Here is a 111,336-nt window from a genome sequence, read left to right on the forward strand (position 1 = left end):
GTGCCGGCAGCACCCGGCAGCCTGGAGGCCTACCCCGTGTCCACCCGCGTCGGCAACGTCGCCAACAACGGCCCCGAGCTGATCGAGCCGCTGCCGCTCGAGGAGGTCGTCTCGTGAAGGCAGCGGTCAAGACGGTGCAGACTCCCCAGGGCGAGGGCAGGCTGCACACCCGCCGAGCCCGGCACCCGCTCGCCACCCTGATGCTCAGCCACGGAGCGGGCGGCGGAGTGGACGCGCGCGACCTGGTGACGCTGGCCCACGCGCTGCCCTCCCAGGGCATCACCACGGTGCTCTTCGAGCAGCCCTGGCGCGTCGCGGGCCGCAAGATCGCGGGCGCCCCAGCCACGCTCGACGCCGCGCTGAGGGCCGCGTGCGACGTGATGCGCGTCCGCACGCCCCTCGTGCTGGGCGGCCGGTCGGCCGGGGCCCGGTCCGCCGCCCGCACCGCCCGGTCGCTGGGCGCGTCGGGCTGCCTGCTGCTCTCCTTCCCGCTCCACCCGCCAGGCCGCCCCGAGGCCAGTCGCCTCGACGAGCTGACCGGCGTCCGGCTTCCGACGCTCGTCGTGCAGGGGGAGCGCGACCCCTTCGGGCGGCCCGAGGAGTTCCCGGCCGGGGTCCGCGGCGTCGACCTGGCCGTCGTACCGGGGGCCGACCACGGGCTCAAGGTGCCGGCGCGGGGGCCGGTCACGCAGGAGGAGGCGATGGGCATCGTCGTGGAGACGGTGCTGGAGTGGCTGGTGCGCGACGTGGTCGGCAGCGAGGGCGGGAATCACGACGGAGCGTGAGGTGTTCTGCCCACGTGCTCACGACGTCGACCGGTCCCAAGGATCTCAGTCCTGCCGAAGTGTCGGTAATCTGGACTGCAATGACTGAATCACTCACGGGTGGGACCCCCGAAGAGCCCGCCGGCGGGCCCGGCGCGCTGCTCGAGTCCGAGACCCCCGAGGAGCGGTCCGCGCGCTTCGAGCGCGACGCGCTGCCCTACCTCGACCAGCTCTACGGCGCCGCCATGCGCATGACCCGCAACCCCGCGGACGCCGAGGACCTGGTGCAGGAGACGTTCGCGAAGGCGTTCTCGGCGTTCCACCAGTTCAAGCCGGGCACCAACCTCAAGGCGTGGCTCTACCGCATCCTCACCAACACCTACATCAACTCCTACCGCAAGAAGCAGCGGGAGCCCCAGCAGTCGATGGCCGAGGACGTCGAGGACTGGCAGCTCGCGCGGGCCGAGTCCCACACCTCCGGCGGCCTGAAGTCCGCCGAGATGGAGGCGCTGGAGCACCTGCCCGACTCCGAGGTGAAGGACGCCCTGCAGCGTCTCCCCGAGGAGTTCCGGCTCGCGGTCTACCTCGCCGACGTCGAGGGCTTCGCCTACAAGGAGATCGCCGAGATCATGAACACCCCCATCGGCACCGTGATGTCCCGGCTGCACCGGGGACGTCGCCAGCTCCGCGACATGCTCGCCGACCACGTGCGAGCCAACGACCTCCTCCCCAGCGGCACGGTGGGGAGCGAGTGATGGGTCACCAGCACGACCCCGAGGACTGCGCCGACTACCTCGAGCGCATCGTCTACCTCCTCGACAACGAGCTCGACGAGGCGGACTGCGCCCTGGTGCGCCGCCACCTGGACGAGTGCGGCCCCTGTCTGGAGAAGTACGACCTCGAGCGCACCGTGAAGGCCGTCGTCCACCGCTCCTGCGGCGAGTCGGCTCCAGAGTCGCTCCGCGAGCGGGTCCGCGTGCAGATCCGGGCCGTCCAGGTCCGCATCACCGAGGGCTGATTCGCACATCACCGGGGCATTTGAGAGGATGCTCCGACGCCCGATTCTGGGCCAGACGATGGAGGACACCATGGGCAAGACCGGCCGCAAGCGCCGCGCTCGCCGCAAGAAGGGCGCGAACCACGGCAAGCGCCCCAACGCCTGAGCGCACCAGACGACGGACCCCCGAGCCAGCCGGCCGGGGGTTCGCTGCTTGCCGGGGACCTCGTACGGCGCTCAGCGCACCCGCGCCAGGAAGCGCTCCGCGTCCACGACCACCCGGGTCACCTCGCCCGACGCCACGACCCGGCCGTCCCCGGTGTGCCGCGCCGCGACGGTGAAGCGGTGCAGCCGGCCGTCGACGTGCACCTCCGACGCCGTGACCTCCACCTCCGCGCCCACCGGGGACGCCGCGAGGTGCTCGAGGGAGATCCGCGTGCCGACGCTGGTCGACCCCTCGGCCAGGGTCGGCTCGAGCGCGGCGCACGTGGCCGCCTCGCACCAGGCGAGCACGCGCGGGGTGCCGAGCACCGGCAGGGAGCCGCTGCCCACCGCCTCGGCGGTGTCGGCGTCGGTCACGGTGAAGAGCAGGGTGGCGTCGCTCATGTGAGCTCCTTCCCGAAGGCGATCAGCCGCACGCCCGGGAGGGGCTCCCAGTCGCGGTGGGGCAGCCGGACGTAGCCGAGCCGGTCGTAGACCCGATGGGCCGCGGTCATCTCCGCCAGGGAGGACAGCACCATGGCGCTCGCACCGTGCCCGCGAGCCCGCTCCTCGCACAGGGCGGCCAGCGCCGTGCCGACCCGGCGACCGCGGGCCGCGGGGTGGACGGCCAGCATCCGGAACTCGCCCTCGTGGTCCCTGGCGAGCTCGCGCCACGGCGAGGCGGGCGGGCAGTAGGTCACGGTGCCCAGCAGCTCGGGGCCCTCCACCGCCACCCACAGCTCGGCGTCCCTGTCCCGGGCCGCGGCGTCACGCAGCCGCGCGACGTAGGGGTCGACGGCGCCGTGGGTGAACTGGGCGTACGCCGCCACGGTGAGGTCGCCGACGGCAGCGGCCTCCTCGGGTCGTGCGCGCCGGAGCTCCATCAGATCCCGAAGGTGTTGCGGGGGTAGGCGGCCTCCACGTCGGTGATCACGTTGACGAGGTAGGGGAGCCCGGCGGAGTAGGCGCGGTCGAGGGCGGGCCCGATCTCCTTCGGGTCGGTGACCGTCTCGCCCGCCCCGCCCAGCGCCGACACGACCGCGTCGTACGGCGTGCGCGGGGCGAGGTCGGCGGCGACGTCGTAGCCGTAGAGCATCTGCATCGGGCCCTTCTCCAGGCCCCAGGCGGAGTTGTTGCCCATCACCATGACGACCGGCAGCTGGTGGCGCACGAGCGTGTCGACGTCCATGAGCGAGAAGCCGGCCGCGCCGTCCCCGAGGAGCAGCGTCACTTGCGCCGACGGCCGGGCGATCCGGGCGGCGATGGCGGCGCCCAGGCCCGCACCCAGGCAGCCGTAGGGGCCCGGGTCCAGCCAGCCGCCGGGCCGCTTCGGCTCGACGTACTTACCGGCGAAGCTGACGAAGTCGCCGCCGTCGCCGATCACGACCGAGTCGTCGGCGAGCCGCGGCACCAGCTCACCGTAGATGCGTGCGGGGTGGATCGGGTCGGCCTCCGCGGAGAGCAGCTCTGCGTCGCGGGCAGCACCGGCCTTCACGAGGTCGCCCAGCTGCGCCGCCCAGTCGGTCCAGTCGGGGCGGCGCCCGAGCCGCTGCACGGCGGCCACCAGGCCGTCGAGCAGCAGCGTGAGGTCGCCCGCGGCGGAAGCGGCCAGGTCGGCGTGCCCGGAGACCTGGCCGGGGGCATCGGCGAGATGGACGACGCGGGGCGGTGTCGCGCCGTCCTTGCCGCCGAAGACGCCGTAGCCGAGCCGGAAGTCCAGCGGGGTGCCGACCACGACGACCAGGTCGGCACCGCCGAGCGCGGCCCCGCGGGCCTTGGTCACCAGCAGGCGGTGACCGCCCGGCACGACACCGCGGCCCATGCCGTTGGTCAGGGTGGGGATCCCCAAGGTCTCGACCAGGCGCAGCGCCGACTCCTCCGCGCGGTCGGCCCAGACGTCGGTGCCGAGCACCAGCACCGGCCGGGAGGCCGCGCCGAGGAGCGCCGCGACCCGGCCAAGCTCGTCGCCGTCGGGCTCGAGCGGCGCGGCCTGCGGGATGACGGGCGCCGGCCCCGTCGAGGCGTTGAAGAACTCGTCCATCGGCACGTCGACGAAGACCGGGCCGCGGTGCGACGATCCGGCGAGGGTGAACGCCTCGTCCATCCCGGCCAGCACCTCACCGGCGGTGTGCAAGGTGCGCGCCGACTTCGCCACCGGGGCCACGATCGGCACGTGGTCGAGCTCCTGGAGGCTGCCGGAGCCCCAGCGTTTGGCGGGGGCGCGACCGCCGACGACGACCATCGGGGAGCCGGCGAACTGCGCCTGGGCGATCGCGCTGACCCCGTTGGTGACACCCGGGCCGGCGGTCAGCACCGCAAGCCCCGGTGTCCGCGTCAGCTTGCCGGTCGCCTCGGCCGCGAACGCCGCCGTCTGCTCGTGCCGCACGTCGACCAGGCGCATGGGCGGGTCGGCCTTGACCGCTCCGTCGTACATCGGGAACACGTGAGCGCCGGAGAGCGTGAACATCGTCTCGACGCCGTGCGCGCGGGCGACTGCCACGGCGAGCTGGCCGCTGTGCCCGGAGATGTCGACGGGAGAGGTCTGCTCGGTCATGCCCGCAGGCTAATGGGGGGCAAGGAACGGCGCGTTGGTGGCGCGCAGCGCGTCGACCAGCACCAGGATCAGGTCGGGCCGCACCTGCGGCGGCTCGGGTGCGAGCGAGAGCTGGAGGTAGAGCGCGCGCAGGAACGCCTGGGGGTTGGCGGTCGCGGCGTAGGGGTCGCCGGCGCCGCCGAGCCGGTGGGGGCTCGCCCCTGCGGCGATTCGGGCGATCCAGGGCTCGAGCACCTTGAGACCCACGACGTTGCGGCGCAGCACCGCCATCGTGGCCGCCGCGATCCGGTCGGGCTCGCCGGAGGTGAGGACCGGCGTGCCCGGCCGCAGCAGCCGGTCGGCGATCACGTCGAGGACCACGGTCAGCTCGTTGCCGGCCAGGTGCGGAGACTGCGCGAGCGTGCCGACTGCGTCGGCGCCGTGGGCCACCGCGTGCGCCCAGCCCTTCGCGGGCACGTAGCCGCGGCAGTCGCGCTCGCGGACGAACCACGACGCGAGCCGGTCGCCCCACTCGAGGACCTTGCCGCCGGGGACGCGGTGCTGGTCGGTGGTGCGGGCGATGACCTCGCCGAGCACCAGCGCCGAGAAGCTGCGCCGGAACACGGTGTCGGTGCCCGACTCACCGATTCCGACGGACAGGCCGGCCGCGATGCCGTCACCCAGGCCGACGAGCAGGTCGTCGTAGACGCCGCGGGCGATCCAGGTGACCAGAGCAGGGAAGGCGATGCCGTCGCGACGGGCGGGGTCGGGGTCGCCGAGCATCGTCGTCAGCTCGGCCGTCAGGTCGTCGAGTGGCCGGTCGCCAGGGACCGCCAACCCGGTCCTCATGACCTCGTCCCAGTAGGTCATCCCCATGCGGGCAATCCTGCCAGTCGCCGCCAGCCGGGCGCACGCCGGTCCCGGACGCAGGGCCTACGCTGGGGCCGTGCCGTCCCTGCTCGAGCTCGTGAACGCCCACACCGACCTCGACAGCGATGACGTCGCCTGGCTGCAGCTGCTGATGGCCGACTGGCAGATCATCGCCGACCTGTCGTTCGCGGACCTCGTGCTGTGGCTGCCCGACAAGGAGGGCAAGGGCTTCTGGGCGGCCGGCCAGATGCGGCCGACCACGGGCCCGACGGCACTCGTCGACGACGTGCTCGGCACGTTCGTGCCCGTCGGCCGCCGCCGGATGCTCGACCAGGCCTACGAGCTGGGCCGCCTGGTGCGGGAGGGCGATCCCGAGTGGCGCGACGACGTCCCCGTGCGCGTCGAGGTCATCCCCGTACGCCGCGCCGGCAGGGTGATCGCGGTCGTGGCCCGCAACACCAACCTGCTCGGCGTACGCACTCCGAGCCGGCTCGAGCTGTCCTACCTGCAGACCGCGGCCGACCTCACGCAGATGATCGCCTCCGGCCACTTCCCGCAGCCGCGGCAGCGCAGCGACCACGCCGACTCACCGCGGGTGGGAGACGGGTTCCTGCGTCTCGACGCCGCGGGCCGCGTGGTCTACGCCAGCCCCAACGCCCAGTCCGCCTACCGGCGCCTCGGCCTCACCGGCGACCTCAGCGGGCAGGTGCTCGCCGACCTCACCCGGGACCTGGTGCCCGTGCGGCGGCGCCCCGACGAGGAGACGCTCAGCGCGGTGCTCGGCGGCCGGGCCGACCGGGAGGGCGAGTTCGGCTCCGACGAGGTGTGGATGATCGTGCGGAGCATCCCGTTGCGGCCGCACGGCGACCGGATCGGGGCCCTGGTCCTCGTGCGCGACGTGACCGAGCTGCGCCGCCGCGACCGCGAGCTGGTGACCAAGGACGCCACGATCCGCGAGATCCACCACCGGGTGAAGAACAACCTGCAGACGGTCGCCGCCCTGCTGCGCCTCCAGGCCCGCCGCATCGGCGAGCCCGCGGCCCGGTCGGCTCTGGAGGAGGCGGTGCGACGGGTCGGCTCGATCGCGATCGTGCACGAGACACTCAGCCACGCGGTCGAGGAGAGCGTCGACTTCGACGAGATCGTCGACCGCCTCTCCCGCATGGTGACCGAGGTCAGCGTGGCGGGGGAGCGGGTGCGGGTGCTGCGCGAGGGCAGCTTCGGCGTGCTGCCCTCCGAGATCGCCACACCCCTGGCGATGGTGGTGACCGAGGTGCTGCAGAACGCCGTGGAGCATGGCTACTCCGACCTCGCCGACGACGCGAAGGGACGCGTCGTCGTCACGGCACGGCGACTGGTCGGCCGGCTGCACGTGATCATCGCGGACGACGGGCACGGCCTTCCGGCCGGCTTCGACCTCGACGGGTCGACCAACCTGGGCCTGTCCATCGTGCGCACGCTCGTGGAGTCCGAGCTCGGCGGCATCCTGGAGATCGGCGACGCCGTGCCGGGTCCCGGCGCGCGCGTCCAGGTGGACCTCCCGCTCGACTGACCCTCCGCCGGGTGCCTCAGGCCGTGCGGATGCGCGCCCGCGCGTTGCGACGCTTGAGCGCGCGGCGCTCGTCCTCGCTCAGCCCACCCCAGACGCCGTGGTCCTGTCCAGCCTCCAGCGCCCACGCGAGACACTGCTCGCGCACCTCGCAGCGACGGCACACCTGCTTGGCCTCCTCGATCTGGAGGATGGCCGGACCGGTGTTGCCGATCGGGAAGAACAGCTCCGGGTCCTCGTCGAGGCAAGCAGAGCGGCTGCGCCAATCCATGGCAGGGGGTTCCTACTTTCACGTTGAAGCGGGGGGTACGAGCGCACGGGATCTCCCACACGTCCGTATTTCGGGCACGGGTCTATTGCACGCGTTCACGAGCGCACCCCCAGACTGGCAACAGATGCTCTCACACACAAGCCCTGAGCCGGTCGCGTCGCTCACAGGCTGGCGCGGCGTCTAGGGTGTGGCGCGTGATCGGCCCCCGCCAGCTCGACGTACCTCCGCCTCTCGTGACCGCGGCGTCGCTCGTCGCGGTGGAGGCGCTGCTGGTGGTCCTGTTCGCGGTGGCCGAGCTCGCGAACGTGTCGAGCCAGCGCCTCACGATGGGCCTGACCACGTCGCTGTTCTTCGCGGCGTACGGCGCGGGGCTGGGGTTGTGTGCCTGGGCGCTCACGCGCCGCCGGGCGTGGGCTCGCGGGCCGGTGCTGCTCGCCCAGCTGATCTGGCTCGGCCTGGCCTGGAACTTCCGCGGCGGCGACACCCTGCTCGTCGCGATCGGCCTGGCGGTGGTCGCCGTCGTGGTCATCGCCGGCCTGCTCCACCCCGCCAGCATGGAGGCGCTGGACTCCGACCGGGACGCCTGAGCGCACCGCGGCTGAGGTCGCTCAGTCGGCCTCGAGCGACTGGCGCAGCTGGGCGAGCGTGCGGGTGAGCAGCCGCGAGACGTGCATCTGCGAGACCCCGATCTCCTCCGCGATCTGCGACTGGGTCATGTTGCGGAAGAAGCGGAGCAGCAGGATGCGCTTCTCGCGCTCGCCCAGCCCCTCGAGCAACGGCTTGACCGACTCGCGGATCTCGACGTGCTCGAGGCCCGCGTCGTCGATGCCCAGCGAGTCGAGCATGCTCGGCGGCCCGTCGCCCGAGTCGTCGGAGGCGTCGAGGGACAGGGTGCTGTAGGCGTTGGCCGACTCGATGCCCTCGACGATCTCCTCGACCGTGCAGCCGATCGCCTCGGCCAGCTCGCGGGGTGTGGGAGAGCGGCCGAGCTTGTGGGAGAGCTCGGCGGCCGTGGAGCCGATCTGCATGCGCAGCTCCTGGAGCCGCCGAGGCACGCGGATGGCCCAGCCCTTGTCGCGGAAGTAGCGCTTGATCTCGCCGATGATCGTGGGCGTCGCATAGGTGGAGAACTCCACGCCCCGGTCGGTCTCGAAGCGGTCGATCGCCTTGATCAGGCCGATCGTGCCCACCTGGACGAGGTCCTCATGCGGCTCCCCACGGTTGCGGAACCGGCGCGCGCAGTGCTCCACCAGCGGCAGGTGGAGGTGCACCAGCTCGTCGCGCGCCACGGAGCGCTCCGCGTCCGTCCCGTCACCGAGCAGCTGCTGGAAGAGCGCCGCGCTGCGTCGCCGGGTGACCTCGAGCGTCGTCTGCGGCAGCTCGTCCTCGATCCCTTCGTCCACGGCCGGCACCCTGGCCCCCATCGTGACGTCCCCCGAGTCGTCCATGGCCATCCTCAGAGCCCGGCGCCTGCCTCGGTGGGGGCGACCTGTGAGCTCATCGAGAAGCGCACCCGGAAAACCCCACCGGCCGACGAGGCCTCGGCGTCCGTGGCGAGCGTGTCGAGGACCTGCCACGCGAAGCTGTCGTAGTCGGGCGCCGGGTCGTCGATCGCCTGCGTCTCGATCTGGACCTGCATCCGGCCGGGGGAGAGGAAGAACCTGCTGACCAGGTCGGCGCCGGGGTCGGCCTCGGCGAGGACGAGGGCACTGGCCTCGGCGATCGCGATGCGCAGGTCCTCGATGTCGTCGATGGTGAAGTCCAGCCGGGCCGCCAGGCCGGCCGTCGTGGTGCGGAGCACCGAGGCGAAGGCGCCGTCGGCGGGGAGGCGCAGCTCGACGTCTGCGCGCGCCTCGGTGGGGTCGTCGCTGGTGGCCATCTCAGGTCGCGTCCCGTCCTGTGGGTGGAGTGGGGAGGTGCGGACACACTAACCGGGGCCGGCCAGCCCGTGGTCGCGCGTCGGCGGCTTGTTCTGTCGCGGCCGGGTTACCGGCGGCGCGGGCCGGCCGCCACGTGTGCCAGGGCGTCGGGCGCGGTCCCTCCGACCACACGCGTCACCAAGGCGTCGATGACTCGCTGGCGGCTTTGCTCGATCTGGTCGACCACGATGCGCCGGGCCTTCTCGACGTCACCGGCGAGCATGGCGTCGTAGAGCTCGTGGTGCTCGTGCATCTGCTCGATGCTGCTGTCGCGTGCGTCGAGGCTGAGGAAGAAGAGCCGCTGCATCTCTTCGAGGAGGTTGCCCAGCATGTGGGCCAGACGCTGGTTGCCCGTGCTTTCCGCGATCCGTACGTGCAGATTGCGGTTGTCGACGAGGAATCGTTCGTAGCTCTCCTGATCGCCGTGCACGTAGTGAGCGTGTGCAAGGTCGTGCAGGGCGGTGATGGCTTCTCGAGGTGCGCGTCGGGTGGCGAACTCGACGGCGGCCGGCTCCAGCAGCAGCCGGAGCTCGAACACGTCGTGAACGCTGGCCAGAGTGATCGGGGAGACCCGGTAGCCCTGTCTCGGCCGGACCTCTACGAACCCCTCCTGCACCAGCCGTCGCAGCGCTTCCCGGACGGGCGTCCGGCCGAACCCAGCGCTCTCGGCCAGGGCGGCCTCGCGCAGCTCTTCTCCAGGACTCAGGTCGCAGAGCAGGATCCGGCGCTTGAGGTAGTCGTATGCCTCATCGGTGCCGCTGCGGGTGGCACGCGGCTCGGTGGGACTTGTGGCGGCTCGGCTCAAGACGGTCCTCGGGTTTGGCTTGACTTACGTGGGGGGAAGCGTAATACGGTTCGTGATACATCACAACCAACCTCACGTGACGGTCCACGGTCGATCTTCCGAGAACGGCCCGCCGCCCGAGTCGAGCAGAGAAGGACAGGGAACACCCATGCCGCACCCCCACCCGCACAGTGAGGAGCACCTGGCCCACCCTCACCACGAGGGCCACGGTCACGAGGGCCACGGTCACGAGGGCCACGGGCACGGTCATGGTCACGGGCATGACCACGGTCATGACCACGGGGATCACGACCACGGCTCAGGCTTGTGGGCCAAGGTCAAGCACATCGTGGTGCCGCACTCACACGACTCGAACGAGGCGATCCAGTCGGCCGAGGAGTCCAGCAGCGAGGGCATCCGAGCGGCGTGGATCGGCCTGGCCGGGATGGGCGCCACGGCCGTGCTGCAGATGTTCATCGTCGCGATCTCGGGGTCGATCGCCTTGCTCGCCGACACCCTGCACAACGTGGGTCACGCCGCCACCACGATCCCGCTGATCATCGCCTTCCGGATCGGACAGCGCGCCGCGAGCAAGCGGTACAGCTACGGCTACCGCCGCGCCGAGGACCTGGTCGGACTCTTCATCTCGCTGATCATCGCCCTCTCGGCGGGATTGATCATCTGGGAGTCGGTCGACGCCCTGGTGAACCCGCGTGAGCTGACCAACCTGTGGTGGGTCTTCGCCGCCGGCCTGGTCGGTGCCGCCGGCAACGAGCTGGTCGCCGTCTACCGGATCCGCGCCGGCAAGCGCATCGGGTCGGCAGCCCTGATCGCCGAGGGCCAGCACGCCCGCGCCGACGGGTTCACCTCGATCGCGGTGGTCATCGGAGTGATCGGTGTATGGCTCGGCTTCCCGCAGGCCGACGCCATCATCGGGTTCTTCATCGCCGCCGCCATCCTGTGGATCCTCGTCAGCTCGCTGCGGACCACCACCCGCCGGCTCATGGACGGCGTCGACGACGGCGTCATCGACCAGCTGACCGAGGTCATCGGCTCGGTCCCCGGCGTCGTGAGCGTGGGCCGGGTCCGGGCCCGCTGGAGCGGTCACCGCATGGAGGCCGACGCCAACATCGGCGTGGACGCGGGCCTGACCGTTCTGGAGAGCCATGCCCTCGCCGAGGAGATCGAGCACAAGGTGCTGCACTCCGTCGCCCACGTCGAGAACGTCGTCGTCCACGTCAACCCGGTCGTCGACGGAGTCGAGCCCGCCGAGCTGCACGAGCTGACGCACCACCACACCAGCGCCCAGGCCCGCCAGGAATACCTCGCGCGCCAGGGCAAGGTCTCCTCATAACCCCGGGGGTTTGGACGCCGGCAGGCCAGGGGCGGAAGCACACCAACCACACCAAACAAGAAGAAGGAGCGGAATGATCGAGTTCCGGCCCAGGTACATCACCTTCGACTGCTACGGCACCCTGACCGCGTTCGGGATGTCGAGCCTGACCCGGAAGCTGCTGGCCGACCGGGTGCCGGAGGAGCGGATGGAGGACTTCCTGGATGACTTCGAGGCCTATCGCATCGACGAGGTCCTGGGGGCCTACAAGCCCTACCACCAGGTGATCAACGACGCGCTGGCCCGAGCCGCCAAGCTGTGGGGCATCGAGCACCGCGACGCCGACGGGCGAGCCATCTACGAGGCCGTCCCGACCTGGGGACCGCACCCCGACGTACCCGAGCCGCTGGGCGTGCTCGCCGAGCACTACCCACTGGTGATCCTGTCCAACGCCGCCGACGAGCAGATCCAGAGCAACGTCGACAAGCTCGGCGCGCCCTTCCACTCGGTCTTCACCGCGGAGCAGGCTCAGGCGTACAAGCCCCGGCTGCAGGCGTTCGAGTACATGCTCGACCAGCTCGGCTGCGGCCCGGGAGACATCCTGCACGTCTCCTCCAGCCTGCGCTACGACCTGATGCCCGCCCACGACCTTCGGATCACCAACAAGGTCTACGTCAACCGCGGCTACGAACCCAGCACGCCCTACTACGGCTACCACGAGGTCAACGACATCGCCGGCCTCGCCGCCCTGCTCGGCGCCTGAAGCCCCGACTCGGGCGAGGGACTCCAGATCCCTCGCCCGAGCCGGTCAATCCCCAACCCGCGGCCCTGGCCGCAACTCAGAAGGGAAGCACATGAATCGCAAGCGCCGCGACATCTTCGTCTTCGTCGCCAAGCCCGGCCACGGAGACGAAGCCAAGAAGTACCTGGGCGAGTGGCTCCGATCCCTCGACGGTCACCCCGGCTACCTCGGCGGCTCGGTGCTCGAGGAAGTGGCCGGCGAACTGCTCCCTGACACCCTGGCTCTGCTCATGGAGTTCGAGTCCACCCACGCGGCCCGCGCCTTCTGGCCGACGATCGCGGACACCGTGAACCCGCTCGACCCCGACGACAAGACCCAGGGGAAGCTGCCCGATCAGGGCGCCGCGTTCTTCGACGGCACCAAGGACGCGGTCGCCGCTGGCGGCGAGCTCCCGCTCCAGTTCACCCGAGGCGATGCCCTCTTCGCGCGGATGCTCCACATCCACGCGGCCGTCGTCGAGGAAGTCACCGCCTCCGCCTAACTGAGGTGACACCGCGCAAGCGTCGTCTCGATGGACGCGCGGCGAGCACAAGGAGGGGCCCGGGTAACCGGGCCCCTCCTGGTGTCCCGTGGACTTCTCTGCGGGCCGGCGCGAACCGGACACGGCCGCGCTCGACGCGCGAGGGCAGGACCGACCTTGTGCTCCGGATCCGTCGTTCGGAGCGTTCGCACCCTCCGCATAGGGTCAGTGTCGCGGCGGCGAAGAAGGCGATGGCGTGGGGACGGCCATCGCGTGGCGCATCGACGCCGACCGCCTCGATCGTGGTTGCGTAGACAGCGACGGCGATTGCGCCGCCGACATGGGTGCTGGTCTTGATGAGGAGTACCCCCACCGCAGCGTCAGGGCCTGATCGTCCCCACTGCGTCTCAGGCTGTCCCGGGACTCCCACCGATTTGACGTGGCAGACGCCGCCTCGGTCCGCTTGCAGAATCTCCGCGGACCGAGGCGGCGTCTGAGGGTTAGACGTGCACGTCAGAAGCCTGCAGAAGACCTCAGGCCTTCTTGGTCTCCCAGAAGATCTCGGCGATCTCGTCGATCTTCGCGAGCAGCTGGTCGGCGACCTCTGCATCCAGCGTGCCCTTGGTGCCCGTGGCACCCGCGAGCTTGGTGGCCTCGTTGAAGAGCGTGTGCAGCTCCGGGTACTTCTCGAAGTGCGGGGCCTTGAAGTAGTCGGTCCACAGCACCCACAGGTGGTGCTTCACGAGCTCCGAGCGCTGCTCCTTGATGAGCACGGCGCGGGTGCGGAAGTCAGGGTCGTCGTTGTCGGCGACCTTGGCGATGATGGCCTTGATCGACTCGGCCTCGATGCGCGCCTGGGCCGGGTCGTACACGCCGCAGGGAAGGTCGCAGTGGGCCGAGGCCTCGACAGTGGTGGCGAAGAGACGGGAGAACATCGTGTTCCTCTCGTGGGAGTCGGGGTCCGTGCGCCTGCGACACTACTCCGCGTGCACCCCGGTCCACTCACGGGTCCGGCCCACCCAGACGGGCTCCTCGGCATCGCCGTGGTGCGTGGCCGGTCGATGCTCCCGACGCTGCGCGAGGGGGACCGGGTGCTGGTCCGGTACGGCGCCCGGCCGGGGCCTGGCCGCCTCGTGCTCGCCCGCCTCGCCGACGGGACGACAGCCGTCAAGCGGGTCGAGGGGCCCCGTCCCCTCCGGACCGGGGCCACGGGGTGGTGGCTGCTCAGCGACAACCCCGCGGAGGGCGTCGACTCCCGGCACCGCGGTCCGGTGCCCGACGACGCCGTCCTGGGCGTCGTACTGCTCCGGCTGTGGCCGCGCCCGCGGCGGGTATGACCGCCGAGTGGGCTGGGCCACACTGGCGGCGCACGGACGTGGACAGGGCCGGGTCGCCGGTCCCACTGTGAAAGACTCGCGACCATGGACAACGTGGCCGCGACGACTGCCGCCGCAGCACACCCGCACGCCGGAGACCCTGTCTTCGACCTACACGTCGGCGGCAAGATGGAGATCCTCTCGACCGTGGCCCTGAACGGCCCCGACGAGCTCTCCCTCGCCTACACGCCGGGCGTCGCCCGCGTGTGTGAAGCGATCGCGGCCGACCCCGCGATGACCCAGCACTACACCTGGGTGCCCAACACCGTCGCCGTCGTCAGCGACGGCACGGCAGTGCTCGGCCTCGGCGACATCGGTCCCGCGGCCGCGATGCCCGTGATGGAGGGCAAGGCGGTGCTGTTCAAGCAGTTCGGCGGCGTGGACGCCGTGCCGATCTGCCTCGACACCACCGACACCGACGAGATCATCGAGACGGTCGTCCGCCTGGCGCCGAGCTTCGGTGGCATCAACCTCGAGGACATCTCGGCCCCCCGGTGCTTCGAGATCGAGGCGCGGCTCAAGGAGCGCCTCGACATCCCCGTCTTCCACGACGACCAGCACGGCACGGCCGTCGTCGCGCTGGCCGCGCTGAAGAACGCGCTGCGCCTGACCGGCCGCTCGCCCGAGGACGCGCGCGTCGTGATCTCCGGCGCGGGAGCCGCGGGCGTCGCGGTCGCCCGCATCCTCCTCGAGGCCGGCGTCAAGGACCTCGTGGTCACCGACCGCAAGGGGATCCTCAACTCCGAGCGCGGCGACCTCACCCCGGTCAAGCACGCGCTCGCCGTCGACACCGCCGACCACTTCGGCCGCCGCGGCTCGCTGGCGGACGCCCTGGATGGCGCCGACGTCTACATCGGCGTCTCCGGCGGCACGGTGCCCGAGGAGGTCGTCGCCACGATGGCCGATGACGCGATCATCTTCGGCCTGGCCAACCCCACCCCCGAGGTGCACCCCGACGTGGCCCACCGCCACGCGCGGGTCGTGGCGACGGGCCGCAGCGACTTCCCCAACCAGATCAACAACGTGCTGGCCTTCCCGGGGATCTTCCGCGGTGCCTTCGACGCCCACGCCACGGCGATCACCGAGGGCATGAAGCTCGCCGCCGCCGACGCGCTCGCCGACCTGGTGGGCGGAGACCTGAGCGAGGACCAGGTCATCCCGTCACCGTTCGACCCCCGCGTCCCGGGAGCGGTCCGTACGGCGGTCGCCGCCGCCGCGCGCCGGGACGGTGTCGCCCGGCGCTGACCCCGGGCAGGACAGGCGTCGCGACGCCGGCCCCCGGGAGGGCGAGCCGGGCAAGTAGCAGGGCGGTGCCTGCCACCCCGTTGAGCAGCCCCAGGTCGCCGTCAGCGCCACGCACTCCTGAGGGCCAGGCACCCGGATCCGTGCCTGCAGCGTCGAGGAAGACGGTGGCAGCCTCGACGGCGAGGTCCCGATGCCGCGGTTCGTCGAGCACGTCCGCGGCCAGGTCGAGCAGCCCCACTGGTCCGCCGAGGCCGTGGCAGATCGTCAGTCCGGCGCCCAGGGCCGCGGCATCGTGCTCGCGGACGTCGGCCACGAAGCCCGCCACCTCGGCACCGCACGACTGGACTGCCACCTCGAGGTCCGAGCGGACCAGCTCCTGCGGCCACGGGGTGGTCAGCCCCTGCGCGGCGAGCTGGAGGAGTCGCGCACGCACCGCGCCGGCACCGGCCGAACCGTGGCACCAGCGCGCCGGCCACGTGGTCTCGCCCGCACGGAGGTCCGGCCAGCCTCCGCGGGCCGGGTCCAGCCACGTCGACTCCCACGCGAGCCCCTCGTCCGCGAGGGCGAGGGCCTCCGCTGACAGCTCGGGCCACCGGGCGGCCGCCTCAGCGAGCGCCCACACGATGCCGCTGGCGCCGTGGGCCAGCCCGCACAGGGGGCGTGCCTCGTCGCCGTCGGCCTCCGGGTCGGGCCAGGAGCGGCCCCAGAGCTCCTCGCGCGAGCGCTGACGCAGCTCACGGACGAGCCCGAGTGGCGCGGGTCCGCCTCCCGTGCGGGTCCGGGCCAGCAGGGCGCCGGCCACACCTCCGGTCAGGTCGGTGGCGGCCACGGACCTGACGTCGTCGACCACCGCCGGCCCGACCATGTGCTGCAAGCTCTCCGGTAGGTCCGCGACCAGCGCCAGCACGCCGGGCCGACCCGACAGCCAGCCTCCGGCGGGCAGCCGCCGACCCAGCGCCGAGCGCGCGCCCAGGGCCGCGACCGCAGCGGCCTCGTCCCGCTCGGTGGCCGATCCCAGGTGCCCCAGCGCCCACGCGATGCCGGCGTCCCCGTCGTAGGCGAGGCTGCGACCGCCGCGGCACCGTGCCGCCGTACCGTCCTCGGCGACCTCCCACGTGGGCCAGGTCAGCTGGTCGCCGGCGACCACGGTCGAGTCCAGGAGCAGGTCCACGCACCTGTGGGCGGCTTCCAGCAGGACGGCGCGCGGCGAGCCGGGCTCCGGCATGGCCGCGGTCATCGGAGGGCCTCCGCCAACGGTCCGCGCAGGTGCGGAGCGGACGGGTCGAGACCGGCGGAGCGGAACACGCGTCCGGCGGCGTCGGCGAGCGTCTGCTCGGCCGACCGCTTCCGCCAGGCCCGGGCGACGAGGCGGGCGATGACCTCGCCGAAGCTGTCGCCGGTGCCCGGATCCTCGGCCCAGGCGATCCCGGGAGCGAGCGGCCGGGTGCACGGTGGCGTCGCCGCGCGGACCAGGTGCCGGCAGGCCGACACGATCCGGGGTGCGGTCTCGGCGATCGCCTCGTCGGGGAGGTAGAGGACGGCCCCGTCGGCGCGGGCGAGCGTGGCCGGGTCGGCCCCCACCTTGAGCGACCAGGCGTGCTCGCAGCCGGCGAGCACGCCGGTGACGGCGGCGACCAGATGGGCGAGCCGGTGCAGGGAGGGAGCCAGGTAGATGCGGGACAACTCGGGCGGCGAGTCGGCGGGGCGCCAGTCGTCGCTCCACGTGCGCCACCACCCGTCGTACGCGTAACCGCCGCGCCGCCGGGTGACCAGCACCCGGCTCCCGGCTCTGGGTGCCAGGCCCGCGCCGGGGCCCTCGGTCAGGTAGTCGCCGCGCGCAGCGGCCCGTCGTGATCCCGCCGCCTGGACGACGGCGACCCCGGCCACGCCGTTGCCGACGACGGGCCACGGGCCGGACCAGCTGCGGGCGCCCACGTGCGCGGTGCGCAGCACGGAGTCGAGCGGAGCGCTCCAGGCCGGCAGCTGCTCGGAGGGCTCCTGGGGAGCGGCGTACCAGCCCTGGTAGAGGACCTCCGGCATGGATGCGTCGTCGGCGACCGACAGCGCCACGGCGGCGGCACGGTCGAGGTGACGGAGGTCGACCTGCGACCAGCCGCCCGTCCACGCCGCGGTCACGAGCGCACTCCCTCGGCGAGGGCGTGAACGCGCTCCAGCTGCTCCTCGAGGCGGCCGCGGTAGTGCTCGTCTCCGGGCGCGGCGCACTGCCAGGCCGTGACGAGGGCGCGGACGCACTGCCAGGCAGGTCCCGGGTCCGGCTCTGGCCCACCGGCGCGGGCGTATGCGGTGCGAAAGGTCGGGACGAGGTCCGGGCGGACCTGGTCGAGCGCGGCGACCGCGCTGACGACGTCCCAGGCGGGGTGACCGAGACCGCCCGACTCCAGGTCCACGAACGTCACCGTCGGCGCGGGCCACGCGCCCAGGTCGACGACCACGTTGTGCACGGACACGTCGCCGTGGATCCAGCGCCGCTGCCGCCCCCACTGGCCGCGCAGCGGCGCCAGCAACGCGCGGACGGGCGGCTCGTAGGTGGCGTCGAGCACCAGCTCGAGGCCCGCGTGCGGCGTGTCGGTCTCCATCGACGGCAGCAGGTCGTCGAGCAGGGGCCAGGGCGCTCGCGCTGCCGGCACATCGCCCTGGACGGGGAGGAGGTGCAGTGCGGCAAGCCGGCGCCCGAAGACAGCGACTGCCGCACTGCACCCCGCGTCGGGCGCGCCACCGAGCTGGAACAGCTCGACCCCCGTGGCGACCCGGGTCCACACCGCCTCCGGACCCCCACAGTGCAGCGGAGGCGGAGTGAACCGTTCCTGGGACAGCAGCGACAGCAGCCGCCGCTCGACGGCGACGGTGTCGTCGCCGTCGAGCAGGCTGGCGGGCCCGGGCTGCTTGACGTAGGCCACCGGGACGTCCTCGCGGGCGACCCGGTGGACGGAGTTGCTCCGGGGCATCGGAGCGACCGTCGCCATGCCTGCCACGGCGTCGTCTGCGCTGACCAGCCCGCAGCGCACCGCCTCGACGAGGATCCCCGGAGTGCCGGTCATGTCAGTGCTCTCCGTTCCGGTCGGGCGTCTGCTCGTCGGAGCCGTTCTCGTCGAGGGCGGCGACCTCCTCCAGGGCGGCCAGGTAGCCCGCCCAGTAGGGGGCTTCCACGTCGACGCCCTGCTCGCCGTACCCGTGGCCGGCACCGATCCGGTCGATCGGGTCGCGCCAGTCGGGCGGCCTGTCGCAGACCATCCGGCTGGGCACTGGTGGGCACACGGTCCTGGAGACGTGGCAGGACAGCGGCCGGGTCGGCAGCGCGAAGTCGCAGATCACGATCCGCGAGATCACCTGGTCGCAGATCGGCGTCCGGGTCGGCCGGCACAGCGACGGCTTGGTGACGTGGCAGAGGCTGATCCTGCTGTCGAGGCAGCTGAGGATCGGCTTGGTCGGCACGGTCACCGGGGAGACGATGAGGTCGACGCCGAGCTCGTCCAGCGCGGAGTGGATCGGGTTCGCGAAGGTGGCACTGCCGTCCGTGGCACCGGCGAAGAGCAGCCCGATGACGTTGCGGTTGGCGTCCAGGATCACCGAGCCGGAGTCGCCGCGGTCGGAGAAGCGGGCGTTGCGGCTCGTGTCCGGAGTGATGCGGATCTGGTGGCGGAAGGTGCGGACCCCGACGTCGCTCCCGTAGTTGATGCTCACCGTCAGGTCGGTCGAGGCCACGGTGCCGAACGTGTGCTCGGTGGTGCGCCCGCGCTTCTGCACGGTCATCCCGACGGTCGCGGCCGTGTGGCCGGCGACCTGGCCGACGGTGTGCACGGACGCGGTCCAGGCCCGGCCCGCGTCGACCGAGATGACCGCACCGTCCACGCGCTCCGAGAGCGTCGCCCGGGTCAGGCTGCCGAACTGGCCGGCCGGGGACCCGCCGTCGACCAGCGACTGCTGGACCTGCCGGTCGCCCACGCTCCAGGTGTTGTTGACACAGGCCACGTGGAAGTTGGTCAGGGCCATGGTCTGCCCGCTGGCGCGGTCACGCACCATCGCGCCGAGGGAGCCCACGAACACGTAGTTCCCGGGCGCCGGGGCGTCCGGCGGGGAGAGGAAGACGCTGCGCAGGGGGCCGATGGAGATGCCGCCCTGCAGGGTGGGGTACGCCGCGGGGTCGACGTACGGCGCGAAGTCCTCGTCGACCAGACGCTGCGCGGACAGCATCTGCAGCTCGATCTCGATCTCCTGGACGTCGGTCTTGACGCCCTGGACCTCCGGCGGCACCCGGTCGGCCTTGGGCACCTTGCTCAACGGCTGCTTGCTGTCGACGAACACCACGATGGAGAGCTCGCCGGTCTTCTGGCCGCCCGTCTCCTTCTCGTCGATGTCGACGCCGACGACGTTCTTCTTGGCGAGGAGCTCTTCCTCGATCTGCTCCTTGACCGGCCGGATGGCGGCTCGGGTCTCTGCGTGCGGATCGGTCATCTCCGGGTTCCTTTCCCTGGTCCCCATGCGGGGCGATTGAGTGGCTGCTGGGGGTCAGGCAACGGGGAAGAGGGGTGCCCGACGAGCCCTGATACGCCCGCGACGCATGCGGAGTGGCGCAGTTCTGTCGACGTATCAGGAACGGATCTGCGCACTCCTCTCCGGTGACGCATGTCCCTCACTACGCTGACCCGTGGACGACCCGTGCCGGGTCGCGCGGTCGACCAGGAGTTGCCGATGACCAACACCCCAGGCCCTCGCTCCGACGCTCACCAGGACCCGGCGCACGAGCATGCACCGGCCGTCGGGACGGCGAGCCCGGTCGTACCGGTCGCCCCCTCCGCGGCCCGGCGGCTGCGCGCGCGGGCGCTCGACCCCGCGACTGCGGTGGGCGCGACCGCGCCGACGGTCTACGTCGGGGACACCCTCCTGCTCCCCGGCCTGCCGGACCGAACCGCCGCCTCGGCCCTCGATGCGCTCCGCGCGCTCGCCGGGGAGCGCGGGCTCCGCGCGGTCGTGGTCCGGGACGAGGCCCGGGACCGCGCGCTCGCCGAACAGGGCCTTGCCGAGCGCCTCGACGCCGCCACCGCCACGACCGTGCGCTTCGTCGCAGCCGACGGGGGCGAGCCGCCGGACGCACGGCTGCTGCTGGAGGAGGCACGTCGCCGAGACGCGGACAGCTTCCGCGGCGTGGGACTCTCCCACGTCGTGGGCGCTGCCGGCTACCTGCAGGGCGTCGGCTACCTCCAGGGGGTCGGCTACCTGCAGGGCGTGGGCTATCTCCAGGGGGTCGGCTACCTGCAGGGCGTGGGCTATCTCCAGGGCGTGGGCGGTGACGGCCGTGCGCCGGTCGTGTGGTCGGCGCCCTCGCCACGCCGCGCCAGCCAGCCGGACGACCCGTGGGGCAACGGCCCCGTGGTCGCCGTCGTCGACACCGGCCTGGGCCGGCACCCGTGGTTCGACGAGGGTTGCGTGCGCGACCTGCGCGTCGGTGGCTCGCCGGTCGGACTGCGGTTCGCGCCCGCGGACGACCCCGAGGCCTCGGGCGTCACGCTCGACCCGGTCAACGGCGTGCTCGACCCGCTCGCGGGGCACGGCACGTTCATCGCCGGGATCATCCGGCAGCGCTGCCCCGAGGCGACGCTGGTGTCCGTCCCGGTGATGTACGGCGACGGCGCGGCCGACGAGGCCGACCTGGTCGCGGCCCTCGAGGGTCTCCTCGTGCACCACCTCGTGGCCTCGACCGACGACTCAGTCGGTCGCCCCCTCGACGTCGTCTGCCTCTCGATGGGCTACTACCACGAGTCGCCCGGGGCCGTGGTGGCCGAGGAGGCACTGGCCCGGGTGCTGCGCGGCCTGGGGGAGGCCGGGGTGGCCGTGGTGGCCGCGGCCGGCAACGCCGCGGGAGTCGTCGAGTTCTACCCGGCGGCGCTCGCCGCGGCCCCGAGCAGCGGGGTGCCGCTGGTGAGCGTGGGGGCGACGGTCCCGGGTGCGGCGCTGGTGGCGACCTACTCCAACACCGGCCCGTGGGTGCGCGCCTACCGTGAGGGCACCCACGTCGTGAGCACCATGCCCATCACCTTCGACGCGTCGGCGCGCTCCGGCCTGGCCACACCCAACGGCACGCTGCCCGCCCGGGCCACCCCGGACGCCGACGACTACAGCGGCGGCTTCGGCGTCTGGAGCGGTACGTCGTTCGCGGCGCCTGCGCTGGCGGCCCAGATCGCCTGCGCGGTCGGGGCGGGCACGCCACGCGACCCGGGCAAGCGCGTCGACGTGGTGGCCGAGGCTCTGGCCGCAGTCCTCGAGGAGCCGTCATGATGCCGACCGACTCGCCCGCGAGCGGGCTCGCGGACCGGGCCGCCGCCGAGTTCCGTGCCTACCGCGACGGCGAGGACGGCGCCCTGGGCCGGCTCGTGGAGGCGGCGACGCCACTGTTGTGGCACACCGCGCGTGGCCTCGGCCTGGACCAGGCCAGCGCCGAGGACGTCGTCCAGGACACCTGGCTGGCCCTCTACCGCGCCGCCGACCGCATCGACAGTCCCCAGGCAGTCCTCCAGTGGCTGCTGACGACCACCCGCCGGAGGGCCCAGGCCGTCGCCTTCCGGGGGCGCCGGGTCACCGTCACGGACGACACCGGCGCCGCGGTCGGCGACGGACCCGCGGCGATGCCGGGTCCCGAGGACGTCGTGGTGCACTCCGAGGCCGAACAGGTGCTGTGGCGCCACGTGCAGGCGCTCTCCGAGCGCTGCCGGTTCCTGCTCCGCGTCGTCGCGCAGGGGGATCGGCCCGACTACAGCGCGATCGCTGTCGCGCTCGGCATGCCGGTCGGCAGCATCGGCCCGACGCGCGGTCGGTGCCTGGCGAAGCTGCGGGCTGCGCTCGACGCAGACCCGCTGTGGTCGGGGACGAGGTGAGGACGCGATGAGCGAGATGGACGAGAACTCCCTGGCAGCGGCTCCGCTGGACGGCGAGGACGCCCGGGTGCTGCGCATGCTGCGCGAGCTCGACGAGGCGCGCGACCCCGTGCCCGCCGGACTGACCGAGCGGATCGGCTTCGCCCTCACCGTGGCTGCGCTGGAGGCCGAGGTCGCGGAGCTGACCGCCCTCTCGGCCGAGGGCGCGGGTGTCCGAGGCGAGATGGAGGTGGCCAACACCGTCAGCTTCTCCGGAGCCGACCTCACCGCGATGATCACGATCGAGCCTGCGGACGACGGCTCGCGGCGGGTGTCCGGGTGGGCCAGCGCCACGCCCGTGGAGGTGCAGCTGCGCTCGGCCACCGGCGTCCAGGACACCACGACGGACGCCGAGGGGCGCTTCGGCTTCGACCACGTCCGGCCCGGCCTGGTGCACTTGGTGCTGCGCAGGCAGGACATGCCGGGGACACCGCCGCTGATCACGCCGCCCATCGAGATCTAGGAGGGCCGACGCCACCGGTCGAGGACGCAGAGCAGCACCTGGTCCGCGCGAAGGAGCACAACTCTCGCGGCGACTGGGGCGCGGCCGAGCGCGCGCTCCGCCGGGGCCTCGCGGCCCTGGACGGCGGGGCGGACGGTGAGCTGCGGGCCCGGATCCTCGTCACCCGCGCCCTCACCGACGTGCACCTGCACGGCCGCGACCGGGCCGTGGCCACCCTCGCCGAGGCTCGGCGAGAGGCGGCGGCCTGCGGCTCGGCGTACGCGACCGCGCTGGCGGGCGTGCAGGAGGGCACCGTGTGGATGTCCCTGGGGGACTGGCCGCGAGGCCTCGCCGCGCTGAGGGCCGTGCAGCACCTCGACCTCCGGCTGCCGCTGGAGCGACTGGCGGTGCTCCTCAACCGCGGGCTCGCCGAGGTGACCCTGCTCGACCTCGACGCGGGACGTCGCGACCTGCTCGCGGCGCTGCAGCTGTCAGAGGAGCAGGGCTGGCCGGAGATGGTGTTCAAGGCACGCCACAACCTGGGCTGCCTCGAGTACTTCGCCGGCAACCTGCCCGCCGCCATCCGGCTGATGCGCGAGGCCGACGACATGGACGTCGAGGTCGACCGGGTGCGCGCCCGGCACGACCTGGGCCGCGTGCTGCTGGAGGCAGGCCTGGTCGCCCCTGCCGTCCGGCTGCTCGAGGAGGCGGCGCGGACGGCACGTGACCGGCACCAGCGGCTGGACGAGGCGGAGGTGCTGCTCGACCTGGCCCGCGCGCACCTGCTCGCCGGCCGGCTCGAGCAGGCCTCCGGGTCGGCGGGTGCCGCAGCACGGGCGTTCGCCGCCCGCAGTGACCGGTCGCGCGCCGAGCAGGCTCGGCTGGTCCGACAGGCGGTGGACCTGTCGCGTGGTGTCCGCACCCGGGTCCTGCCGGTGGGGGACGAGGCCGCCCGGGACAGCGTCGGCCGGATGGCGCTGCGGCTGCTCGCCGAGGGTCGCCTGGCGCGCGGTGACCTCGCGGCTGCGGAGTCTGCTCTGGCCGAGCTGCCGCGCCGCGGGCGCGACGGCCTGGCCTCGGAGATGCACGAGCGGTTCCTGCGGGCCTGGCTGGCCGACGCCCGCGGTGACTCGCTGGCGCGGAGCCGACACCTCCGGGCGGCCGCCGGCAGGCTCGAGCAGCAGCGAGGCCGCACCCAGAGCCTCGAGGTCAGGGCCGGAGTCTCCGTCCACGGCCGCCGGCTCGCCGAGCTGGACCTCGCCCGCGCCCTCAGGTCCGGGCGGCCGCACGAGCTGTTCGCCAGCGTCGAGCGCTGGCGGGGCGCGGCGCAGCGGGTCCCGCCGGTGACCCCCGACGACGACCCCGAGGTGGCGGCCCTGGTCTCGGAGCTGCGGCTCGTGCGCCACGGGGCCGACTCCGGACAGTCCGGCGACTCGGGCCTCGGCATCGCGGACCGGGTGGCCGGGCTCGAGCAGCGCCTGGAGCGGCTGACCTGGGCTCGCCGCGGCGGCACGGTGCGGAGCGACCGGCTGGCCTCGTACGCCGAGGTGCGGGCCCGGCTGGCCGAGCGCGGCGAGACGCTGGTCGTCTACGTGGCGCACGCCGGCCGCTACCACTGCCTGCTCATGGGCGGGCGCACCTCCGTCATGCGCGAGCTGCCGGCCGGGGACGTCGACGCCCTCGCCGAGCGGCTGCGGCGCGACCTCAGGGCCCAGGCGCTCGCCGGGAACAGCCCCCTCGCCCCGATGCTGCGCCGTGCCGTTGCGGCCTCCGCGCGGGAGCTCGACGCCGTGGTGGGCGCGCCCCTGGCCGATCTGCTGGAGGGTCCGGTGGTGGTCGCGCCGACCCGCCAGCTGGTCTCCGTGCCGTGGCCGATGCTGCCGACGCTCGCCGGGCTGCCGATCACCGTCGTCCCCTCGATCAGCCGGTGGGGCAGGTGGTCGGCCTCGCCGACCTCGCCGGGTGCCGCCGTCACCGTGCTCGCGGGGCCCGGCATCCCCCAGGCGGGGGCGGAGATCGAGCTGGTCGCGGCCGCGTGGCGCGAGGTCGGCACCGCGGTGAGGTGTGACGTGCCCGCGAGCAGCGCTGAGGTGGTGGCCGCCTTCGGACGACCGGGTGTGGTCCACGTCGCCGCGCACGGCGCCCACGAGGAACAGAGCCCCCTGTTCTCGTCGCTGCGGATGGCCGACGGCCCGGTCTTCGCCCACGAGATCGCCGACGTGCGGGCCGCCCACGCGGTCCTCTCCGCGTGTGACGTCGGGCAGTCCCACGTGCGGCCCGGCGACGAGCCGCTCGGCCTCACCGCCGCGCTGCTCGCGCTGGGGGTGTCCTCGGTGGTCGCGGCCGTCGCGCCGCTCCCGGACGCTGCTGCGGCCGAGGCGATGGTGCGCTATCACCGCGGCCTCGCCGCCGGGCAGGGCGCCGCCGCGACGCTCGCCCAGGTGCGCTCGGCCGTGCCGGAGGCAGCGGTGCTGTCGGTCTACGGCGCCGACTGGTCGCGCGGGTAGGCGTGCCGGGGCTTCGGTAGCCTGCGCACCATGTTCGCCGTCTACGCCGAGTCCTTCTGCTCCGACGACCCGCTGTCCGGCCTGGTGGTCGGCGAGCGCCCCGACCCGGAGGTCCCGGACGGGTGGACGACCGTCGAGGTGAAGGCGGCTAGCCTCAACCACCACGACCTGTGGTCGCTTCGCGGCGTGGGGCTCAAGCAGGAGCGGCTCCCGATGATCCTGGGCTGCGACGCTGCCGGCCTCGACGAGGACGGCAACGAGGTGGTCGTCCACGCGGTCGTCTCCGACCCGGCCTGGAGCGGCGACGAGACCCTCGACCCGGGCCGCTCGCTGCTCTCCGAGCGCTTCCAGGGCACCTTCGCCGAGCGGGTGACGGTGCCGAAGGGCAACGTCGTCCCCAAGCCCGCCTCGTTGTCCTTCGAGGAGGCCGCCTGCCTGCCGACGGCCTGGCTGACGGCGTACCGGATGCTGTTCGTCCGGGGCGCGCTGCGGCCCGGGGACACCGTCCTCGTCCAGGGCGCTGGCGGGGGAGTGGCCACCGCGCTGATCACCCTGGCGCGCGCGGCCGGCCTGGTCGTCCTCGCGACCAGCCGCGACGAGGCCAAGCGGGCCAAGGCGCTCGAGCTCGGTGCGCACGAGGTCTACGAGTCCGGCGCGCGGCTCCCGGTCAAGGTCGACGCGGTGATGGAGACGGTCGGCCGGGCGACGTGGTCGCACTCGGTGCGGTCCCTGCGTCCCGGCGGCAAGATCGTCATCTCGGGAACGACGTCGGGCCCCCAGCTCGACGACGCCGAGCTGCCCCGCATCTTCTTCCTCCAGCTCTCGGTCATCGGCTCCACGATGGGCACGCGCGGCGAGCTCGCCTCGCTGCTGAAGCTCCTCGACGCCACCGGAGCGCGCCCGCTCATCGACCGCGTGCTGCCGATGGACCAGGCCCGTGAGGGCTTCTCCGCGATGGCGCAGGGGGACGTCTTCGGCAAGATCGTCTTCACCCGATGATCTCGACTCGGCTCGATCCGAGGAGGCACCTGCTCACCGGTGCCGGCTCCGGCATCGGGCGTGCCCTGGCCGAGCGGCTGCGCGACCGGGGCGATGCACTCGTCCTCGTGCTGCGGGATGCCCGGCGCGTCGACGACCTGCGAGCGGACTTCCCCGACGCCGAGCTCCTGGTCGGCGACCTGGCCGAGCCGGGCACCCTCAACGGGATCGGCAGGCTCGTGGACGGCCCACTGGACACGCTCGTGCATGCGGCGGGCATCGTCGACCTCGGCGCGGTCTCGCGGCTCCGCCTGCACGAGTGGCAGGCCCAGCTCGACGTCAACCTGACCTCGCCCGCCGTGCTCACGCGCGAGCTGCTGCCCCACGTGCGCCAGGCCCGCGGCACGGTGGTCTTCGTCAACTCCGGGGCCGGCCTCAACGCCCACCCCGAGTGGTCGGCGTACGCCGCGTCCAAGCACGGCCTGAAGGCGCTCGCCGACTGCCTGCGCGGCGAGGAGCAGGAGCACGGCGTCCGGGTGACCAGTGTCTATCCCGGCCGCACGGCCAGCCCGATGCAGGAGAGGGTGCACGAGCAGGAGGGCAAGGACTACGACGCCGGTGCGTGGATCCAGCCCGGGACCGTCGCCGAGGCGATCCTCCACGTACTCGACCTGCCTGCCGATGCGACGATCCCCGACCTGAGCGTGCGGCCGGGCCCGCGCTAGCGGGAGCGCCAGTTGACGGCGCCGACCATGAGCATCCGCAGCTGCACCCGTGCCCCTGCCGCGATCCGCTTCGCTGCCTCGGGCTCGGACACGAGCCGCTCGGCGGTCGTCCCCACGAAGGAGACGATCAGGTCGGCGAGCAGGCGGAGGTCGTCGGTGGCGAACCCTTCGGTGCCGGGCAGCCGCGCGAGGTCGGTGGCGAGCTCGCGGGTGGTCAGCGCGATCTCGTGGCCGATCGCCGCCCGGACCCGAGGCGGCCCCGCGACCCGCTCCCTCACAAGGAAGCGGAAGAGCTCCCGGTGCGTGGTGACGTGCTCGACCAGGACCTGGATCGAGGAGTCGATCAGGTCGGCGTAGCCGGGCGCGCCTGTGCGCAGCTCCCGCAGCAGGGCGCGCAACGACGCGAAGCTCTCGTCGACCAGGGCGAGACCGACCTCGTCGACCGACCCGAAGTGGCGGTAGAACGCGGTCGGCACCACCCCGACCTCCTTGGCCACCGCCCGCAGGGAGAGCGCGGCCAGGGTCGACTCGGCCGAGAGCGCCAGGGAGGCGTCGAGGATCGCCCGTCGGGTGCGCTCCTTCTGCTCGGTGCGCGTCAAGGAGGCCTCGGTCACCTGCCCGAGTGTACGGCCCGCCATATTTGAGTGCACATATGTGCATCGAGGTGCGCGACGTCACCCCGGGTCCGCTTGACGAGCGAGCTGACTGCCCCGCAGAGTTGAGTGCACAGACGTTCACTCAACTTGAAAGAAGGTTGAACATGGGCCTCGCCCAGACTCTGCTCCGCTCCCGCGCGGTCGCCGCCTTGGCCACGCCCCACCCGGTCGACCGCTACCTCGAGCTGGTCAACCCGATGTGGGCCGTGCAGGAGGTGCGCGCTGTCGTGACCGGGGTCCGCCGGGAGACCGGGGGCGAGCATCCCGTCACCACGCTGGTGCTGCAGCCGACGCCGACCTGGCGCGGCCACCGCGCCGGCCAGCACGTGCAGGTCGGCGTGGAGCTGCCCGGCATCGCCACCCGGCTGACCCGCGTGTTCACCATCTCGTCCGCGGCCTCCGCGCCCGGCGAGAAGATCACCCTGACGATCCGCGCCCACGACCACCGCGACGGCCGCCCGTCCGTCTCGCGCCACCTCGCGACGGCAGCGGAGCCCGGCACGGTGCTCCATCTCTCCCAGGCGATGGGCGACTTCACCTTGCCGGTCAGCCCGGCCACGCCGGGCATCGACCCGCTCCTCTTCATCACGGGCGGCTCCGGCATCACGCCGGCCATGTCGATGCTGCGCACCCTCCTGCGGGACGGGTACGACGGCCGCGCCGGTCGTCCGGTCATGTTCCTGCACTACGCCCGCTCGGCCGACGACCAGATCTTCGCCGGTGAGCTCGCGGCGATCGCCGCGGCCGACAACGACGTGACCGTGCACCTGCGCCACGGCCACCAGCTCTTCAACGAGCCGGACCTCCGGCGCACCGTCCCCGGCTACCGCGACACCGACACCTGGGTGTGCGGGCCGGGCGGACTGGTCGACCTCGTGCGCGCGGCGTACCCCGACGCCAGCCCCGCCAGAGCAGGGCGCCTGCGGGTGGAGTTCTTCAAGCCGCCGGCCTCGGCCGGCTCCGGCAGCGCCGAGGGTGACGTGACGTTCGCCCGCGCGGGCCGTGCGGCGGCCAACACAGGCGCCTCGCTGCTGGAGCAGGCCGAGGTACTCGGTCTCCGCCCGCCGTCGGGCTGCCGGATGGGCATCTGCTTCTCCTGCACCGCCCGCAAGACCGAGGGCACGGTGCGCAACGTCGTCACGGGCGTCGAGTCCTCGATGCCCGACGAGGACATCCAGATCTGCGTCTCCTCCCCGGTCGGCGACTGCGTCGTCGACCTCTGACCGAAAGGCACCCCGATGACCACCACGCATCCGCACACGCTCAGCCCCGAGCAGCTCGCGACGTTCGGCGAGGAGCTCGACGCCATCCGGCAGCGCGTGCTCGCCGACCTCGGCGCCGCCGACGCCGACTACATCCGGCGCGTCGTCAAGGCCCAGCGGGGGTTCGAGGTGGCCGGCCGTGCGCTCTTCTACGTGCCCCCGGCCTGGCCGCTGGCCGTCGCCGCCCTGAGCGTCTCCAAGATCCTGGACAACATGGAGATCGGCCACAACGTCATGCATGGCCAGTACGACTGGATGGGCGACCCCGGGCTGAACTCCCGGATGTTCGAGTGGGACACGATGGCGCCCAGCGAGAACTGGAAGTACGGCCACAACTACGTCCACCACACCTACACCAACATCGTCGGCAAGGACCGTGACATCGGCTACGGCATCCTGCGGATGGACGAGGACCAGGAGTGGCACCCCTACTACCTGGGCAACCCGCTCTACGCGTTCCTGCTGATGACCTTCTTCGAGTGGGGCGTCGCGCTGCACGACCTCGAGGTCGACGAGCTGGTTGCCGGCCGGCGCACCTGGGCGGAGAACCGGCAGATCGCCGCGCGCATCTGGCGCAAGGTCCGCAAGCAGACGTTCAAGGACTACGTGCTCTTCCCGGCGCTGACCGGCCCGCTGTTCCCGCTGACCTTCGCCGGCAACGTGGTGGCCAACCTGGTGCGCAACGTGTGGGCCTTCAACATCATCTTCTGCGGCCACTTCCCGTCCGGCGTCGCGACCTTCTCCATGGAGGAGTGCGAGGACGAGACGCGCGGCCACTGGTACTACCGCCAGCTGCTCGGGTCGGCCAACATCACGGGCAGCAGGCTGATGCACGTGATGAGCGGCAACCTCTCGCACCAGATCGAGCACCACCTCTTCCCGGACCTGCCGGCCCGTCGCTATCCGGAGATAGCCGAGGAGGTGCGCGAGATCTGCGAGCGCTACGACCTGCCCTACAACCAGGGCCCGCTGCACAAGCAGCTCGCCAGCGTCGCGGGCAAGATCTTCCGGATGGCATTGCCGCCGCGCAGGAAGACGGCCGAGCCGGTCGCACCGCTCGCCGAGACGCCGGCCGCGGCCTGACAACCGGTGGGAGAGACTGCACCCATGAGCAGGCTCAGCAAGGGTGAGATCACCAAGGACGCGGTGCAGGACGCCGTGACCGCCGCGGTCCACACGGTCGGCGAGGTCACCGGCATCGTCACCAACGCCGTCAAGGACGTCGTCGGGGCCGTCGGCGGCCTGGCCTCCGAGGTCTTCGAGATCCGCGAGGCGGCCCGCAAGGCCGCCCACGACGAGGCCGACGGGTAGGACCCGGGAGACGCAGAGGGGCCGCTCGCCGACCAGGCCAGCGGCCTCTCTGCGCATGCCGAACTGGTGAGGTCAGGCGGGGAGGTCAGTCCTCCGGGTCGTCGAGCCGGGCCAGCCAGGTGGCCAGCCGCTCGACGGCCGTCTCGAACTCCGGGTGGGAGTCCACGAAGGCCTGCATCTGGTCGGCGACCCAGGCCAGGGTGACCTCCTCGTCACCCCGCCGCCGCTCCAGCTCCTCGATGCCGCGATCGGTGAAGTACATCGGCCTCAGTAGTCGCTGTCGCCGAACGTCGTGGCTGGCCCGAAGGCCACGTCGAGCAGCGCCTTCTGCTCCTCCGTGTGGCGCTTCACGGTGCCCACGGACGGGGATGCGGAGGCAGGACGGGTGACCGGCTGCACGTCCACGTCGAGCTCCGGCCAGACGTTGAGGCTGTAGAACGGCCACGGGCCCATGTTGAACGGCTCGTCCTGCACCCAGCGCACGGCCTTGAGGTTGGGGTACTTCGCCAGCTCGGCGCGGATCTCGTCGACCGGCTGCGGGTAGAGCTGCTCCACCCGGCCGATCGCGAAGGTCTCCCCGTTGTCCCGCTTGGCCCGCTCGACGTGCAGGTCCCAGGTGACGCGGCCCGAGCAGAGCAGCAGCGTCTCGACCTTGGCCGGGTCGGCCGTGGCGTCCCCGATGAACGGGCGGAACGTCGTGTCGCCGGTGAAGTCGCTCGGCTGGGAGGCGGCCTCCTTGCGCTTGAGCATCGACTTCGGGGTGAACACGATCAGCGGGCGGTGCTCCTCGCCGAGCGAGTGACGGCGCAGCAGGTGGAAGTACGACGCGGGGGTCGAGGGCTGCGCGACCGTCATCGTCTCCTCGGCGCACATCGTCAGGAAGCGCTCGATGCGGGCCGACGAGTGGTCGGGGCCCTGGCCCTCGTAGCCGTGGGGGAGCAGCAGGACCACGCCCGACTGCTGGCGCCACTTGGTCTCGCCGGAGGAGATGAACTCGTCGATCACGGTCTGGGCGCCGTTGACGAAGTCGCCGAACTGCGCCTCCCAGAGGACCAGCGCCTCGGGGCGCGCCACGGAGTAGCCGTACTCGAAGCCCAGGGCGGCGTACTCCGAGAGCAGCGAGTCGTAGACGTAGAACTTCGCCTGGTCCTCGGTGAGATTGGTCAGCGGCGTCCACTCGTCCGCGTTGGTGCGGTCGATGATCGTCGCGAACCGCTGCACGAACGTGCCACGGCGCGAGTCCTGGCCGGCCAGGCGCACCGGGCGGCCGTCCATGAGCAGCGAGCCGAACGCGAGGATCTCGCCGGTGCCCCAGTCGATGGGTCCCTCGGTGATCGCCGCCGCACGCCGCTGCAGTTGCGGCATCACCTTCGGGTGGACGGTGAAGCCGTCCGGCGGCGTGGTGTAGGCGTCGGCGATCCGCTTCATGACCTCCGGCGTGACCGCCGTACGGGCCTCGCCCGCGGGCTTGTCGGGGTAGTCCGGGACGGTGGTCCAGTCCGACGGCTGGCTGTTGGCCTCGCGCACCTCGGTGAAGACCCGCTCGAGCTGCTTCTGATAGTCGTTGAGGACCTGCTCGGCCTCCTCGATCGTGATGTCACCGCGGCCGATGAGGGACTCGGTGTAGAGCTTGCGCACCGAGCGCTTCTGCTCGATCAGGTCGTACATGAGCGGCTGGGTGTACGACGGGTCGTCGCCCTCGTTGTGGCCCCGACGGCGGTAGCACACCAGGTCGATGACGACGTCCTTGTTGAAGGCCTGGCGGTATTCGAACGCGAGCCGGGCCACCCGGATGCAGGCCTCGGGGTCGTCGCCGTTGACGTGGAAGATCGGCGCCTGGACCATCCGGGCCACGTCTGTGCAGTAGAGCGAGGAGCGCGACGAGCCGGGGGAGGTGGTGAAGCCGACCTGGTTGTTGACCACCACGTGGATGGTGCCGCCCGTGCGGTAGCCGCGGAGCTGGGAGAGGTTGAGCGTCTCCGCGACGACGCCCTGGCCGGCGAAGGCCGCGTCACCGTGCACCAGCAAGGGCAGGACCGGGAACAGATCGCTCCGGTCGAGCACGTCCTGCTTGGCGCGGGCGATGCCCTCCAGGACCGGGTCGACCGCCTCGAGGTGCGAGGGGTTGGCCGCGACCGAGACCTTGATCTTCTCTCCCGAGCCGGCGACGAACTCGCCCTCGGCGCCGAGGTGGTACTTCACGTCGCCGGAGCCCTGGACCGTGCGCGGGTCGATGTTGCCCTCGAACTCGCGGAAGATCTGGCTGTACTTCTTGCCGACGATGTTGGCCAGCACGTTGAGGCGGCCGCGGTGGGCCATGCCGATGCAGACCTCGTCGAGCCCGGACTGGGCGGCGGCCTCGCAGATCTCGTCGATCACGGGGATGGTGGTCTCGCCGCCCTCGAGGCTGAAGCGCTTCTGGCCGACGAACTTGGTCTGGAGGAAGGTCTCGAAGGCCTCCGCCTGGTTGAGCTTGAGCAGGATGCGCAGCTGCTCCTCGCGCGACTCCTTGTCGTACGGCTTCTCGACCCGCTCCTGGATCCACCGCCGCTGCTCGGGGTCCATGATGTGCATGTACTCGATGCCGGTGGTGCGGCAGTAGGAGTCGCGCAGGATGCCGAGGATGTGGCGCAGCTTCATGAAGCGCCGGCCCTCGCCGCCGAACGAGCCGGTGGCGAACTCGCGGTCGAGGTCCCACAGGGTCAGCCCGTGCGACTCCACCTCGAGGTCGGGGTGGCTGCGCTGGCGGTATTCGAGCGGGTCGGTGTCGGCCATCATGTGGCCGCGCACGCGGTAGGCGTGGATCAGCTCGAGGATGCGGGCCTGCTTGCTGATGTCCTCGTCGTGCGTGGTCGCGATGTCCTGGGCCCAGCGGATGGGCTCGTAGGGGATGCGCAGCGACCGGAAGATCTCGTCGTAGAACCCGTCCTCGCCGAGGAGCAGGCTGTGCACCCGGCGCAGGAACTCGCCCGACTGGGCGCCCTGGATGACGCGGTGGTCGTAGGTCGAGGTGATCGTCATGATCCGGCTCACCGCGTTGCGGGTCAGCGTCTCCTCCGACGCGCCCTGGAACTCCGGCGGGTAGTCCATCGAGCCGACGCCGATGATGGCGGCCTGGCCGGCCATCAGGCGGGGCACCGAGTTGTTGGTGCCGAGGCCGCCGACGTTCGTGAGGCTGACCGTCGTGCCGGTGTAGTCCTCCATCGTCAGCTTGTTGTCGCGGGCCTTGCGGATGATCTCCTCGTAGGCGGTCCAGAACCCGGCGAAGTCCAGGGCCTCGCAGCCCTTGATGGACGGCGCGACGAGCTGGCGGGTGCCGTCGGGCCTCTGCTGGTCGATCGCGAGGCCGAGGTTGATGTGGGCCGGCGTGACCATGGTCGGCTTGCCGTCGATCTCACCGTAGGAGTTGTTCATCTCCGGCATCGACTTGATCGCCTTGACGAGCGCGTAGCCGATGATGTGGGTGAAGGAGACCTTGCCGCCGCGGGCGCGCTTGAGGTGGTTGTTGATGACCGTGCGGTTGTCCCAGAGCAGCTTCACCGGCACGTTGCGCACGGAGGTCGCGGTCGGCACCGACAGCGAGACGTCCATGTTCTTCGCCGTCGCGGCGGCGATGCCACGCAGGGTCGTGTACGTCGGCTCGTCGGTCGCCGCGGCAGGTGCACTCGGCTTCGGGTCACGCGGCGCCGGGCTCGTCGTGCCCTTCGCCGGCTCGGCAGCCTTGGCCTCCGGGCGGGGCTTGGCGACGGGCGCGGGCGCGGCGGGCGGGGCCGGTGTAGGGGCTGGAGTGGGGGCTGGAGCGGGAGCGGCCTGAGCAGCCGGGGCAGGGGCGGCGGCCGGAGCGGAGGTGGCGGCCGGGGCGGAGGTGGCGGCCGGGGCCGGAGCTGCGGCGATGCCGTTGCCGGCATTGCCGTCGAAGTAGGCGCGCCACTCCGGGCTCACCGACCCGGGATCCGCGTCGTAGGCCTCCCTCATCTCCTCCACGAGCCACTCGTTGGCTCCCATGTCGGCGGATGGTGTGGTGGGGGAGCTGCCGGGCTGGCCGGCGGGGGACTGCGACACGGCTGGGTTCGCCTCTTCCGGGTGTCTGGTCACGTGCGGAGGATCGGCGCCAAGGCTAGTCCCACACGCCCACAAATGCAGGGGTGGGCCCGCGCTTTGGTGCACTGTGTGCCCAGCGCCACAGCACCACCTCGTCTGGAGACCTGATGAATACCCCCGTCCGGGCCCCGTCCCGGCTCCTCGCACCGCTCCTCTCCGTCCTCGTCGCCGTCGCCCTCGTCCTGTCCGGCTGCACCGGGGACGGCGCCGGCGAGCGGCCGCGGAAGGCCGCGCCCGCCCGCCATGGCAGCCCCGCCGTCACCTCGGACGCCCCCGATGAGCTCCGCACCCGCTCCGACGTCGGACGCGTCGTCGGCAAGCTGCCCGGTCCGCGTCGCCGTGCCGTGCGCCGCCAGGTCACCCGCGTGGTCGACCAGTGGTGGGAGGCCGCCTTCCTCGATGGCGACTACCCGCGCGCGGGGTTCCCGGCCGCCTTCCCCGGCTTCACGAAGGGGGCCGAGCGCCAGGCGCGTCGTGACAAGGAGCTGATGTCCAACGCGGCGCTCGGGCCCAGGGTGGACTCGGTCCGGGCCACCCGCCGCCGGGTGCTCGTCGACCTGCTCGCCGTCCGCCACACCGTGCGCGCGGCCACGGCCCGATTCCTCCTCGCCTTCCGCACCACCGGCAAGCGCGCCGGTCGGGTCGAGGTGCGCGGCCGGCTCTTCTTCACCCGCACGCCGCGCGGCTGGCGGGTCTTCGGCTACGACGTCTCGAAGGGGGTCCGCGCATGAGGATCCAGCGCCGCACCCGACTCGCCCGCCGCCTCCGCGGCACCGCGCTCGCGGCCGTGCTCGGCCTCTCCGCGATCGTCGTACCAGACGCGGCCGTGCATCCCACCGACGTCGCCCTGGCGCGGATCCGGCACGCCGAGGCCGTCGACGTCACGCCCCGCGTCATCTGGATCCTCGCGGTGGGCTCCGACGCCCGCCCGGGGCAGGACATGCTCCGCAGCCGCGGTGACGCGCTCCAGCTGGTCGGCATCAACACCCGCACGCACGCAGCGGTGGCCCTCGGCGTCCCGCGCGACTCGTGGGTGCCGATCCCGGGCTACGGCATGGAGAAGATCAACGCGGCGCTCTACTTCGGCGGCCCGCGGACCATGGCGGCCGCGATGCGCGACCTCACGGGCATCGGCGCCGACTACGTCATGGTGACCCGCTTCCCGTTCTTCGAGGACATGGTCGACTCGATCGGCGGCATCGACGTCGTCAACCCGCGCCGCTTCTGGGACCCAGACCTCAAGAAGGAGGGGTTCCGGGCGGGCCGCATCCACCTGGGCGGGTACGACGCGATGGCGTTCTCCCGGATCCGCAAGTCGCTGCCCGGGGGAGACTTCGACCGGTCGGCCAACCAGCAGCGCATTCTCCGCGGCATCCACGCGCGGATCCGCGCGCAGGCCGACCGGCCAGGCTTCGTCGAGCGCGGGGTGATGGCCGTGCTGCGGCGCACCGCCACCGATGCGAGCCCCGCAGAGCTGTTCGCCATCGCGCAGGCCGTGGCCCAGGTCGAGCCCCGTCGCATCACCACCTGCGTGATCCGGGGCCGGATCGGGTCGGTCGGCGCGCAGAGCGTGGTCTTCCCGGACCGGGCACAGGCGCGCCGCCTCGGGGCGGCAGCCCGGCAGGACGCGACGCTCCGCGGCTGCTGACGCCCGGCTGGTCGATGCGGCTGCTGACGCCCGGCTGGTCGAGCGGAGTCGAGACCCGCACGCGCCGGGACGGACCCCATGCCCGTCCCGGCGCTGCTCGATCGTAGACGCCGGGACCGACAGCGGGCCCTCGTCCGTCCGCTGTCAGCGGGGGTAGATGTCACGCATCGTGACGCTGCGGGTCTCCGTCGCGGCTTGACCGAGGGCACCCGGAAGCCGTGGAGAGTGAAGTGGCGGCGCTCCATGAGCACCGCCACGTCATCGTGATGAACTGGGCGCCCCCGGCAGGATTCGAACCTGCGGCACCTGGTACCGGAAACCAGTGCTCTATCCCCTGAGCTACGGAGGCCTGCGCCACAACAGGCGCGATGCGGAAGACTACCGGGCGATATCGGTGCGAGGGAAACCGGTCGGCGCCGATAGGCTGACGCGGTGACTCCAGAGCAGCTCTACACAGCCCTCGTCGACGTGCTCGAGGCCCTCGTGGCCGACGGCGCGATCACGCTGCCCGATGGCGTGCCGACCGAGGTGACCGTGGAGCGTCCGCGCCAGAAGGGGCACGGCGACTACGCCACCAACGTCGCACTGCAGCTGGCGAAGGGTGCGGGCCTGCCGCCCCGCGACCTCGCCACCCTCGTCGCCCAGCGGCTCGAGGCCGTCGGCGGCATCGAGGCGGTCGAGGTCGCCGGACCGGGCTTCCTCAACATCACCGTCGAGGCAGGTGCCCAGGGCCAGGTCGCGGCCGACATCGTCGCGACGGGCGCGGCGTACGGCGTCACCGACACCCTGCACGGTGAGCGCATCAACATCGAGTTCATCTCCGCCAACCCGACCGGACCGCTGCATCTCGGCCACACCCGGTGGGCGGTCGTGGGCGACGCGATCGCGCGGGTGCTCGAGGCGGCGGGGGCAGACGTGACGCGGGAGTTCTACATCAACGACCGCGGCACCCAGATGGACCTCTTCGGTGCCTCCGTGGAGGCGGCCGCCCTCGGTCAGCCGATCCCGGCGGACGGCTACCAGGGCGCCTACATCCACGACCTGGCCGCGCGCGTCGTCGATGCCGACCCGGGCATCACGGCGCTCCCCGAGGGGGAGCGCCACGTGGCGTTCCGCGAGGCGGCGTACGCCGCGCAGCTGGCCGAGCAGCGCGAGCAGCTCGCGCTCTTCCAGACCCACTTCGACGTGTGGTTCTCAGAGCGGACCCTGCACGGGTCCGAGGACGACACCCAGTCCGGCGTCGCGGCCCAGCTCGAGAAGCTGCGCGACCAGGGCCACCTCTTCGACGAGGACGGCGCGCTCTGGATGCGCACCACCGACTTCGGCGACGACAAGGACCGGGTGCTCATCCGCTCCAACGGCCACCTCACCTACTTCGCGAGCGACACCGCCTACTACGTCAACAAGCGCCAGCGTGGCTTCGACCGGTGCATCTATCTCCTGGGCGCCGACCACCACGGCTACGTCGGCCGGCTCAAGGCGATGGCGGCCTGCGCCGGGGACGACCCGGAGAGCCACATCGAGGTGCTCATCGGCCAGCTGGTGAAGATCCTCAAGGACGGCGAGGAGCTGCGGCTGTCCAAGCGCGCCGGGACGATGGTCACGCTCGACGAGCTCGTCGAGCTGATCGGCGTCGACCCGCTTCGCTACACGCTGGCGCGCTATCCGGCCGACTCGCCGCTGACGCTCGACGTCGCCGAGATGACCAAGCAGTCCGCCGACAACCCGGTCTTCTACGTCCAGTACGCCCACGCCCGGATCAGCTCGATCCTGCGCAACGCGGTCGCCCTGGGACTCGAGCCGGCCAAGGGCGAGGACTTCGACCCAGGCCTCCTGACGCACGAGAAGGAGGGGGTGCTGCTGCGTGCGCTCGCCGAGTTCCCGCGCGTGGTCGCGAGCGCCGCGGAGCTCCGTGAGCCGCACCGGGTCGCCCGCTACCTCGAGGACACCGCCGGCATCTACCACCGCTTCTACGACAACTGCCGGGTGCTGCCGATGGGCGACGAGGAGCCGAGCGACCTGCACCGGGCTCGCCTCCTGCTCGTCGCCGCTACCCGCACGGTGCTGGCCAACGGCCTCGCGCTGCTGGGTGTCTCCGCTCCCGAGCGGATGTGAGGCGGGGATGACCCACGAGGCCGGCTGGGCCCATGCGCCCGGCGCCCTGAGCGGACCGCACTGGCTGCGCGAGCCCGCCGACGTCAACGCACTCGTCCCGCTGCTGTGGTCGCAGACGGCCACCAAGACCGACGGCGTGCTGGAGGTCGGCGGAGTCAAGGTCACCGACCTCGTCGCGGAGCACGGCTCCCCGGCGTACGTCCTCGACGAGGCGGACTTCCGCAGCCGCGCCCGGGCTTTCCGCGACGCGTTCAGCGGCTTCGACGTCTTCTACGCCGGCAAGGCGTTCCTCTGCACGACGATCGCGCGGTGGGTGGCGGAGGAGGGGCTGTCCCTAGACGTCTGCTCCGGCGGCGAGCTCACCGTCGCCGAGCGGGCCGGCTTCCCGATGGAGCGGGTCGGCTTCCACGGCAACAACAAGTCGGTGCGCGAGCTCCGACGAGCCCTCGAGCTGGGCGTGGGGCGGATCATCGTCGACTCCTTCCACGAGATCGAGCGGCTGGCCGCCCTGGCCGCCGAGCTCGGCCGGCCCGCGCGGGTGATGGTCCGCGTGACCGCCGGCGTCGAGGCCCACACGCACGAATACATCGCCACCGCCCACGAGGACCAGAAGTTCGGCTTCTCGATCACCGCCGGTGACGCCCGCGAGGCCGTACGCCGCGTGCTCGCCGCCGACGGCCTCGAGCTGCTCGGCCTCCACTCCCACATCGGCAGCCAGATCTTCGACTCCTCGGGCTTCGAGGTCGCGGCGCGGCGGGTGCTGGCGCTGCACGCGCGGGTGTCGGAGGAGCTGGGCGTCGACATGCCCGAGATGGACCTCGGCGGTGGCTTCGGCATCGCCTACACCACGCAGGACGACCCCTCCGACCCGGCGCAGCTGGCCACCGAGATGGCCAAGATCGTCGAGCACGAGTGCCGGGCCCTCGGGGTGGCCGAGCCCCGGCTCTCGATCGAGCCCGGCCGCGCGATCGTCGGCCCGGCGATGTGCACCGTCTACGAGGTCGGCACGGTCAAGGACGTCGAGCTCGACGGCGGCGCCCGGCGTCGCTACGTCAGCGTCGACGGCGGCATGAGCGACAACATCCGCACCGCCCTCTACGACGCCGACTACTCCTGCACCCTCGCGTCGCGCCGGGCCGAGGCCGTGCCCGTGCTGTCCCGCGTCGTCGGCAAGCACTGCGAGGCCGGGGACATCGTCGTGACCGACGAGTTCCTGCCCGGTGACGTGGCGCCGGGCGACCTGGTCGCGGTGCCCGGCACGGGCGCCTACTGCCGGTCGATGGCGTCCAACTACAACCACGCGCCGCGTCCTCCGGTGATCGGAGTGCGGGACGGCAAGTCCTTCACGGTCCTGCGGCGGGAGACTGACGACGACCTGTTGTCGACGGACGTGGGAGCGAACCCGTGAGCGAGGGTGCCAAGCGACCCCTGAAGGTGGCCGTGCTGGGCTGTGGGTCGGTGGGCTCGCAGGTGGTCCGGCTGCTCGGCGAGCAGGCCGGCGACCTCGAGGCGCGCGTCGGCGCGCCCGTCGAGCTGGTCGGGGTGGCCGTACGCCGCCTCGACGGGCCGCGCGACGTGGAGGTGCCCGACGGGCTGCTCACCACCGACGCGCTCGGCCTGGCGACCCGCGACGACGTGGACCTCGTGGTCGAGGTCATCGGCGGCATCGAGCCCGCCCGCAGCCTGATCCTCGGCGCGCTGGAGAACGGCGCGAGCGTCGTCACCGCCAACAAGGCGCTGCTCGCCGAGGACGGGCCGACCCTCTTCGAGGCGGCGGCCAAGGCCGGCCGCGACCTCTACTACGAGGCCGCCGTCGCCGGCGCGATCCCGATCCTGCGGCCGCTGCGCGAGTCGCTCGCCGGCGACAAGGTGACCCGCGTCCTCGGCATCGTCAACGGCACCACCAACTTCATCCTGGACAAGATGGACACCTCCGGCGCCGGCTTCTCCGAGGCGCTGGAGGAGGCCCAGGAGCTCGGCTACGCCGAGGCCGACCCCACCGCCGACGTCGAGGGCTTCGACGCTGCCGCGAAGGCCGCGATCCTGGCGTCGCTGGCGTTCCACTCGCGGGTCACCGCCGCCGACGTCTACCGCGAGGGCATCTCCGAGGTCACCGCTGCCGACGTCGCGTCCGCACGCGAGATGGCCTCGGTGGTCAAGCTGCTCGCCATCTGCGAGCTCAGCCCCCAGGGCGTCTCGGCGCGCGTGCACCCCGCCATGATCCCGAGGTCCCACCCGCTCGCCAGCGTGCACGGGGCCTACAACGCGGTCTTCGTCGAGTCCGAGGCGGCCGGCCAGCTGATGTTCTACGGCCCGGGCGCCGGCGGGTCGCCGACGGCCAGCGCCGTGCTCGGCGACCTCGTCACGGTCGCCCGCAACCGGCTCGCGGACACCCGCGGCGCCGGCGAGTCGGCGTACGCCGATCGCGCGGTGCTGCCGATGGGGGAGACCCTCACCCGCTACCACGTCGCCATCGACGTCGACGACAAGGCCGGCGTGCTGGCCGCGATCGCCCAGGCCTTCGCCGACCACGGCGTCTCGCTGCAGACGGTCCGCCAGCAGGGCCGTGGGGAGGACGCCGAGCTCGTCGTGGTCTCCCACGAGGCGAGGGACGCCCAGCTGTCGGCGACGGTGCGGGCGCTGCGGAGCATGGAGATCGTGCGTGAGGTCACCTCGGTGATGCGCGTGGAAGGCGGAGACGAGTGAGCAGCGACCAGACCGGCGCGCGCCCCCAGTGGCGCGGCGTCATCGAGGAGTACCGGCCTCTGCTCGACCTCCCCGAGGGGACACCGGCGGTCAGCCTCGGCGAGGGCGGCACCCCGCTCGTCCACTCCGAGTGGCTATCCGGCCTCACCGGGGGCGACGTCTGGCTCAAGATCGAGGGCGACAACCCCACGGGCTCGTTCAAGGACCGCGGCATGACCGCAGCGATCTCGGTCGCCGTCCACGAGGGCGCGAAGGCGGTCGTGTGCGCCTCGACCGGCAACACCTCGGCGTCGATGGCGGCGTACGCCGCGAGGGCCGGCCTCACCCCGATCGTGCTCGTCCCGGAGGGCAAGATCGCCGCGGGCAAGATGGCGCAGGCGATCATGCACGGCGCCGAGATCCTGATGGTGCGCGGCAACTTCGACGACTGCCTCCGGATGTCGCGCGGCCTGGCCGACCACTACCCCGTGGCGCTGGTCAACTCCGTCAACCCGGTGCGGCTCGAGGGGCAGAAGACCGCGTCGTTCGAGGTCGTCGACCGCCTCGGCGACGCACCCGACTACCACCTGCTCCCGGTCGGCAACGCGGGCAACATCTCGGCCTACTGGCTCGGCTACAAGCAGTACGCCGCGCTCGGCCGCGCGAGCCGCAAGCCCGTGATGCGGGCCTTCCAGGCCGAGGGGGCGGCGCCGCTCGTGACCGGCAAGCCGTTCCCGCACCCCGAGACCAAGGCCACCGCCATCCGCATCGGCAACCCCGCCTCCTGGAAGCTCGCCGACGCGGCGGCCGCGGAGTCGGGCGGCCGGTTCGCCGCGCTGAGCGACGAGGCCATCCTCTCGGCGCAGCGCGAGCTGGCCCGTCGGGACGGCGTCTTCGTCGAGCCGGCGTCGGCCGCCGGCGTGGCCGGGATGCTCTCCGAGCTGGACGCCGGCGAGTCCTACGCCGGCGCCACCGTCGTCATCACCGTCACCGGCCACGGCCTCAAGGACACGGTCACGGCGCTGGAAGGCGTCGGCTCCCTGGTCGACACCGTCATCGACGCCGATGTGGAGGCGGCCGCTGCCGCGGCCGGGCTCGGCTGAGCATGGCCACCTTCGTGCAGGGTCCGGTCCGGGTCACCGTGCCGGCGACCTCGGCCAACCTGGGTCCCGGCTTCGACTCCCTCGGCCTCGCCCTGTCGTTGCGCGACGAGCTCTCGGCCGAGGTCGTCGAGTCGGGGCTCGAGGTCGAGGTCACGGGCGAGGGCGCGGACGACGTCCCGCGCGACGAGTCCCACCTCGTCGTCCGGGCGATGCGTGCGGCCTTCGCGGCGATGGCGGCCGAGCCGCCGGGCCTGCGGCTCACCTGCCACAACGTCATCCCCCACAGCCGTGGCCTGGGCTCCTCGTCGGCCGCCATCGTCGCCGGGGTCTCGCTCGCGCGCGCCCTGGTGGCCGGCGGGCAGCTGCTGCTCGACGACGCAGCGCTGCTCCGGCTCGCGGCCGACCTCGAGGGCCACCCCGACAATGTCGCGCCCGCCCTGCTCGGCGGATTCGTGATCTCCGGCCGTGAGGCAGGAGAGTGGTACGCCGTGAAGGCCGGCGTCGACCCGCGCGTGGCCGCGGTCGCTTTCGTGCCCGCGACGCCGGTCGAGACGAAGAAGGCCCGCGAGCTGCTGCCTGCCGTCGTGCCACACGCGGACGCGGCGGCCAACGCGGGGCGCACTGCGCTGCTCGTCGCGGCGCTCGCCGGCCGGCCCGAGCACCTCCTGGCCGCGACACGCGACTACCTGCACCAGGACTTCCGCGAGCCGGCGATGCCCGAGTCCCTCGCGCTCGTGCGGGCTCTGCGGGCCGACGGCATCCCGGCGGTGGTGAGCGGAGCTGGCCCGACGGTGCTGGCGTTCTGCGACGGCGTCGACGACTCGCTCACCGGCCGCTGCCCGGAGGGCTGGGCGGTCCACCGGCTCACGGTCTCGGTCGACGGGGCCCTGCTCGGCTGAGGGGCGGCTCGCCGCGTGCTGTGCCGTGTGCTTCCCGGCGCTCCACCGATGCTAGCCTTGCAGGGCGCCACTCGGCGCGCGCATCCTCCTCCGGCGACCATCCGCCCGGCGCGGGTGCGCCGACTTCCTCGACCGTGCGGCCCGCGCCGCACCCGCCCGCCGCACCGTGTCCGGACACCCGGGCCGACGTGCCGGGAGGCAGGAAGACCGACTCGACAAGCCGACCCGACAGGGCCCGGCCGTACGTGGGAAGGACTCACGTGACCGACACCACCACCGAATCCACCGGCCCTGCACCGGACGCCTCGTCGGCGCCGAAGAAGCGCGGCGGTGGACTCAACTCCATGCTGCTCGCCGAGCTGAAGTCGATGGCCTCCAGCATGGGCATCCGCGGAGCGGGCTCGATGAAGAAGGCCCAGCTCGTGGACGCCATCAAGGCCGCGCAGTCGGGCACCGCTGCTCCGCAGCAGCAGGCGGCCGACAAGCCCGCCGAGCGGCCGGCGGAACAGCCGGCCGACGCAGCAGCCGGGCGGCCCGTCGTCCAGCGGCGCGAGCGGACCCGCCGCCAGCCCGGCGCCGCCGGCCAGACAGAGAGCCCGCAGGGCGCTTCCCAGCAGACGGAGGAGCAGGCGGAGAGGAAGCAGCAGGACCGGCCCGTTCAGGAGCGGCCGAGGCAGCAGGACGCGGGCGACAAGGCTGCCCAGGACAGGAAGCCGCAGCAGGACAGGTCGCAGGACACCAGGCAGCACGAGAACAGGCAGCAGGAGAACAGGCAGCACGAGAACAGGCAGCACGAGAACAAGCAGCAGGCCGACAAGCAGCAGGTCGACAAGGGCGGAGCCCAGCATGGCCAGCAGGGCCAGGCCGACGACGAGGCCGGCAGCCGCCGCAACCGCCGGCGCCGAGGTCGCGACCGGGATCGCGTCCGTCCCGGAAGCCGCACCGAGCCCGACACGACGATCCTCGACGACGATGTGCTCGTGCCCGCGGCCGGCATCCTCGACGTGCTCGACAACTACGCGTTCGTCCGCACCAGCGGCTATCTCCCCGGCCCGGACGACGTCTACCTCTCCCTGGCGATGGTCCGGAAGTACGGCCTTCGCCGCGGTGACGCCCTGGTCGGCCAGGTGCGCCAGCCGCGCGAGGGCGAGCGCAAGGAGAAGTTCAACCCGATGGTCCGGATCGACGCCGTCAACGGCGCCGACCCGGAGGCGGCCCGCCACCGCGTGGAGTTCGCCAAGCTGACCCCGCTCTACCCGACCGAGCGGCTGCGCTTGGAGACCGAGCCGACCAACCTGATCGGCCGCGTGATCGACATCGCCGCGCCGATCGGCAAGGGGCAGCGCGGTATCATCGTCTCGCCCGCCAAGGCCGGCAAGACGATGGTGATGCAGTCGATCGCCAACTCCATCACCACCAACAACCCCGAGTGCCACCTGATGGTCGTGCTCGTGGACGAGCGCCCGGAGGAGGTCACCGACTTCGAGCGCTCGGTCAAGGGCGAGGTGATCGCGTCCACCTTCGACCGCCCCGCGAGTGACCACACGATGGTGGCCGAGCTGGCGATCGAGCGTGCCAAGCGCCTCGTCGAGCTCGGGCACGACGTGGTCGTGCTCCTCGACGGGATCACCCGGCTCGGCCGTGCCTACAACCTGGCCGCCCCGGCCAGCGGGCGCATCCTCTCCGGTGGCGTCGACTCGGCCGCGCTCTACCCGCCCAAGAGGTTCTTCGGCGCCGCGCGCAACATCGAGAACGGCGGCTCACTGACGATCCTGGCGACGGCGCTGATCGAGAGCGGCTCGAAGATGGACGAGGTGATCTTCGAGGAGTTCAAGGGCACCGGCAACATGGAGATCCGGCTTCGCCGCGAGTTTGCCGACAAGCGGCTCTTCCCTGCCATCGACGCCGTGCAGTCCGGCACCCGGCGCGAAGAGATGCTGATGAGCCCGGAGGAGCAGGCGATCATCTGGAAGCTCCGCCGGGTGCTGTCCGGACTGGAGAGCCAACAGGCGCTCGAGCTGCTCCTGGAGCGTCTGCGCAAGAGCCAGACCAACATCGAGTTCCTGATGCAGGTCCAGAAGTCGACGCCCGGCCAGGACGACGTGTAGGCGCCACGCGCCGACAACTGCCTTGCGCCGCGACCCGCTCCCGCTATCGTCGTAGCCGCGGGAGTGGGCGCACTGCTTGGCGGAAAGAGGAGGTCCGGTGGCACGCATCGTGGTCGCGGACGACGACGTCGACATCCGTGAGCTCGTCGAGTTCAAGCTGTCGTCCATGGGGCACGAGATCGTGGCGGTGGCGGACGGCGCCACGGCCGTCGCTGCCTGTCAGCAGGACCGGCCGGACCTGGCGGTCCTCGACGTGATGATGCCGGGCATGTCCGGCCTCGACGCCGTGCGCGCAATCCGCGCCGACCCGAGCCTCGCCGACCTGCCGGTGATCCTGCTGACCGCGCGAGCACAGGAGGGCGACGTGGAGTCCGGGTTCGACTCCGGCGCCGACGACTACGTCACCAAGCCGTTCAGCCCCAGAGAGCTGGCGACGCGCGTCCAGGCCCTGCTCGCCCGGAGTCGGTGACGGACGGCAGGGCCGCGCTCCTCGTCGTCGCGGTCCCGGCAATCGCCTGCCTCGTCGTGGCCGCGTCCCTCGTGTTGCTCCGGCTCGCCCAGGTCAGGCGCGAGCAGCGCCGTGCCCGGCTCCGGGGGGCTGCCTGGCGGCACGTGCTCGCCTTGACGACGGGTGAGGACGACGAGGTGATCGTGGCCCGTGAGGCGCTGGCGGGGCTGCCGCGGCGGGCCACCCTCGCCATCGCCGAGGACGCCTTCGCCCTCGTCCCCAAGGTGCGTGGTGCCGGCCGTGACCGGCTTCGTGGCGTGCTGCGCGGGTGGGGCCTGGAGGCGGAGTCGCGACAGCTCGCGCGGAGCCGTTCGGTCGTCGCGCGGTGCCGCGGCATACATCGTCTCGCCGTGCTCGCCGATCCGGACGCCGCTGAGCTGGTGTCGGCGGCCTTGACCGACCGGGCGTTCGCCGTACGACGCACCGCCATGCTCGCCGCCGGCAGCTTCCCCGAGCCCGGGCTGCTCAGCCGGGCGCTCGACCGAGTCGTGGCCGAACCGGCGCTGCGCCGTGACTTCCTCGCCGCGGTGGTCCGGATGGGTGGAGACGTCGTGCCGGTGCTGCGCCTCGAGCTCGGCCGGGGCCTGCGGCAGGGGGAGGAGGGGGAGCGGCGCGCCCGCCTCGCCGCCGAGGCGATCGGGCTCGTGGGCGGCATCGGGGCCAGGTCCACCCTCGAGTCGGCCCTGGTCCAGGGCGGTCCGGAGCTGAGAATGGCGTGCATCGAGGCGCTCGGCGAGCTCGGCTCGGCGGCGTCGGTCCCCGTCCTGGTCGGGGCGCTGGCGGATCCAGACCCCGAGGTGCGTCGCGCGACGGCACGCGCGCTCGGGAGGATCGGCGGGGAGCAGGTCCTGCTCGAGCTCGCCCTCGCGCTCGACGATCCCGCCGTGGAGGTGGCCCGTACCGCCGCCCAGAGCCTGCAACGCAGTGGACCGGCCGGGATGATGGTGCTGCGCAGCCGCTCCGCGCCCGTTGCCCGCGAGACGGTGGCCCTGGCCGAGCTGGCGAGGGTCTGATGCAGACCGCTGCCACCGTCGTGTGGGTCGCCACGGTGGCGTTCGCCGTCTACTCGGTGCTCATCAACCTGAGCTTCCTCGCCCTCACCGCGCTGGCCATCGGCGACCTCTACGCCTACCGGCGCCGGATCGGCTTCGCCGGCTACGACGAGTGGTTCCAGGACCCGCACGCCCGCGGCGTGTCGGTGCTGATGCCCGCCTACAACGAGGCGCGGGGGATCGTGGCGTCGGTGCAGGCGATGACCTCGCTGCGCTATCCCGACCACGAGGTCGTGGTGATCGACGACGGGTCGACCGACGACACCGCGCAGCGGGTCATCGAGCACTTCGACATGGTGGAGGTGCCGCTCGTGCCCGGCGGTGCGATCCCCACGAAGGGCGAGGTGCAGAGCACCTGGGTGAGCCGGCGGGGGGCGCACAACCTCGCCCTGGTGGTCAAGGCCAATGGTGGCAAGGCCGACGCCCTCAACGCCGGCATCAACCATGCCCGCAAGGAGCTGGTCTGCATGGTCGACGCCGACTCCCTCCTCGACCCGACCGCGCTGCTCCACGTCGCCCGCCCGTTCGCCGACAACCCCGGCCGCGTCGTCGCCGCCGGGGGAGTGATCCGCGTGGCCAACGGCTCGCGCGTCGAGCGCGGCCGCATCACCAGCGTCCGGATGCCGCGGCGCTGGCTGGCCCGCATCCAGGTGGTCGAGTACGTCCGCGCGTTCCTCATCGGACGCGCCGGCTGGTCCCGACTCGGCGGCCTGCTCATCATCTCCGGGGCGTTCGGGATCTTCCGCAAGGACGCGCTGCTCGAGGTCGGGGGGATGGCGACCGACTGCATCGGCGAGGACGCCGAGCTCGTCGTACGCATGCACCGCACCCTCGCCGAGCGCCGCCAGCGCGGAGACGTCGTCTTCGTGCCGGAGCCGGTGGCCTGGACGGAGGTGCCCGACACGCGCGAGGTGCTCCGCAAGCAGCGCCGTCGGTGGCACCGGGGCCTCACGGAGATCTACCTGCGGCACCGCGGCATGCTGTTCCGCCCGAGGTACGGCGTGATCGGCATGGTCACCATGCCCTGGTTCCTCGTCTTCGAGCTCATCGCGCCGCTCGTGGAGGTCGCCGGTGTCGCCCTCCTGGGACTGCTGCTCGTCGCCCTGGTCGTCGAGCACGCCTGGCTGCCCGAGGCCGACCTCGTCAACGTCCCGGCCCCGGTGCTGATGCTCAGCGCGTCGGTGCTGTTCGCCATCTTCGTGACCCTCGTCGCGCTGCTCGCCGAGGAGGTCTCGTTCCGCCGCTACCGCGGCCTGCCGGACCTGTTCCGGGCCATCCGGGCAGCGGTCGAGGAGAACGTCGGCTACCGCCAGCTCAACGCCTGGTGGCGCCTCGGCGGCCTCGTCGAGGCGCTCCGGCGGACCGCCCACGACTGGGGCGACATGAAGCGCCAGGGCTTCGGGGACCCCTGACCCGAGGCGGGAATGCCCGTGATTGGCGGGGCGTTGGGCACAGGTGGCACACTTGTGCGTCGGCTCCGGTTCACGTCCCGCATCCGCGCGCGGACGACCCGGCGCAACTGAGAGGACACCATGAAGAAGGACATCCACCCCGACTACGTCGAGACCCAGGTCACCTGCACCTGTGGCGCGTCGTTCACCACCCGCAGCACCGCGACCTCCGGCTCGATCCACGCCGACGTGTGCTCGCAGTGCCACCCGTTCTACACCGGCAAGCAGAAGATCCTCGACACCGGTGGCCGCGTGGCCCGGTTCGAGGCGCGCTACGCCAAGAAGACCGCCGACAGCTCCAAGTAGCTGTCCCGAGGCGCCGGCCCCTGCACTTGCTGCAGGAGGCCGGCGCCTTTGTCTTGTCCCGCACGTCCGTCCCGAGGAGCGCCCTGTGTTCGAAGCCGTGGAAGGGCTCGTCGCCGAGCACGCCGAGCTCGAGCAGCAGCTCGCCGCGCCCGAGACGCACGCCGACCAGCGGCTGGCCAAGCGCCTCAACCAGCGGTATGCCGAGCTGTCGGCCGTGGTGGGCACCTGGCGGGAGTGGCTCCGGCTCGGCGACGACATCGAGGCGGCGCGTGAGCTCGCGGCAGAGGACCCGGCGTTCGCCGAGGAGGCCGGGCAGCTCGCCGAGCGGCGGGCGGTCGCCGAGGAGCGGCTGCGACACCTGCTGGTGCCCCGCGACCCCACCGACTCCAAGGACGCCCTGCTGGAGATCAAGTCCGGCGAGGGCGGCGAGGAGTCCGCGTTGTTCGCCGGCGACCTGCTGCGGATGTACACCCGGTTCGCCGAGTCCCGCGGCTGGACCACCGAGGTGCTCGACGCGACCGAGTCCGACCTCGGCGGCTACAAGTCCGTCACGGTCGCCGTGAAGGCGAAGGGCGTGTCCGCGCCCGGCGAGGCGCCGTACGCCCTGCTCAAGTTCGAGGGCGGCGTGCACCGCGTACAGCGGGTGCCCGTCACCGAGTCGCAGGGCCGGGTCCACACCAGCGCCGCCGGCGTGCTGGTGATGCCGGAGGCCGAGCAGCTCGACGTGAGCCTGGACGAGAACGACCTGCGCATCGACGTCTTCCGCAGCAGCGGTCCCGGTGGCCAGAGCGTCAACACCACCGACTCGGCCGTCCGGATCACGCACGTCCCCACGGGCATCGTGGTGAGCTGCCAGAACGAGAAGAGCCAGCTGCAGAACAAGGAGTCGGCGATGCGCATCCTGCGCGCGCGGCTGCTCCAGGCCGCCCAGGACGCCGCCGACGCGGAGGCCAGTGCGGCGCGCAAGAGCCAGATCCGCACCGTCGACCGCAGCGAGCGCATCCGCACCTACAACTTCCCGGAGAACCGCATCTCCGACCACCGCACCGGCTACAAGTCCTACAACCTCGACGCCGTGCTCGACGGAGCCCTCGACCCCGTGGTCGAGAGCTGCGTCCAGGCCGACCTGGCCTCTCGCCTCGAGGCGCTGGAGGGATGAGCGCTGGGCAGTCGGGGAGGGGCGTGCGACGCGCCGCGGCCGACCGGCTGCGGGTCGCAGGCGTCGCCTCGCCGGAGCGTGACGCCGACCTGCTGCTCGCCCACCTCCTCGGCGTCCCCCTCGGCCGGTTGTCGCTGGTCGAGGAGGTCGCCGCGGAGCAGCAGGAGGCGTACGACGCGCTGGTGGCGCGCCGCGCGGCCCGTGAGCCGCTGCAGCACCTGACCGGCACGGCGGCGTTCCGTCACGTCGAGCTCGCGGTGGGCCCCGGTGTCTTCGTCCCGCGACCCGAGACCGAGCTGCTCGCCGGCTGGGCCATCGAGCAGGCCCAGGCTCTCGCTGGTCGAGAAGGGTCGAGACCGCCCGTCGTCGTCGACCTCTGCACCGGCTCGGGCGCCGTCGCGCGGGCGGTGGCGGACGAGGTGCCGCACGCCCGCGTCCACGCGGTCGAGCTCGACCCGGACGCGCACGCCTGGGCCGAGCGCAACCTCGCCGGCACGGGCGTCGAGCTGCGTCTCGGCGACATGGCGACCGAGCTCGACGAGCTGCGCGGCCAGGTCGACGTGGTGGTGTGCAACCCGCCGTACATCCCCCTGGAGGCGTGGGAGTCGGTCGCCGTCGAGGCGCGCGACCACGACCCCCACCTGGCGCTCTTCTCCGGGGACGACGGCCTCGATGCGCTGCGGGTGCTCGCCCGCCGCGCGGCCGTCCTGCTGCGGCCAGGGGGAGTGGTCGGTGCCGAGCACGCCGATGTCCAGGGCGAGTCCGCGCCGGCGGTCTTCGTCGAGGCCGGCGGCTGGGTCGAGGTGGTCGACCATTGCGACCTCGCCGGCCGTCCGCGCTACGTGACGGCGCGACTGGCACCGCGGGCGACACGTCCCAGCGCGTCGGCCGTAACGTAATCCCACCCCCACTAGGTTTGCGCCCGGACTGGCGAGCGAGCACGAGGAGCAGAGACGGTCATGCAGAGGTTCCCGACGACGAGCGACGAGGAGCGCGAGGCCGCCGTCGAGGCAGCAGCGGCCGCCGTGCGCCGGGGTGAGCTGGTGGTCATCCCCACCGACACCGTCTACGGCATCGCCGCCGACGCCTTCTCGCCCGACGCGGTGCAGGCGCTGCTCGACGCCAAGGGCCGCGGCCGCGAGATGCCACCACCCGTCCTGATCAGCACCGCCACCACCCTCGACGCGCTGGCCGTGGGCGTGCCGGGCTACGCCCGGGCCCTGGCCGAGCGGTTCTGGCCCGGCCCGCTCACCCTGGTGTGCCGGCAGCAGACGTCGCTGCAGTGGGACCTCGGCGAGACGCGCGGCACGGTCGCGGTCCGCCTGCCCGACGACGAGCTCGCCATCGCCGTGCTGGAGCGCACCGGCCCGCTCGCCGTCAGCTCGGCCAACACCACCGGTCGACCGCCTGCCCAGGACGCCGAGGAGGCGGAGGCGATGCTGGGGGAGCACGTCGAGGTCATCGTCGACGCGGGGACCGCCCGCGCCGGCGAGCCGTCCACGATCGTCGACTGCACCTCCAGCCAGGGCCGCATCCTGCGCCGTGGCGCCCTCACCCTGGAGGAGCTGAACGAGGTGCTCGAGCCGCTCGGCGCCTCGCTCACGGACGAGGGCTGATGCGCGAGTACGCCCTTGTCTTCCTCGTCTCGCTGACGGTCACCTACCTCCTGACCGTGATCGCCCGGGAGATCGCCCTGCGCACCGGCGCGGTGGCCCGGGTCCGCGACCGGGACGTCCACGCGACACCGATCCCCTACCTCGGCGGGCTCGCGATGCTCGGCGGCCTCGTCGCGTCGTACCTCGTGGCCCGGGAGCTGCCGTTCCTCTCCCGCAGTGACGACTTCGTCTTCGAGGACGCGGGCAGGGTGCTCGTCGCGGGGGCGCTGATCTGCGCCGTCGGCGTCCTCGACGACATCTTCGAGATCGACGCGCTCACCAAGCTCGGCGGCCAGCTGCTCGCCGCGGGCCTGCTGGTGTTCTTCGACATCCAGTTCTACTTCTTCCCCTCGACCGACGACACCCAGTTCGCGCTCGACCCGGCCCAGGGCGCGCTGCTGTCGGTGATCGTGGTCATCGCGACGATCAACGCGGTGAACTTCGTCGACGGCCTGGACGGGCTCGCCGCCGGGGTGGTCGGCATCGGCGCGGTCGCGTTCTTCATCTTCTGCTACGTCCTGGCCAGCCAGAACGACCTCACCCTGGCCACGACGGGGGCGCTGTTGAGCGCCAGCCTGGCCGGTGCCTGCGCGGGCTTCCTGCCGCACAACTTCCACCCTGCGCGCCTCTTCATGGGCGACTCGGGCTCCATGCTGCTCGGCCTGGTGCTCTCCGCGAGTGCGCTCACGCTCACCGGCCAGTTCACCGGCACCGAGATCGACAGCTCCGGCAACAGCTTCTTCGTCACGGTGCTGCCCGTGCTGCTGCCCGTCTCCCTGCTCATGGTCCCGCTTGCCGACCTGGTCCTCGCGGTCGTACGCCGCACGCGTGCGGGCCGCTCGCCGTTCGCCCCCGACAAGCAGCACCTGCACCACCGCCTGCTGGAGATCGGGCATTCCCACCGGCGTGCGGTGGTCATCATGTGGATGTGGGCCGCGCTCGTGGCCTGCGGAGCCGTGATGGTGAGCCTCTACAGCGGCCGGCTGCTGTGGCTCGGCCTGGTCGGCATGCTCGCCCTGGTGGTCGCGTTGACCTTCGTCCTGCCCGTGCTGGGAGCACCGAAGAGGGTCGGTTCGGAGCCCCAGCAGACTTTGTGATAGTTTTCACGAGCACCCCGGCGGAGGCCGGGGGCCAGGACTGACCGCCCTCACAGAACGGCCGCCGACATGACGACCGAGCAGCAGCCAGGCACCCGCGGCAGCGGGACCGTGCTCCTCGGTGCGGCCCTTGGCGCCGCGCTCGTGCTGGGTCTGCTCGGCGTCGTCGCCGGCTTCCTCGACGGCTCGGCGGGCGCCCTCGGGGCCCTGGCCGGGGGAGGGCTGGCGCTCCTCGTCTTCGCGCTCGGGACGGGCATCGTGCACGTGGTCTCAGGCGTGCTGCCGGCCGCGTCGCTCCTCGTCGCCCTGCTGACCTACACCCTCCAGCTGGTCGTGATGGCGCTCGTCGTGGTCGCCTTCGACGGATCCGGCCTGATGGGGGAGGAGCTGTCCCGGGGCTGGTTCGCAGGCGGCGTGGTCGCCGCGACCGTCGCCTGGCTCGCGACCCAGGTCTGGCGGGCGACGCACCTCCGCCTCCCGGCGTACGACCTGCCCGGGACGGGCCCCGACCACGGCCACCGGGCGGGTGCGCGATGACCCGGCACGACTGCTATTGTCCGGGGCGCGATGGCTCAGCAGAAACCCCCGTCAGCGCACACCCAGTCCCGAGGCGATGCCTGGCACGCCTTCGGCGCCCTCGTGGCCGGAGTGCTCGTCTACGGACTCATCGGCTGGGCGCTCGACCAATGGTTGGGGACCTCCTTCCTCGTAGCGGTCGGGATCCTCTTGGGTGCGGCCCTCGGGATCTACATGACCTGGAAACGCTTCAACGCACCCCCCGCAGACAGCAGCCAGCAGTGAATCAGGAGACACCGTGAGCCTCATCGCCATGAGCGCGGTCCGTGCGGAGGGCTTCGTCCCTCCGGGGCCTGGCGACTTCAACCTGCCGCCCCTCGGCCCGGACAAGACGTTCGAGTTCATGGGCCAGACGATGTACCTCGGCGTCACCAAGCCGATGCTGCAGCTGGTCCTCGCCGCGGTCCTGGTCTTCGGCTTCTTCTACGTCGCCGCCCGCCGTCAGGCGATGGTGCCGGGCAAGCTCCAGTACGTCGGCGAGCAGGCCTACGGCTTCGTGCGCAACTCGATGGGCCGCGACATCATCGGCAGCCACGACTTCATGCGCTTCGTGCCGTACCTGTTCGCGCTGTTCTTCTTCATCCTGGTGAACAACGTCTTCGCCACGCTCCCGTTCATCCAGTTCCCGACGTTCTCCCGCGCCGGCATGGTCTACGCGCTGGCGCTGCTCAGCTGGCTGATCTACAACTACGTCGGCATCAAGCAGCACGGCTTCGTGGGCTACTTCAAGCACCAGTCGGTGCCTGCCGGCGTCACCGGCCCGATCCTCGCGCTGCTGGTGCCGCTGGAGTTCATCTCCAACATCGTCGTCCGGCCGGTCACGCTGGCCCTCCGTCTCTTCGCCAACATGCTGGCCGGCCACCTGCTGCTCATCCTGTTCGCGCTGGGCGGCGAATACCTCCTGCTCCACGCGGATGCGGTGATCAAGCCCGTCGGCATCCTGGCGTGGGTGCTGTTCCTCGCCATCTCGTTCCTCGAGCTGCTGGTCCAGTTCCTGCAGGCCTACGTCTTCGTCCTCCTCAACGCGATGTACATCTCGGGCGCCGTGTCCGAGGAGCACTGAGACCGCACTACCGCAGACCGCACCAACCCAGACGTGCCACAGCCCGTGGCGCACCCCAGCTGCAACACCTGAGCAAGACACAACATCCCGAAAGGAAACATCGTGGAACTCACTGGCTCCATGAACATGATCGGCTACGGCCTGGCCGCCATCGGCCCGGGTATCGGCATCGGCCTGATCTTCGCCGCGTACATCTCGGGTGTCGCCCGTCAGCCGGAGGCCCAGGGCCGCCTGCAGTCGATCGCGATCCTCGGCTTCGCGCTCGCCGAGGCCCTCGCCATCATCGGTATCGCGCTCGCGTTCGTCCTCTGACAAGACTCGCCTGCACGACTGACGAAGGACTGCCCATGCAGAATCTGATCATCCTCGCGGCGGAGGCCGAGGAGCACGAGCTGAACCCGCTCGTGCCCCACCCGGTCGAGATCGTCCTGTCGCTCGTGGTCTTCGGCATCCTCTTCTTCCTGGTGAAGAAGTTCGTGGTGCCCAGCTTCGAGAAGACGTTCGCCGAGCGGACGTCGGCGATCGAGGGCGGCCTGGCCGCGGCCGAGAGCAAGCAGGCCGAGGCCGACGCCAGGCTCGCCGAGCTCGAGAAGCAGCTCGCCGACGCACGGCACGAGGCCGCTCGCATCCGCGAGGAGGCTCGGGAGCAGGGCGCCCAGATCGTGGCCGAGATGCGGGAGCAGGCCCAGGCCGAGTCCACGCGCATCGTCGAGCACGGCAAGGCCCAGATCGAGGCCGAGCGCCAGCAGGCGGTCACCTCGCTCCGTACCGAGGTCGGCAGCCTGGCCACCGGTCTGGCCGGTCGCATCGTCGGCGAGAGCCTGGACGACGAGGCTCGCCAGAGCCGCGTGGTCGACCGCTTCCTCGCCGAGCTCGAGGCGTCCGCGCAGTCCACCAACGGGAGCGGAGTCCACTGATGCAGCTGCGTGGTGCTTCCGCCGACGCCCTCGCGGCGCTCCTCGACCAGCTCGAGGCGGCGCTGCAGGGCGGGGCGGTCGCGGCCCGGGTGGGTGACGACCTGTTCACGGTCGCCGGCCTCCTGCGCTCCGAGCCGTCCCTCCGGCGGGTGGCCACCGACGTGTCGGTGGACGCAGCTGCCAAGGAGGGCCTCGTCCGTGACGTGTTCGGCGGCAAGCTCGACCCGGTCGCAGTCGACCTCGTCGGCTCGGCCGTGGGCCGGCGCTGGACGTCGGGCCGCGACCTCGCCGACTCGCTCGAGCACCTCAGCGAGGTCGCCCTCGTGCGGTCCGCGGGCGACGAGTCGGGCCGGCTGGCCGACGAGCTCTTCGTCTTCGGGCAGGCCGTGAACGACAACCCGTCGCTGCGCGACGCGCTGTCCGACCCGGCCCGCTCGGTCGAGGACAAGGCGGCCCTGCTGGGCTCGCTGCTCGGCGGCAAGGCCCTGCCGGCCACGGTCAGCCTGGCCCAGCACGCCCTCGCCGGCACCTACCGCACCGTCGGCGCCGCGCTCGCGACGTACCAGCAGGTCGCCGCGGCGGTCCACGACCAGCGGGTCGCGACGGTCCGGGTGGCGCACGAGCTCTCGGACGCCGACCGCCAGCGACTCGGCGAGGCCCTGTCGCGCCAGTACGGCCGCACCATCCACCTCAACGTGGTGATCGACCCCGAGGTCATCGGGGGCATCCGAGTCGAGATCGGGGACGACGTCATCGACGGCACCGTCTCCAGCCGCCTCGACGACGCCCGCCGCAAGCTGGCTGGCTGACCAACACCGAAGACGAACCGTGGTCGCGCCCCCGCTGGCCACCGAGGCAAAGTAAGGAAGAGGACAATGACGGAGCTCTCCATCCGTCCGGAGGAGATCCGCGACGCGCTCCAGCGCTTCGTGTCGGACTACAAGCCGGAGTCGGCCTCGAAGGAAGAGGTCGGCACCGTCGCCCAGGCGGCCGACGGCATCGCCCGCGTGAGCGGACTGCCCTCGGCCATGGCCAACGAGCTGCTCGAGTTCGAGGACGGCACCCTCGGGATCGCCCTGAACCTCGACGCCCGCGAGGTCGGTGTCGTCGTCCTCGGCGACTTCGACAAGATCGAGGAAGGCCAGACGGTCCGCCGCACCGGGGAGATCCTCTCCGTGCCCGTGGGCGAGGGCTACCTCGGCCGCGTCATCGACCCGCTCGGCAAGCCGATCGACGGCCTGGGCGAGATCGCCAGCGACGGGCGCCGCGCGCTCGAGCTGCAGGCGCCCGGCGTGATGCAGCGCAAGTCGGTGCACGAGCCTCTCGCGACCGGCATCAAGGCGATCGACTCGATGACCCCGATCGGCCGCGGCCAGCGCCAGCTCATCATCGGCGACCGCGCCACCGGCAAGACCACGATCGCGATCGACACGATCATCAACCAGAAGCAGAACTGGGAGTCGGGCGACCCCAGCAAGCAGGTGCGCTGCATCTACGTCGCCATCGGCCAGAAGGGCTCGACCATCGCCTCCGTGCGCGGCGCCCTCGAGGAGGCCGGCGCGCTGGAGTACACCACCATCGTCGCCTCCCCCGCGTCCGACTCGGCCGGCTTCAAGTACCTCGCGCCCTACACCGGCTCGGCCATCGGCCAGCACTGGATGTACGCCGGCAAGCACGTCCTGATCGTCTTCGACGACCTCACCAAGCAGGCCGAGGCCTACCGCGCCGTGTCGCTGCTGCTGCGCCGCCCGCCGGGCCGCGAGGCCTACCCCGGCGACGTGTTCTACCTGCACAGCCGGCTGCTCGAGCGGTGCGCGAAGCTCTCCGATGACATGGGCGCAGGCTCGATGACCGGCCTGCCGATCATCGAGACCAAGGCCAACGACGTCTCGGCGTTCATCCCGACCAACGTGATCTCGATCACCGACGGCCAGATCTTCCTGCAGTCGGACCTGTTCGCGGCCAACCAGCGCCCCGCCATCGACGTGGGTGTCTCGGTGTCGCGCGTGGGTGGCTCGGCGATGACCAAGGCGATGAAGGCGGTCACCGGCTCGCTCAAGGTCGACCTGGCGCAGTTCCGCGCCATGGAGGCCTTCGCGATGTTCGCGTCCGACCTCGACGCCGCCTCGCGCCAGCAGCTCGACCGCGGCCAGCGCCTGATGGCCCTGCTCAAGCAGCCGCAGTACTCGCCGTACCCGCTCGAGGAGATGACCGCCTCGCTGTGGCTCGGCACCACCGGCCGCCTCGACAAGGTCCCCACCGAGGACGTGCTCCGCTTCGAGCACGAGTTCCTCGACTACCTGCGCCGCTCCCACGAGGGCGTCCTGTCGGCGATCCGTGAGTCCCTCAAGTTCGAGGACGACACCGAGGCGGCCATGACCGCGGCGTACGACTCCTTCCTCGACCAGTTCGAGACGTCCGAGGGCCAGTCGATCAAGGCCGGCACGGAGACGCACGTCGCCCTGGAGGACGAGGACGTCGAGCAGGAGCAGATCGTCAAGCAGAAGCGGGGCTGACCGATGGCTCTCTCGGTACGTGAGTACCGCGCGCGGATCAAGTCGACGGAGTCGATGAAGAAGATCACGCGTGCCATGGAGCTCATTGCCGCGTCCCGGATCATCAAGGCGCAGCAGCGGGCCCAGGCAGCCGCGCCGTACGCCCGTGAGCTCACGCGTGCGGTCTCGGCCGTCGCGACCTACTCCAACGTCGACCACGCGTTGACGCAGGAGCCGGAGAACCCCACCCGGGCGGCGATCCTGATCGTCACCTCGGACCGGGGCCTCGCCGGTGCCTACTCCTCGAACGTCATCAAGGAGGCCGAGCGCCTCGTCGAGAAGCTCAAGGGGGAGGGCAAGGAGGTCGACCTCTACATCTCCGGCCGCAAGGGCGAGGCCTACTACAAGTTCCGTCAGCGCCCCGTGGTGCAGGCGTGGACGGGCTTCTCCGACCAGCCGACGTACGACGTGGCGGCGGACATCGGCTCGACGCTGATCGCGGCCTTCCTCGGCGACGACGAGGAGGCCCCGCACGAGGGCGCTCCGCAGGGCGTCGACGAGGTCCACGTGGTCTACACGCGGTTCCGGTCGATGCTCAGCCAGGAGCCCACGGCCGTCCGTCTGCTGCCGCTGGAGGTCGTGGAGGGCGAGGAGAGGCCGACGGACGAGGACCTGCTGCCGCTCTACGAGTTCGAGCCGTCCCCCGCGGAGGTGCTCGACTCGCTGCTGCCGCGCTACGTGCAGAGCCGCATCTTCTTCGCGCTGCTGCAGGCCGCTGCGTCCGAGCTGGCCGCTCGCCAGAAGGCGATGAAGTCCGCGACGGACAATGCAGACGAGCTCATCAAGAAGTACAAGCGCATTGCCAACCAGGCCCGCCAGGCCGGCATTACCCAGGAAATCAGCGAGATCGTCGGTGGCGTCAACGCCCTTGCCGACGCACAAGCCGGGAGTGAGTGAGACATGACTGCCACCATCAACGAGTCCGCCGAGACCACCGCCACTGGCGGCGGCGTCGGTCGGATCGCCCGCGTCATCGGCCCGGTCGTGGACATCGAGTTCCCGACCGACGCGATGCCGCCGATCTACAACGCGCTCAAGACGGACATCACCCTCGCGGGTGAGACCAACACGATCACCCTCGAGGTGGCCCAGCACATCGGTGACGGCATGGTCCGTGCCATCTCGATGAAGCCGACCGACGGCCTCGTCCGGGGTGGTCAGGTGACCGACACCGGCGAGTCGATCACGGTGCCCGTCGGCGACGTGACCCTCGGCAAGGTGTTCAACACCACCGGTGACTGCCTCAACCTCGAGGAGGGCGAGACCCTCCAGGTCACCGAGCGCTGGGGCATCCACCGCAAGGCGCCGGCGTTCGACCAGCTCGAGTCGAAGACCCAGATGTTCGAGACGGGCATCAAGGTCATCGACCTGCTCACCCCCTACGTGCAGGGCGGCAAGATCGGCCTGTTCGGTGGTGCCGGTGTCGGCAAGACCGTGCTGATCCAGGAGATGATCGCCCGCGTCGCCAAGGACCACGGCGGCGTGTCGGTGTTCGCCGGTGTCGGCGAGCGCACCCGTGAGGGCAACGACCTGATCGTCGAGATGGAGGAGGCCGGCGTCATCGGCCAGACCGCCCTCGTCTTCGGCCAGATGGACGAGCCGCCGGGCACCCGTCTTCGTGTCGCCCTCGCCGCCCTGACGATGGCGGAGTACTTCCGCGACGTGCAGCAGCAGGACGTGCTGCTCTTCATCGACAACATCTTCCGGTTCACCCAGGCCGGCTCCGAGGTCTCGACCCTGCTGGGTCGCATGCCCTCCGCCGTGGGCTACCAGCCCAACCTGGCCGACGAGATGGGTCAGCTGCAGGAGCGGATCACCTCGACGCGCGGTCACTCGATCACCTCGATGCAGGCGATCTACGTCCCCGCCGACGACTACACCGACCCGGCTCCGGCCACCACGTTCGCGCACCTCGACGCGACCACCGAGCTCTCGCGTGAGATCGCCTCGCTCGGCATCTACCCTGCGGTGGACCCGCTGACGTCGACCTCGCGGATCCTGGACCCGCAGTACATCGGCGACGACCACTACCGCTGCGCGGTGCGCATCAAGCAGATCCTGCAGCGCAACAAGGAGCTGCAGGACATCATCGCCATCCTCGGTGTCGACGAGCTGTCCGAAGAGGACAAGATCATCGTGTCCCGCGCCCGCCGCATCCAGCGGTTCCTGTCGCAGAACACCTACGTCGCCAAGCAGTTCACCGGCATCGAGGGCTCGACCGTCCCGGTCAAGGACACCATCGAGGCGTTCAACAAGATCGCCGACGGTGACTACGACCACGTGGCCGAGCAGGCGTTCTTCATGTGCGGCGGTCTCGACGACGTCGAGGCCAAGTGGGCCGAGATCCAGAAGAGCCTGTGATGGCTGAGTCTGGCTCGACCCTGCACGTGGAGCTCGTCGCGGCGGACCGCCTGGTGTGGTCCGGCGAGGCGAAGATGGTGATCGCCCGCACCACCGAGGGCGACGTCGGCATCCTGCCCCACCACGCTCCGGTCCTCTCGATCATCATCGAGGGCGTCGTGGACGTGCAGACGGCCGAGGGTGAGACCTGGGTGGCTGCCGTCGACGCCGGGTTCCTCTCCGTGGCCAACAACCGGGTCTCGATCCTGTCCGAGCACGCCGAGATGTCGCACGAGATCGACCTGGAGAAGGCGCGCCAGGAGCTCGAGCGCGCCAAGCAGGCCGGCGAGAACGACGACGCCGCGGCCGAGGCCGTGCGTCGCGCCGAGGCGCGGATCCGCGCTGTGGAGCGGGCTTCCTGACGTTCTCGTCAGGCGACCGACTAGGGTGAGCGCACGGACCGGCCGGTCCGTGCGCTCACCGGTTTCGTTTCAAGGGTTCAGCCCTCAGGAGGGGATGGATGCCGGTCTGGCAGTGGCTGCTCGACATCGTCGGCCTGCTCCTGCTCCTGCCCATCCTCTACGGCGTCGGCCTGATCGTGCGCCGCCGCTGGATCGCCCGCCACGGCGGCACCTTCGAGCTGAGCGTGCGCCTGCGCACCACGCGCCCCGGCCACGGCTGGGTGCTCGGCATCGGCCGCTACAGCGGCGACCGGCTCGAGTGGTTCCGGATCTTCTCGATCACGCCCAGGCCGTCGCTCACCTGGTCGCGCAGCGACCTCGGCTACTCCGGGCGCCGGGCCCCGGTGGGCCACGAGGAGATGTCCCTCTACGCCGGGCACCTCGTGGTCTCCTGCCACACCGTCGACGGACCGGTTGAGCTGGCGATGAGCGAGGCCTCCCTCACCGGCTTCCAGGCGTGGCTCGAGTCCGGGCCACCCGGGTCCGACTGGGATCGCGGCGGGGTTCCGCGCGGATGACGGGAAGCCTGCCGGCCGCTCGCACGGCCGTGATGGTGTCGTTCTTCCTCAACGGGTTCGGCTTCGCCACCTGGGTCTCCCGCATCCCGGAGGTCCGCGAGGGGCTCGGCCTCAGCAACGGTGGCCTCGGGCTCCTCCTGTTCGCGATCGCCGCCGGGTCGGTGCTGACGCTGCCGACGACGGGGACGATGATCACCCGCTGGGGCGCCGACCGCGTGGTGCGGATCGGCGTCGGGGCGGACACGATCGGCCTGCTGGTCGCGGCGGTCGGGGCCGGGGTGCTCGGGAGCATGCCCGTCGCGGCGGCCGGCCTGTTCGCCTACGGCCTGGGCATCGGTGTCTGGGACGTCGCGATGAACGTCGAGGGCGCGGCCGTCGAGCGAGGCCTCGGCCGCACCATCATGCCGCGCTTCCACGCCGCCTTCAGCCTGGGCACGGTGGCCGGCGCCGCGCTCGGTGTGCTCGCGACCGCCCTGGACGTGTCGATGGTGTCGCATCTCGGCCTGAGCGCCGCGGTGATGGCGGCCGCCGCGCTCGAGTCGACCCGCCGCTTCCTGCCCCGCGGCCAGGAGCACGACGAGGCCGAGGCGGCCCGGCCGTCCGCCGCGCGTGCCTGGCTCGAGCCCCGCACCGTGCTCATCGGCCTGATGGTCTTCGCCCTCGGCGCGACCGAGGGCACCGCCAACGACTGGCTGGCGGTCGCGCTGATCGACGGCTACGACGTGCCGCACTGGCAGGGCGTGGCCGGCTTCGGGCTCTTCGTCGCGGCGATGACGGCAGGCCGCGTCTGGGGCACCTCGCTGCTCGACCGGCACGGCCGGACGGCCGTGCTGTGGACCACGATGGCCGTGGCCGCTTCCGGCGTACTGCTGATCGTCCTCGGCGGCCACCCGGCGGTGGCCGTGGTGGGCATCGTGATGTGGGGGCTGGGCGCCTCCCTCGGCTTCCCGGTCGGGATGAGCGCCGCCGCGGACGACCCCCGCCACGCCGCCGTACGCGTCTCCGTCGTCTCGACCATCGCCTACACCGCATTCCTCGCAGGCCCGCCCCTGCTCGGCTTCCTCGCCGATAGGGTCGGGACCCTGCCCGCCCTGCTCGCCGTGGCCGTGCTGCTCGTGCCCAGCGCCCTTCTGGTGCCGGCTGCCCGGGAGCGCGTCGAAGCCCGCTGACGTCGCCGCGGGTCAGCCCACTCCGTAGCGCTTGTGGTGCGCGGCCAGCCACGCGTCCGTGAGCTCCCGCGTCTGGTCGGCCGTCGTCGAGAGAGAGTCCGGCAGCGGCGCCCGGCAGCCGGCGCCGGCGCAGTACCGCAGCTGCTGCCAGACCTGGGCAAGCGCACGGCGTAGGTCGGCGTGCGCCTTGCTGCTGTGCAGCGACTCCATCTGGTGGGGGTCGGTCGCCAGATCGTAGAGCTCCGTGTCGCCGTTGCGGTAGCGGATGTAGGTGTAGCGCGCCGTGCGCACGCCGATCGCCGTCCGGGCGTCCTTCGAGAGCGGCGCGAAGCCGTTCTCCTTGCCGCGAGGCCCGTGCGCGGACTCGATGAGCACGGGCGTGGTCCAGCCCTCGTCGGCGCCGAAGAGGGCCGGCACCCGGGAGGCGCCGTCTGCCTGGCGGGGCGCCGCGGCACCGCCGAAGTCGAGGAGCGTCGCCGTGAGGTCGACCAGCGTCGTGGGGGCGTAGCGGACGCTGCCGTCGCGGAGGCCCGGCCCGGTCATCACGAGCGGCACGCGCAGCGAGGGCTCGTGGCCGTTGACCTTGCCCTGGCGCAGGCGGTGCTCGCCGAGGTAGTAGCCGTTGTCGGAGGTGAACACGAGCACCGTGTCCTCCCACTCGCCGAGGGCCTCGAGCTCCGTCTTGAGGGCCGCGATCTCCTTGTCCATCGCGAGGATGGCCTCGGCGCGCTGCCGGCTGAGCTCGCGGAGCGCGAGGCGCTCCTGCCGGGTCAGCTCGGGGCGGGAGCGGATGTACGCCGGCTTGTCGCGCACGTCCGCCTCGGTGGCTCCGCCGGAGCGGGGCACGCCGAGGCTGTGGGTGATCAGCTTGTCGAACCGTCCCTCCACCTGCCACGGCCGGGCGGGGGTCTTGATCTTGGTGCGCCGCCCGCGGGCGTCGGGGACCTTGCCCGGGTCGTCGGGCTCGTCGGGGCCGCCGAAGTGGGGAGCCAGGAAGTTGACGTGCGCGAAGAACGGAGCCTCGCCCGCGAGGTCGCGCGCGAGCTCGCGGCTGTAGGCGCCCACGACACCCGTCTGGTAGACGCCGCCGTGGTTCTCCGTCACGCCGTCGTGGTTGTACGGCGTGCTGAAGTAGTTGTAGGTCCCGCCCCACACCCCGCGCAGGCCGGGGTCCTCGAACGCGCCGATCCACTCCGTCCACCCCGGCGGCACGTACTGCCACGACTCCTGGCCGGTGACGAGGGAGTCGTCCTCGCCGTAGCGGTTGAGGTACTTCCCGACGTAGCCCGTGCCGTAGCCGGCGGCCTGCATCGAGGTCGCGATCGTGCGCGAGTCGTCGAACGAGCCGAACGCGTAGGGCGGCTCGTGCCAGAGCACCCCGTGGTTGTGCGCGTGCTGACCGGTCAGGAACGACGCCCGCGCCGGACAGCACAGCGGGAAGCTGGAGAAGGCGTTGGCGAAGGTCACGCCGTGACGGGCGAGCCGGCTGACGGTCGGCGCGAACCGCAGCTCGTCGAAGCGCATGTCGTCGGCCATCACCACGACCACATTCGGCCGGTGTGGCGGCTCGGCGGCGGAGGCCCGTGACGTGGCGGGGCCCGGTGCGGTGCCCGCGAGGGCAGACGACAGCGTGATGCAGCTCGCGGCGATGAAGCCCGCCCCCCGAAGACGTCCCATGGTGGGAGCGAGGCTACTTCACACGAGGGGGCCTTCCGGCGCTTTCACCACCGGCTATTCGCGGCGGCTCGGGTCTCCGCTCGTTCCTCGCTGCGACCTCTCGCCGCCGGCTATTCGCGGCGGCTCGGGTCTCCGCTCGTTCCTCGCTGCGACCTCTCGCCGCCGGGCACCCAGAGCACGTCGCCCGTCGCCCTGTTCGCGTGCCGCGCCAGGATGAAGAGCAGGTCGGAGAGGCGGTTGAGGTAGGTGATCGCCAGTGGGTTCATGGTCGACTCGTGCTCGGCCCAGGCCGCCCAGGCGGACCGCTCGGCACGGCGTACGACGGTGCGCGCGACGTGGAGGTGCGCGCCCCCGGGGGTGCCGCCGTTGAGGATGAAGGAGCGCAGGTTGGGCAGGTCCTCGTTGTAGGCGTCGCACCAGGACTCGAGCCGGTCGATGTAGTCCTGCTCGATGCGCAGCGGCGGGTACTCCGGGTCGGGCACCACCGGGGTGCAGAGGTCGGCGCCGACGTCGAAGAGGTCGTTCTGCACGTGGACGAGCACCCCGGCTACGTCGTCGTCCAGCTCGCCCACCGCGACCGCCAGGCCGACCTGGGCGTTGGCCTCGTCGACGTCGGCGTAGGCCTGCAGCCGGGGGTCGGTCTTGGTGGTCTCGCTCATGTCACCGAGCCGGGTGGTGCCGGCGTCGCCGGTGCGGGTGTAGATCCGGGTGAGGTTGACCATGCTCCGAGCCTAATGGGCAGCGATGGACCCGCCGGCCCGGTTCCGGAGTCAGATCACACGAGTCACATCCGCCCCTTGCGTCACATTGCGGACGTGTGCGTCCACAGGCGTCCACTATCCGCATCGGCACCAAACCGGCTCAGGTGTCGGCGCAACCGAGGTGGGTACTGCTGCGTCATAGTGGGTGCGGAGTCGCACACCGGGACCCCGCAGGGAGGACACCGATGGACATCACCACCGAGGGCGCCACGCTGGTCCTCCACGGAGACTTCGACGTGCGCAGCACCGGGGAGGTGCGCAACGCGATCTACGAGCGACTCGAGGGTCATGACGAGGACGTCGTCGTGGACATGTCCGAGGTCGAGACCATCGACCTCACCGCCCTCAAGGTCCTCGCGGCCGCCACCCACCGTGCCAGCCGGGCCGGCCACCACGTCACCCTGCGCAACTGCGGCCCCGCGGTCCGGCGGATGCTGCACCTGTCCCGCCTCGCCCACGTGCTCGAGGTGGAGCGCCGCGCCGCGACGGCGTGAGTGTGACGCTTCACATGTCCAGCCGGTGACTGGGCGGTAACCCGCGCCATACGCTGACCGCATGACTGACAAGCAGGTCGACGTTCACTCCACGGACTCCGGGCGCCCGGCCAAGGACCGTCCCTGGGTGATGCGCACCTACGCCGGCCACTCCACGGCCGCGGCGTCCAACGCGCTCTACCGCAAGAACCTTGCCAAGGGCCAGACCGGCCTCAGCGTCGCCTTCGACCTGCCCACGCAGACCGGCTACGACCCCGACAGCCCGCTCAGCCGCGGCGAGGTCGGCAAGGTCGGGGTGCCCGTGCCGCACCTGGGCGAGATGCGGCGTCTGTTCGAGGACATCCCGCTCACGGAGATGAACACCTCGATGACCATCAACGCGACGGCCATGTGGCTGCTGGCGATGTACCAGGTGGTCGCCGAGGAGCAGAACCCGGAGATGGCCCCGAGCGAGGTCGCGCACCGGCTCGCCGGCACCACGCAGAACGACATCATCAAGGAGTACCTCTCGCGCGGGACCTACGTGTTCCCGCCCGAGCACTCCCTACGCCTGATCAGCGACATGATCGCCTACACGGTCCACGAGATCCCCACGTGGAACCCGATCAACATCTGCAGCTACCACCTGCAGGAGGCCGGGGCGACGCCGACCCAGGAGCTCGCCTACGCGCTGTGCACCGCGATCGCCGTGCTCGACCAGGTGAAGGCGTCCGGCCAGGTCTCCGAGGAGGACTTCGGCAAGGTCGTCGGCCGCATCTCGTTCTTCGTCAACGCCGGCGTGCGCTTCATCGAGGAGACCTGCAAGATGCGGGCCTTCGTCCGGCTGTGGGACGAGATCACCCGTGAGCGCTACGGCGTCGAGGACGAGAAGATGCGCCGGTTCCGCTACGGCGTGCAGGTCAACTCGCTCGGTCTCACCGAGGCGCAGCCGGAGAACAACGTGCAGCGCATCGTCCTCGAGATGCTGGGCGTGACGCTGTCCAAGAACGCTCGCGCCCGCGCCGTACAGCTGCCGGCCTGGAACGAGGCGCTCGGCCTGCCGCGGCCGTGGGACCAGCAGTGGTCGCTGCGCCTGCAGCAGGTGCTCGCCTTCGAGTCCGACCTCCTGGAGTACGACGACATCTTCGACGGCAGCCACGTGATCGAGGCCAAGGTGGCCGAGCTGGTCGCCGGCGCCAAGGAGGAGATCGACCGCGTCCAGGCCATGGGCGGCGCGATCGCGGCGGTGGAGTCCGGCTACATGAAGCAGGCGCTGGTCAGCGCCCACGCGGCCCGCCGAGCCCGCATCGAGTCGGGCGAGGAGATCATCGTCGGCGTCAACAGGTTCGACACCACCGAGCCGTCGCCGCTGACCGCCAACCTGGACGAGGCGATCATGGTCGCCGACCCCCAGGCCGAGCAGGCGGCCCTCGACTCGGTCGCCCAGTGGAAGGCCCAGCGCGACGAGGCCGCGGTCGCCGAGGCGCTCGCCGCGCTCGCCGCCGACGCCAAGACCGACAAGAACCTGATGCCCGCCACCCTGGCCGCCGCCCGTGCGGGTGCCACCACGGGGGAGTGGGCGGGCACGCTGCGCGAGGTGTTCGGCGAGTTCCGCGCGCCGACCGGCGTGGTTGGGGCCGTGGGCGTCGCCGAGGCGGGCGAGGAGCTCGCCGCCGTACGCCGTCGGGTCAAGGAGACCGGTGAGGAGCTCGGGGGCCGGCTGCGCCTGCTGGTCGGCAAGCCGGGGCTGGACGGCCACTCCAACGGTGCCGAGCAGGTCGCCGTCCGTGCCCGCGACGCGGGCTTCGAGGTCATCTACCAGGGCATCCGCCTGACGCCCGAGCAGATCGTCGCCGCGGCCGTCGCCGAGGACGTGCACTGCGTGGGGCTCTCGATCCTGTCCGGCTCGCACATGGAGCTGGTGCCCGACGTGCTCGCCGGTCTCCGCGAAGCCGGCCTGGAGGACGTGCCGGTCGTCGTCGGCGGGATCATCCCCGAGTCGGACGGCAAGCGCCTGGTGGAGCAGGGAGTCGCGGCGGTCTACACGCCGAAGGACTTCGGCCTGACCGGGATCATGGACGGCATCGTCGAGGTGATCCGGACGGCCCACGACCTCGACTGAGGTGGATGGATGGCGCGAGGTGAGGTAAGGCTCGCCTGACCTGCCGTAGACTCCCGTCATGGGCAAGGGCAAGGCGAAGGGCAGCAAGGGGAAGCTGCCCAAGAAGAAGTGCTGCGTCTCGAAGTCGCGGTGCGGTCGCTGCCCCCTGCGGATGCTCAAGGAAGGCACCCTGCCCGACGGCTACACCGTCAAGAAGCGGCGCCTGGTCAAGGTCGGCAAGGCCGCCTGACCCCTCATCGTGACGCGACTGTGATCGGTGGCGGAGGCCCGAGCAGGACGCGCCCATTACGCTCGACGCCGTGCCTGGCCGTCCCCTGCTCGGAGGTCGCGTGCACGAGCTGGTCTTCCAGGCTGCGCCTGACGGCTTGCTCGTGGTCGACGCGAAGGGCCGGGTGGTGCTCTCCAACGTGCGGGCGTCCGCGATCCTGGGGGGCCCGTCCCGGGAGCTGGACGGCTGCGCGGCCGAGCTGCTCGTCCCCCGCCTCCCCGATGCCGGGGTGGGCGAGGTGGAGCGGACCGTACGCCGCCTCGACGGCGCCGAGCAGGGCGTGCACGTCCGCCGGACGGACCTTCCCGGCGGGGCCTGCCTGCTCACGCTCCGAGAGGCGGCCCCGGGGGAGCGGGACGACCTCCGGAGGCGGGGGCAGCTGCTGGCCACGGTCTCGCACGAGCTGCGCACCCCGCTGACGTCGATCGTGGGCTACTCCGAGCTGCTCGCCGAGCTCGGTGACGACGAGCTCTCACCGGAGGCGCGGCGGCTCGTGTCCATCGTCCGGCGCCACGTCGACCGCGAGCTGCAGCTGGTGGACGACCTCCTCACGCTCGCCCACCTGGACGGCCCGCTGATGCCTCCCGAGCGGCTGCCGGTCGACCTCGCCGGGCTGGCTCGGCCGCTGGTGCGGGGCGCGGCGGACGAGATCGACGGGGTCGTGTCGGTGACCCTGGAGGCCACGTCTGTGCCGCGGGTCGCCGGGGACGTGCACGGCCTGAGCCAGGTGCTGCAGGTGCTGCTGTCCAACGCGCTCAAGTTCACGCCGCCGGGGGGATCGGTCGTCGTCCGGGTCCGCCAGGAGCGGCACGAGGTGGTGCTCGAGGTGGAGGACGACGGCATCGGCATCGCCGACCACGAGCAGCCGCACGTCTTCGAGGCGCTCTTCCGCGGTGCCGAGGCCGTGCGCCGCCAGATCCAGGGCGCCGGCCTCGGGCTGGCGATCGCCAACGCCGTCGTGGAGGGCCTCGACGGCACTCTCGAGGTCGAGAGCGAGCTCGGCAGCGGCTCGGTCTTCCGGGTCCGCCTGCCGGCGATGCCGGCCGACACGACGTCGGTGATCGCCGTACCGACCCAGCGCTGAGCGCCGGACGCCGCCGATCGGGCAGACTCGCCCCATGGCGAGGGTGATCGTCGTCGGAGCCGGGGTCGTCGGCCTGACGTGTGCGGTGCGGCTGCTGGAGGCCGGACACCGCGTCGACGTGCTGGCGCGAGATCTGCCGCTGGAGACCACCTCGGCCGTGGCGGCAGCGCTCTGGTACCCCTACCGGGCCGGCCCGGAGGACAGGCTGCTCGGCTGGGCCGCACATGGCTTCGAGGTGCTCGCCGACCTGGCCGGCGACGAGGCCACCGGAGTGGTGATGCGCACGGGCACCCAGGTGCTCCGCGAGCGCGAGCCCGAACCGTGGTGGCGCTCGGCGGTGCCGGCGCTCGACCGCGAGACTGCGCTGCCCGAGGGGTACGCCGACGGCTGGACCTGCGTCCTGCCCGTGATCGAGATGCCGGTGCACCTGCGCTGGCTGCAGTCCCGGGTCGAGGACCTCGGCGGCACGGTGACCCGGATGAGCCTCCCCGCCCTGCCCGCAGGGGCCGACGTCGTGGTCAACTGCACCGGCCTGGGGGCCCGGCACCTGGCGGGCGACCGCTCCGTCCTGCCTGCGTCCGGGCAGGTCGTGCGGGTCGAGCAGATGGGCCTCGAGCGCTGGTCGCTGGACGCCGGCGGACCGACGTACGTCGTGCCCCGCAGCAGGGACGTGGTCGTCGGCGGCACCGACGTCGAGGGCGACTGGAGCCGCACCCCCGCGCCGGCGGTGGCCGCCGACATCCTCGCGCGGGCGGCCCGCCTGGTGCCGGAGCTCGAGGGCGCCCGGGTGCTGGCCCACCGCGTCGGCCTGCGGCCAGTCCGGGCCGACGTGCGGGTCGAGCGCGTCGACGACGTCGTCCACTGCTACGGCCACGGGGGAGCCGGCGTCACGCTGGCGTGGGGCTGTGCCGAGGAGGTCGTCTCGCTCGTGGGTGACGGCGCTGGTCCGGGCTAGGCCCGCCGCATCAGAAGAGGCGGGACTCGGCGTCGTCGAGCCCCCGCAGGGCGTCGTAGTCGACGAGCGCGCAGGTGATGCCACGGTCGGTGGCCAGCACGCGCGCCTGCGGCTTGATCTCCTGGGCGGCGAAGATGCCCCGCACCGGGCCCCTCGCGCAGAGCAGGGGGTCGCGGTTGAGCAGCTCCAGGTAGCGGGTGAGCTGCTCGACGCCGTCGATCTCGCCGCGCCGCTTGATCTCGATCGCCACGCTGAGGCCACCGGCGTCGCGGCACATCAGGTCGACCGGCCCGATGGCGGTGGGGAACTCCCGCCGGACCAGGGTCAGCCCGTCGGCCAGGTGCGAGGGGTGCTCGGCGAGGAGCTCCTGGAGGTGCTTCTCCACGCCGTCCTTCTGGAGCCCGGGGTCGATGCCGAGCTCGTGGGAGGAGTCGTGGTGGATCTCCTCGATCAGGATGCGCAGGGTGTCCTCGGGGCCCTTCGCGGTGGCCCGGCTCGTCACGGTCCACTCGACCCGGCCGTCGTCGGTGGTGCCCTCGCGGACGAGGCACGGAGGGGACATCCAGTTGAGCGGCTTGTAGGAGCCGCCGTCGGAGTGCACGAGGACGGACCCGTCGGCCTTGATCATCAGCACCCGGGTGGCCATCGGCAGGTGTGCCGTCAGTCGTCCGGCGTAGTCGACCTGGCAGCGCGCAACGACGATCCTCACGGGGCGGCAGACTACCCGCCGGCCCCGAGTGGCTCGTGTGAGCCATCTCTCGACCACGCTGTGAACGAGTGGTTACCGAGCGGTATCGGCCGGTGCCACACTGCCGCGCATGAGCCCCGTGACCACTGACGCCACCAGCCGCACGCTGGTCCTGCCCTACCTCAACCACGCGATCCGGATGTTCGAGTCCGGCTACGCGTCCCGCGAGGACATCGACGCAGCGATGCGCTTCGGCTGCGGCTACCCGGTGGGCCCCCTGAGCATGGCCGAGGAGATCGGCCTCGCCGAGGTGCGCGACCAGCTCGCCGCCCGTTTCGCCGAGACCGGAGACGTGCTGCACAAGCCCGCCGACCTGCTCGAGCAGCGCGTCGCGGCCGGCGAGACGACCCTCTCCGACGCGGGCTCCGGCGAGACGTCCGAGGCCGCCCTGCGCCACGACGTCCGCACCGTCGGCGTCGTCGGGACCGGCACGATGGCGTCGGGCATCGTCGAGGTCTTCGCCAGGGCCGGGTACGACGTGGTGTACGTCGGGCGGTCGCAGGACAAGCTCGACGGCGTGGTGGCCACGATCACCACGTCGCTCGACAAGGCGATCTCGCGGGGCAAGGCGACCGAGGACGACAAGGTCGCGGTGCTGGGCCGGCTGACTGGTGCGGCGTCCCGTGAGGCGCTGGCCGACGTCGACATCGTGGTCGAGGCGATCGCCGAGGACCTCGCCGTCAAGCTCGAGCTGTTCGGCGACCTGGACCGCATCTGCAAGCCGGGCGCGATCCTCGCGACCACGACCTCCAGCCTGCCGATCAGCGAGTGCGCCAAGGCCACCTCGCGGCCCGAGGACGTCCTCGGCATGCACTTCTTCAACCCCGCTCCGGTGATGAAGCTGGTCGAGGTCGTCACGACCGACCTCACCTCCGAGGCCGTCGACGAGACCGTGAAGGCCCTGTGCGCCAACGTCGGCAAGGTGGCGGTCTCCTGCGGTGACCGCGCCGGCTTCATCGTCAACGCGCTGCTCTTCCCGTACCTCAACGACGCCGTCAAGCTCGCCGAGGCCGGCGCCGAGCTGACCGTCGTGGACGCGGCCGTCAAGGAGCACCTCCAGCTCCCGATGGGCCCCTTCGAGCTGCTCGACGTCGTCGGCAACGACGTGTCCCTCGCGATCCAGCGGGAGCTCCACCGCGAGTTCGGCCATGAGGGCTTCGCCCCGGCCGCTCGTCTGGAGCAGGTCGTCGCGGACGGTCGCCTGGGCCGCAAGTCCGGGAAGGGGTTCCACCACTACAGCTGATCGCCGGGTAGTGCAATGCTGCGCGCATGACCACCGAGCCTCGTGACTTCACCACCATCGGCGTCATCGGACTCGGCACCATGGGTGCCGGCATCGCCGAGGTCTTCGCCCGCAACGGCTTCGACGTGATCGGAGTCGAACGGGACGAGGACGGCATGACGCGGGGGCGCGGGCACGTCGAGAACTCGACCGGCCGCGCCGTGGCCCGCGGCAAGATGTCCGAGGGCGACCAGCGGGAGCTGCTCGGCCGGATCAGGTTCACCACCGAGATGGCCGACCTCGAGGAGGCCGACCTCGTCGTCGAGGCCGTGGTCGAGTCGCTCGAGGTCAAGAAGGCGATCTTCCGCGCCCTGGACGACATCGTCGCGCCCAGCGCCGTGCTGGCGACCAACACCTCCTCGCTGCCGGTCACGGAGATCGCCACCGCCAACTCCCGGCCGGGGCGCGTGGTCGGGATCCACTTCTTCAACCCGGCGCCGGTGCAGAACCTCGTCGAGATCGTCCGGACGGTCGTCACCGAGCCTGCCGTGCTCGCCGACGTCGAGGGGCTCGTCGGCAGGCTGGGCAAGAACCCGGTCGTCTGCGGCGACCGCGCCGGCTTCATCGCCAACACCCTGCTGTTCGGCTACCTCAACCACGCGGTGGCGATGTACGAGGCGAAGTACGCCTCCCGGGAGGACATCGACGCCGCCATGCGCTTCGGCTGCGGCTACCCGATGGGCCCGCTGGCGCTGCTCGACCTGATCGGCCTCGACACGGCGTACGAGATCCTCGAGACGATGTACCGCCAGGGCCGCGACCGGCTGCACGCTCCGGCGCCCATCCTCAAGCAGATGGTCACCGCCGGGCTGCTGGGTCGCAAGACCGGGCGCGGCTTCTACACCTACGAGAAGCCCGACAGCCCGGTCGTGGTGCCCGACGACCACACGCCGTCCGACGACGAGCGCCCCGAGCTGCACCGCGAGATCTCCAGGGTCGGCGTCGTCGGGACCGGCACGATGGCGTCTGGCATCGTCGAGGTCTTCGCCAGGGCCGGGTACGACGTGGTGTACGTCGGGCGGTCGCAGGACAAGCTCGACGGCGTGGTGGCCACGATCACCACGTCGCTCGACAAGGCGATCTCGCGGGGCAAGGCGACCGAGGACGACAAGGTCGCGGTGCTGGGCCGGCTGACCGGTGCGGCGTCCCGTGAGGCGCTGGCCGACGTCGACATCGTGGTCGAGGCGATCGCCGAGGACCTGGACGTGAAGACCGAGCTGTTCGGCGACCTGGACCGCATCTGCAAGCCGGGCGCGATCCTTGCGACCACGACCTCCAGCCTGCCCGTGATCGCGCTCGCCCGGGCGACCGAGCGGCCTCAGGACGTGGTGGGGATGCACTTCTTCAACCCCGCGCCGGTGATGAAGCTGGTCGAGGTCGTCTCCACCGTGGCCACGGCCGACGACGTCTCGGAGACGGTGCGCGCCCTCTGCGACCGGGTGGGCAAGGTCGCCGTCTCGTGCGGCGACCGCGCGGGCTTCATCGTCAACGCGCTGCTCTTCCCCTACCTCAACGACGCGGTGAAGATGCTGCAGGCCCACTACGCGACCGCCGACGACATCGATACGGCGATGAAGCAGGGCTGCGCGCTCCCGATGGGCCCCTTCGAGCTGCTCGACGTGGTCGGCAACGACGTGGCCCTGGCGATCCAGCGCGAGCTCTACCTCGAGTTCCGCGAGCCGGGCTTCGCCCCGGCGCCGCTGCTGGAGCACCTGGTCACCGCCGGCTACCTGGGCCGGAAGACGAAGCGCGGCTTCCGCGACTACAGCGAGGCCTGAGCCAGGTCACCAGGAGGCGAACAGGCGGAGCGCCAGCGACGGAGCCCCGGGGTCGTCGGCGTCGACGGTGGCCAGCAGGGTGGCGGAGCCAGGGGAGGCGTCGACCAGGGCGAGGCCCTCGACCTTGGCGACGGCGCCACGGACGTCGGGCAGCCGGCCTACCAGCGGTGCGGAGCCCTCGGTGAGCAGGGCCAGGACCGAGGCCACGACCGGGCCGTCGTCGTAGGTGTTCGGAGTGTCCTCGGCCGCCGCGCTCACCAGCACGGAGTCTGGTGCGAGGCTCACCGCGTCGGTCACCCCGAGGCCGACCCCTTCGACCGAGCCGAGGTCGTGGAGACGGACACGGCCCGGGGTGGCAAGGTCGCCGGCGAGCAGCGGAGCCAGGGGGATGTCGATGCTCGCCGTGGGCAAGCCGGCGGAGGGCAGGCCCCGGTGCCACCAGCGCAGCGTGTCGCCGAGGATGCAAGCCCCTTCGAGGTTGAGCTGGTCGTCCGCCACGCCGAGGGCGCCTGCAGTTGCGGCGTAGAGCGACGTGAGGTCGCGGACCTGCGCGTGCACCGTGTCTCCGTCGGCCCGGGCGAGCACGGCACGCATCCGGGAGGGTGTCGACCCGGACCCGAGGAGCAGCACCTGGTCTGCGGCGAGGGCGCACGCCGCCTCCAGGTCGGGCTTGAGGTGCTTGGTGCCGCTCGCGGCGTCGAAGGTCTCGTGGCCGTCGGCCGGCGGCAGGAGGCGCACCCGCACCACCGCGTCGCCCCGCCACCAGGCGCCGTGCGTGGCGTCGTCCTGGGCGACCAGCCACCCGTCGGCGAGCCGCGCGACCGCGGACGCCGACCGCACCGGCGTACGGTCGTCGAACCGGAGCTCGGTGACCGCCTCGACCTCGACGCGCATGCTCAGCGGGAGTCGGCGACGATCGCCGCGAGCCGCGCCCGGCTGTTGATGTCGAGCTTGCGGAAGATGTGGGTGAGGTGGGCGTCGATGGTGCGCGGTGACAGGAAGAGCTCCTCGGCGATCTGGCGGCTCGTGAGCCCGTCGGCGACCCGGTCGGCGACCTGTCGCTGCGCGGCGGTGAGGAGGTCGAGCGCCGTGGTCGGCTCGGTGGGGGAGCCGGAGAAGAGGGCACCGACGGCCTTGGCCCCCTCGGGGGTCAGCTCGCCGTCGACCACCCAGCCGGCCGGCGCGGAGCGCGCTGGATCGACAGGGAAGCGGGCGGCGTAGCCCCACGCGGCGGCGTGCCGCGGGGCGCGCAGGGCGGCTGCGGCCGCGGCCAGGAAGCGGGTCTCGCGCTGTCCGCGGGTGGCCGCGACGTGGCCGAGGCCGTCGAGCGCGTCCGCGACACGCAGCGGCATCGGCATCGCGGCGGCCTGGTCGAGGGCGGTGACGAACGTGGTGGCGGCCTGGTCGGCGTCGCCGTTGGCGAGCAGTGCCCGGCCGAGGAGGAGCCGGGCCTCGACCCCGTCGCGGCCCAGTCGGCTGCTGTCGGCGAGGGCGACGACGTCGGCCGCGAGCCACGCCGCCTTGCGCGTGTCGCCCGCGGCGAACAGCTCGCGCGCGTCCTGTGTCAGCACCGGGAGCCGGACGGCCCAGGGCAGGGAGTCGCGGTCGACCGGTGCCGGCTGGTAGCCGCGGTCGAGCTCGCGCAGGAGGGTCTCGGCGAGCAGCGCCACCCGGTCTTCGGCGAGCTCGCGGGCCTCCTGCACGACGGCACGGACCGTGGAGGTGGCCTCGACCAGGCGCCCCTGCTCCAGGGCGATCCGGCTGAGCAGTGTGCGGGCCGAAAGGGTGATCCACCGCTCGTCGTTCGTGTCGGTGCTGGCCATGATGGAGGCGGCGGCCCTGACGGCCTCGGGGAAACGGCCCTGGGAGACGTAGACGTCGGTGAGCGTGCGTGTGGCCTGCCGGACGATCGAGCGGCCGACGGCGTCCAGCTCGATCGCGCGCCGGGCCTCCGCCTCGGCTCGGGCGAGGTCGCCGGCGTCGAGGTGCATCTCGGCGCGGATGGACGCGGTCTTGGCCAGCTGCTCCTCGGGGTGGGGTGCCGCCCTGGCGTGCTCGTCGGCGCGGTCGAGCAGCCACAGGCCCTCGTAGGTGCCGCGCACCTCCGAGGCGGCGATCCCCGCGCGACGTGCGACCTGGGCGCCGATGGCCGCCGGACCGTCGCCGCTGAGCAGCGTGGCCTCTAGGATCTCCACCGCCTCGCGCGCCCGCATCGCGGTGTAGAGCGAGGAGAAGATCCGGTTGGCCAGGCCGTAGCCCACGTCGCGGGTGCCGGGGTCGGCACACGCGGCCAGGATCGCGTCGCGCATCACCGGGAGGTCGGCCAGCCACGGGGCGTCTGCGGCGCCGGTGTTGGTGTCCTGGGGGGCGACCCGGTCGGCCCACCGCAGCACGCCCTCGAGCACCCGGTGACCGTCGTCCGTCGAGGCGGCGAGGAGGGCGCCGTACCGCCTGATCGGCGAGAGCATGTCGAAGCAGCCGTCGGGCCGCACCTCGACCAGGCTGCGCCGGACCAGCCCGGCGGCGAGCTCGCTGGCGCGGACCCGGTCGACGCCGCTGATCTCGGCCAGCACGTCGATGCTGACCGGAGCGCTCATCTGGGAGAGCCTGCGGAAGCAGCGCTGCTGGTCGGGGTCGAGGAGCTCGTAGAGCGCGTGCACCGCCTCGGACAGCGAGGCGGTCGGCGCCACGTTGGTGACTCCGACCTGGGCGATCTGCACGGCGATCTGCTCGATGAGCAGGGGCAGCCCTCCCGTGGCCTCGAGCAGGCGGCGTACGTCATCCTCGTGCCGGACCAGGTCGACGGGGTGACCGCCGGCGGCGTCGACGCGGCCCACCAGGAGGTCGACCGCCGGGCCGGCCAGCGCCTCGTGCTCGGAAGGGACGCGGAGCGGTCCGACCCGCACCACGCGCTCGGCGGGCTGACCGGCCATCGTGAGCGAGGTGATCGCGAGCCGGGCCCGGGTCGTCGTGTCGAGGACCTGCTGGAAGGACGGCCCCACGCGCCCGGTGTCGAGGTCGAGGCCGTCGACCACGAGCAGCACGTCGGCGCCGTCGAGGACGAGGCTCAGGGCACTCTCGCGGCTGTCACCCGGCGCGGCCTCCACCCCGAGGACGTCCAGGCACGCGGTCAGGACCGCCTCGGCACTGCGGATGCCGCGGGCGTGGACCCAGGCGGTGTTGCCCTCCTCTGCGGCGGCATGCCGGGCGAGCAACGTCTTGCCGCTCCCGGGCGGCCCCACGAGGCTGACCCACCGCGACGTGGCGAGGGCGGACGACAGCCGCTCCTGCACCTGCTCGCGGCCTAGGCATGGGGTCAGCACACGGTGAATCTAGCGGCCCGAGAGCCCCGAGATAGGTGAGACTACCGATGTGGTGGACCGGATCAGGAGGGCACGCTGGTGCCAGCCTTCGGCAGGGCCCCACAGGGGAGGGTCCAGTCGCCGGGCTCGGGTTCGGCAGGCCGCAGGCCTCCACGGGGGTGATGCCTGTGGCCTGTCGATCAATCCAGGCAGAACTCGTTGCCCTCCGGGTCCTGCATCACGATGAAGCCGGCGCTCAGGCCCCCGTCGGGCTCGAAGCGCCGCTGCCGCGTCGCGCCGAGTGCCACGAGCCGCTCGCACTCCGCCTCCAGGGCCCCCATCCGGTCATCGCCGGACCGGCCGGGGGCCGCACGCAGGTCGAGGTGGACCCGGTTCTTCGCGGTCTTGCCCTCGGGGACCCGCTGGAAGAAGATCCGGGGGCCGCGGCCCTCGGGGTCCACCACGGCCGAGGCGTCCCCGCGCCGCTCCTCGGGGACACCGGCCTGCTCGAGGAACTCCATCCACGCGGCGATCGGGTCCTCCCCGGGCTCGAGGTGCCGTCCGGGCGGCGGCTGGATGACGTAGTGGAGCGCCTCCGCCCAGAACCGGGAGAGCGCGATCGGGTCGGCACTGTCGAAGGTCACCTGGATCTCTGTGGTCATGGCGCCAGCCTGGCAGCCCAAGAGGACAGCATCTGTCCGCTGGCCCTGCCACGATGGCGCCATGCCCGACAACGTCCCCGGCACCACGGAGCGGGTGCTCCGCCTGCTATCCCTCCTTCAGCAGCGGCCGGTCTGGACGGGGCCCGAGCTCGCTGAGCGGCTCGGCGTGACCACGCGCAGCATCCGCCGTGACGTCGACCGGCTGCGCAACCTCGGCTACCCGGTGCATGCCGCCCAGGGCCTCGGCGGTGGCTACCAGCTCGGCCGGGGCAAGGAGCTGCCGCCGCTGTTGCTCGATGACGACGAGGCGGTCGCCATCGCCGTGTCGCTGCGCCTGGCTGCGGCGGGCGCCGTGACGGGGGCAAGCGAGGCTGCCCTGAGCACGCTGGCCAAGCTCGACCAGGTGATGCCTCCCCGGCTGCGGTCGGAGGTGAGCGCCATCCACGAGAGCACCGAGATGCTCGGGGCAGGTCGCGACGCGATCGACGGGACTGCCCTGCTGGTGCTGGCCAAGGCCTGCCGCGACCTGGTTCGAGTGCGGTTCGGCTACGACGCGCGCGACGGTGCCGCGAGCGAGCGCTGGGTCGAGCCGGTGCGGCTCGTCGCCACCGGCTACCGGTGGTACCTGATGGCCTGGGACGTCGACCGCGAGGACTGGCGCACCTTCCGACTCGACCGGATGCGCGACGTGCAGCCGTCGACGTGGCGGTTCACCCCTCGCGAGCATCCGGATCCGCGGGAGTACGTGCAGCGGTCCGTCAGCCAGGCGCCGTACGCCTTTCCGGCCCGGCTCGTGGTGCATGCCCCGCTCGCCGCGGTGGAGGAGCGCACCAGCGTGAGGTCCGCGACGCTGACCCCCCTCGACGACGAGCGCACCCTGATGGAGGTCGGTGCCCACTCGCTGCACGCCCTCGCCGCACACCTGGCCTGGATCGGCTTCGACTTCGAGGTCGAGGAGCCCGCGGAGCTGCGCGAGGCCGCCCGCGAGATGGGAGAGCGACTGCTGCGCGCAGCTGGAGGCTCCACGTAGTCTGAGGGCATGTCCGCACTCGTCATCCTGCTGGTGGTGCTCGGCGCCCTGGTGGCCGTCGCGCTCGCGGCCGGGAAGACCAGCAAGCGCCGCGAGCTGGCCCGCCGCCAGGCCGAGCTCGAGCCGGTGAAGAAGCTGGCCCAGGAGGACGTGACCGCCCTCGGCGTGGAGCTGCAGGAGCTCGACCTCGACATGGCCGGTCGCGAGCTGAACCCCGGCGCCAACGCGGACTACCAGCGTGCGCTGGACGCCTACGAGTCGTCCAAGCTGGCAGCCGACGCACTCTCCTCGCCCGACGAGATCCGGCACGTCACCGAGATCCTCGAGGACGGCCGCTACGCGATGGCGTGCGTGCGGGCAAGGGTCGAGGGCCGCCCGCTGCCGACCCGTCGTCCTCCGTGCTTCTTCGACCCCCGGCACGGGCTCTCGGTCACCGACGTCCCGTGGACCCCGCAGGGCGGCATTCCGCGCGATGTGCCTGCGTGCGCGCTGGACGCCGAGCGGGTGCGCGCCGGCGCCGAGCCCGACATCCGCAAGGTGATGGTCGGCTCCCGCCGGGTGCCCTACTGGCAGGGCGGCCGCGCCTACCAGCCCTACGCGATGGGCTACTTCGGTGCCTTCGGCCCGCTGGACTGGATGTTCATGGGGATGCTGTTCAGCGGCGGCTTCGAGGGCATCGGCGAGGGCATCGGCGCCATGGGCGAGGGCCTCGGTGACATGTTCGGGGGCATCGGGGACGGCATCGGCAACATGTTCGACGGGTTCGACGGCTTCGACTTCTGACCCGCCCGCGGGCCGGGTCAGCCGGTCGCCTCGCCCCGCTGCCGCGCCCGGTAGGCGGCGACGGCCTCGCGGTTGCCGCAGGTCGTCGAGCAGAACCGTCGGGAACGGTTGCGCGAGAGGTCGAGCACGACGTCGTCGCAGTCGTCGGCCGCGCAGGTGCCCAGGCGACCCATCTCGTCGGAGCGGATGACGTCGACCATCGCCATCGCCGTCTCGACCAGCATCCGGTCGGCCAGCGGGCGGTCGGCGCTGATCGCGTGCAGGTGCCAGTCGAAGGCGTCGTGGCGCTGCAGCTGCGGGAGGGCCTGGGCCTCGGCGAGCATGGTGTTGACCAGCCCGACGGCGGTGTCGCGGTCGGCGACGAGCAGCTCGCGCAGCCGCGGCCGGAGCCCCCGTACGGCGCGGAGCTCGGCGTCGTCGCGGTCGAGCCGCCCGGTGTAGCCGAACCGGTCGTAGAACGCCACGAGGTCGCGCACCGACCCCAGCGGCTCACCGGGCTCGTCGGTGGAGTTCGCAAGCTCCACCGCGGCCTGGAGAGCCAGCTCCGTGTCATGGGTGAAAACCATATTGACAGGTTACATCGAGGCTCGTACTGTCATGAGCGTGAGCACGTTGACCCATGACGCCATGAAGGCGCGGACCACGGCCGGGCTGCTCTACGCACTCGTCTCGGCGACCGCATTCGGGCTGTCCGGCACGCTGGCTCGCGGCCTCCTCGACTCCGGCTGGTCGGCGGGCTCGGCGGTGCTCGTCCGCACGGCCCTCGCCGCCCTCGTCCTCGCCGTCCCTGGCTTCCTGGCCGTCCGCGGCCGCACGCACGTGCTGCGCGACAACGCGGCCCTCGTGACGGCGTACGGCGTCACGGCGGTCGCCGGCGCCCAGCTCTGCTACTTCTACGCCGTCACCCACATGCAGGTCGGCGTCGCGCTGCTCATCGAATACACCGCACCCGTCGCCGTGGTCGTCTGGCTCTGGCTGCGGCACGGCAGCAAGCCCTCGCGGCTCACCGTCCTCGGCGCGGCCATCGCCGGCACCGGGCTCGTCCTGGTGCTCGACCTCTTCTCCGGCGCCGAGCTCAGCACCCCGGGCGTCCTCTGGGCGCTGGGCGCGATGATCGGCGCGGCCACCTACTTCGTGATCAACGCCGACGAGGACAACGGCCTGCCTGGCATCACCCTGGCGGCGGGCGGCCTGCTCGTCGCAGCCGTCGCGCTCGGCCTGGCCGGCTGGATCGGCGTGCTGCCCATGCACGCCGCGACTGCCGACGCGGTCTACGACGGCCACACGGTGCCCTGGTGGGTGCCGGTGCTCGCCCTGGGCCTGGTCACGGCCGCCGTCGCCTACGTGACCGGCATCGCGGCCGCCCGCCGCCTCGGGTCGCGGCTGGCCTCCTTCGTGGCCCTGATGGAGGTGCTGATGGCCGTGGTCTTCGCCTGGCTGCTGCTGGGCGAGCTGCCCCGAGGGGTGCAGCTGGCCGGCGGCGGCCTGGTGCTGCTGGGAGTCCTGGTGGTCAAGCTGGGCGAGGGTCACGCCTCACCGGTCGTGGAGCCGCTGCCCGACTCCCGCGCGCCCGTGCCCGACTGACCCAGTGCCAGACTGACCCAGTGCCAGACTGACCCCCGTGCCTTCCGAGCTCCACACCACGTCGCTGGGCGACACCGGGTCCCGCATCGTCTTCTGCCACGGCCTGTTCGGGCAGGGCAAGAACTGGACGCAGGCCGCCAAGCAGCTCGCGGCGGACCACCGGGTCCTGCTCGTCGACATGCCCAACCACGGGCGGTCGGCGTGGACGAAGGAGTTCGACTACCTCGATATGGCCGACAGTGTGGCGGCCCTGCTGGACGCCGGCGACCCGGTCGCCCTGGTGGGCCACTCGATGGGCGGCAAGGTCGCGATGCTGGTCGCGTTGCGCCACCCGCACCTGGTGGAGCGGCTGTGCGTCGTGGACGTCTCGCCGGTCACCTACCAGCACGTGAGCGACTTCCGCGGCTACATCGGCTCGATGCGCGCCCTCGACCTGGCCTCCCTGCAGCGGCGTGACGAGGCGGACGCGGCCCTGGCCGGCGCCGTACCCGACCCGGTGGTGCGCAGCTTCCTCCTGCAGAACCTGCGCCGCGAGGGCGACTCGTGGCGGTGGCAGGTCAACCTGGAGCTGCTCGACCACGCCATGGCCGACCTCGGCGGCTTCCCCGCCGAGCGCCTTGACGGGGTCGCGCCGTACGACGGCCCGGTGCTGTGGATCGGCGGAGAGCGTTCCGACTACGTCCGGGACGAGTACGCCGCTGAGATGGACCGCTGGTTCCCGCGCAACCGCCGGGTGACCATCAAGGGCGCGGGGCACTGGGTGCACTCCGAGCAGCCCGAGGTGTTCCTCGAGGTGCTCCGGCGCTTCGTCAGCGCGCGTCCTGCCGCGTGAGGAAGACCTCGCGGTGCAGCAGGAGCAGCGCCGCGGCCACCGGCACGGCGAGCACCGCGCCGACGACGCCCAGGAGCGCGCCGCCGACCAGGGCGGCGATCACCGTGACCGAGCCCGGGATGTCGACCGACCGGGTCATGATCTTCGGGTAGATCACGTAGGCCTCGAGCTGCTGGTAGGCCATGTAGTAGACGAACGCGACGACCGCGACCGTGGTGGATACCGTCAGCCCCAGCAGGGTGATGATGATCGCCGAGATGATCGAGCCCACGACGGGGATCAGTGACAGCAGGCCGACGATGAAGGCGAGGGCGAAGGAGTAGTCGCCCAGCCCGACGATGAGCGTGAAGACCAGCGTGCTCAGGCCGGCGAGGATGGCGACCAGGAGCGCTCCGCCGACATAGGCCCCGGTGGACTTGATGATCCGGTCGCCGAGCTGGCTCACCCGCGGCCGCCGGGAGGCGGGGGCGAGCTTGTAGGCCGCCTGCTTGATGCTGGGCAGCGAGACGAGGAAGTAGATCATCAGCACCAGCACGATCAGCGTGTTGGCGAGCGCGGAGACCACCTTGAGACCGACGCCGAGCGCGCCGCCGAAGAGGTTGGCCCCGAACTCGCCCTGCTCGATGTAGGCGCGCACCCGGGCGATGAGGTCGTACTTCTCGTCCAGGCGCTGGACCCGGGAGTCGCTGCGGAGGTCGTCGAGCCAGCCGGGCGCGTTGAGGGTGATCGTGGTGATCTGCTCGCTGATCACCGGCACCACGGCGACCACGAAGAGCGTGAAGACGCTCAGCACCACGAACAGGACGAGCCCGACGGCCTGACCGCGCTTGAGCTTGTGCCGCATGAACCACTCGACGACGGGGTTGAGCCCGATCGCCAGGAACATGGCCATCACGAGCAGCACCAGGATCCCCGAGATGCTCAGCAGTTGCTGGCTGAGGAACACGGCGAGCAGCGCGCCGAGCGCGCCGAAGAATCCGATGTTGAAGGGGGAGTGGCGCAGCAGCGCCGGAGGATGCTCCGGCGCGGTCACTCGTCGTCCTTGAAGCCCGCCACCACCTCGTGGAGGCTCGCGAGCTGGGCGGTGATGGCGTCGCGGCGCTTCGTCATCCGCTCGACCTCCGCACGGGCGGCAGCAAGCTCGCGGGCGGCGTCCGCCGAGCCGCTCGCCGTGATCGACTCGGCCTGGCTCTGCGCCGAGGCGACGATCTGCTCGGCCTCGCGCCGGGCCCGGCTCAGCAGTCCCTCGGCCTCGCTCTGGGCCTGCTGGCGGTGGGCGTTGGCCTGCGCGGTGGCCTCGCGGGCGCGCTGCTCCGCCGCGGCGGCACGCTCCTCGGCCTCGCGCACCAGCCGCTGCGTCTCCGCGGTCGCGTTCGAGTGGTGGTCGGTGGCCTCGCGGGCCAGTCGCTCCTTCTCGACCGCCAGGGTGCGCCGCGCCTCCTGGACCTCGCGGTCAGCGGCGGCCCGGAGCTGCTCGGCCTCGCGCTTGGCGGTGGTGCGCAGCTCGGTCGTCTCCTGCTGGGCGGCCAGCCGGATCTGGTCAGCCTCCCGCCGGGCGGCGGACAGCAGGTCCTCGGCCTCGGCCTTGGCCAGCTGCCGCTCCTGCTCGGCGTCGGTGACCAGGCGCGCGCGCATCTCCTCGAGCTCCTTGAGCTGCACGGTGCGCATGTCGTCGGCCTCGCGGGCGGCATCGGCGCGGATCGCCTGTGCGTCGCTCTGGGCGAGCGCCCGGATGTCGGCGGCCTCGCGCTGTGCCGACTCACGGACGTCGTGGGCCTCGTCCTCGGCGAGCTTGAGCATCGACGCGGCGCGGCCGCCCAACCCGGCGTACGACGGGTTCCTGTTCTCCGCGAGCTCGGCCCGCAGCCGGGAGATCTCTTCCTCGAGCTCGATCACCCGCTGCTCCGACTCGTGCAGGCTCGCGCCGAGCCCCTGCTTGTCGCCGAGCAGCTGGGCGATGCGCTGGTCCACCACGGCGCGGTCGTAGCCGCCGCGGCGTACGACGGGCAGGTTGACCGCGGCAGCGGGCGCCGTGAAGCGGGACGGCGCGGCCTTGGGCGCCTGCGCAGCCGCGGGCACGACGGGCGTGACGACGGTGGGCGCCTCGTCCTCGTCGGGCGTGGGGGCGGTCCGCGAGGCGGGCGCCGGGGTTGTGACCGGAGCCTCCTCGGCCGGCGGCTGTGGCGCGGCCGGCGTGACCGGCTGCCTCGAAGCCCCCGCGGCGGACTCCGCGGACGGTTCGATCGTGGGCATCACCTGGGTCGCCTCGGCGTCGGTCACGTCGTCGGACTCCGGCTCCTCGTCGAAGATGGACAGTCCCTGGTCGTGGCTCATGTCCCGAGCACCCACTTTCTTTCCCTCATTAGGCATGGCGGGGTCCAGTCTGGCCGATGCCCGGGAACGAACACACCCCGGCGCGCGGGCTGGACCCGTGCGCCGGGGTGTGTGGTGGCTCTCGTGCGGGTGCTCAGACTCCGCGGAACCGGTTGATCGCGTCGATGTGCTGGGCGCGCTTCTCCTCGTCGAGGACGCCGAGACCCTCCTCGGGGGACAGGCAGAGCACGCCGACCTTGCCCTGGTGCAGGTTGTGGTGCACGTCGAGGGCGGCCTGGCCGGTCTCCTCGAGCCGGTAGGTCCTCGACAGGGTCGGGTGGATCTTGCCCTGCGCGATCAGGCGGTTGGCCTCCCACGACTCGCGGTAGTTGGCGAAGTGGCTGGAGATGATCCGCTTGAGGTTCATCCACAGGTAGCGGTTGTCGTATTCGTGCATGTAGCCCGAGGTAGACGCGCAGGTGGTGATGGTGCCGCCCTTGCGGGTGACGAACACGCTCGCACCGAACGTCTCGCGGCCCGGGTGCTCGAAGACGATGTCGATGTCCTCGCCGCCGGTGAGCTCGCGGATGGCCTTGCCCAGCCGCAGCCACTCCTTGGGGTTCTGGCTCGTGCCGTCCTCGTTCCAGAACCTGAAGTCCATCTCGGAGCGGTTGATGATCATCTCCGCGCCCATGCTGCGCACGATCTTTGCCTTCTCCTCGTTGGAGACCACGCAGACCGGGTTCGCGCCGCCGTTGAGGGCGTACTGCGTCGCGAAGCCGCCGAGGCCACCGGAGGCGCCCCAGATCAGCACGTTGTCGCCCTGCTTCATGTTGCCGCCGTTCGCGCTGACGAGCTGGCGGTAGGCGGTGCAGTTCACCAGGCCCGGCGACGCGGCCTCCTCCCAGGTGAGGTGCTCGGGCTTGGGCATCAGCTGGTTGGCCTTGACCATCGCGATGTCGGCCAGGCCGCCGAAGTTGGTCTCGAAGCCCCAGATCCGCTGCGAGGGGTCGAGCATCGTGTCGTTGTGGCCGTCCGGGGCCTCGAGCTCGACCGAGAGGCAGTGCGCGACGACCCGGTCGCCCGGCTTCCACTTGGTCACGCCGGGGCCGGTCGCCAGGACGACGCCGGAGAGGTCGGAGCCGACGACGTGGTAGGGCAGGTCGTGGCGCTTGCCGAGGTCGGACTCGCGGCCGTAGCGCTCGAGGAAGCCGAACGTCGAGACCGGCTCGAAGATCGAGGTCCACACGGTGTTGTAGTTGATCGCCGAGGCCATCACCGCGACGAACGCCTCGCCGGGGCCGAGCTCGGGCAGCGCGACCTCGTCGACGTGCAGCGACTTGCGGGGGTCCTTCTCCTTGGAGGTGAGCCCCTCGAACATGTCGACCTCGTCCTTGTGGACCGTCACCGCCCGGTAGGACTCGGGAAGGGTGAGGGAGGCGAAGTCCTCCTGGGTGGCTGCGCCAGTCGAGATGGCGTCGAGGATGTTCTGCACGTGGTGCTCCTGGATCGGTGGGGGTACGTCGTGCTGTAGAGGGAGGTTATCGGTCGCCAACCTCCTGCTGGTCGTCCTGTGCCGGACGTCATACGAAGTGGCCGTGACGCGTCCCTGTCCGGATGACGTCCCACTCGGTCAGTGGTGCGTCTCCCGGGACGGCTCCACGAGCTCGACCAGCACGCCACCCGCGTCCTTGGGGTGGACGAAGTTCACCCGGCTGCCCGACGTGCCGCGCCGCGGCGCGTCGTACAGCAGGCGCAGCCCGCGCTCGCGGAGGGTCGCCGCGACGGCCTCGACGTCGTCGACGCGGAAGGCGAGCTGCTGGATGCCGGGCCCGTTGCGGTCGAGGAACTTCGCGATCGTCGACTCGGGGGAGAGTGGCGCGAGGAGCTGGATGCACGAGTCAGCGCCCTGAGGGTCGCCGCCGACACTGATCATCGCCTCGCGCACGCCCTGCTCCTCGTTGGTCTCCTCGTGGAGCACCGTCATGCCGTAGGTGTCGCGGTAGAAGGCGATCGCCTCGTCGAGGTCGGGCACCGCGATGCCGACGTGGTCGATGGCCGTGAAGAGGTGGGAGACGGAGTCGAGAGTCATGGGCCCATCGTCGTACGAAGCGCCCGCTTCCTCGACCCCCTCACGCTGTGACCACCGCCTCACCCAGGGGGTCGCAGACGCCCTGCCGCGATCCGGGGGGCTGTGGGTATCGTCCACAGGAGAAGCCACTACACACTTCCTGGAGGCAACGCCCATGTCCGACTCCCGACCCACCTCGGTCATCGTTGCGGGGGCTCGCACCCCGATCGGCCGCCTCCTGGGTGGCCTCAAGGACCTCTCCGCCGCCGACCTCGGGGGCGTCGCCATCAAGGGCGCCCTGGAGAAGGCCGGCATCTCCGGCGACCAGGTCGAGTACGTGATCCTGGGCCAGGTCATCCAGGCCGGCGCGGGCCAGATCACCGCTCGCCAGGCGGCGGTCAAGGGCGGCATCCCGATGAACATCCCCTCGATCACCATCAACAAGGTCTGCCTCTCCGGCATGAACGCCATCGCGCTGGCCGACCAGCTGATCCGCGCCGGCGAGCACGACATCGTGGTGGCCGGTGGCATGGAGTCGATGACCCAGGCGCCGCACCTGCTCCCCAAGAGCCGTGAGGGCTTCAAGTACGGCAACACCGAGCTCGTCGACTCGATGGCCTACGACGCCCTCTACGACCAGTTCACCGAGCAGGCCATGATCAACCTCACCGAGGCCTGCAACGCCGCCGGCGCCAACCTCTCCCGCGAGGAGCAGGACGCCTTCGCCGCCCAGTCGCACCAGCGTGCGGCCGAGGCGTGGAAGAACGGCATCTTCGACGAGGAGGTCGTGCCGGTCACCATCGCCTCGCGCCGGGGCGACATCACCGTCAGCCAGGACGAGGGCGTGCGCAGCGACACCACGGTCGAGTCGCTCGCCGGGCTTCGCCCGGTGGCCAAGGAGGGCACCATCACCGCCGGCTCGGCTTCGCAGATCTCCGACGGCGCCTGCGCGGTCGTCGTGATGAGCAAGGCCAAGGCCGAGGAGCTGGGCCTGACCTGGCTCGCCGAGATCGGCGCCTCCGGCCAGGTGGCCGGGCCCGACTCGACGCTGCAGCTGCAGCCGGCACGCGCCATCGAGAAGGCCGTGGAGAAGGAGGGCATCGCCGTCTCCGACATCGACCTCTTCGAGCTCAACGAGGCCTTCGCGGCGGTCGGCATCGAGTCGGCCCGCCAGCTCGGCGTGAGCGTGGACAAGGTCAACGTCAACGGCGGCGCCATCGCGCTCGGCCACCCCGTGGGCATGTCCGGTGCGCGCATCGTGCTGCACCTGGCCCACGAGCTCAAGCGCCGTGGCGGCGGCACCGGCGTTGCCGCGCTGTGCGGTGGCGGCGGCCAGGGCGACGCCCTGATCATCCGCGTGCCGAAGGCCTGATGGATTCAACGGAGCCGACGGCTCATCCGATGATGGGGGACCGGCGCCGCACTGCGGCGTCGGTCCCCGATCTCGTCTCCCGGGCCCGCGAGGGCGACCCGCGGGCCGTCGCGCGGCTGATCTCGCTCGTCGAGGACGCTTCGCCGCTCCTCCGTGAGGTGATGGCCCAGCTCGCGCCGCACACCGGCCACGCCCAGATCGTCGGCATCACCGGCTCTCCCGGCGTCGGGAAGTCCACCTCGACCAACGCGCTCGTCGCCGAGCTCCGCCGGGCCGGCAAGCGGGTCGGCGTCCTGGCCGTCGACCCGTCCTCGCCGTTCTCCGGGGGCGCGCTGCTGGGTGACCGCATCCGGATGCAGGACCACGCGCTCGACCGCGACGTCTACATCCGCTCGATGGCCTCGCGCGGTCACCTGGGCGGGCTGGCCTGGTCGACCCCCCAGGCGCTGCGCGTGCTCGACGCCGCCGGCTGCGACGTGGTCCTCGTCGAGACCGTGGGCGTCGGACAGAGCGAGGTCGAGATCGCCTCCCTCGCCGACACCACGCTCGTGCTGCTGGCCCCCGGCATGGGGGACGGCATCCAGGCGGCCAAGGCCGGCATCCTCGAGATCGGCGACCTCTACGTCATCAACAAGGCCGACCGTGAGGGTGCCGACCAGGTGCGTCGTGACCTGCGCTCCATGCTGGCCCTGACCGAGCGCCGGGAAGGTGCCTGGAAGCCGCCGATCCTCAAGACGGTGGCCGCCCGGGGAGAGGGTCTCGACGAGGTCGTCGCCGGCATCGACCAGCACTTCGCCCACCTGCAGCACAGCGGCGAGCTCGTGCGGCGCCGTACCCGCCGTGCCCGCGGCGAGGTCGAGGCGATCGCGCTCACCGCGCTGCGCGAGCGCTGGGGCGACGTCGGCGGGCGCTCGGAGCTCGACGACCTGGCGGCGGCGGTGGCGACGGGGGAGACCGACCCCTACGCCGCGGCGGACGACCTGCTCGACCGACTGTGAGGCCTGGCCGGGTGCGCGGATGCGCCGCGCGCCTCCGCCACCCCCACCTCCGGGACTGGTAGCAATGGGGTCGACGTGTGCCCGCTGTTCGGACGGAGAACCACCCCATGGACGCCAAGAAGGTGCTGCTCGTCCTCGTCGTCGTGTTCGTCGGCTTCTGGATGTTCACCGACCCCAATGGCCTCGCCGACACGGCCAAGACCGGCGGGGTCATGGGCTGGGACCTGCTCTCGCAGCTCTTCGGTGCCGTCATCGACTTCGTCAGCGCGCTCTGACGTCAGGCCAGGGAGCGACCGCTGATGGGCCTCCTCGCGGCGCTGACCGACCCCCACATCCGTCGCCACCTGTTGCGCGACGAGGGTGAGGTCATCGTGGACGAGGTGCGCCACCACTGGATCGTGTTCGTGCTGCCGGTCCTGGAGGCGCTCGTCGCCGTGGCGCTGCTGCTCGTCGTGCCGTTCGCGCGGGTGGACACCGGCTGGCTGCCCCTCGTCGCGTCGTTCCTGATCGCCTGCCACGCGGGCTGGCGCGCGCTGCGCGAGCACATGGACCGCTTCGTGATCACCAACATGCGGGTCTTCCGCGTGAACGGGGTCTTCTCCCAGCAGCTCGCGACGATGCCGCTCTCCCGGATCCTCGACATCACCGTGAAGAAGCCGGTCCACGGGCGGCTTCTCGGCTACGGCCACTTCGTCTTCGAGTCCGCTGCGCAGGAGCAGGGACTGCGTGACATCAGGTTCGTCGGTCGTCCCGACGACCGCGACCTCGCGATCCAGCGGGTGGTGCAGCGCTCGGGCCTGCGTGGGCCGCGGGTGAGCTGAGTGGTCACGGCCGACGACGTACGACGCGTCGGCCTGGCCCTGCCCCGGGCCTACGAGCAGGAGGTGCGCGGCTGCTGGAAGCTGAAGGTCCGCCAGCTGGTCTTCGTGGCGTTCTCCCGGGACGAGGCCGCCATGGGCTTCGGGTTCCCGCGCGCCGAGCGCGACGGGCTGGTCGCCTCGGACCCCGAGACTTTCTTCCTGCCGCGCGAGTCCGACCTGCGCTACCAGTGGGTCTGCGCCCGGCTGGCCAGGCTCGACCACGACGAGATGCGGGAGCTCGTCACGGACGCGTGGCGGATGTGCGTGCCGAGGATGCTGCACGACCTCCCCGACCTGCCCGAGCCGGCAGCGGCAGCCTGGAGCGCGCTGGAGTCGGAGGACTGGGACACCCTCCGGCTGCTCCTGCACCCCCACGTCGTCTGGCGCGACGGAGCGCTGGCGTTGCGGGGGCGCAGCCAGGTGCTGGAGCACCTGCGCGGGGTGCCGACGCCCCGGCCACCCACGTCGGTGGTAGTGCGCGACGGGCGGATCCTCCGCTGGGACCGGGTCAGTCGTCGCTGAGCAGCGACTCCTCGCGGGTGGGGTCGGCGAGGTCGAGGCGGTGGGTGCGCACCGCGGCGAACGTCCACAGCTTGTTGAGCACGAAGCTCAACGGCGTCACGAGGACGATGACGATCAGCTGCGCCCAGTAGAGGCGGCTGCGGAAGCCGGTCGTGTCATCGAAGATGCTCGTCGGCAGGCTGATCACCGAGTGCGGGTGGAGCAGGAGCGTGAGCAGCCCCAGGCCGATCAGCTGGCCCATCATGCCGACGGCGAGGAAGGGCCAGTACTCCCTCCACCAGCCGGCGTGGGCGGCGCTCTTGAACGTCCAGGTGCGGTTGAGCTGGAAGTTGGACAGGTTGGCGATCAAGAAGGCGATCGTCGAGTAGACGTGGTACCACCGCAGGTTGAACTCGGTGAGCGGGATGCCGACGATCGCTTCCTCGAAGTGGGGGCCCAGCTTCCTGACCGCGATGAGCGTCGCCATGTTGACCAGCACTCCCGAGGTCCCCACCACGCCGAAGCGGGCCAGCTGCCCCACGTTGCGCCGCTGGCGTTCGGACATGCCGTCCCGGAGTGCGCTCACGGGACGCGACGTTACCGGGCCAGGTCCGCAGCTTCCTGACCCCTCCCTAGGATTGCCTCCATGACGCAGCAGCCGTTCTCGCGACCCGGTGCGATCGACCTGTCCGCCCTCAAGCGCACCGCCGCGCCGCCGCCGTCCGCGGCACCCGGCGGTGGCGGCGGGGGAGCAGCAGCGCCCGGCGGGTCGGCGTACTCCCTCCCCGTCGACGAGCAGGGCTTCCAGTCCGTGCTCGAGGCGTCGATGACCGCGCCCGTCGTCCTGGTCTTCCACTCGCCATCGCGCTCGCCCGAGAGCTCCCAGCTGGCCCAGGACGTCTCCACGGTGGCGGAGGAGTACGACGGGCGGTTCCTGGCCGCCACGGTCGACATCGACGCCAACCCGCAGATCGCTGCGGCGATGCAGATCCCGCAGGTGCCACTGATGCTGGTGCTGCTGGACGGGCGCCCGGTCACGCAGCCGATCCCCGGTGCTCCGCCGATCGAGGACATCCGCGCGCTGTTCAACCAGCTCGCCCAGCAGCTCACCGCGCAGGGCATCACCACCCGCCACCAGCCGCGCGGACCCGTGCCCACGCTCGGTGCCGAGGGTGAGGAGCCCGAGGTCGACCCCCGCTACGCCGCCGCGCAGGACGCGCTCGGTGAGGGGGACATCGACAAGGCAGTGGCCGAGTACCAGAAGCTCGTCGACACCAACCCGGCCGATGCAGAGGCCGTGGCCGGCCTGGCGATGGCGAAGGTGCTCCAGCGCACGCAGGGCGTGGACCTCAATGCCGCGCGCCAGGCCGCGGCGGACAACCCCGACGACGTCGACGCCCAGACGCTCGTGGCCGACCTAGACCTTCTCGGCGGCCACGTCGAGGACGCCTTCGGCCGGCTCATCCGGCTCGTCGCGCGCACGTCCGATGACGACCGGGCCAAGGCCCGCGACCACCTCCTCGGCCTCTTCGCGGCCGTGGGCAACGACGACCCGCGCGTCCTCGCGGGGCGGCGCGACCTGGCCTCCGCGCTGTTCTGACCCGATGAGCGCGACCGTGCGGATCGGCGACCTGGCGGTCGCCCGGCTCGGGTTCGGCGCGATGCGGCTGACCGGTCGCCTCCCCTTCGGCGAGGGTCCCGACCGCGACACGGCGATCGCCGTCGTACGCCGCGCGGTCGAGGCCGGCTGCCAGCTGCTCGACACCGCGGACGCCTACTCGCTGGGCCTCAACGAGGAGCTGCTCGCGGAGGCGCTGCACCCGTTTCCCGACGGCGTCGTGGTGGCCACGAAGGTCGGGCACTGCCGCCCGGGTGACGGCGCGTGGGTGCCGCTCGGGCGCCCCGAGTACCTGAAGCAACAGGCCCACCTGTGCCTGATGCGGCTGCGGCTGGACTCCCTGCCGCTGCTCCAGCTGCACCGGATCGACCCGCGCGTGCCGCTGGCCGACCAGGCCGGCGCGCTCAGGGAGCTCGTGGAGCAGGGGCTGGTGGAGCGGGTCGGGCTGTCGCAGGTCACCGTCGAGCAGCTCGAGGAGTTCCGGCAGGTCGTGCCGGTCGTCTCGGTGCAGAACCGCTACAACCTCTCCGACCGTGACGACGAGGAGCTGGTCGACCACTGCGAGCAGGAGGGCATCGCCTTCCTGCCGTGGCGACCGCTCTGGCTCTCCGAGGATGACGAGCCGCGTCTCCGCGCCGTCGCCACACGGCTGGGCGTGACTGCCGCACAGGTCTCGCTGGCGTGGCTGCTGCAGCGCTCCCCGGTGATGCTGCCGATCCCGGGCACGGCTTCGCCGGAGCACCTGGAGGAGAACCTCGCGGCCCGCGACCTCGTCCTCGACGAGGAGGCGCTGGCTCAGCTGCGTCCGGACTCGGTGTAGCCGCCGCCGGAGAGTGCGGCCTCCACGCGGCGGGCGGTGAAGTCGGCGGCCCGCTCGCGCACCTCCTCGAGCGTCAGGAAGGCGACGTCGCGGATCTCGCGCTCCTGCTTGACGACCCTGTCCAGGACGTCGGTCCCGTGCACGCCGCCGTCGAAGACCAGGCACACGGCGTCGTCCCAGCCGCCCCAGGGCGGCAGCCAGTCGGTCAGGAGCAGGCCGCCCACGTCCAGGGCGAGGCCGAGCTCCTCCTCGACCTCGCGGCCCACCGCGAGCCGCGGTGACTCCCCGACCTCCACGACCCCGCCGGGCAGGTCCCAGTCGGCCTTGTAGGTGAGGCGGCACATGAGCACCCGGCCCTCCGCATCGCGCACGAGCAGCTGGGAGATGGCGCGCTTGCGGGGCAGGAAGGAGTTGAGGAGCGCCCGGAAGCCGCCCGGCTCGTTGACCGGCGCGTCGGTGACCAGTCGGGCGTAGACGATGCGGTCGACCGGCGCGCCGTCGACGGTCACCCCGCGCATCACGCCCTCACGGTGCAGCCCCGCCCAGGTGGCAGTGCGCTGGGCTCCCTGGTCCTCGGGGTCGACGAGGGTCTCCACTCGGGCATGGTCCAGGAGGGCGGCGGCGACCTCGCGGCGTACCTCGTCGATCGTGTGACCGGGCACCCAGGCCAGGCGGGCGACGCCCTCGGCCACGGTCGTCACGGTGATCGGCTCGCTCACGACCGCAACCCTAACGGGGCGGCAGCACCTCGAAGCGCGCCATCATGCCGTGGTCCTCGTGGTCGAGCATGTGGCAGTGGATCATGAACGGGCCGGTGTAGTCCTCGAAGCGGGCTGCCACGTCGACGACCTCGCCGGGGTCGACGCGCCAGGTGTCCTCGAGTCCACGCTCCCAGGGTGGGGGGCGCTTGCCGTCGCGCCGCACGGTGCGCCACTGCTCCGCGTGGATGTGCACGTAGTGGGTCATGTCGCTGGTGTTGCGCAGCCGCCAGCGCTCGGTGCTGCCGAGGCGGACGCGGTGGTCCATCCGGGTGTCGACGAAGGTCTTGCCGTTGATGCCCCAGAAGCTCCCGGTGTCCGGGTTGCCGTGCAGGTCGAAGGTCCAGGTCTTCGACACCCTGCTCGGTGCGCGGACGGGCACGGGTCCCGGCAGGCTGGCGGGCAGGCGGGACCGGTCGTCGGCCTTCCGGAGCACCCGGAACTCCATCAGCGACGTCTCGCGCACGCCCGTCCCGGGCGTGCCGGGGGGCAGCGGCACCGACTCGAGCACCACGCGCTGGCCGACCTCGCCGTGGAAGTCGACGAGCACGTCGGCGCGCTGGGACGGGCCGAGCACGATGGTGTCGCGGACGACCGGCTCACGCAGCAGGCCGTTGCCGGTGCCGATCTGCACGAACGGCCGGCCGTCCGAGAGCGCGAAGTTGTAGGCGGTGAACGGCGAGGCGTTGAGCAGCCGCAGGCGGTACCGGGTCGCGGTGACGTCGAGGTACGGCGCATAGCGGCCGTTGACGAGCACGTGCGTGCCGACGGTGATGTCGTTGGGCGGCGCGTTGGGCCCGGTGAACATCATCTTCCCGCCGTGGTGGTGCATGGCGGGACCGTGGGCGAACGGGTTGGCCAGCTGGTTGTCGTCGGTGAAGGAGCGGTCGCCCACGAGCAACGGCACGTCTCGTACGCCGGTGGGCAGGCGCAGGTCCTTGCCGTCGGTCACCAGGAACATACCCTGGAGGCCGCGCCAGTTGTTGCGCGTGGTGTGGTCCATCCGGTGGTCGTGGTACCAGAAGAAGGAGCTCGGCTCCGGCTTCCCGCCGAACGTGAGTGGGTAGTCGTAGGTGCGCGCCTTGCCCCGCCGGACCAGGTGGGTCTGGGGCTGGCCGTCGTGCTCGGGAGCGTGGTGGTCGCCGTGGAGGTGCACCGACATCGCGCCGGCACGCCTGGGCAGGTCGTTGCGGAAGGTCACCCGGGTGTGCCGGCCGGCCCGCCGACGGATCGTGGGCCCGGGCCAGCTGCCGCCGTAGGTCCACATCCGGGTCGCGGGACCGTCCGGCAGGACCCGGACCGGCGCCTCGCGCATGCGCACGCGGAGCCGGGACCCGGACAGCACGCGAGGTACGACGAGTGGCTGGCGGAACTCCGGCCGCACCGGCTCCACGCCACCACCCCCGCCTTCGACCACGAGGGTGCCCCGCATGTGCGGGTGGAACGTGCAGAAGAAGTCGTAGCGGCCCGGCGCCAGCCCGGCAGCAGCCGGGATCGAGACCGTGGAGCCGGGAGGAGTGCGGACGTCGAACAACGGCTCACCCGACGCGTCGACGGCCACCGAGGTCACCGTGTGGTCGATCCCGTCGAGGTTGACGACGCTGAGCATCCCGCCGCCCGCCATCGTGACCTCGCGGGTCTGGAACCCCTTCTGGGCGGCGTCCGGGCCGATCACGATGGTGGCCGCACTGTGGGCGGACGCCGCCGCTGGGCCCAGCAGCGAGCCCGGGTCGGTGCCCGGCGGCGCCGTGGGCACGGCGTACACGGCGAGCGCCGCGGCGCACGCCAGAGCTGCAGCGAAGCGCCACGGTCTCCTCACCGCACCTTTGTCGCACGTCCAGGCCGTGGAGGGAATCCTCACAAGGGTCTATCTGCATGGTCCTCCGGGGGATGGACCCGCGGCCGGAGTGGTCCGGCCGGAGTGCACGGGAATCCCTCCAAATGAGGATGACCACGCTGCCACGGCGCGAGCACAGTGGGGAGTTGACCACACACACCTCCCTTGGAGCTCAGCCATGCCCATCAATGTCCACCTGCGCACGGCAGTCGTCGGCGCCTGCGCGGCCGCCCTGGTCGGCGCACCCACCCTGGTGTCGACCGCCACGGCTCAACAGGCCGCCCAGCAGGCCGCCCAGTCGGCGAGCAGCCAGTCGGCGCGCCAGTCGGTCACGATCGTCACCAAGGGCGACAGGATCACCGCCATCAGGGGCACGAACGGCCTGCGCGCCGGCCGCATCTCCCTCACAGTCGCCGGCAGGTCGGCGGGAACGGTCGAGGTGGTCCGGTTCGCCAAGCGCTACTCCTACAAGAAGTTCCTGGCGGACTTCGGTAGGGCCTTCGGGCCCCAGGGCAACATGAGGGCGCTCAAGCGGGCCATCAGGAAGACCAACTTCATCGGCGGGTTCCCCAGCGGCACCACCGGGACCGTCGTGCTGCCCCGGGCCGGGAAGTACACGACCTTCGTGTTCACGGATCGGCCGGGCAGGCCGGAGACGTTCAGGGCGGGGCGCGTGAAGCGCAGCCCCAGACCTGACGTCGACGCGAGGATCGTCGGGAAGCCCGGGGCGCGGTGGGGCGGCTCCAGGCACCTGCCCGCCAAGGGCACGTTCGAGCTCAAGAACACCGCGAAGGACGTCCCGCACTTCCTCGTCATGCAGCAGGTCGTCGAGGGCACCACCAAGGCGCAGGTGATGGAGGCTCTCATGAGCGGGGACCAGGGTCCGCCTCCGTGGGCGCTGCCGGCACACCTGGAGACGTCATCGCTCAGCCCCGGCAACTCGATGACGGTGAACTACAGGCTGCCCAGGGGCCAGTACGTCCTCCTGTGCTTCTTCCCCGACCCGAAGATGGACGGCATGCCGCACGCGCTCATGGGGATGATCAGGATGGTGCACGTGCGCTGAGCCGGCTTTGAGGCTCGCGCCTCAGCCAGGGACAGACCGGTGTGGCTGCGTCAGGATTCTTGGCGCAGCCACACGGTCGCGAGCGGTGGGACCACGATGTCGGCGTGGGCCGGCAGGCCGTGGTGGTCGCCCTCGACGGCCGTGACCACCCCGAAGTTGCCGACGCCCGATCCGGTGTACGCCGCGGCGTCGGTGTTGAGGATCTCCCGCCACGTGCCCGCGGCCGGGAGCGGCAGCCGGTATCCCTCGTGGGGCAGGGCCGCGAAGTTGGCCAGGCAGACGACGTCGGGAGAGCCGGGGGAGCGCCGGACGAACGCGAGGACGTTGCGGTTGGCATCGTTGGCGTCGAGCCACTGGAAGCCCTCGGGAGAGTTGTCCCGGCCCCAGAGCGCGCCGGAGTCGGCGTACGCGTGGTTCATGTCGCGGACCATGGCGTGGACGCCGCGGTGCTCGGGGTGGTCGAGCAGCCACCAGTCGAGCTCGCGCGACTCGGCCCACTCCGACTCCTGACCGATCTCGCAGCCCATGAAGAGCAGCTGCTTGCCGGGATGCGCCCACATGTAGGCGAGGTAGGCGCGGAGGTTGGCGAGCTGCTGCCAGCGGTCGCCGGGCATCTTGCGCAGCAGCGAGCCCTTGCCGTGGACGACCTCGTCGTGGCTGATGGGCAGCACGTAGTTCTCGGTGAAGGCGTAGACGAGCGAGAACGTCATCTGGCCGTGGTGGTGGCTGCGGTAGATGGGGTCCTTGGAGACGTAGGTGAGCGAGTCGTGCATCCAGCCCATGTTCCACTTGAAGCCGAATCCCAGGCCGCCCTCGCTCGTCGGGCCGGTGACGCCGGGCCAGGCGGTGGACTCCTCGGCGACCGTGATGACGCCGGGCACGCGCTTGTAGACGGTGGCGTTCATCTCCTGGAGGAACTGGACCGCCTCGAGGTTCTCGCGCCCGCCGTACTTGTTGGGCGTCCACTCGCCGTGCTCGCGGGCGTAGTCGAGGTAGAGCATCGACGCCACGCCGTCCACGCGGAGCCCGTCGGCGTGGAACTCCTCGAGCCAGTAGAGCGCGTTGGCGTAGAGGAAGTTGCGCACCTCGTGGCGGCCGAAGTTGAAGATGTGGGAGCCCCACTCCTTGTGCCAGCCGCGCTGGGGGTTGGGGTCCTCGTAGAGCGGTGTGCCGTCGAAGCGGGCCAGCGCCCACTCGTCGGTCGCGAAGTGGCCGGGCACCCAGTCGAGGATCACGCCGACGCCGGCCTGGTGCAGCCGGTCGATCAGCAGCTTGAGCCCGTCGGGCTCGCCGAAGCGGGCGTCCGTGGCGAAGTAGGAGGTGACGTGGTAGCCCCACGAGCCGCCGAACGGGTGCTGCATCACCGGCATCAGCTCGACATGCGTGAAGCCGAGGTCCTGCACGTAGGGCACGAGGGCATCGGCGAGCTCCTGCCAGGAGTAGAGCCGGCCGTCGAAGTGCTTGCGCCACGACGCCAGGTGCAGCTCGTAGACGGACATCGGCTCGTCGACGGGCTGCTTGCTGCGGCGGGCCTCCATCCACGCCTGGTCGCCCCACTCGTGGCTCGACTCCCACACGATCGACGCGGTGAGCGGAGCCTTCTCCGAGCGGAACGCCATCGGGTCGGCCTTCTCGTGCCACTCGCCGTCGGCGCCCAGCACGGCGAACTTGTAGTGCGTGCCGGCACCCACGTCGGGGACGAACAGCTCCCAGACACCCGAGACCCCGAGCTGTCGCATCGGGTGCTCGCGACCGTCCCAGCTGTTGAACTCGCCCTTGATTCGGACGCCTTGGGCGGACGGGGCCCACACGGCGAACGACGTGCCGGTCACGCCGCTCTCGAGGCGCTGCACGTGGGCGCCCAGGACGTCCCAGAGCTGCTCGTGCCGGCCCTCGTTGATGAGGTGCAGGTCCGTCTCGCCGACAGTGGGGAGGTAGCGGTATGGGTCGTCGTACGACGTGGGCGCGCCGCCGTCGTACGTCACCTCGACGCGGTAGTCCGGCACGGTCGCGACGTCCAGCTCGCCGGCCCAGATCCCGCCGTGCACGTGCTCCAGCGGGGTCACGGTCTCGCCGTGGCGGATGGCGACGCTGTCGGCCAGGTGGCGCAGCACGCGCACGGTGACCCCGCCGTCGTGGACGTGTGGTCCGAGGATCGCGTGCGGGTGGCCGTGACGGCCCTCGGTGAGGAGATCGAGCTCGGAGCTGTCTACGGACGTAGTCTCAACCATGCGGTATCGCCCTCCCTGTCCGGGGTGTGCCTACCCGTTTCACCCTAGTGGTCCCGCCTGACGCCGACCACTCAGAGCGCCGAGAGCCGCGCGATCCCGGCGAGCGGGATGGACACCCACGCCGGGCGGTTGCGCGCCTCGTAGACCGCCTCGTAGACGGCCTTGTCGGCGACGTACGCCGAGAGCAGGACGCGCTCGTCCGGCGTCAGCTCGCGACCGGCGTACGCCGCGAGGAAGGCCGTGGAGTTGCGGGCCGACCACTCGGCGGCCCGGTAGGCCTGCTGGAACTCCACGTCGCCGGTGTCGGTGGCGAACGCGGTCAGTGCCACCACCTGCGGTGCGTAGTCGAACGACCGCAGCATTCCGGCGACGTCGCGCCACGGCGAGTCGGGGAGCAGCCGGTCTGCCAGCGGCTTGGCCGGCTCGCCCTCGAAGTCGACGAGCTTCCAGCCCTTGACGGTGCGCAGGGTCTGGCCGAGGTGGAGGTCGCCGTGCACCTGCTGGACCTTCACCCCCTCGAGCGAGCCGAGCGCGTCGAAGGTCTCACGCAGCTTGTCGGCGAACTCGCCCAGGGCGGGGACCACCTCGAGCGCGTCGTCCAGCCGCTGCCGCATGGCGTCGGCGAGGCGCCCCATCTCCTCACGGTCCCGCACGGCCGTCGGGAAGTGGGCGGCCAGCACCTCATGGGTCTCAGCGAGGGCCACGCCGAGCCGCGCCGACTCGGCGGCGAAGTCGCCGCCGACCTCGTCGGCATGGAGGTCGGCCTCGGCGAAGAGGTTGCGGACGCTCGACAGCGCGAGCTCCCAGCCGTCGCTGGCGGTGCGGAGGAACTGCTGCAGCATGGCGAGCTGGATGACCGAGTCGGCCTCCTCGTCGACCACGTCGAGCCAGCCGTAGAGCGCGGCGACGTGGTCGGAGCCGGCTGTGGTGAGCACCTCGTGGATCGCGATGTCGGGGTTGACCCCGGGCGTGACCTTGCGGAACACCTTCATCAGCGAGTCCTCGCCGAAGGCGACCGAGGAGTTGGACTGCTCGCCGCTGAAGAGCGTGGAATGGGCGTCGAGGTCGAGCTCATGACCGGGCAGACGGTGGAACAGCAGCGGGCCCTCGGGTGCGCGCTCACCGGCGTCGGCGAAGGCGTGCAGCCATAGCTGCATCGCGTCGCGGTCGTGGAGGGCGTCGTAGACGAACGCGTTGCCGAACTCCTCGTCCTCCCACGAGCCGACGAGCGCGTGCGAGAGGCGCTCCTGCTGCTCGCCGTACCAGGACAGCGGCAGCTGGTAGAGCTCACTGTCGGCCCCGTAGGAGACCTCCGCGAGCTCGATCGTCACGTGCACCCCGTCGGGGCTGCCGGGCAGCTCACCGACACGGCGTACGGACGCGAGCGTGAAGTCGCGGCCCTTCCCGCCGAACCAGCGCGCGCCCTCGATGAAGTCGCGCAGCATCTCGGTCATGGCGTGGCCTCCTCCTGTCGGGGTGAGTCGATCAGCCGGAGCCAGTAGAACCCGTAGCTGCCGAGGGTGAGCAGGTAGGGGAGCTCGCCGATCGCGGGGAACGGCACGCCGCCGAGCAGCTCGATGGGCACCATGCCCTCCCAGTGGCGCAGGTCGAGCTCGACCGGCTGCGGGAAGCGGGAGAGGTTGTTGACGCAGAGGATCACGTCCCGCTGTCCGTCCGCCTCGTGCTCGCGGATGTAGGAGAGCACGCACGGGTTGGAGCCGCCGAGGTCGGTGAACGTGCCGAGGCCGAACGCCGGGTGGCGCCGGCGGGAGTGCACGAGCCGCCGGGTCCAGTGCAGCAGCGAGGAGGAGTTCTCCAGCTGCGCCTCGACGTTGACGGACTGGTAGCCGTAGACGGGGTCCTGGATGGCGGGCAGGTGGAGGCGGCCCGGTGTCGCGGCCGAGAAGCCCGCGTTGCGGTCCGGCGTCCACTGCATCGGGGTGCGCACGCCGTCGCGGTCACCCAGCCAGATGTTGTCGCCCATCCCGATCTCGTCGCCGTAGTAGAGGACGGGGGAGCCGGGCAGGGAGAGCAGCAGCGCGGTGAACAGCTCCATCTGGTTGACGTCGTTGTCCAGCAAGGGCGCCAGCCTGCGGCGGATGCCGATGTTGGCCTTCATGCGGGGGTCCTTGGCGTACTCGCCCCACATGTAGTCGCGATCCTCGTCGGTGACCATCTCCAGGGTCAGCTCGTCGTGGTTGCGCAGGAAGATGCCCCACTGGCAGCCCGACGGGATGGTCGGCGTCTGCTCGAGGATCTCCGAGATCGGGTAGCGGGACTCGCGCCGGACCGCCATGAAGATGCGGGGCATCACCGGGAAGTGGAAGGCCATGTGGCACTCGTCGCCGCCCACCGTGGGGTCGCCGAAGTACTCCACCACGTCTGCGGGCCACTGGTTGGCCTCGCACAGCAGCACGCGTCCGGGGTAGTTCTCGTCGACGAACCGGCGCACCTTCTTGAGGAACTCGTGGGTCTCCTTGAGGTTCTCGCCGTTGGTGCCGGGGCGCTCGTAGAGGTAGGGCACCGCGTCGAGCCGGAAGCCGTCCAGGCCCATGTCGAGCCAGAACGCCATGGCGTCCAGCATCGCGTCGTGGACCCTGGGGTTGTCGAAGTTGAGGTCCGGCTGGTGGTGGAAGAACCGGTGCCAGTAGTACTGCCCGCGGACCGGGTCCCACGTCCAGTTGGACGGCTCGGTGTCCACGAAGATGATCCGGGCCTCTTCGTAGAGCTCGTCGGTGTCGGACCAGACGTAGAAGTCGCCGTAGGGGCCGTCGGGATCCGATCGGCTGGCCTGGAACCACGGGTGTGCGTCGCTGGTGTGGTTCATGACGAAGTCGATGATCACGCGCATGTCGCGCTTGTGGCACTCGTCGAGGAAGTCGTGGAAGTCCTCCACGGTGCCGCACTCGGGGAGGATGCCGTTGTAGTCGGCCACGTCGTAGCCGCCGTCGCGCAGCGGCGACATGAAGAACGGCGGCACCCACAGGCAGTCGACGCCGAGCCAGTGGAGGTAGTCGAGCTTCTCGATCAGGCCCTTGAAGTCGCCGGTGCCGTCGCCGTTGCTGTCGCGGAAGGAGCGCACCAGCACCTCGTAGAACACCGCGGTCTTGAACCATTCCGGGTGCTCGGCGGTGGTGCTGGTGTCCTCGAACTCCTCGGGGTCGTGCTCGTGGAGAACGGGCTCGGTCACGACTGCAGCCTCCTGACGGTGATGATGTGCGCGGGCTCGTGGCCGGGGTCGAGCCGCACGTAGTTGTGCTGGCCCCAGCTCCAGTCCTCGCCCGTGATCTCGTCGTGGGCGACGAACGAGTCGTGCCACCCCAGGCCGAGCGCCGGCATGTCCAGGTGCACCATCGTCTCGCGGGTGGAGTGCGGGTCCACGTTGACCACCACGATCACGATGTCGTCCCCGCGGTCGGTGGCGGCACGCTTGCTGTAGACCAGCACGTGCTCGTCGTCGGTGTGGTGGATTGTCAGGTTGCGCAGCAGCTGGAGCGAGCGGTGCTGCCGGCGGATCTCGTTGAGCCGCGTCAGGTACGGCGTGAGGGTGCGGCCGTCGGCCTCGGCGGCCTTCCAGTCGCGGACCCGGATCTGGTACTTCTCCGAGTCAAGGTATTCCTCGCTGCCGGGCTTCACCGCCACGTGCTCGAAGAGCTCGTAGCCCGCGTAGACGCCCCAGCTGGGAGATGCGGTGGCCGCGATCGCGGCACGGATCCTGAACGCCGCCGGCCCGCCGTACTGCAGGTAGGCGTGGAGGATGTCGGGCGTGTTCACGAAGAAGTTGGGCCGCATCAGGTGGTCGCTCTGCGAGCTCAGCTCGGTGAGGTAGGACTGCAGCTCGGCCTTGGTGTTGCGCCAGGTGAAGTAGGTGTAGCTCTGGTGGTAGCCGATCGCGCCGAGGCCGTGCATCATCGCCGGCCGCGTGAACGCCTCCGACAGGAAGATCACGTCGGGATCGGTGCGCCGGACCTCCTTGAGCAGCCACTCCCAGAAGGCGAGCGGCTTGGTGTGGGGGTTGTCGACGCGGAAGATCCGCACGCCGTGCGACATCCAGTGGCGGACGATGCGCAGCACCTCGCGGCAGATGCCGGTGGGGTCGTTGTCGAAGTTGATCGGGTAGATGTCCTGGTACTTCTTCGGTGGGTTCTCGGCGTACGCGATGGACCCGTCCGCCCTGGTCGTGAAGAACTCCGGGTGCTCGGTGACCCAGGGGTGGTCGGGCGCCGCCTGGAGGGCCAGGTCGAGGGCCACCTCGAGGCCGAGCTCGTGGGCGCGCTCGACGAACGCGTCGAAGTCGTCGAGGGTGCCGAGGTCGGGGTGTACGGCGTCGTGGCCGCCTTCCTCGGCGCCGATCGCCCACGGCGAGCCAGGGTCGTCCGGACCGGGGGTCAGCGTGTTGTTGGGGCCCTTGCGGTTGACGCGGCCGATCGGGTGGATCGGGGGGAGGTAGACCACGTCGAAGCCCGCGGCGGCCACGGCCTCGAGGCGCTCGGCAGCCGTGCGGAAGGTGCCGGACCTGACCTTGCCGCTGACCGGGTCCCGGGTGGCGCCCTCGGAGCGCGGGAAGAACTCGTACCAGCTGCCGAAGAGCGCACGCTCGCGGTCGGCGAAGAACGGGTAGGGGCCCTCGACGGTGACCAGCTCGCGCAGCGGGTGGGTGGACAGGACGCGCTCGAGCTCCGGGGCCTGGAGCGCTGCCAGCCTGGCCGCCACCGGGCGGGAGGTGTCCGCGGCAGCCTGCGCCGCACCCGAGAGCACGGAGAGCTCGCGCTGGTCGAGGCCGCCGGCGGCGATCACCCGGTTGAGCAGGAGCCGGCCCTCGGTGAACATCAGCTCCCGGTCGACGTCGGCAGGGATCTTGATGCCGGCATCGTGCTCCCAGGTGGCCAGAGGGTCGGACCAGGCATGGATCTCGAAGGACCAGGCGCCCTCGGTGTCAGGGACGATCCACGCCTCGTAGCGGTCGGGGACCTCGGCCACCCTGGTCATCCGGACCGGCGCCCGCCTGGTGCCCAAGGGGTCGATCGCCACCACCTCGGCGCTGAGCTGGTCGTGGCCCTCGCGGAACACCGTGGCCCGTACGGGCATCGGCTCGCCGAGGGTGGCCTTGGCCGCCTGCCGGCCGAGGTCGACGACGGGGGAGACGTCCATGACAGGAATGCGACCAACCATGGGACACACACTTGCGAAGCCGTGGTGACTGCGCAAGCCGACGCCCACGGCGGGACCGTGCGAAAGCGATGGCGGGCGGGGCTCGGCCATGGCTGCGTGGACGCGTTGTTGGATCGATCAAAGAAATGGCCTAGCGTCCCTCCCGTGCGTGCAATCCGACGACTGACCGTCCGTCCCGTCCTGCCCGAGTCCCTCGCGGGTCTGACCACCCTCGCGGGCAACCTCCGCTGGTCCTGGCACCCCGAGACGCAGGACGTGTTCTCCTCGATCGACCCGGAGCTGTGGGAGGAGGTCAACCGCGACCCCGTGCGCCTGCTCGGTGCCGTCCCCCGGGAGAGGTACGACGAGCTGGCGGCCGACGAGGGCTTCCTGGCCGGCCTCCGGGCGGCCGAGCAGTCGCTGCAGGACTACCTGACCGGTGAGCGCTGGTATGCCCGCAGGGCCGGAGCCGACGCGCCCCGCTCGATCGCGTACTTCTCCCCGGAGTACGGCATCACCGCCGTCCTGCCCCAGTACTCCGGCGGCCTGGGCATCCTGGCGGGCGACCACCTCAAGGCGGCCTCGGACCTGGGCATCCCGGTCGTCGGCGTCGGGCTGCTCTACCGGCACGGCTACTTCAAGCAGTCGCTCTCCCGCGAGGGCTGGCAGCAGGAGACCTACCCGGTCCTCGACCCCGACGAGCTCCCGCTGAGCGTGCTGCGCGAGGCGGACGGCAGCCGGGCGATGGTCTCCATCGACCTCCCCGACGGGCCCGCCCTGTTGGCGCGGATCTTCGTCGCCCACGTCGGCCGGGTGCCGCTGCTGCTCCTCGATTCCGACGTCGAGGAGAACAGCCAGCACTACCGCGACGTCACCGACCGCCTCTACGGCGGCACCTCCGAGCACCGGCTGCGCCAGGAGCTGCTCCTCGGAGTCGGCGGCGTGCGCGCCCTCCGCGCCTACAGCCGCATCACCGGAGCGCCCGAGCCCGAGGTGTTCCACACCAACGAGGGCCACGCCGGCTTCCTCGGGATCGAGCGCATCCGCGAGCTGACCGTGGGCGAGGGCGGTCCCGCGCTCGACTTCGACACCGCGCTCGAGGTCTCGCGCGCCGGCACCGTCTTCACCACCCACACGCCCGTCCCGGCGGGCATCGACCGCTTCCCGTGCGAGCTCATCGAGCAGTACTTCGGCGGCGGCAGCTCCCCGACCCCCGGCGTACCCGTCGACCGGGTCCTGGCCCTCGGCGCCGAGGACTACGAGGGCGGCGAGGCCGGCTGCTTCAACATGGCCGTGATGGGCTTCCGCCTCGCCCAGCGCGCCAACGGCGTCTCGCAGCTGCACGGCCACGTCAGCCGCGGCATGTTCAACGGCCTCTGGCCGGCCTTCGACGAGGCCGAGGTGCCGATCGGCTCGATCACCAACGGCGTGCACGGCCCGACCTGGATCGCCCGCGAGGTCGTCGACCTCGCCCGCAGCCTCGGTGCCGACATCGACGGCGACGACACCGACGCGCTGTGGCCGCTCGTCGACAAGGTCGACGGCAGGGAGCTGTGGGACCTCAAGCGCCAGCTGAGGTCGCGGCTGGTGGACGACGCGCGTGCGCGCCTCGCCCGCAGCTCGGCCAAGCGGGGCTTCGCGCCCGCCGAGCTGGGCTGGATCGAGACGGCGCTCGACCCCGACGTGCTCACCATCGGCTTCGCGCGCCGCGTCCCGACGTACAAGCGCCTCACCCTGATGCTGCGCGACCCCGAGCGCCTCAAGCGCCTCCTGCTGCACCCGGAGCGCCCCATCCAGCTGGTGATCGCGGGCAAGTCCCACCCGGCCGACGAGACCGGCAAGCGCCTCATCCAGCAGATGGTGCAGTTCGCCGACGACCCGGAGATCCGGCACCGCATCGCGTTCCTGCCCAACTACGACATCGCGATGGCGCAGCCGCTCTACCCCGGCTGTGACGTGTGGCTCAACAACCCGCTCCGCCCCTACGAGGCGTGCGGCACCTCCGGCATGAAGGCCGCGCTCAACGGCGCCCTCAACCTCTCCATCCTCGACGGGTGGTGGGACGAGTGGTACGACGGCGGCAACGGCTGGGCGATCCCGTCGGCCGACGGCATCGAGGACCCGGAGCGGCGCGACGACCTCGAGGCGACTGCGCTCTACGACCTGATCGAGAACGAGGTCGCGCCGCGCTTCTACGACGTCGACGGCGAGGGCGTGCCCACGCGCTGGATCGAGATGGTGCGCCACACCCTCAAGTCGCTCGGCCCCAAGGTGCTGGCCACCCGCCAGGTGCGCGACTACGTCCGGGAGCTCTACGCGCCCGCTGCGGAGACCTCCCGCATCCTCAACTCCGACTACCACGGTGCCCGTGAGCTGTCCCGGTGGAAGCGGAAGGTCCGCGCCGGCTGGGAAGGCGTGCGGGTGGAGCACGTCGAGTCCGAGGGTGTGAGCGAGACGGCCGAGGTCGGTGGCACGCTGCGGGTCCACGCCTACGTCGCGCTCGGCGACCTCTCGGCCGACGACGTCGCCGTGCAGGTGGTGCACGGCCGGCCCGGGGCCGAGGACGAGCTGCGCGACGTCGCGACCACGCCGATGGCCGTGGGGGAGTCCTACGAGGGCAACCGCCACCGCTTCGACGCCGACGTCGTGCTCGACCACGCGGGCGGCTTCGGCTACACCGTCCGCGTCGTGCCCCACAACGTCGCGCTGGCGTCCGTCGCCGAGCTGGGCCTGGTGGCCCTGCCGCGCTGACGACGCTCGCGGTCGATCCGGCTGACCCGTCAGAAGCTGCCTGGCAGCTCCTGGCGGGTCAGCTCGTTTCTCGGGGGCTCGCTCAGGTCTGGCGGAAGACCAGCACCGAGCGTGCCTGCAGCACGGTCTTCTCCCCGGCGGCCTGCACGGAGCCGAGCGGCACCTCGGGGTTGGTCGACAGCACGACCTCGCCGGCCTTGACCCAGGCGTTGTCGGGGTGGGCGACCTCGACGTCGACGGCAGCGGCGTTGAGCCAGATCAGGAACGACTTGTCGCGCAGCTGCTCGCCGTGCGGGCCGGGGGAGCGCAGCGGGTCGCCGGAGACGAACATCCCGATGACCTGCAGGCCGCCGTCGTGCCAGTCGTCGGCCGTCATCTCCCGGCCCTCCGGGTGCATCCACACGAGGTCCTTGGGCCCGCCCTTGATCGTGGGCCGCCCCTCGAACCAGTGCCGCTGCCGCAGCGCGGGATGGTCGCGCCGCAGGCGCAGCGCGGTCTTGGTGATCTCGTAGACGTCGAGCCACGCGTCGTCGGGGCGCCAGTCGATCCAGGAGACCTCGTTGTCCTGGCCGTAGGCGTTGTTGTTGCCGCGCTGCGTCCGGCCCCGCTCGTCGCCGGCGACCAGCATCGGCACGCCGTTGGAGAAGCACAGCGTCGCCATCAGGTTGGCGGCCTGACGCCGGCGCAGCGCGATGACCGACTCGTCGTCGGTCTCGCCCTCGACGCCGCAGTTCCACGAGCGGTTGTTGTCGGTGCCGTCGCGGTTGTGCTCGCCGTTGGCCTCGTTGTGCTTCTCGTTGTAGGAGACGAGGTCGCGCAGGGTGAACCCGTCGTGCGCGGTGACGAAGTTGATCGAGGCGTACGGCGAGCGCCCGTCGTCGGCGTAGAGGTCGCTCGAGCCTGCCAGCCGCGTCGCGACGTCGCGCACGCCCTCGCTCTGGCCCCGCCAGAAGTCGCGGATGGTGTCGCGGTACTGGTCGTTCCACTCCACCCACGGCGGCGGGAAGGCGCCCACCCTGTAGCCGTCCATCGAGGCGTCCCAGGGCTCGGCCACCAGCTTCACGTGCCGCAGCACCGGGTCCTGGCCGATCGCGGTGATGAGGTGGCTGCCGAGGTCGACCTTCTGGTTGGTGCGGGTCAGCGCGCTCATCAGGTCGAAGCGGAAGCCGTCGACGTGCATCTCGTCGACCCAGTAGCGCAGCGAGTCGAGGATCATCCGCAGGCTCTGGGTGTGGGTGGCGTCGACGGTGTTGCCGCAGCCGGTGACGTCCCAGTAAGTGTCCGGGACGACGGGGCGACCGGCCTCGTCGACGACGCGCTGGTAGTAGCCGAGGTCGTCGAGCCCACGGAAGCTCAGGGTCGGGCCGAGCGGTCCGGCCTCGGCCGTGTGGTTGTAGACCACGTCGAGGATGACCTCGAGCCCGGCCGCATGGAACGCCTTGACCATCTGCTTGAACTCGGCCACCTGCTCGCCCCGGTCGCCGGACGCGGAGTAGGCGTTGTGCGGCGCGAAGAAGCCGAGGGAGTTGTAGCCCCAGTAGTTGACCAGGCCGCGCTCGGCGAGCGGGGGCTCGGAGAAGAACTGGTGGACCGGCAGCAGCTCGACCGCCGTGATCCCGAGGTCCTTGAGGTAGTCGATCACAGCGGGCGTCGCCAGCCCGGCGTACGTCCCGCGCAGCTCCTCGGGCACCCGGTCGTGGAGCGCGGTCATCCCCTTGACGTGCAGCTCGTAGATCACCGAGTCCTGCCAGCGCCACCGCAGCGGCCGGTCGTCACCCCAGTCGAAGTCGTCGCGCACGACCACGCTGCGGGGCATCGAGCCGGCGGAGTCGACCTCGCTCATCGTCTCCGGCTCGCCGAGGACGTAGCCGAAGACCGACTCGTCGGGCACCAGCTCGCCGGAGACGGCCTTGCCGTAGGGGTCGAGCAGCAGCTTGTGGGGGTTGAACCGCAGCCCCTGCTCGGGCACCCACGGCCCGTCCATCCGGTAGCCGTAGAGCGTGCCGGGCTCCAGGCCGGGGACGGAACAGTGCCAGACCCCGAGGGAGTGCTCGGTGAATGCGATCCTCCGCTCGGCACCCGTGTCGTCGAACAGGCAGACCCAGGCCTCGGTCGCACGCGGCGCGTAGACGGCGAAGTTGGTCGCTTCCTCCGACCACGTCGCGCCCAACGGATAGTTGCTGCCCGGCCAGACCTCGGCCGTCTCTCCCTGGTGGTTCCACATTCCGGGTGTCACGGTCGCCATTGTCGCGGATAGGGTCGCCCGCACCCGCATCGAGCCACGGCCGGTGCCCAGCAGAGCCGCCGAGGCCAGCCGCCGAGACCAACCGCAGAGATCACCGCAGAGATCAGGGAGTGTCCATGGAGTTCGTCCGACTCGAGGTCGCCGACGGGGTCGCCACGATCCGCCTCGACCGACCCAAGATGAACGCGATCAGCTTCCAGGTGCAGCGGGAGCTGCGCGAGGCGGCAGCCGAGGCCAGCGAGCGCGACGACGTGCGCGCGGTCGTGCTCTGGGGCGGGGAGCGCGTCTTCGCCGCCGGCAACGACGTCAAGGAGATGGCCGACCTCGGCTACGCCGAGATGGTCCAGGCCTCCGCCTCGGTCTCGTCGGCGACCACCGCGATCGCGCGGATCCCCAAGCCGGTCGTCGCCGCCGTGAACGGCTACGCGCTGGGCGGCGGCTGCGAGCTCGCGCTGGCGGCCGACGTGCGCTTCGCCGCCGAGGACGCCACGCTGGGCCAGCCCGAGATGCTGCTCGGCATCATCCCCGGTGCCGGCGGCACCCAGCGGCTCTCGCGGCTGGTCGGGCCCAGCAAGGCCAAGGACCTGATCTTCACGGGTCGCTTCGTCAAGGCCGACGAGGCCCTGGCGATCGGCCTCGTCGACAAGGTGGTGCCGGCCGCGGAGGTGTACGACGCGGCGCTGGCCTGGGCACGCCAGTTCGCCGAGGGCCCGGCGTTCGCGCTTCGGGCGGCCAAGGAGACGATCGACCGGGGACTCGAGGCGGACCTCGAGACCGGCCTGGAGATCGAGCGCCAGCAGTTCGCCGCACTCTTCGCCACCGAGGACCGTGCCCTCGGCATGAGCTCGTTCGTTGAGAGCGGGCCGGGCAAGGCCCGGTTCGTGGGACGTTGAGTCCCGAACCCACCCGAAAGGACAGGTAGTGGCCAAGGAAAGCACGACCAGAACGCGCTCGGCAGGCGCCGGAGTGGACATGGTGCGGTCGCGCGTCGCGCAGATCATCTGGCTGATCTGTGTCGGCTGTGCGGTGTTCCTCGCCCTCGGCGCCCTGCTCGTCGCGCTCAAGGCCAACACCGACAACGGGCTGGTCGACTTCGTGCTCCGCGCGGCCGACGCCGTCGACCTCGGCGTCTTCGGCCGCGAGGGCGGCGTCTGGGAGTTCACCAAGGGCAAGAACAGGGAGCTCTACAACACCCTGGCCAACTGGGGGACCGGTGCCGTGGTCTGGCTGGTCCTGGGCCGGGTGCTCGACCGGATCATCCGCCCCTGACGGCTGCACGGGAGTCGACGTCCCGGCCCCCGTGTGCCCAGGGTCACAGGGATTCCCCGGGAGCTCCACCGGGTACCTCGGAAGGGTCTGTTGTCCTCTATCGGGAGGGGCTTCCCATGTCAGCATCCATCCGCACGCGCCGTACGCTCGCAACCGGACTGTCGGCGGTGCTCGTCACCGCAGGCGTCGCGGCCGTCGCTCCGGCCCACGCCGCAACGGGACCGGTGACCTACTCGTGCACGACCACGCTCGGGCCAACCGACCTCACCGTGGACATCGACAGCAGTCTCCCGACGACGAAGATCTACGCCGGCGAGCCCGTCCCGGTGACGATCACATCGACGGGCTCGCTGCCGGGAAGCTTCGCCAAGCAGATCGCCACGGCGGGCTTTGACCGGTTCTCCGGCACTGTCGAGGCGAACACTGCGATCGATGGGACACCGGCGACCGCCTCGCAATCGATACCGGTGACGCCGCTGGGTGACCAGAGCGCTCCGGGCGGTGCAGTTGTGCCGTTCACTGCCTCGGGTCCCTTCAACTACACGGCGAAGACTCCTGGCACGTCCACGTTCACGACGAGTGGCTTCACGGCTAACCTCGTCCTGCACCGGCCGGACGGAACCACCCAGCCCGCGACGGCTACGTGCACGGCCCCGGCCGGCCGGCCGCCCGTGATCGACACGGTCCCGGTGGTCGCCAAGTCAGTCACCAACCTCGCCCTGAGCAGGACGACGGCGGGCTACGGCCAGGCCGTCACGGTCACCGCCAAGGTGACCACCACCGGGGGCTCGCCCGCCGGCACCGTCGCCTTCGTGGTCGACGGGGTGAAGACCGAGATCAAGGTCGACAAGGACGGCGTCGCCCAGCTGGTGCTCGACGACCTGACCCTGGGCGGCCACCAGGTGAGCGCGACGTTCGTGCCGAGTGACAAGCAGCTCTACGAGGGGAGCGCCGACGGCCCGGACACGCTACGCGTCGTCAAGGCCGGCACCAGGACCAGGCTCGCGATCAGCGGCAAGACCACGCCGAAGGTCACCCGCGCCACCGCGAAGGTGTCCGGCAACTTCGGCACCGTGCCGACCGGCAAGGTGAAGTTCGTCCTCCGCAAGCTCGGCCAGCAGTGGCAGGGCTTCGTGAAGGTGCGGACCCGGGCCCTGGTCGACGGGAAGGCCTCGGCAAGCTTCGGCAAGCTGGGCAAGGGCAGGTACAAGCTCCGCGCGGTCTACAAGGGCGACGCCAACCACACCCGCTCCAAGGCCGTGAAGAAGTTCCGCGAGCGACGCCCGTGAGGGACGTACGACCCTGACAGTGCCAGTGTGAGCGATCCCACCGGGACCATCGGTTCCGCGTGGGGTCGCCCGCGTATAGCCTCACCGGCACACATCGAGCGCACAGGAGGGGCCGCGAGGCCACACCACCATGAACATTGTTGTCTGTGTGAAATACGTCCCCGATGCGACCGCGGACCGGCGGTTCGAGTCGGACAACACCGTCGACCGGGTTGGCGTCGACGGGCTGCTGTCCGAGCTCGACGAATATGCGGTCGAGCAGGCGCTCCAGCTCAAGGAGAAGCACGGTGGTGACGACGTCGAGGTGACCGCGCTGTGCGTGGGTCCGGAGAGGGCCGTCGACGCCGTCCGCAAGGCCCTGCAGATGGGCGTCGACAAGGGCGTGCACGTCGTCGACGACGCGATCGCGGGCTCGGATGCGGTCGCGACCTCGCTGGTGCTGGCGAAGGCCATCTCGAAGATCGGGGAAGCTGGCCCGGTCGATCTGGTGGTGTGCGGCATGGCCTCGACCGACGCGGCGATGAGCGTGGTCCCGGCGATGCTCGCCGAGCGGCTCGGCCTCCCGCAGGTCACGCTGGCCTCGGTGATCGAGACCCAGGGCGACCAGATCCGGGTCAAGCGCGACAACGAGGCCTCCACCGAGGTGATCGGGGCGAGGTTCCCGATCGTGCTGTCGGTGACCGACCAGTCGGGAGAGGCCCGCTACCCGTCCTTCAAGGGCATCATGGCGGCGAAGAAGAAGCCGCTGGAGACCCTGTCGCTGGGCGACCTCGGCGTGGACGCCGGCCAGGTCGGCCTGGCGGCGGCCTGGACCCAGGTGGAGGAGACCACCGAGCGCCCGCCGCGCACCGCCGGCGAGATCGTCAAGGACGAGGACGGCTCGGGCGCGGTTGCGCTGGTCGACTTCCTCGCCTCGAAGAAGTTCATCTAAGGGACCGGGAAGAAGGCCTGAGGACAATGTCCGAAGTATTGGTTGTGATCGACCACGCCGACGGCGAGGTCAAGAAGCCCACCTACGAGCTGCTCACCCTGGCTCGCCGCCTCGGCGAGCCCTCGGCGGTCTTCTTCGGCTCGCCCGACCAGGCGTCCGCGGTGGCCGAGAAGGTGAAGGCCTACGGTGCGGAGAAGGTCTACGTCGTCGGCGACGCGGAGATCAGGGGCTACCTGGTGGCTCCCAAGGCGGAGGCGCTGGGGCAGCTGGTCGCCCAGGCCCAGCCGGCTGCGGTGCTGCTGCCCTCGACGTTCGAGAACAAGGAGGTCGCCGGTCGGCTGGCGATCAAGATCGAGTCCGGCCTGATCACCGACGCCGTCGACGTGGAGGAGGGCGGGGTGACCACCCAGTCGGTCTTCGCCGGCAACTACACCGTCAGGGCCAAGGTCACCCGGGGCACGCCGATCATCACGGTCAAGCCCAACTCCGCTGCGCCGGAGCAGGCTGCCGGTGC

At 71.6% G+C, this 111,336-nt stretch carries 108 protein-coding genes, 1 tRNA gene and 2 pseudogenes (2 of these 111 running past the window's edge); 74 read left to right on the forward strand and 37 right to left on the reverse strand.

Going from position 1 to position 111,336, the window contains the following annotated elements; translation table 11 throughout:
• From DDE18_RS08330 to DDE18_RS24240, 5 genes are all read left to right on the forward strand, one after another.
• A protein-coding gene (locus DDE18_RS08330; protein WP_116571773.1) for an SOS response-associated peptidase crosses the window boundary here: on the forward strand, positions 1-117 show its final stretch. 639 nt of this gene lie to the left of the window's left edge; 117 of the gene's 756 nt are visible here — the last part of the coding sequence; the start codon falls outside the window, past its left edge; it ends in the stop codon at positions 115-117.
• Positions 114-785, forward strand: a complete 672-nt coding sequence (locus DDE18_RS08335; protein ID WP_116571774.1) for an alpha/beta hydrolase family protein — start codon at positions 114-116, stop codon at positions 783-785. Before DDE18_RS08330 ends, DDE18_RS08335 begins: the two co-directional genes overlap by 4 nt.
• Before the next feature lie 80 nt (positions 786-865).
• Entirely contained in the window at positions 866-1,519 is a 654-nt protein-coding gene (locus DDE18_RS08340) for a sigma-70 family RNA polymerase sigma factor (protein ID WP_116571775.1), read from the forward strand.
• Complete coding sequence (rsrA, locus tag DDE18_RS08345) at positions 1,519-1,782, forward strand: mycothiol system anti-sigma-R factor (protein ID WP_116571776.1); 264 nt, start codon at positions 1,519-1,521, stop codon at positions 1,780-1,782. Before DDE18_RS08340 ends, rsrA begins: the two co-directional genes overlap by 1 nt.
• A gap of 70 nt (positions 1,783-1,852) precedes the next feature.
• Positions 1,853-1,927, forward strand: a complete 75-nt coding sequence (locus DDE18_RS24240; protein WP_369797015.1) for a 50S ribosomal protein bL37 — start codon at positions 1,853-1,855, stop codon at positions 1,925-1,927.
• Positions 1,928-1,998: 71 nt separating this feature from the next.
• Here DDE18_RS24240 and DDE18_RS08350 read toward each other — a convergent pair whose 3' ends face one another.
• From DDE18_RS08350 to DDE18_RS08365, 4 genes are read right to left on the reverse strand one after another with little or no spacing between them, the layout of a single operon-like run.
• On the reverse strand, positions 1,999-2,367 hold the full coding sequence (locus DDE18_RS08350; protein ID WP_116571777.1) for a thioesterase family protein: 369 nt from the start codon (positions 2,365-2,367) through the stop codon (positions 1,999-2,001).
• Positions 2,364-2,846, reverse strand: a complete 483-nt coding sequence (locus DDE18_RS08355; RefSeq protein WP_116571778.1) for a GNAT family N-acetyltransferase — start codon at positions 2,844-2,846, stop codon at positions 2,364-2,366. Before DDE18_RS08355 ends, DDE18_RS08350 begins: the two co-directional genes overlap by 4 nt.
• The gene (locus tag DDE18_RS08360) at positions 2,846-4,516 is read right to left on the reverse strand and encodes an acetolactate synthase (RefSeq protein ID WP_116571779.1); all 1,671 of its coding nucleotides are present in this window, start codon (positions 4,514-4,516) and stop codon (positions 2,846-2,848) included. Before DDE18_RS08360 ends, DDE18_RS08355 begins: the two co-directional genes overlap by 1 nt.
• Before the next feature lie 9 nt (positions 4,517-4,525).
• Complete coding sequence (locus DDE18_RS08365) at positions 4,526-5,371, reverse strand: DUF2785 domain-containing protein (RefSeq protein WP_116571780.1); 846 nt, start codon at positions 5,369-5,371, stop codon at positions 4,526-4,528.
• 70 nt (positions 5,372-5,441) lie between these two features.
• On the opposite strand from DDE18_RS08365, the gene DDE18_RS08370 reads away from it, so the two are divergent.
• Complete coding sequence (locus DDE18_RS08370) at positions 5,442-6,917, forward strand: sensor histidine kinase (protein WP_116572007.1); 1,476 nt, start codon at positions 5,442-5,444, stop codon at positions 6,915-6,917.
• A 16-nt stretch (positions 6,918-6,933) separates the two neighbouring features.
• On the opposite strand, the gene DDE18_RS08375 is transcribed toward DDE18_RS08370, so the two are convergent.
• Complete coding sequence (locus tag DDE18_RS08375) at positions 6,934-7,185, reverse strand: WhiB family transcriptional regulator (protein WP_056601527.1); 252 nt, start codon at positions 7,183-7,185, stop codon at positions 6,934-6,936.
• A 194-nt stretch (positions 7,186-7,379) separates the two neighbouring features.
• Between DDE18_RS08375 and DDE18_RS08380 the strand changes: the two genes are divergently transcribed.
• A complete protein-coding gene (locus DDE18_RS08380; RefSeq protein ID WP_116571781.1) occupies positions 7,380-7,772 on the forward strand; it encodes a hypothetical protein in 393 nt (130 codons plus the stop codon).
• A 21-nt stretch (positions 7,773-7,793) separates the two neighbouring features.
• Here DDE18_RS08380 and DDE18_RS08385 read toward each other — a convergent pair whose 3' ends face one another.
• The 3 genes from DDE18_RS08385 to DDE18_RS08395 all read right to left on the reverse strand — a co-directional run bounded on the left by DDE18_RS08385 (position 7,794) and on the right by DDE18_RS08395 (position 9,909).
• Positions 7,794-8,633 carry an RNA polymerase sigma factor SigF gene (locus tag DDE18_RS08385; protein ID WP_245916516.1) on the reverse strand — a complete coding sequence of 280 codons (840 nt, stop codon included), beginning with the start codon at positions 8,631-8,633 and terminating at the stop codon, positions 7,794-7,796.
• 8 nt (positions 8,634-8,641) lie between these two features.
• Positions 8,642-9,064 carry an ATP-binding protein gene (locus DDE18_RS08390; protein WP_116571783.1) on the reverse strand — a complete coding sequence of 141 codons (423 nt, stop codon included), beginning with the start codon at positions 9,062-9,064 and terminating at the stop codon, positions 8,642-8,644.
• A gap of 107 nt (positions 9,065-9,171) precedes the next feature.
• Positions 9,172-9,909 (reverse strand): GntR family transcriptional regulator, encoded by a 738-nt coding sequence (locus tag DDE18_RS08395; protein ID WP_116571784.1) that lies wholly within the window; start codon positions 9,907-9,909, stop codon positions 9,172-9,174.
• Positions 9,910-10,240: 331 nt separating this feature from the next.
• Here DDE18_RS08395 and DDE18_RS08400 point away from each other — a divergent pair, with 331 nt between their 5' ends.
• From DDE18_RS08400 to DDE18_RS08410, 3 genes are all read left to right on the forward strand, one after another.
• Positions 10,241-11,242, forward strand: a complete 1,002-nt coding sequence (locus DDE18_RS08400) for a cation diffusion facilitator family transporter (RefSeq protein WP_245916517.1) — start codon at positions 10,241-10,243, stop codon at positions 11,240-11,242.
• 73 nt (positions 11,243-11,315) lie between these two features.
• Positions 11,316-11,984, forward strand: coding sequence for a haloacid dehalogenase type II (locus DDE18_RS08405; protein WP_116571786.1), 669 nt, complete (start codon positions 11,316-11,318; stop codon positions 11,982-11,984).
• A gap of 91 nt (positions 11,985-12,075) precedes the next feature.
• On the forward strand, positions 12,076-12,504 hold the full coding sequence (locus DDE18_RS08410) for a hypothetical protein (RefSeq protein ID WP_116571787.1): 429 nt from the start codon (positions 12,076-12,078) through the stop codon (positions 12,502-12,504).
• 512 nt (positions 12,505-13,016) lie between these two features.
• On the opposite strand, the gene sodN is transcribed toward DDE18_RS08410, so the two are convergent.
• Positions 13,017-13,418, reverse strand: a complete 402-nt coding sequence (gene sodN, locus DDE18_RS08415; protein WP_116571788.1) for a superoxide dismutase, Ni — start codon at positions 13,416-13,418, stop codon at positions 13,017-13,019.
• 51 nt (positions 13,419-13,469) lie between these two features.
• On the opposite strand from sodN, the gene DDE18_RS08420 reads away from it, so the two are divergent.
• Entirely contained in the window at positions 13,470-13,820 is a 351-nt protein-coding gene (locus DDE18_RS08420; RefSeq protein WP_245916519.1) for a S24/S26 family peptidase, read from the forward strand.
• Between the two features lie 84 nt (positions 13,821-13,904).
• Positions 13,905-15,104, forward strand: a complete 1,200-nt coding sequence (locus tag DDE18_RS08425; RefSeq protein WP_116571789.1) for an NAD(P)-dependent malic enzyme — start codon at positions 13,905-13,907, stop codon at positions 15,102-15,104.
• On the opposite strand, the gene DDE18_RS08430 is transcribed toward DDE18_RS08425, so the two are convergent.
• Genes DDE18_RS08430 through DDE18_RS08445 form a run of 4 tightly spaced genes read right to left on the reverse strand, consistent with a single transcriptional unit; the run spans position 15,013 to position 19,577 of the window.
• Positions 15,013-16,341, reverse strand: coding sequence for a lanthionine synthetase LanC family protein (locus DDE18_RS08430; protein ID WP_116571790.1), 1,329 nt, complete (start codon positions 16,339-16,341; stop codon positions 15,013-15,015). The two genes, DDE18_RS08425 and DDE18_RS08430, sit on opposite strands and share 92 nt — an antisense overlap.
• The gene (locus tag DDE18_RS08435) at positions 16,338-17,240 is read right to left on the reverse strand and encodes a T3SS effector HopA1 family protein (RefSeq protein ID WP_116571791.1); all 903 of its coding nucleotides are present in this window, start codon (positions 17,238-17,240) and stop codon (positions 16,338-16,340) included. The genes DDE18_RS08430 and DDE18_RS08435 overlap by 4 nt, the downstream gene beginning before the upstream one ends.
• Positions 17,237-18,163 carry an aminoglycoside phosphotransferase family protein gene (locus DDE18_RS08440; protein ID WP_116571792.1) on the reverse strand — a complete coding sequence of 309 codons (927 nt, stop codon included), beginning with the start codon at positions 18,161-18,163 and terminating at the stop codon, positions 17,237-17,239. The genes DDE18_RS08435 and DDE18_RS08440 overlap by 4 nt, the downstream gene beginning before the upstream one ends.
• Before the next feature lies 1 nt (position 18,164).
• A complete protein-coding gene (locus tag DDE18_RS08445; protein WP_116571793.1) occupies positions 18,165-19,577 on the reverse strand; it encodes a chymotrypsin family serine protease in 1,413 nt (470 codons plus the stop codon).
• A gap of 237 nt (positions 19,578-19,814) precedes the next feature.
• Here DDE18_RS08445 and DDE18_RS08450 point away from each other — a divergent pair, with 237 nt between their 5' ends.
• The 3 genes from DDE18_RS08450 to DDE18_RS08460 are packed head-to-tail and all read left to right on the forward strand — an operon-like array spanning position 19,815 to position 22,496.
• The gene (locus tag DDE18_RS08450) at positions 19,815-21,398 is read left to right on the forward strand and encodes a S8 family serine peptidase (protein WP_165821088.1); all 1,584 of its coding nucleotides are present in this window, start codon (positions 19,815-19,817) and stop codon (positions 21,396-21,398) included.
• A complete protein-coding gene (locus DDE18_RS08455; protein ID WP_245916520.1) occupies positions 21,395-21,994 on the forward strand; it encodes an RNA polymerase sigma factor in 600 nt (199 codons plus the stop codon). Before DDE18_RS08450 ends, DDE18_RS08455 begins: the two co-directional genes overlap by 4 nt.
• A 7-nt stretch (positions 21,995-22,001) precedes the next feature.
• Positions 22,002-22,496, forward strand: a complete 495-nt coding sequence (locus DDE18_RS08460) for a carboxypeptidase regulatory-like domain-containing protein (RefSeq protein ID WP_116571795.1) — start codon at positions 22,002-22,004, stop codon at positions 22,494-22,496.
• On the opposite strand, the gene DDE18_RS08465 is transcribed toward DDE18_RS08460, so the two are convergent.
• Positions 22,493-22,687 carry a hypothetical protein gene (locus tag DDE18_RS08465; protein ID WP_133241193.1) on the reverse strand — a complete coding sequence of 65 codons (195 nt, stop codon included), beginning with the start codon at positions 22,685-22,687 and terminating at the stop codon, positions 22,493-22,495. The two genes, DDE18_RS08460 and DDE18_RS08465, sit on opposite strands and share 4 nt — an antisense overlap.
• Between DDE18_RS08465 and DDE18_RS23980 the strand changes: the two genes are divergently transcribed.
• Genes DDE18_RS23980 through DDE18_RS08480 form a run of 3 tightly spaced genes read left to right on the forward strand, consistent with a single transcriptional unit; the run spans position 22,676 to position 26,685 of the window.
• The gene (locus tag DDE18_RS23980) at positions 22,676-24,982 is read left to right on the forward strand and encodes a CHAT domain-containing protein (RefSeq protein WP_116571797.1); all 2,307 of its coding nucleotides are present in this window, start codon (positions 22,676-22,678) and stop codon (positions 24,980-24,982) included. The genes DDE18_RS08465 and DDE18_RS23980 overlap by 12 nt on opposite strands.
• 30 nt (positions 24,983-25,012) lie before the next feature.
• Positions 25,013-25,981 (forward strand): zinc-binding dehydrogenase, encoded by a 969-nt coding sequence (locus tag DDE18_RS08475; RefSeq protein ID WP_116571798.1) that lies wholly within the window; start codon positions 25,013-25,015, stop codon positions 25,979-25,981.
• A complete protein-coding gene (locus DDE18_RS08480) occupies positions 25,978-26,685 on the forward strand; it encodes an SDR family oxidoreductase (RefSeq protein ID WP_116571799.1) in 708 nt (235 codons plus the stop codon). The genes DDE18_RS08475 and DDE18_RS08480 overlap by 4 nt, the downstream gene beginning before the upstream one ends.
• Here DDE18_RS08480 and DDE18_RS08485 read toward each other — a convergent pair.
• Complete coding sequence (locus DDE18_RS08485) at positions 26,682-27,299, reverse strand: TetR family transcriptional regulator (protein ID WP_245916522.1); 618 nt, start codon at positions 27,297-27,299, stop codon at positions 26,682-26,684. The two genes, DDE18_RS08480 and DDE18_RS08485, sit on opposite strands and share 4 nt — an antisense overlap.
• Before the next feature lie 146 nt (positions 27,300-27,445).
• Between DDE18_RS08485 and DDE18_RS08490 the strand changes: the two genes are divergently transcribed.
• From DDE18_RS08490 to DDE18_RS08500, 3 genes are read left to right on the forward strand one after another with little or no spacing between them, the layout of a single operon-like run.
• Positions 27,446-28,564, forward strand: coding sequence for a flavin reductase family protein (locus DDE18_RS08490; RefSeq protein WP_116571801.1), 1,119 nt, complete (start codon positions 27,446-27,448; stop codon positions 28,562-28,564).
• Positions 28,565-28,579: 15 nt separating this feature from the next.
• Positions 28,580-29,686, forward strand: a complete 1,107-nt coding sequence (locus DDE18_RS08495) for a fatty acid desaturase family protein (protein WP_116571802.1) — start codon at positions 28,580-28,582, stop codon at positions 29,684-29,686.
• Positions 29,687-29,710: 24 nt separating this feature from the next.
• Positions 29,711-29,914, forward strand: coding sequence for a hypothetical protein (locus tag DDE18_RS08500; protein ID WP_116571803.1), 204 nt, complete (start codon positions 29,711-29,713; stop codon positions 29,912-29,914).
• A gap of 85 nt (positions 29,915-29,999) precedes the next feature.
• Here the strand turns inward: DDE18_RS08500 and DDE18_RS22915 are convergent, their stop codons facing one another.
• Together DDE18_RS22915 and DDE18_RS08505 are read right to left on the reverse strand one after the other, a co-directional pair.
• On the reverse strand, positions 30,000-30,176 hold the full coding sequence (locus DDE18_RS22915; RefSeq protein WP_165821089.1) for a DUF6104 family protein: 177 nt from the start codon (positions 30,174-30,176) through the stop codon (positions 30,000-30,002).
• Positions 30,177-30,181: 5 nt separating this feature from the next.
• Positions 30,182-33,976, reverse strand: coding sequence for a multifunctional oxoglutarate decarboxylase/oxoglutarate dehydrogenase thiamine pyrophosphate-binding subunit/dihydrolipoyllysine-residue succinyltransferase subunit (locus tag DDE18_RS08505; RefSeq protein ID WP_281258363.1), 3,795 nt, complete (start codon positions 33,974-33,976; stop codon positions 30,182-30,184).
• 146 nt (positions 33,977-34,122) lie between these two features.
• Here DDE18_RS08505 and DDE18_RS08510 point away from each other — a divergent pair, with 146 nt between their 5' ends.
• Both DDE18_RS08510 and DDE18_RS08515 read left to right on the forward strand, forming a co-directional pair.
• On the forward strand, positions 34,123-34,746 hold the full coding sequence (locus DDE18_RS08510; protein ID WP_116571805.1) for a hypothetical protein: 624 nt from the start codon (positions 34,123-34,125) through the stop codon (positions 34,744-34,746).
• Positions 34,743-35,663: an LCP family protein gene (locus tag DDE18_RS08515; protein ID WP_116571806.1), complete on the forward strand. Its 921-nt coding sequence runs from the start codon at positions 34,743-34,745 to the stop codon at positions 35,661-35,663. Before DDE18_RS08510 ends, DDE18_RS08515 begins: the two co-directional genes overlap by 4 nt.
• Positions 35,664-35,939: 276 nt before the next feature.
• On the opposite strand, the gene DDE18_RS08520 is transcribed toward DDE18_RS08515, so the two are convergent.
• A tRNA-Arg gene (locus tag DDE18_RS08520) sits at positions 35,940-36,012 on the reverse strand.
• An 83-nt stretch (positions 36,013-36,095) separates the two neighbouring features.
• On the opposite strand from DDE18_RS08520, the gene argS reads away from it, so the two are divergent.
• From argS to DDE18_RS08650, 26 genes are all read left to right on the forward strand, one after another.
• On the forward strand, positions 36,096-37,778 hold the full coding sequence (gene argS, locus DDE18_RS08525; protein ID WP_116571807.1) for an arginine--tRNA ligase: 1,683 nt from the start codon (positions 36,096-36,098) through the stop codon (positions 37,776-37,778).
• Between the two features lie 7 nt (positions 37,779-37,785).
• Complete coding sequence (lysA, locus tag DDE18_RS08530) at positions 37,786-39,186, forward strand: diaminopimelate decarboxylase (RefSeq protein ID WP_116571808.1); 1,401 nt, start codon at positions 37,786-37,788, stop codon at positions 39,184-39,186.
• Entirely contained in the window at positions 39,183-40,484 is a 1,302-nt protein-coding gene (locus DDE18_RS08535; RefSeq protein ID WP_116571809.1) for a homoserine dehydrogenase, read from the forward strand. Before lysA ends, DDE18_RS08535 begins: the two co-directional genes overlap by 4 nt.
• Positions 40,481-41,566 (forward strand): threonine synthase, encoded by a 1,086-nt coding sequence (thrC, locus tag DDE18_RS08540; protein ID WP_116571810.1) that lies wholly within the window; start codon positions 40,481-40,483, stop codon positions 41,564-41,566. The genes DDE18_RS08535 and thrC overlap by 4 nt, the downstream gene beginning before the upstream one ends.
• A gap of 2 nt (positions 41,567-41,568) precedes the next feature.
• On the forward strand, positions 41,569-42,465 hold the full coding sequence (gene thrB / locus DDE18_RS08545) for a homoserine kinase (RefSeq protein ID WP_116571811.1): 897 nt from the start codon (positions 41,569-41,571) through the stop codon (positions 42,463-42,465).
• A gap of 344 nt (positions 42,466-42,809) precedes the next feature.
• A complete protein-coding gene (gene rho, locus DDE18_RS08550; protein ID WP_116572010.1) occupies positions 42,810-44,573 on the forward strand; it encodes a transcription termination factor Rho in 1,764 nt (587 codons plus the stop codon).
• 97 nt (positions 44,574-44,670) lie between these two features.
• Positions 44,671-45,042 carry a response regulator transcription factor gene (locus DDE18_RS08555; protein ID WP_116571812.1) on the forward strand — a complete coding sequence of 124 codons (372 nt, stop codon included), beginning with the start codon at positions 44,671-44,673 and terminating at the stop codon, positions 45,040-45,042.
• On the forward strand, positions 45,039-46,094 hold the full coding sequence (locus DDE18_RS08560; RefSeq protein WP_116571813.1) for a HEAT repeat domain-containing protein: 1,056 nt from the start codon (positions 45,039-45,041) through the stop codon (positions 46,092-46,094). Before DDE18_RS08555 ends, DDE18_RS08560 begins: the two co-directional genes overlap by 4 nt.
• Positions 46,094-47,545 carry a glycosyltransferase family 2 protein gene (locus tag DDE18_RS08565; RefSeq protein ID WP_116571814.1) on the forward strand — a complete coding sequence of 484 codons (1,452 nt, stop codon included), beginning with the start codon at positions 46,094-46,096 and terminating at the stop codon, positions 47,543-47,545. Before DDE18_RS08560 ends, DDE18_RS08565 begins: the two co-directional genes overlap by 1 nt.
• A 120-nt stretch (positions 47,546-47,665) precedes the next feature.
• On the forward strand, positions 47,666-47,890 hold the full coding sequence (gene rpmE, locus DDE18_RS08570) for a 50S ribosomal protein L31 (protein ID WP_116571815.1): 225 nt from the start codon (positions 47,666-47,668) through the stop codon (positions 47,888-47,890).
• Positions 47,891-47,975: 85 nt separating this feature from the next.
• Positions 47,976-49,049: a peptide chain release factor 1 gene (gene prfA / locus DDE18_RS08575; RefSeq protein WP_116571816.1), complete on the forward strand. Its 1,074-nt coding sequence runs from the start codon at positions 47,976-47,978 to the stop codon at positions 49,047-49,049.
• Entirely contained in the window at positions 49,046-49,948 is a 903-nt protein-coding gene (prmC, locus tag DDE18_RS08580; protein WP_116571817.1) for a peptide chain release factor N(5)-glutamine methyltransferase, read from the forward strand. Before prfA ends, prmC begins: the two co-directional genes overlap by 4 nt.
• Before the next feature lie 60 nt (positions 49,949-50,008).
• Positions 50,009-50,665 carry an L-threonylcarbamoyladenylate synthase gene (locus DDE18_RS08585; protein ID WP_116571818.1) on the forward strand — a complete coding sequence of 219 codons (657 nt, stop codon included), beginning with the start codon at positions 50,009-50,011 and terminating at the stop codon, positions 50,663-50,665.
• Positions 50,665-51,801 (forward strand): MraY family glycosyltransferase, encoded by a 1,137-nt coding sequence (locus tag DDE18_RS08590; RefSeq protein ID WP_116571819.1) that lies wholly within the window; start codon positions 50,665-50,667, stop codon positions 51,799-51,801. Before DDE18_RS08585 ends, DDE18_RS08590 begins: the two co-directional genes overlap by 1 nt.
• A 69-nt stretch (positions 51,802-51,870) precedes the next feature.
• Positions 51,871-52,338, forward strand: coding sequence for a hypothetical protein (locus tag DDE18_RS08595; protein ID WP_116571820.1), 468 nt, complete (start codon positions 51,871-51,873; stop codon positions 52,336-52,338).
• Between the two features lie 30 nt (positions 52,339-52,368).
• On the forward strand, positions 52,369-52,602 hold the full coding sequence (locus DDE18_RS08600) for an AtpZ/AtpI family protein (RefSeq protein ID WP_116571821.1): 234 nt from the start codon (positions 52,369-52,371) through the stop codon (positions 52,600-52,602).
• Between the two features lie 13 nt (positions 52,603-52,615).
• Complete coding sequence (gene atpB / locus DDE18_RS08605) at positions 52,616-53,440, forward strand: F0F1 ATP synthase subunit A (RefSeq protein WP_245916523.1); 825 nt, start codon at positions 52,616-52,618, stop codon at positions 53,438-53,440.
• Between the two features lie 120 nt (positions 53,441-53,560).
• A complete protein-coding gene (gene atpE, locus DDE18_RS08610; protein WP_165821107.1) occupies positions 53,561-53,752 on the forward strand; it encodes an ATP synthase F0 subunit C in 192 nt (63 codons plus the stop codon).
• 35 nt (positions 53,753-53,787) lie between these two features.
• Entirely contained in the window at positions 53,788-54,357 is a 570-nt protein-coding gene (locus DDE18_RS08615) for a F0F1 ATP synthase subunit B (RefSeq protein ID WP_116571823.1), read from the forward strand.
• The gene (locus DDE18_RS08620; RefSeq protein ID WP_116571824.1) at positions 54,357-55,166 is read left to right on the forward strand and encodes a F0F1 ATP synthase subunit delta; all 810 of its coding nucleotides are present in this window, start codon (positions 54,357-54,359) and stop codon (positions 55,164-55,166) included. The genes DDE18_RS08615 and DDE18_RS08620 overlap by 1 nt, the downstream gene beginning before the upstream one ends.
• A gap of 66 nt (positions 55,167-55,232) precedes the next feature.
• On the forward strand, positions 55,233-56,873 hold the full coding sequence (gene atpA, locus DDE18_RS08625; RefSeq protein WP_116571825.1) for a F0F1 ATP synthase subunit alpha: 1,641 nt from the start codon (positions 55,233-55,235) through the stop codon (positions 56,871-56,873).
• 3 nt (positions 56,874-56,876) lie between these two features.
• The gene (locus tag DDE18_RS08630) at positions 56,877-57,809 is read left to right on the forward strand and encodes a F0F1 ATP synthase subunit gamma (RefSeq protein ID WP_116571826.1); all 933 of its coding nucleotides are present in this window, start codon (positions 56,877-56,879) and stop codon (positions 57,807-57,809) included.
• 3 nt (positions 57,810-57,812) lie between these two features.
• Entirely contained in the window at positions 57,813-59,273 is a 1,461-nt protein-coding gene (gene atpD, locus DDE18_RS08635; protein WP_116571827.1) for a F0F1 ATP synthase subunit beta, read from the forward strand.
• Complete coding sequence (locus tag DDE18_RS08640; protein WP_116571828.1) at positions 59,273-59,674, forward strand: F0F1 ATP synthase subunit epsilon; 402 nt, start codon at positions 59,273-59,275, stop codon at positions 59,672-59,674. Before atpD ends, DDE18_RS08640 begins: the two co-directional genes overlap by 1 nt.
• A gap of 98 nt (positions 59,675-59,772) precedes the next feature.
• The gene (locus tag DDE18_RS08645; RefSeq protein WP_116571829.1) at positions 59,773-60,231 is read left to right on the forward strand and encodes a DUF2550 domain-containing protein; all 459 of its coding nucleotides are present in this window, start codon (positions 59,773-59,775) and stop codon (positions 60,229-60,231) included.
• Positions 60,228-61,400 (forward strand): MFS transporter, encoded by a 1,173-nt coding sequence (locus DDE18_RS08650; protein ID WP_116571830.1) that lies wholly within the window; start codon positions 60,228-60,230, stop codon positions 61,398-61,400. The genes DDE18_RS08645 and DDE18_RS08650 overlap by 4 nt, the downstream gene beginning before the upstream one ends.
• A gap of 12 nt (positions 61,401-61,412) precedes the next feature.
• Here DDE18_RS08650 and DDE18_RS08655 read toward each other — a convergent pair whose 3' ends face one another.
• Positions 61,413-63,077: a sulfatase family protein gene (locus DDE18_RS08655; RefSeq protein WP_116571831.1), complete on the reverse strand. Its 1,665-nt coding sequence runs from the start codon at positions 63,075-63,077 to the stop codon at positions 61,413-61,415.
• Positions 63,078-63,187: 110 nt separating this feature from the next.
• Positions 63,188-63,799, reverse strand: coding sequence for a cob(I)yrinic acid a,c-diamide adenosyltransferase (locus DDE18_RS08660; protein WP_116571832.1), 612 nt, complete (start codon positions 63,797-63,799; stop codon positions 63,188-63,190).
• A gap of 224 nt (positions 63,800-64,023) precedes the next feature.
• Between DDE18_RS08660 and DDE18_RS08665 the strand changes: the two genes are divergently transcribed.
• From DDE18_RS08665 to DDE18_RS08680, 5 genes are all read left to right on the forward strand, one after another.
• On the forward strand, positions 64,024-64,332 hold the full coding sequence (locus tag DDE18_RS08665; protein WP_116571833.1) for an STAS domain-containing protein: 309 nt from the start codon (positions 64,024-64,026) through the stop codon (positions 64,330-64,332).
• Positions 64,333-64,393: 61 nt separating this feature from the next.
• Positions 64,394-66,433 (forward strand): protein meaA, encoded by a 2,040-nt coding sequence (locus tag DDE18_RS08670; protein WP_116571834.1) that lies wholly within the window; start codon positions 64,394-64,396, stop codon positions 66,431-66,433.
• 58 nt (positions 66,434-66,491) lie between these two features.
• Positions 66,492-66,662, forward strand: coding sequence for a hypothetical protein (locus DDE18_RS22920; RefSeq protein WP_165821090.1), 171 nt, complete (start codon positions 66,492-66,494; stop codon positions 66,660-66,662).
• A gap of 70 nt (positions 66,663-66,732) precedes the next feature.
• Entirely contained in the window at positions 66,733-67,785 is a 1,053-nt protein-coding gene (locus DDE18_RS08675; RefSeq protein WP_116571835.1) for an ATP-binding protein, read from the forward strand.
• 34 nt (positions 67,786-67,819) lie between these two features.
• On the forward strand, positions 67,820-68,740 hold the full coding sequence (locus tag DDE18_RS08680) for an FAD-dependent oxidoreductase (RefSeq protein ID WP_116571836.1): 921 nt from the start codon (positions 67,820-67,822) through the stop codon (positions 68,738-68,740).
• Between the two features lie 10 nt (positions 68,741-68,750).
• Here DDE18_RS08680 and nucS read toward each other — a convergent pair whose 3' ends face one another.
• Positions 68,751-69,449 (reverse strand): endonuclease NucS, encoded by a 699-nt coding sequence (gene nucS, locus DDE18_RS08685; RefSeq protein WP_116571837.1) that lies wholly within the window; start codon positions 69,447-69,449, stop codon positions 68,751-68,753.
• Between the two features lie 109 nt (positions 69,450-69,558).
• Here nucS and DDE18_RS08690 point away from each other — a divergent pair, with 109 nt between their 5' ends.
• Both DDE18_RS08690 and DDE18_RS08695 read left to right on the forward strand, forming a co-directional pair.
• Positions 69,559-70,731, forward strand: coding sequence for a 3-hydroxyacyl-CoA dehydrogenase NAD-binding domain-containing protein (locus DDE18_RS08690; RefSeq protein WP_116571838.1), 1,173 nt, complete (start codon positions 69,559-69,561; stop codon positions 70,729-70,731).
• Positions 70,732-70,757: 26 nt separating this feature from the next.
• Complete coding sequence (locus tag DDE18_RS08695; protein WP_116571839.1) at positions 70,758-72,548, forward strand: 3-hydroxyacyl-CoA dehydrogenase family protein; 1,791 nt, start codon at positions 70,758-70,760, stop codon at positions 72,546-72,548.
• 6 nt (positions 72,549-72,554) lie between these two features.
• Here the strand turns inward: DDE18_RS08695 and DDE18_RS08700 are convergent, their stop codons facing one another.
• From DDE18_RS08700 to DDE18_RS08710, 3 genes are all read right to left on the reverse strand, one after another.
• Positions 72,555-73,442, reverse strand: a complete 888-nt coding sequence (locus DDE18_RS08700) for a DUF6910 family protein (protein WP_116571840.1) — start codon at positions 73,440-73,442, stop codon at positions 72,555-72,557.
• 2 nt (positions 73,443-73,444) lie between these two features.
• Positions 73,445-75,871 carry a LuxR C-terminal-related transcriptional regulator gene (locus DDE18_RS08705; RefSeq protein ID WP_133241194.1) on the reverse strand — a complete coding sequence of 809 codons (2,427 nt, stop codon included), beginning with the start codon at positions 75,869-75,871 and terminating at the stop codon, positions 73,445-73,447.
• 179 nt (positions 75,872-76,050) lie between these two features.
• Positions 76,051-76,512 (reverse strand): VOC family protein, encoded by a 462-nt coding sequence (locus DDE18_RS08710; RefSeq protein WP_116571842.1) that lies wholly within the window; start codon positions 76,510-76,512, stop codon positions 76,051-76,053.
• A gap of 61 nt (positions 76,513-76,573) precedes the next feature.
• Between DDE18_RS08710 and DDE18_RS08715 the strand changes: the two genes are divergently transcribed.
• Together DDE18_RS08715 and DDE18_RS08720 are read left to right on the forward strand one after the other, a co-directional pair.
• Complete coding sequence (locus DDE18_RS08715) at positions 76,574-77,542, forward strand: helix-turn-helix transcriptional regulator (RefSeq protein WP_116571843.1); 969 nt, start codon at positions 76,574-76,576, stop codon at positions 77,540-77,542.
• Between the two features lie 9 nt (positions 77,543-77,551).
• A complete protein-coding gene (locus tag DDE18_RS08720) occupies positions 77,552-78,325 on the forward strand; it encodes a hypothetical protein (protein ID WP_116571844.1) in 774 nt (257 codons plus the stop codon).
• Between the two features lie 17 nt (positions 78,326-78,342).
• Here DDE18_RS08720 and DDE18_RS08725 read toward each other — a convergent pair whose 3' ends face one another.
• Positions 78,343-78,891 carry a CGNR zinc finger domain-containing protein gene (locus DDE18_RS08725; protein WP_116571845.1) on the reverse strand — a complete coding sequence of 183 codons (549 nt, stop codon included), beginning with the start codon at positions 78,889-78,891 and terminating at the stop codon, positions 78,343-78,345.
• Positions 78,892-78,928: 37 nt separating this feature from the next.
• Here DDE18_RS08725 and DDE18_RS08730 point away from each other — a divergent pair, with 37 nt between their 5' ends.
• Entirely contained in the window at positions 78,929-79,909 is a 981-nt protein-coding gene (locus tag DDE18_RS08730) for an EamA family transporter (protein ID WP_245916525.1), read from the forward strand.
• 37 nt (positions 79,910-79,946) lie between these two features.
• Positions 79,947-80,741, forward strand: coding sequence for an alpha/beta fold hydrolase (locus DDE18_RS08735; protein WP_245916527.1), 795 nt, complete (start codon positions 79,947-79,949; stop codon positions 80,739-80,741).
• On the opposite strand, the gene DDE18_RS08740 is transcribed toward DDE18_RS08735, so the two are convergent.
• The 4 genes from DDE18_RS08740 to mce form a co-directional block, all read right to left on the reverse strand.
• Positions 80,719-81,774, reverse strand: coding sequence for an AI-2E family transporter (locus tag DDE18_RS08740; protein WP_116571848.1), 1,056 nt, complete (start codon positions 81,772-81,774; stop codon positions 80,719-80,721). The genes DDE18_RS08735 and DDE18_RS08740 overlap by 23 nt on opposite strands.
• The gene (locus DDE18_RS08745; protein WP_116571849.1) at positions 81,771-83,075 is read right to left on the reverse strand and encodes a coiled-coil domain-containing protein; all 1,305 of its coding nucleotides are present in this window, start codon (positions 83,073-83,075) and stop codon (positions 81,771-81,773) included. The genes DDE18_RS08740 and DDE18_RS08745 overlap by 4 nt, the downstream gene beginning before the upstream one ends.
• Positions 83,076-83,208: 133 nt before the next feature.
• Entirely contained in the window at positions 83,209-84,549 is a 1,341-nt protein-coding gene (gene ccrA, locus DDE18_RS08750) for a crotonyl-CoA carboxylase/reductase (RefSeq protein ID WP_116571850.1), read from the reverse strand.
• 138 nt (positions 84,550-84,687) lie between these two features.
• Positions 84,688-85,146, reverse strand: coding sequence for a methylmalonyl-CoA epimerase (mce, locus tag DDE18_RS08755; protein ID WP_116571851.1), 459 nt, complete (start codon positions 85,144-85,146; stop codon positions 84,688-84,690).
• 154 nt (positions 85,147-85,300) lie between these two features.
• Here mce and DDE18_RS08760 point away from each other — a divergent pair, with 154 nt between their 5' ends.
• The 5 genes from DDE18_RS08760 to DDE18_RS08775 all read left to right on the forward strand — a co-directional run bounded on the left by DDE18_RS08760 (position 85,301) and on the right by DDE18_RS08775 (position 88,877).
• Positions 85,301-86,497: an acetyl-CoA C-acetyltransferase gene (locus tag DDE18_RS08760; RefSeq protein WP_116571852.1), complete on the forward strand. Its 1,197-nt coding sequence runs from the start codon at positions 85,301-85,303 to the stop codon at positions 86,495-86,497.
• A 29-nt stretch (positions 86,498-86,526) separates the two neighbouring features.
• Positions 86,527-87,495 carry a methylmalonyl Co-A mutase-associated GTPase MeaB gene (gene meaB / locus DDE18_RS08765; protein ID WP_425437551.1) on the forward strand — a complete coding sequence of 323 codons (969 nt, stop codon included), beginning with the start codon at positions 86,527-86,529 and terminating at the stop codon, positions 87,493-87,495.
• A gap of 107 nt (positions 87,496-87,602) precedes the next feature.
• Positions 87,603-87,770, forward strand: a complete 168-nt coding sequence (locus DDE18_RS22925) for a hypothetical protein (protein ID WP_165821091.1) — start codon at positions 87,603-87,605, stop codon at positions 87,768-87,770.
• 24 nt (positions 87,771-87,794) lie between these two features.
• Positions 87,795-88,316: a PH domain-containing protein gene (locus tag DDE18_RS08770; RefSeq protein ID WP_116571853.1), complete on the forward strand. Its 522-nt coding sequence runs from the start codon at positions 87,795-87,797 to the stop codon at positions 88,314-88,316.
• Positions 88,317-88,877 carry an MmcQ/YjbR family DNA-binding protein gene (locus tag DDE18_RS08775; protein WP_116571854.1) on the forward strand — a complete coding sequence of 187 codons (561 nt, stop codon included), beginning with the start codon at positions 88,317-88,319 and terminating at the stop codon, positions 88,875-88,877. It begins immediately after the preceding gene.
• Here DDE18_RS08775 and DDE18_RS08780 read toward each other — a convergent pair.
• Positions 88,864-89,442, reverse strand: a complete 579-nt coding sequence (locus DDE18_RS08780; RefSeq protein ID WP_245916529.1) for a GtrA family protein — start codon at positions 89,440-89,442, stop codon at positions 88,864-88,866. The genes DDE18_RS08775 and DDE18_RS08780 overlap by 14 nt on opposite strands.
• A gap of 60 nt (positions 89,443-89,502) precedes the next feature.
• Here DDE18_RS08780 and DDE18_RS08785 point away from each other — a divergent pair, with 60 nt between their 5' ends.
• Entirely contained in the window at positions 89,503-90,456 is a 954-nt protein-coding gene (locus DDE18_RS08785) for a co-chaperone YbbN (protein ID WP_116571855.1), read from the forward strand.
• A 4-nt stretch (positions 90,457-90,460) separates the two neighbouring features.
• On the forward strand, positions 90,461-91,294 hold the full coding sequence (locus DDE18_RS08790; RefSeq protein WP_116571856.1) for an aldo/keto reductase: 834 nt from the start codon (positions 90,461-90,463) through the stop codon (positions 91,292-91,294).
• Here DDE18_RS08790 and DDE18_RS08795 read toward each other — a convergent pair.
• On the reverse strand, positions 91,270-92,013 hold the full coding sequence (locus DDE18_RS08795) for an NUDIX hydrolase (RefSeq protein ID WP_116571857.1): 744 nt from the start codon (positions 92,011-92,013) through the stop codon (positions 91,270-91,272). The two genes, DDE18_RS08790 and DDE18_RS08795, sit on opposite strands and share 25 nt — an antisense overlap.
• Positions 92,014-92,023: 10 nt before the next feature.
• A complete protein-coding gene (locus DDE18_RS08800) occupies positions 92,024-93,871 on the reverse strand; it encodes a multicopper oxidase domain-containing protein (protein WP_116571858.1) in 1,848 nt (615 codons plus the stop codon).
• 196 nt (positions 93,872-94,067) lie between these two features.
• On the opposite strand from DDE18_RS08800, the gene DDE18_RS08805 reads away from it, so the two are divergent.
• Positions 94,068-94,955, forward strand: coding sequence for a hypothetical protein (locus DDE18_RS08805; RefSeq protein ID WP_116571859.1), 888 nt, complete (start codon positions 94,068-94,070; stop codon positions 94,953-94,955).
• Between the two features lie 50 nt (positions 94,956-95,005).
• Here DDE18_RS08805 and glgB read toward each other — a convergent pair whose 3' ends face one another.
• From glgB to DDE18_RS08825, 4 genes and pseudogenes are all read right to left on the reverse strand, one after another.
• Complete coding sequence (gene glgB / locus DDE18_RS08810) at positions 95,006-97,186, reverse strand: 1,4-alpha-glucan branching protein GlgB (protein WP_116571860.1); 2,181 nt, start codon at positions 97,184-97,186, stop codon at positions 95,006-95,008.
• A 71-nt stretch (positions 97,187-97,257) separates the two neighbouring features.
• Positions 97,258-98,640 carry a maltokinase N-terminal cap-like domain-containing protein gene (locus tag DDE18_RS08815; protein ID WP_116571861.1) on the reverse strand — a complete coding sequence of 461 codons (1,383 nt, stop codon included), beginning with the start codon at positions 98,638-98,640 and terminating at the stop codon, positions 97,258-97,260.
• Positions 98,637-100,425 (reverse strand): annotated as a pseudogene (treS, locus tag DDE18_RS08820) (maltose alpha-D-glucosyltransferase); the annotation flags it as partial. The pseudogene treS and the gene DDE18_RS08815, both read right to left, overlap by 4 nt.
• 25 nt (positions 100,426-100,450) lie before the next feature.
• Positions 100,451-102,448, reverse strand: a pseudogene (locus DDE18_RS08825) (alpha-1,4-glucan--maltose-1-phosphate maltosyltransferase); the annotation flags it as partial.
• 54 nt (positions 102,449-102,502) lie between these two features.
• Here DDE18_RS08825 and glgP point away from each other — a divergent pair.
• Positions 102,503-105,088 (forward strand): alpha-glucan family phosphorylase, encoded by a 2,586-nt coding sequence (gene glgP, locus DDE18_RS08830; RefSeq protein ID WP_116571864.1) that lies wholly within the window; start codon positions 102,503-102,505, stop codon positions 105,086-105,088.
• An 82-nt stretch (positions 105,089-105,170) separates the two neighbouring features.
• On the opposite strand, the gene glgX is transcribed toward glgP, so the two are convergent.
• Positions 105,171-107,324 (reverse strand): glycogen debranching protein GlgX, encoded by a 2,154-nt coding sequence (glgX, locus tag DDE18_RS08835; protein ID WP_116572014.1) that lies wholly within the window; start codon positions 107,322-107,324, stop codon positions 105,171-105,173.
• Between the two features lie 125 nt (positions 107,325-107,449).
• Between glgX and DDE18_RS08840 the strand changes: the two genes are divergently transcribed.
• From DDE18_RS08840 to DDE18_RS08860, 5 genes are all read left to right on the forward strand, one after another.
• On the forward strand, positions 107,450-108,226 hold the full coding sequence (locus tag DDE18_RS08840; RefSeq protein WP_116571865.1) for an enoyl-CoA hydratase/isomerase family protein: 777 nt from the start codon (positions 107,450-107,452) through the stop codon (positions 108,224-108,226).
• Positions 108,227-108,305: 79 nt separating this feature from the next.
• Entirely contained in the window at positions 108,306-108,602 is a 297-nt protein-coding gene (locus DDE18_RS08845; protein ID WP_116572015.1) for a hypothetical protein, read from the forward strand.
• A 116-nt stretch (positions 108,603-108,718) separates the two neighbouring features.
• On the forward strand, positions 108,719-109,891 hold the full coding sequence (locus tag DDE18_RS08850; RefSeq protein WP_116571866.1) for an Ig-like domain repeat protein: 1,173 nt from the start codon (positions 108,719-108,721) through the stop codon (positions 109,889-109,891).
• 148 nt (positions 109,892-110,039) lie between these two features.
• Positions 110,040-110,822, forward strand: coding sequence for an electron transfer flavoprotein subunit beta/FixA family protein (locus tag DDE18_RS08855; RefSeq protein WP_245916533.1), 783 nt, complete (start codon positions 110,040-110,042; stop codon positions 110,820-110,822).
• Positions 110,823-110,848: 26 nt separating this feature from the next.
• Positions 110,849-111,336, forward strand: partial view of an electron transfer flavoprotein subunit alpha/FixB family protein gene (locus tag DDE18_RS08860; protein ID WP_116571868.1) — the 5' portion only. 466 nt of this gene lie beyond the right edge of the window; only the first 488 of its 954 coding nucleotides appear in the window; it begins with the start codon at positions 110,849-110,851; its stop codon lies beyond the right edge, outside the window.

Source organism: Nocardioides gansuensis, assembly GCF_003076135.1.
Lineage (GTDB): Bacteria > Actinomycetota > Actinomycetes > Propionibacteriales > Nocardioidaceae > Nocardioides > Nocardioides gansuensis.

Excerpts from the sequence above, each read along its gene's own strand:
- DDE18_RS08340 (WP_116571775.1), top strand. The coding sequence starts at position 866 with ATGACTGAATCACTCACGGGTGGGACCCCCGAAGAGCCCGCCGGCGGG.
- rsrA (WP_116571776.1), top strand. The coding sequence starts at position 1,519 with ATGGGTCACCAGCACGACCCCGAGGACTGCGCCGACTACCTCGAGCGC.
- DDE18_RS08350 (WP_116571777.1), bottom strand. The coding sequence starts at position 2,367 with ATGAGCGACGCCACCCTGCTCTTCACCGTGACCGACGCCGACACCGCC.
- DDE18_RS08355 (WP_116571778.1), bottom strand. The coding sequence starts at position 2,846 with ATGGAGCTCCGGCGCGCACGACCCGAGGAGGCCGCTGCCGTCGGCGAC.
- DDE18_RS08360 (WP_116571779.1), bottom strand. The coding sequence starts at position 4,516 with ATGACCGAGCAGACCTCTCCCGTCGACATCTCCGGGCACAGCGGCCAG.
- DDE18_RS08365 (WP_116571780.1), bottom strand. The coding sequence starts at position 5,371 with ATGGGGATGACCTACTGGGACGAGGTCATGAGGACCGGGTTGGCGGTC.
- DDE18_RS08375 (WP_056601527.1), bottom strand. The coding sequence starts at position 7,185 with ATGGATTGGCGCAGCCGCTCTGCTTGCCTCGACGAGGACCCGGAGCTG.
- DDE18_RS08385 (WP_245916516.1), bottom strand. The coding sequence starts at position 8,633 with ATGGACGACTCGGGGGACGTCACGATGGGGGCCAGGGTGCCGGCCGTG.
- DDE18_RS08390 (WP_116571783.1), bottom strand. The coding sequence starts at position 9,064 with ATGGCCACCAGCGACGACCCCACCGAGGCGCGCGCAGACGTCGAGCTG.
- DDE18_RS08405 (WP_116571786.1), top strand. The coding sequence starts at position 11,316 with ATGATCGAGTTCCGGCCCAGGTACATCACCTTCGACTGCTACGGCACC.
- DDE18_RS08410 (WP_116571787.1), top strand. The coding sequence starts at position 12,076 with ATGAATCGCAAGCGCCGCGACATCTTCGTCTTCGTCGCCAAGCCCGGC.
- sodN (WP_116571788.1), bottom strand. The coding sequence starts at position 13,418 with ATGTTCTCCCGTCTCTTCGCCACCACTGTCGAGGCCTCGGCCCACTGC.
- DDE18_RS08425 (WP_116571789.1), top strand. The coding sequence starts at position 13,905 with ATGGACAACGTGGCCGCGACGACTGCCGCCGCAGCACACCCGCACGCC.
- DDE18_RS08430 (WP_116571790.1), bottom strand. The coding sequence starts at position 16,341 with ATGACCGCGGCCATGCCGGAGCCCGGCTCGCCGCGCGCCGTCCTGCTG.
- DDE18_RS08440 (WP_116571792.1), bottom strand. The coding sequence starts at position 18,163 with ATGACCGGCACTCCGGGGATCCTCGTCGAGGCGGTGCGCTGCGGGCTG.
- DDE18_RS08445 (WP_116571793.1), bottom strand. The coding sequence starts at position 19,577 with ATGACCGATCCGCACGCAGAGACCCGAGCCGCCATCCGGCCGGTCAAG.
- DDE18_RS08450 (WP_165821088.1), top strand. The coding sequence starts at position 19,815 with ATGACCAACACCCCAGGCCCTCGCTCCGACGCTCACCAGGACCCGGCG.
- DDE18_RS08455 (WP_245916520.1), top strand. The coding sequence starts at position 21,395 with ATGATGCCGACCGACTCGCCCGCGAGCGGGCTCGCGGACCGGGCCGCC.
- DDE18_RS08460 (WP_116571795.1), top strand. The coding sequence starts at position 22,002 with ATGAGCGAGATGGACGAGAACTCCCTGGCAGCGGCTCCGCTGGACGGC.
- DDE18_RS08475 (WP_116571798.1), top strand. The coding sequence starts at position 25,013 with ATGTTCGCCGTCTACGCCGAGTCCTTCTGCTCCGACGACCCGCTGTCC.
- DDE18_RS08480 (WP_116571799.1), top strand. The coding sequence starts at position 25,978 with ATGATCTCGACTCGGCTCGATCCGAGGAGGCACCTGCTCACCGGTGCC.
- DDE18_RS08490 (WP_116571801.1), top strand. The coding sequence starts at position 27,446 with ATGGGCCTCGCCCAGACTCTGCTCCGCTCCCGCGCGGTCGCCGCCTTG.
- DDE18_RS08495 (WP_116571802.1), top strand. The coding sequence starts at position 28,580 with ATGACCACCACGCATCCGCACACGCTCAGCCCCGAGCAGCTCGCGACG.
- DDE18_RS08500 (WP_116571803.1), top strand. The coding sequence starts at position 29,711 with ATGAGCAGGCTCAGCAAGGGTGAGATCACCAAGGACGCGGTGCAGGAC.
- DDE18_RS22915 (WP_165821089.1), bottom strand. The coding sequence starts at position 30,176 with ATGTACTTCACCGATCGCGGCATCGAGGAGCTGGAGCGGCGGCGGGGT.
- DDE18_RS08510 (WP_116571805.1), top strand. The coding sequence starts at position 34,123 with ATGAATACCCCCGTCCGGGCCCCGTCCCGGCTCCTCGCACCGCTCCTC.
- DDE18_RS08515 (WP_116571806.1), top strand. The coding sequence starts at position 34,743 with ATGAGGATCCAGCGCCGCACCCGACTCGCCCGCCGCCTCCGCGGCACC.
- lysA (WP_116571808.1), top strand. The coding sequence starts at position 37,786 with ATGACCCACGAGGCCGGCTGGGCCCATGCGCCCGGCGCCCTGAGCGGA.
- thrB (WP_116571811.1), top strand. The coding sequence starts at position 41,569 with ATGGCCACCTTCGTGCAGGGTCCGGTCCGGGTCACCGTGCCGGCGACC.
- rho (WP_116572010.1), top strand. The coding sequence starts at position 42,810 with ATGCTGCTCGCCGAGCTGAAGTCGATGGCCTCCAGCATGGGCATCCGC.
- DDE18_RS08565 (WP_116571814.1), top strand. The coding sequence starts at position 46,094 with ATGCAGACCGCTGCCACCGTCGTGTGGGTCGCCACGGTGGCGTTCGCC.
- rpmE (WP_116571815.1), top strand. The coding sequence starts at position 47,666 with ATGAAGAAGGACATCCACCCCGACTACGTCGAGACCCAGGTCACCTGC.
- prmC (WP_116571817.1), top strand. The coding sequence starts at position 49,046 with ATGAGCGCTGGGCAGTCGGGGAGGGGCGTGCGACGCGCCGCGGCCGAC.
- DDE18_RS08585 (WP_116571818.1), top strand. The coding sequence starts at position 50,009 with ATGCAGAGGTTCCCGACGACGAGCGACGAGGAGCGCGAGGCCGCCGTC.
- DDE18_RS08590 (WP_116571819.1), top strand. The coding sequence starts at position 50,665 with ATGCGCGAGTACGCCCTTGTCTTCCTCGTCTCGCTGACGGTCACCTAC.
- DDE18_RS08595 (WP_116571820.1), top strand. The coding sequence starts at position 51,871 with ATGACGACCGAGCAGCAGCCAGGCACCCGCGGCAGCGGGACCGTGCTC.
- DDE18_RS08600 (WP_116571821.1), top strand. The coding sequence starts at position 52,369 with ATGGCTCAGCAGAAACCCCCGTCAGCGCACACCCAGTCCCGAGGCGAT.
- atpE (WP_165821107.1), top strand. The coding sequence starts at position 53,561 with ATGAACATGATCGGCTACGGCCTGGCCGCCATCGGCCCGGGTATCGGC.
- DDE18_RS08615 (WP_116571823.1), top strand. The coding sequence starts at position 53,788 with ATGCAGAATCTGATCATCCTCGCGGCGGAGGCCGAGGAGCACGAGCTG.
- DDE18_RS08620 (WP_116571824.1), top strand. The coding sequence starts at position 54,357 with ATGCAGCTGCGTGGTGCTTCCGCCGACGCCCTCGCGGCGCTCCTCGAC.
- atpA (WP_116571825.1), top strand. The coding sequence starts at position 55,233 with ATGACGGAGCTCTCCATCCGTCCGGAGGAGATCCGCGACGCGCTCCAG.
- DDE18_RS08630 (WP_116571826.1), top strand. The coding sequence starts at position 56,877 with ATGGCTCTCTCGGTACGTGAGTACCGCGCGCGGATCAAGTCGACGGAG.
- atpD (WP_116571827.1), top strand. The coding sequence starts at position 57,813 with ATGACTGCCACCATCAACGAGTCCGCCGAGACCACCGCCACTGGCGGC.
- DDE18_RS08640 (WP_116571828.1), top strand. The coding sequence starts at position 59,273 with ATGGCTGAGTCTGGCTCGACCCTGCACGTGGAGCTCGTCGCGGCGGAC.
- DDE18_RS08645 (WP_116571829.1), top strand. The coding sequence starts at position 59,773 with ATGCCGGTCTGGCAGTGGCTGCTCGACATCGTCGGCCTGCTCCTGCTC.
- DDE18_RS08650 (WP_116571830.1), top strand. The coding sequence starts at position 60,228 with ATGACGGGAAGCCTGCCGGCCGCTCGCACGGCCGTGATGGTGTCGTTC.
- DDE18_RS08655 (WP_116571831.1), bottom strand. The coding sequence starts at position 63,077 with ATGGGACGTCTTCGGGGGGCGGGCTTCATCGCCGCGAGCTGCATCACG.
- DDE18_RS08660 (WP_116571832.1), bottom strand. The coding sequence starts at position 63,799 with ATGGTCAACCTCACCCGGATCTACACCCGCACCGGCGACGCCGGCACC.
- DDE18_RS08665 (WP_116571833.1), top strand. The coding sequence starts at position 64,024 with ATGGACATCACCACCGAGGGCGCCACGCTGGTCCTCCACGGAGACTTC.
- DDE18_RS08670 (WP_116571834.1), top strand. The coding sequence starts at position 64,394 with ATGACTGACAAGCAGGTCGACGTTCACTCCACGGACTCCGGGCGCCCG.
- DDE18_RS22920 (WP_165821090.1), top strand. The coding sequence starts at position 66,492 with ATGGGCAAGGGCAAGGCGAAGGGCAGCAAGGGGAAGCTGCCCAAGAAG.
- DDE18_RS08680 (WP_116571836.1), top strand. The coding sequence starts at position 67,820 with ATGGCGAGGGTGATCGTCGTCGGAGCCGGGGTCGTCGGCCTGACGTGT.
- DDE18_RS08690 (WP_116571838.1), top strand. The coding sequence starts at position 69,559 with ATGAGCCCCGTGACCACTGACGCCACCAGCCGCACGCTGGTCCTGCCC.
- DDE18_RS08695 (WP_116571839.1), top strand. The coding sequence starts at position 70,758 with ATGACCACCGAGCCTCGTGACTTCACCACCATCGGCGTCATCGGACTC.
- DDE18_RS08700 (WP_116571840.1), bottom strand. The coding sequence starts at position 73,442 with ATGCGCGTCGAGGTCGAGGCGGTCACCGAGCTCCGGTTCGACGACCGT.
- DDE18_RS08710 (WP_116571842.1), bottom strand. The coding sequence starts at position 76,512 with ATGACCACAGAGATCCAGGTGACCTTCGACAGTGCCGACCCGATCGCG.
- DDE18_RS08715 (WP_116571843.1), top strand. The coding sequence starts at position 76,574 with ATGCCCGACAACGTCCCCGGCACCACGGAGCGGGTGCTCCGCCTGCTA.
- DDE18_RS08720 (WP_116571844.1), top strand. The coding sequence starts at position 77,552 with ATGTCCGCACTCGTCATCCTGCTGGTGGTGCTCGGCGCCCTGGTGGCC.
- DDE18_RS08725 (WP_116571845.1), bottom strand. The coding sequence starts at position 78,891 with ATGGTTTTCACCCATGACACGGAGCTGGCTCTCCAGGCCGCGGTGGAG.
- DDE18_RS08745 (WP_116571849.1), bottom strand. The coding sequence starts at position 83,075 with ATGAGCCACGACCAGGGACTGTCCATCTTCGACGAGGAGCCGGAGTCC.
- mce (WP_116571851.1), bottom strand. The coding sequence starts at position 85,146 with ATGACTCTCGACTCCGTCTCCCACCTCTTCACGGCCATCGACCACGTC.
- DDE18_RS08760 (WP_116571852.1), top strand. The coding sequence starts at position 85,301 with ATGTCCGACTCCCGACCCACCTCGGTCATCGTTGCGGGGGCTCGCACC.
- meaB (WP_425437551.1), top strand. The coding sequence starts at position 86,527 with ATGATGGGGGACCGGCGCCGCACTGCGGCGTCGGTCCCCGATCTCGTC.
- DDE18_RS22925 (WP_165821091.1), top strand. The coding sequence starts at position 87,603 with ATGGACGCCAAGAAGGTGCTGCTCGTCCTCGTCGTCGTGTTCGTCGGC.
- DDE18_RS08770 (WP_116571853.1), top strand. The coding sequence starts at position 87,795 with ATGGGCCTCCTCGCGGCGCTGACCGACCCCCACATCCGTCGCCACCTG.
- DDE18_RS08785 (WP_116571855.1), top strand. The coding sequence starts at position 89,503 with ATGACGCAGCAGCCGTTCTCGCGACCCGGTGCGATCGACCTGTCCGCC.
- DDE18_RS08790 (WP_116571856.1), top strand. The coding sequence starts at position 90,461 with ATGAGCGCGACCGTGCGGATCGGCGACCTGGCGGTCGCCCGGCTCGGG.
- DDE18_RS08805 (WP_116571859.1), top strand. The coding sequence starts at position 94,068 with ATGCCCATCAATGTCCACCTGCGCACGGCAGTCGTCGGCGCCTGCGCG.
- glgB (WP_116571860.1), bottom strand. The coding sequence starts at position 97,186 with ATGGTTGAGACTACGTCCGTAGACAGCTCCGAGCTCGATCTCCTCACC.
- DDE18_RS08815 (WP_116571861.1), bottom strand. The coding sequence starts at position 98,640 with ATGACCGAGATGCTGCGCGACTTCATCGAGGGCGCGCGCTGGTTCGGC.
- DDE18_RS08840 (WP_116571865.1), top strand. The coding sequence starts at position 107,450 with ATGGAGTTCGTCCGACTCGAGGTCGCCGACGGGGTCGCCACGATCCGC.
- DDE18_RS08845 (WP_116572015.1), top strand. The coding sequence starts at position 108,306 with ATGGTGCGGTCGCGCGTCGCGCAGATCATCTGGCTGATCTGTGTCGGC.
- DDE18_RS08850 (WP_116571866.1), top strand. The coding sequence starts at position 108,719 with ATGTCAGCATCCATCCGCACGCGCCGTACGCTCGCAACCGGACTGTCG.